Raw genomic sequence first — 111445 nt, 5'->3', positions numbered from 1 at the left:
CATACCGACACCTGGGTGCCGATGGAGCCGGTGTTGGCGGTCATGCCGAACTTCGTGCGGTCAAGCACCAGGTTGGCGGAGAAGCCGGCGATGGTATGCAGGCCATAAATCGTTTTGCCGACGCGATTCACGCGGAACGGAATATCCAGCGGCAACGTGACGCCGCGCAGGGTGAGTTTGCCGTGCAGCACGCCTTCGTCATCGCCGCGCTTCTCCACGGCATCGCTCGTGAAGTGCGCGGACCGTTCGCGGTCAGCATCGAGCAGGCTGCTGCCGCGCACGGCCTTGTCCCAATCGCTGTCGCCCATATCGACCGAGGCCAGGTCGATCGTGGCGTTCACTGACGAAGCAGCCCAGTTATCCGGATCGAAGTTCACGCTGCCGTCGGTAATGCGCAAGCGGCCGAATGAACGCGAAAAGCCATTGTGGTCCACGTTGAACACGACCGAACTATGTACGGGGTCGATGCGGTACACCTGCGGCGCGGCGTTCGCAGTGCCGGCTGCCAGAAGCGCGAGCGTGGCGGGTAGGAGGAGATGTCGCATCAGGGGCCTGCTCCATCGCGGGGCCACTCCAGGCGGCCGATGGGAAAGAGTGTGGCCGACAGCGCCAGCCTTGTCAGCCCGTGCGCCGCGAACGGATTGTTCACTCAGCGATCCCGCAGGGCATCGGTGGTGAGTTCCGCCAGATGGCGAAGGCGGTTGCCCCGCGTGTCATCGAGCAGCGCCCGCATGCGCTCGCCGGCCTCGGCCTGGTCCAGCTGCTGGCGTTCGGCCAGCGTGGTGGCCAGCGCCTTGCCCAGGCTGTCGAACACCAGGGCGTAGGCGAACGCATGCAGCACACCGCCACCCAGCGTGCCCAGGCCCGGGAAGGCCTTCAGGGCATTGCCCGCCACCGCCAGCACGACCGAGGTGCCGGTTCGCAAAGTCATGCGTACCTGGCGCAGCAGGGCTTCGATCTCGACCTCCGTGACCTTGACGCCGTAAAGGTCGGCCAGGGCCCGGGCCAGTCCGGCGGCAAGCGCACCCTGGATCACCAGGTCGGTGCCGGGCGCCACGGCCGCCATGGCGCCGACGATGGCGCGGCGGGCGTAGCGGGAAACAATGCGCTGGGCTTCGGTGGCGCGCTGCGCGGTTTCGAGCACCGACGTGCGCTCGTGCAAGCCGGCGAGCACGGCATTCTCCCGTGCCGGTTCCAGCGCGGTCGCGCCGGCCGCGACAAGGCGTCGCAGCGCTGCGGTCAGCGCATCGATTTCGGGCTTCCGCTGGCGGCGGACGTCTTCTGTCGTCCCATTGGCAAGGCGTCGGGTAAACCGCTCTTCGCCACCGGCGCTGACAAGGACCACCGCATCGGGAATGTGCTCGGCCGTCGCGCGCAGGCGATGCTCAATCTGGATGCGCTCCTGCGCATTCCACTGGTCCGCCTTGTTGGCGGCAAGCACAAGCGGTTTGCCGAAATCACCGAGCCACTGCAGCTCGCTTGCCTGCGCACGCGTGAGGTCCCCGGAACAGACGTAAATGACCGCATGGGCGCGCAGCACCTCTTCCCGGGCCATGCGTTCGCGCGCTTCACCGCCGGCTTCCGCACTGCCAGGCACGTCGGCGACGGTCCATGTCGTCCCATCCGGCGCGACGCCATCGTAATGCGCTACCACCCGCGTGGTGCCACCACGCGGGTCGCTCTGTAGCTGTGCGCCGGGTACCAGTGCGGCGATGAGTGTGGATTTGCCGGTGGAGATTTCACCGAAGACGGCGACATGGAGCTCGCCGAGGTCGCGACGCCGGTCCAGTTCATCGAGCTCACTGCGAAGTTCCTCAACATCGGCACCGGATTCCCGGAGCTTCGTCAGCCGGGTTTCCAGCGTCGGGCGGTCGGGAGCCTGAACGGGTGGCCGAGGTTTCCGTGGGCGCAGCCACCAGATACCAACGCCGAGGCCGGCTAGCAGGATGGCGGTGAGCAGTAGCCCGATGAGCCAGCGCAAGCCCTCGGGCAGCGTCATGAAGCGTTGGGCCAGCGCGAGGCCACGTTCCAGCGTGGCCAGGAGTAGCCAGGCGAGGGCGGCGATACCGATGGCCGCGGTGAGCATGCGAAGTCGGCGAGACATGCTTCGCATTCTAGGGGCAAGCGAGTCAGCGTTGCCCTACATGAATGCGCGGCGGCGGCCGGGTCGGCGTAGGGGAGCGTGCATGGCATCATCCGGCCCGAACTAGGAACCCGGCGTAATGCAGTACACGCACATGGCGAGATGGATTCTCGCGGCAGCGGCGCTTGCCATTGCCACACTTCCACCCGCGGCGCAGGCAGGCATGCCTCCCGTGCCTACCCCGCAATTCCGCAGCTACGGCCTGCACGAGGGCCTTCCCAGCAGCAAGGTGCATGCCGTTGCCCAGGATGCCCAGGGCTTTGTCTGGGTCGGCACGGCATCGGGCCTTTCCCGTTTCGATGGCGTGGCGTTCACCACGCCCCCACTCGGCCCGGACCGTGCCCATCCCTTTCCCGCCATGTCGGTCACGGCCCTGCATGTCGATAGCGGCGGCCGCATCTGGATGGGAGGTGCCGAACTCGGCCTTGCGCGATATGACCCCGTGACGGGTGGCTTCATCCACTGGCGTGATGGCTTGGTGGACGCCGACGTGAAGGTCATCGCCGAGAGCCGCGACGGCTCGATCTGGATGGGCACCGCCGACGGGCTCGATCACATCCAGGCCGATGGCAGTGATCTTGAACACCTGGCCCCTGGTCCGGGCGGTCTTTCATCGACATCGATCCACACATTGCGGCCGGATAGCGATGGCCGGCTGTGGATCGGCGGTGATGGCGGCATCGATGTCCTCGAAGCGGATGGTCGCACGCTCACCCGCGTGCTCATGGAAGACGCGGATGACCTCAGCGTGCTGGGCATTGACGTGCGCGGCAGCGACGTGACCGCAGCAACGTCGCGTGGGCTTTATCGTCGCGCCAGCGACGGCAAGTTCCGACGTGACCGCCGCGTTCCGCCCATGCCGGTGTACGGCACGCTGGCCGATAGCCATGGCACGACCTGGATCGCCAGCCTGGATGGCCTGCTCATGCTGGACCGGTATGGTCGCGTGCATGGCGTGGCCGGGGCATGGACAGCCCAGGGTGGCCTGCCAGGGCGATCGGTCCGGGGCATCATGGAGGATCGCGAGCACGGGTTGTGGTTTGCACTGAACGACGGCGGGCTTGGCTATCTTGGCCCCAGCTGGGAGGACTTCACCCGCTTCGCCCATGTGGCCACCGATCCGCACAGCCTGCCGGGGCGCACCGTCTCGGCCGTGGCCGAGCATGGCGAGGGGCGCCTGTGGGTCGGCGGCTTGCGGGGGTGGGTGCGTTCGTTTGACCCAGCCACGGGGCGAACGGGCCTCGCTTACGACATAGGGACGTCGCGTATCCAGTCGTTACTGGAAACGCGCCGGGGCGACCTGCTCGTGGGCACGGTGGAGGGCCTTACCCGCGTACACGCCGGCCGTGCCTCGCCCTGGCTGCGCGCCGAAATCACACGGCCGGTGACCACGATTACCCAGGCGCCCGACGGCACCGTCTTCGTCGCCGCCGTTGGCGAAGGCGTCTTCGCACTGGATCAGGCATTGCGCCACGCCACGCCGCTGGCGTTCGATGAGATGCGGCGTGGGGCGCATGACACGAGGCAAATCGAGATCGTGGGCGGCGATTTGTGGCAGGCGAGCCTTGCAGGGCTCGCGCGGCGCGATCGCTACGACGGCCGCATGCACTTCATCGACGGGGTGGCACCTGGCCGCGTGAATGCCTTCGAACCCGACGAGGATGGTTTCTGGCTGGTCCGCCCGGGCCTGCTCGAGCATTACACCTGGGACGGTGGGCGGGCCATCCTCGACCGGTCGATGGGGGGCGCCCAGGGGTTCCCGGGGGCCGACATACTCAACATTCGCCGTGATGTCACGGGGCGACTCTGGATGTATGGGCAGACCGGCGTATGGCGTTTCGATCCGCGCGCCGGCACGTTCCGGCCGTTTGGCCTTGCGGATGGCCTGGCCAACGGCGAATTCACCCATGCCACGACCGTGCGCCTGGCCGATGGCACCACGTACGGCGCCACGCTGGGGGGACTGGTGGGATTCCGCCCGGACCGGCAGCGCGATCACTCGCGCAAGCCCGGGGTGGCTGTGCTCGATGCGAGCGTGTTGCGTGGCGGTAAGCGCACGATGCTTTTGCCGGGCAGCAGCGGCCTGGCATTGGCTTGGGACGATCGTGAACTCATCGTGCGTGCCCGCTCCCTTTCGTACGTGAACCCGGACCGGAATAGCGTCGAATTCATGCTCCGCTCGCGCGGTGGGACCACCGTCCTCCACGCTGGCAAGGAAGGCGAGGGCCAGTTCGGCACGCTGGCACCGGGAACTTACGAACTCATCGTGAGGGGGCGCGGCCGCGATGGCGTCGATGGTGAACTCCCCGTGCCCGTGATCCTGCGCGTACAGGCACCCCCATGGCTTCGCTGGTGGGCGTGGCTTGGCTATGCGCTTGCGCTCCTCGGCGCCATCTCGGGCCTGGTGAGTGCGGCGCGCTCTCGTGTTGGCCAGGCCATGCGTGTGCAATTGGCGGAGCAGCAGCGGCGCCTGGCGGAAGAGGCCAATGCTGCGAAAACGGAGTTCATGGCGACACTGGGCCATGAAATCCGTACGCCCATGACCGGCGTGCTAGGCATGGCCGAGCTGATGGCACGCACTCCGCTGGATGAAACGCAGCGTTCCTATGTGGAGGCGGTGCGCCGCTCGGGCACCCTGCTCTTGCGGCTGGTGAATGATGCGCTGGACCTGACGCGCATCGAGGCGCGACGGCTGGTGCTCGAGCCCGAATGCGTTTCGCCACGTGCCATCGTCGAGGCGGCCGTGGACCTTGCGTCCGCCGCCGCGCGTGAGAAGGGGCTGGATCTATCGCTCAGTGTCGACCCCGCCGTGCCGCGCGCGTTGCGCGCCGATCCGGTGCGCCTGCGTCAGATCGTCCAGAACCTGGTGAACAACGCGGTGAAGTTCACCGAGCAGGGCGGCGTATCCGTGCATGTCGATGCCCGCGGCGAAGGCATCGGGGTCATCATCCGGGATACCGGGCCGGGTATGGATAGCGCGTTGATGGCGCGGCTGTTTGAGCGCTTTGAACAAGGCGGTACGAAACAGCGCGGGGAGGGTTCCGGCCTGGGTCTCGCGATTTGCCACGAACTCTGCGCCCTGATGGGCGGATCCATCGGCGTGGAAAGCGTGCCTGGTGTCGGCAGCGCGTTCACCGTGGCCTTGCCATTGCCTGCATGCACTTGTGATGGGCGCGCGTGCGCGGCGGGCATGGCGCAGGTGGTCCCTGATACGGCATGGCGCGTGCTGCTCGTCGAGGATGACAGCGTCGTCGCCGATGTCATAGCGGCCCTGCTGCGAGAGCGCGGCCACGATGTACGCGTGGTTGGCGATGGCCTGCTGGCCCTCGCCGAGCTTGCGCGTGGATCGTTCGACATGGTCCTGCTCGATCTGGATTTGCCCATCATGGACGGATTCCAGGTCGCGCGGATGGTCCGGCGCATGGATGGCAAGGCATCCATTCCCATCATCGCCGTGACCGCGCGGTCGGCCGGTGACGAGGTCGACGCGGTACGTGCCGCGGGCATGGACGGGCTGCTGCGCAAGCCCTTGACGGGAGACAGCCTGGCGGCGGCGCTGGACAGCGTCGCCGCATGAGGCGGCTGGCTAGCCGAAACGCCTGAAATAGGCCAGCGCGCCTGCTACCAGCAGGGTCGTGGGCAGCAGGTTGGCGAGCAGCGGCGGCAGCCCGTACACCGTACCGAAGTTCACCATGGCGCCCTGCAGGAAGTACCAGCCGATCGCCAGGATGATGCCGATGAACAGGCGCTTGCCGAAGCCGCCCGAGCGCAACGAACCGAAGGCGAACGGCATGGCGCAGAGCACCAGCACCAGCACGTTGAACGGGAAGATGACCCGCCCCCAGAACGCTACGGCGTAGGCACCCGGGTTCTGCCCGTTCGATTCGAGGTAGCGCATGTTCCGGCGCAGGTCGGACATGGAAAGGTATTCGGGGTGGATGATCGACTGTTCCAGCACATGCGGGTTCAGCCGGGATTTCCAGGTCTGCGTCGGCGCGGTCAGGCTATGAATGCCAGCGTCGTCACGCGTGGTCGTGCGCACGTTGGTCATCACCCACTGGTTACCGTCGTGGATCGCGCTGTCGCCGTGGGAGAACTCCGCGACCTGGCCATCGGGCGTGAACGTGAAGACGCGCACGTCCACCAGTTTCACCGTGGTGAGGTCGCCTTCCTGCGTGGCGATGGCGGACTTGGCGTTGATGATCTTGCCCGCATCGCGCGCCCACAGGCCACTGCTGGTGGAACCCAGGTTGCTCGAGCGCATGCGTACCTGGATGGCCTGGGCATGCTGGTCACCGTACGGTGCGATGGTCTCGCCCATGATCACCACGAGGATGGTGATAAAGGCCACGACGCCCGCGGCCGAGACAGCGATGCGCAGCTTGGACATGCCCGCGGCGCGCAGCGCGGTGAGCTCGCCGGTGGCAGCCAGGCCGCCCAGGCCCAGCAAACCGCCAATAAGCGCCGCATTGCTGAACATCTGGTACAGGCGCCGGGGCACCGTCAGCATGATGTAAGCGATGGCGTCGTACAGCGAGAAGCCGTTCTTGCCGATGTTGCCCAGCTGGCGCACGAACTGCTGTAGCGAATCGAAACCGGCGAGCACCAGCCATACCAGCAGCAAGGTGCTCAGGACGCTCGCACCGATCAGGCGGTCGGCACGTTTGATGGCGAAGGTAGCCATTACGCGGCCACCTTTACGCGACGGGGTGCGTTCTGCTTCCAGAAGAACCAGGCGGCCACGGCAAACACGATGACGTGCAGCACCCAGATCGGCACCGACGTGTGCAGGTGGCCCTTGATGATCTGTGTGCGGGCGATGAGCTGCCACACCACATACAGGAAGTAGGAGAGCACGGCGACCAGCAGGCGGCCGTAACGCGCATCGCGTGGCGCCTGCCGCGACATGGGCAGCACCATCATCATCAGCACGAGGGTGGACACCGGTGCGGCGAAGCGCGATACCAGCTCACCCAGCGCATCGGCTGTGCCGGCCTTGAACAGATCCACCGTGGTGGATTCGTGGGCCGGGTCGGTGTCCTCGTCGTCATCGCTGATGTTGGAAAGCGACACATCGTTGCGTACGTACTTCATGCGCCGCCAGTTGTCGCCTGCCAGCGGGATCTCGAATTGCCAGCCGTCGTACAGGGCGAGGAAGCGATCCTGCCCGTTGCTCTCCTGGTACATCTGGCCGTGCCTGGCATTCACCACCCGGACCTGGGGGTTGCCGTCCGAATCCACGCGGTCGGTGGCCAGGAAGGTCTTGCCCAGGACCGTGCCGTCACGGCTCAGGGTATCGACGAAGATGATGCCGCCCTTGCCCGGCAGTTCGGTGAAGCGGCCCGCATCGAGGCCGGCGGCGATCACGGACTTGTTGGCGGCGGCGATGACCTGGTCGGCCTTGCGCGCCGACCAGGGGCCGGCCCACAGGGAAAGGATGCCCACCAGGATCGTGGCCAGCACGGCCAGCAGGGTGACGGGGCGCAGCATGCCGCGGGGGCCCATGCCGGAGGACGCCAGCACGTGCATCTCGCTCTCGCGGTACATGCGGCCCAGGGCGATCAGGGTGCCCAGGAAGGCGGCCATGGGCAGCAGGGTGGAGAGCAGGTCCAGCATCTGCAGGCCCAGTACCTCGAACATGATGCTGGGCTGGATACTGCCGTTCGCGACCTTCTGCAGGACGCCCGCGAAGGCACCGCCGGCGAAGATCACCAGCAGCACGATGGCCGTGGCCACGATGCCGGCGGCGAGTTCTCGCAGGAAGTAACGGTCGAGGATGCTGAGCATTTGGTAGAATTCGCGGTTGGTGCCGCGTCAATCCCGGCCGGCAAACCTTAAGTCTAGCTGGTCCGGGCTCCGGGCGGCTTTTGCAGGACGGTAAGTCATGACGGTTCAGTTCAGCCTTGGTTCCAACGCTCCCGAAGCCTTCGCCACCCCCGTGGCCGTGGTCGGTGTCTACGAGAACGGTGTCCTGACCAGCGCCGCGGCGCGGATCGATACCGCCGCCGGTGGTGCCATCAAGCGCCTGGTCGAAGCGGGCGATATTACCGGCAAGGTCGGCAACCTCGTTACCCTGCTGCATCCGGCGGGCGTGGCCGCCGCCCGTGTGCTGGTCGTGGGCCTGGGCGCCCAGAAGACCTTCGACAGCGCCCGCTACCAGCGGGTGAGCCTGGAGGCCGCCCGCGCCATCGGCCGCCTGCCGGTCACCGAGGCTGCCAGCTGGCTTACCGAAGTGGATGTCCCGGGCCGCGACGCCAACTGGAAGCTTCGCGTAGCCGCCCTGGCCACCGATCATGCGGCGTATCGCTATACCGCCACCCTGAAGCCGCGTGACAAGGCCCAGCCTGAGCTGGCCGCGGTCACCTTTGCTGGCCCGGCCGATGCCGAAGGCGGCCTGGAGCAGGCTCGCGCCATCGCCGAGGGCGTCCGCTTCGCCCGCGAGCTGGGCAACCTGCCGCCGAACATCTGCAACCCCAACTACATCGCCGAGCAGGCCCGCGCCTTTGCCGAGGCGCATGACGGCGTCTCGTTCGAGGCCCTGGACCGCGCCGACATGGAGCGCGAGGGCATGGGCTCCCTGCTGGCCGTGGCCCGCGGCTCGGCCAATGAGCCGCGCCTGGTGGTCTTGCAGTGGAACGGTGGCAAGGATGGCGAGCGTCCCTACGCCTTCGTGGGCAAGGGCATCACTTTCGATACCGGCGGCATCAGCATCAAGCCCGGCCCGGGCATGGAAGAAATGAAGTTCGACATGGGCGGCGCCGCCGGCGTGCTCGGTGCCTTCGTATCGGCCGTGAAGATGAAGCTGCCGGTGAACCTGGTCTGCGTCGTCCCCGCCGTGGAAAACATGCCGGATGGCAATGCCTACCGCCCGGGCGACGTGCTCACCAGCATGGCAGGGATCACCATCGAGGTGCTGAACACCGATGCGGAAGGCCGCCTGATCCTGTGCGATGCGCTCACCTACACGGGCAAGCGCTTCGATCCGCACACCATGATCGATGCCGCCACCCTGACCGGTGCCTGCGTCGTGGCCCTGGGCAAGCATGCTACCGGCCTGATGACCAAGGACGAATCGCTCTCGGCCGAACTGCTTTCGGCGGGCGAAGACACCCTCGACCGCGCCTGGCGCCTGCCGCTTTGGGATGACTACCAGTCTCAGCTCGAGTCCGGCTTTGCCGACGTGGCGAACATCGGTGGCAAGTACGCTGGCGCCATCACCGCGGGCTGCTTCCTGGCGCGCTTCACCGAGGGCCGCCGCTGGGCGCACCTGGATATCGCCGGCACGGCGTGGGACGAGGGCCGCAAGGGCCTCGCCACCGGCCGCCCGGTGCCGCTGCTGGCGCAGTGGCTGCTCGATCGCGTCGCCGGCTGATAGCACCCGATGCCGCGCGCCGACTTCTACCTGATCGACAAGCCGCGTTTCCGCGAGGATCCCCTGCTGCTGGTGTGCGAACTCGCCAAGCGCGCGTTCGCGGCCCAACAGCCCACGTTGATCCTCACCCGCGATTTTGAACAGGCGGAGGCGATCGACGAGTACCTGTGGGCGTTCGACGAGGACGCCTTCATCCCCCACCAGCTGGCGGGGGATGACGATGACCAGAACACGGCTGTACTCATCGTGCCGCCCGGCGTGGAAACCGCCGACCGGCCGATGGTGATCAACTTGCGCGATGTATGTGCACCGGGGCAGTTCGACCGCGTGCTGGAGGTGGTCGCAGCCGATCCGGCGGAACGTGAGGGATCACGAGCGCGCTGGACGGAGTACAAGCGTGGCGGGTTCGAAGTGAACAAGCACGATATGTAAGAAAAAGCCCCGCGTAAGCGGGGCTTTTTCGTAGGAGCCCACCCTGTGGGCGACATCTTTCGCGATAGTGCCGCCGGTCGCACGGTGGTCTCGCGGCAGCGTCGCCCACAGGGTGGGCTCCTACAGATGCTGTCAGCCGCCCAGCTTTCGGGCTTGCTCACGCATGGCATCGGCCTGGCGGGTCCAGTCGGTGATGCGCTGGCGCTCCTGCTCCACCACTTCCGCCGGTGCATTGGCGACGAAGTTGGCGTTGCCCAGCTTCGCTTCGCACTTCTTGATCTCGCCTTCCACGCGGGCAATTTCCTTGGCCAGGCGGGTCTTCTCCGCGCCCACGTCGATCAGGCCTTCCAGCGGGATCAGCGCGCGCATGCCGCCGATGACAGCCACCGCGGCAGCGGGCTCTTCACCTTCCACCCACACCGGCGTCTCCACGCGGCCGAGGAAGGCGATCTGTGCGGCAAACTTGGCGGCACGCGCACGATCAGCCGCATCGCCATCGGCGAGCAGCAGCGGAATGACCTTGCCCGGGGCGATGTTCATTTCCGCGCGAATGCGGCGCACGCCGGTGAGTACGTCCTTCACCCATTCGATCTCCGCCGTTGCCGCGGTATCGCCCGTGATTTCCTCGGCTTCCGGATACGGGCGAAGCATGATCGTCTCGCCTTCGATGCCGAGCAGCGGGCGCACGTTCTGCCAGATCTCTTCGGTGACGAACGGAATGAGCGGATGCAGCGCGCGCAGCAGCGTTTCCAGCACATGCACCAGGGTGTAGCGCGTGGAGGCGATGGCCGTTTCGTCGCTGCCATTCAGTGCCGGCTTGGACAGCTCCAGGAACCAGTCGCAGAACTCGTTCCAGGTGAACTCGTACAGTGCCTGCGAGGCAAGGTCGAAACGATAGAGCGCAAGCTGTTCCTTTACCGTGGCCAGCGTGTCACGCAGGCGGGTGAGGATCCAGCGCTCGGCTTCCGTGGACGGGGCGACCTTCGCCACCGGGCCGTCGCCCAGGTTCATCAGCACGAAGCGCGAGGCATTCCACAGCTTGTTGACGAACGCCTTGTAGCCAGCGGCGCGCTCCAGGTCGAACTTGATATCGCGGCCATGCGTGGCGAGCGAGGCAAACGTGAAGCGCAGCGCATCGGCGCCGAACGCGGGGATGCCTTCGGCGAATTCCTTGCGCGTGGCCTTTTCGATCTTCTCGGCCATCTTCGGCTGCATGAGCCCGCGCGTCCGCTTGGCCAGCAGGTCGTCCAGGGTGATGCCGTCGATCAGGTCGAGCGGATCGAGGACGTTACCCTTCGACTTCGACATCTTCTGGCCGTCCTTGTCGCGGATCAGGCCCGTGACGTAGACATCCTTGAACGGCACTTCGCCGGTGAAGTGGTCGGTCATCATGATCATCCGGGCAACCCAGAAGAAGATGATGTCGAAGCCGGTGACCAGCACGTTGGTCGGCAGGTAGCGATCGAAGCCGCGCTCGGCCTGTGCCTGCGGATCGGGCCAGCCCAGCGTGGAGTGGCTCCACAGCGAGGACGAGAACCAGGTCTCGAGCACATCCGGGTCGCGGCGCAGTGCGCCGGTGTAGCCCTGGGCGGCGGCAAGCGTCGTGGCCTCGGCCTCGTCGTGGGCGACGATGACGGTGCCTTCGCTGGTGTACCACGCCGGGATCTGGTGGCCCCAGGTGAGCTGGCGGCTGATGCACCAATCCTGGATGTTGCCCAGCCAGTGGCGGTACGTGTTGATCCAGTTCTCGGGCACGAACTTCACATGGCCCTGCTCAACCAGCTCCATGCCGCGCGCGGCCAGCGTGTCCATCTTCACGAACCACTGCCACGTGAGGTACGGCTCGATGACCTGGCCGGTACGATCGCCGCGCGGCACCTGCAGCTTGTGCTTTTTCGTCTCGACGAGCAGTTCCTGCGCTTCGAGATCGGCAAGCACGGCCTTGCGCGCGACATAGCGATCCATGCCGCGGTATTTCTCCGGCGCCGCGTCGTTGATCGCCGCGTCGTCGGTGAGGATGTTGATCATCGGCAGGTTGTGGCGCTGGCCGATGGCGTAGTCATTGAAATCGTGCGCCGGGGTGATCTTCACGCAGCCGGTGCCGAAATCCTTCTCCACGTAATCATCGGCGATGATCGGGATCTGGCGATCGGACAGGGGCAGGGCGAGCATGTGGCCGATAAGGTGCGCATAGCGCTCGTCTTCCGGGTGCACGGCCACGGCCACGTCGCCGAGCATGGTCTCCGGGCGCGTGGTGGCGACGATCAGCTCGCCCGAACCATCGGCCAGCGGGTAGCGGATCGACCACAGCGAACCGTCTTCCTCTTCGCTCACCACTTCCAGGTCGGAGATGGCCGTTTTCAGCACGGGGTCCCAGTTGACCAGTTTCTGGCCACGGTAGATCAGGCCTTCCTGGTGCAGGCGGGTGAAGGTTTCGACGACGGCCTTCGACGGGCCTTCGTCCATGGTGAAGACTTCGCGGCTCCAGTCGCCCGACACGCCCATGCGGCGCATCTGCCGGCCGATGGTGCCGCCGGATTCCTTCTTCCATTCCCACACCCGGGCGATGAAGGAATCACGGTCGAAATCGGAGCGCTGCTTGCCTTCGGCGTTGAGCTGGCGGGTAACCACCATTTCGGTCGCGATGCCGGCGTGGTCGGTGCCCAGCTGCCACAGGGTGTCGTAGCCGCGCATGCGGTGGTAGCGCACCAGCGTGTCCATGATGGTGTGCTGGAACGCATGGCCCATGTGCAGCGTGCCCGTGACGTTGGGCGGCGGCAGCATGATCGTGTAGGGCGTGCCCTTGCCGGATGGCTTGAAGTAGCCATTGGCTTCCCACTGGGCGTACCACTTCGACTCGATCAGGCTGGGCTCGAAACTCTTGTCCATGCGTAGGTTCCCGGCGCGGGCCGTGTAGGCGCGCGGATTGACAGGCGAAAAGACCACCATTGTAGGCGATACTGGCCCGATGACTGAACACGAAGTGGCCGCGATCCTTGGCGCGGAGGGCCCGTTCGCCCGTGAAGTACCGGGATTCGCGCCACGTGAAGCCCAGCAGCACATGGCCGCCGCCGTGGCGCAGGCCATCGATGAGCGCGACGTGCTGATCGCCGAGGCGGGGACGGGCACCGGCAAAACCTTCGCTTACCTCGTCCCAGCCCTTGAATCCGGGCGCAAGGTCATCGTGTCCACGGGCACCAAGGCCCTGCAGGACCAGCTGTTCTTCCGCGATCTGCCCCGGGTTCATCACGTGCTGGGTAGCCGGGCCAAGGTCAGCCTGCTCAAGGGCCGCGCCAATTACCTGTGCCTGTACCGCCTGGACCAGGCCGTGCGCGAGGGTAACCCTGACCGCCAGCTGGCCACGCAGCTTTCCGCCATCCGCGCCTGGTCCGCCCGTACCCGTCGCGGCGACCGCATGGAAATGGCTGATATTCCAGAAGATTCCTCGGTGTGGCCGCGAGTGACATCCACCCCTGAGAACTGCCTTGGCAGTGAATGCCGGTTCTTCGAGGATTGCCACGTCGTGAAGGCCCGGCGTGAGGCCATGGAGGCCGACCTGGTGGTGGTGAACCACCACCTGCTGATGGCCGACCTGGCGCTCAAGCAGGAGGGCTTCGGCGAGATCCTGCCCGGGGCGGATGCGTTCATCCTGGACGAGGCCCACCAGATTCCTGAACTGGCCGGCCAGTTCTTCTCCCAGAGCGTCGGATCGCGCCAGCTGGTAGACCTTGGCCAGGATGCGCTGGCCGAGGCCCAGGGCGTGACCGGTGCGACCAGCCAGTTGCTGGAGCCTGTCGAGGCCGTGCAGAACCTCGTGAGGCGTCTGCGCCTGGCCATGGAGCCGCTGCCGCCGAAGGGTGCATTCAGCGCGTTGGAACGGGATGCCGCGGCCCACGATCTGATGGGCGAACTACGCGACGTGGTGGCCGCCATGGCCGATCTCCTCGCCGGGCTGGCGGAGCGCTCGCGCGGGCTGGCTAACGTCCATGAGCGTGCGCAAATGCTCAGCCTGCGCCTCGATCGCATCGCCGAGGAACACTCCGCCGCTGACGTGCGCTGGTACGAGACCTGGCCGCGTGGTTTTGCCCTGCACGCCACGCCGCTGGACCTGGCCTCACCGCTGCGCGCCATGCGCATGTCCACCGATGCGGCGTGGATCCACACCTCGGCCACGCTCTCCATTGCCGGCGATTTCCAGCATTTCGCACGCCAGCTCGGGCTGGAGGATCCGCGCACGCTGCATGTGGAAAGCCCCTTCGATTACGGCCGGCAGGCTCTCGCGTACCTGCCAAAGGATCTGCCCGATCCATCCGCGCGAGATTTCACCGACAAGGTGGTCGCGGCGATCAAGCCTGTTCTCGAGGCTTCGGACGGGCGCGCATTCCTGTTGTTCACCTCGCACCGTGCCTTGCGGCGCGCGGCGGAGTTGTTGGAAGGCCGCGTGCCGTGGCCGCTGTTCGTCCAGGGCACGGCGCCACGCCACCGTCTCCTGGAAGAATTCCGCCTCAGTGGGCGTGGTGTACTGCTGGGCGCCGCCAGCTTCTGGGAGGGTGTGGATGTGGCTGGCGACGCGCTGAGCGTGGTGGTGATCGACAAGCTGCCCTTCGCCATGCCCGACGATCCGGTGCTGCAGGCACGCCTGGAGGCGCTGGAGGAATCCGGCATCAACCCGTTCATGGGCTGGCAGGTGCCCACGGCGGTCATTGCGCTGAAGCAGGGCGCAGGCCGGCTCATCCGCGATGTGCACGATCGTGGCGTCCTGGTGCTGTGCGACCCGCGGCTCACCACCAAGGGTTACGGCCGCCTGTTCCTGTCCAGCCTGCCGCCCATGCCGCGTACGCGCGAGCTGGGCGACGTCCAGGCGTTTTTCGACAAGGACCTGTAGGAGCGCGCAAAAGCCTGTCAGGCCTTGCCCTGTTCCACCAGGGTCAGCGCGACCTTGTCACGCAGGTACACCGGCAACGCCAGTTCCGGCGCCACGGCATCGCCATGGCGGAACCGTTTCGCAGCAATTTCGGCGACGTGCCTTGCCTGCGGAAAACGCGCGCCATCCGCCGAGCGTATGGGCGCGTGAATACGCTCGCGAAGTACCGCCTCGTAGGTAGCCCAGCCCGTACCTACGACATGCCACGCGCTGGCCTCGGGCAACACCAGGGCGGCAGCGGTATCGACGCGCTCGTGGTCCAGCAGGCTCACGCTGCCATCGTCCTCCCGGCGCCACGCCGCGACATAGATCTCGCCCATGCGTGCATCGATGATCGACAGGATCGCCGCGTCGTCTTCAGGGGCTTCCAGCGCGAGTGCCTCGAGCGACGAGACCGTGACAACGGGCAGGTCCAGCGCCATGGCCATGCCCTGGGCCAGCGACACGCCCAGGCGCACGCCGGTGAATGCCCCGGGGCCACGGCCGACGGCGATGCCGTTCAACGCCTCGCGGGAAAGGCCGGCTTCGGCCAGCAGGGCGTCGGCCATGGGCAACACCAGCTCGGCATGCCGGCGCGGGGCGATTTCGCTGCGTTCGATCACCTCATCGCCGTGGACCAGCGCGACGGAACAGGCTTCAGTGGAGGTTTCGATGGCGAGGAAGTTCATGGCGTTTCCGTCTGGCTGTTGAACGGCACCCCGTAGGCGTACCAGTCGATGCGGCGCGTGAGGTACATGAGCAGCGCGATGACGGCGACCAGTACGACCGAGCCGATCAGCAGCGCGTACTGCTCCGCGCCGATCAGGCCATACAGTATGGCGTAAACCAGGGCCAATACGCCGCCCAGCACCAGGCCGGCACCCCGGGCGCGCAAGACGGCGGAGGCATAGCCGCCCACGATCAGGACCACGGTCGCGGCCGCGGCGAGGTAGGCAGCGCCGAAGCCAACCTGCTCCGACAGGGCCAGCAACAGCACATAGAAGCTGGCCATGGCCGCACCGACCAACAGGTACTGCACCGGATGCAGGCGCAGGCCCTTGAGCACCTCGAAGAGGAAGAAGGCGACGAAGGTCAGCGCGATGAACAGCAGGCCATACTTTCCGGCGCGATCATTCTGTTGGTAGACGCTGCCAGGCTGGACCAGTCGCACGCCGAACGCGGATGCCTGCAAACGGCCATTGATCTCCTGGTCCGTCCCGTCCCAGTGCTGCCCATACGCCCGGTTGAGGTCCAGTGCCTGCCAGGTGGCATCGAAGCCTTGCGGCGTAACCTGGCTCTTGCCCGGCAGCAGCGCTCCCTGGAACGAGGGGTCCGGCCACGCCGAGCGCAGCCGCACCGTGCTGGAGCGCGCCAGCGGGAGTGCCGAAAAGGCCTCGGTACCGGCGATACGCAAGGTGAGGGCAAAATCGATCGGGGTGTCGCGCGTGGTGTCGATCGGCATCGGCACGGACAGCACGCTGTAGGGGCCCATGCGCGCGGATGACGACGCCAGGCGCACAGGCCGCCCATCCACCGTGACGGCGGTAATCCCCTGCAAGCCGACCGTATCGGCGATGAGCAGGCGCAGTTCCGCCCGCTCCGGGAACAGCGTTGCACCACTTTCCTGTGCAGCGCGGTTCACATCCGCGGGTATGAAGCGGCCGCGGATCGTGACATCGCCGGTGTAAACGGGTACTTCGTACATGCCGCTACGCCGTTTACTGACAGCCAGGTCCGCCGTCGTCGCGATCTCGTCGGCCAGCACGATATGCACGGCATCGCGCGTCGCCGCGGCACCGCTGTGCACGTCGCGCGCTGGCTCAAGCGAAGGCATGGCAATGACAAAGCCACCGATGCCCTGAGCGCCACCCCAGCCATCGGAGACACGGTGAATGGCGGTATCGCGCATGCTTTGCCGTTCGCGAACCAGGCCATCGGCCTGGGTGAGTGGAATCAGCATCAACAGGGCGAGCACGCCAATGCCGAGCACCTTGGCGGTAATCGATTGCGTCCAGCGAAACATGGTGGTCCTCCTTCCTCGAATGGTCGAAGGCATGGTTAGCCCGCCATCGGCGCGGCAGCGGCACCAGGTCGGGCCGATCGCAGGCATTTGCGGGCATTTGTGGGCAGCGGGTGGCGCCCGCTGGCAGGCCGGGCGCGTCGCGGGAGGGGTTCTATGCGAAGGTGGAGGGCAATCCGGTGACGGTACCTGTTGCCGGATAGGCGGGGGCGCCCCGTGAAACGACAGTAGCCTCGATCACCGCGCAGACATGCTCGAACGATGCGTCGTCGAGCCATGGGCTATTGGTTACCGTCAATGTACGAGCCGCGAACTCCCGCGCATTCGGCACGTCGTCACCCCCGGCCATTGGCGCGAGGTAGGGATAATCCGGAAGCGCGTGCACGAACATGCGCGCTACGCCGTGGCGCGAGGCCCACAAGCGCTGCAGCACCGCGTCGCGGGTGCTTTCATCGGGGAGCAGCAGCATCAGGTACGGCCAGGTCCCGCTATCGTCCGAGTAGACGTGGACACCGGGAATAGAGGCGAGGGCAGGCACGCGCGCACGTGCCTGCGTGGTGGTGGTCTCAATGAACAGGGGCAGCCGGTGGAAGGCGCGTGCACCCACCGCACGCCGCCAGCGGCCCACGCGATGCAACGGGAAATCCATGCCGAAATGCTCACCCGCTGCGCCGAGCAGGTCGCCGCGCCGGAGCGCACGGCGCAGCGGGCCGCCGTAGGCCATGCCAAGGCCGCGCGGACGATAGAACGCGGCGTAGCCCGCGAGCTCCAGCGTCCGGCGCAACTCCCAGCCGGGGTGCCAGCCGGCGATACGGCGTGATGTTCGCCGGATGCTGTCGCGCACGGCGTCGTCGCGTGCCACGAGCAAACCGCCTTCGAAGATCGACAAGCCCTTGCCTGCGGCAAGGCTGAAGAAGCCGACGTCGCCGTGTGTCCCTGCCGCCCGCCCGTCCAGGAACGCGCCGAACGCCTGCGCTGCATCCTCGACCACGTAGGCGCCGGTCGCCGCGGCCACCGCCTTCGCGGTAGCGACATCCGCCACACGCCCGCCAAGGTGCGTGGGTACGATCGCCAACGTTCGTTCGTTACAGGCTTCTGCCAGGCGCACGGGATCCATGTCGAAATGCCCGGCGCGCAGGTCGACCAGGCGCGGCTCGAGTCCGGCGCGCCGGATCGCCAGTGGCACGAGCGGGCAGGTGAACGCGGGAATCACGACGTCGCGTCGGCTGCGAGCATGGCCCGAGAGCGCCGTCAGCGCGACGGTCAGTGCCGCGGTGCCGGAACACTCCAGCTGCGCTTCCTCGACGCCCAGCCACTGCGCGGCCAGTGCCGTGAGGGGGGCGCGCACTTCGCCACCCAGATCGGTGATGCCCAGGGGCAAGCCTGCCGTCGGCGGTGCTTCGCGCTCAGGCCGGAACCACATCGCCGGTACCTTCATCGCCTTCAGCGAACGCCAGGCAGACGATGCCTGCCACGATGGCCAGCGCACCAAGCATTTGCATGGGGGATACAGGCTCACTGAATACCCAGTACGACAACACCATCACGCTCACCACCTCGAGGTGCGAGGCGGCAAATGCCGGGCCGACGGGGGCGTGCTTGAGAAGGCTCATCCAGGTGACGAACGCGCCGAGGTAGCCAATCACCGCGCCGTAGATCCACGGGTGCGAGAATACGCGTGCGAGCCACGCCGCGCTCAGCTCCACGGGCAGCGCGTGGTTGCCCGCAAGCTTGAAACAGACAAGGTTCAGGGTGTCGAACGCGAGCAGCAGGGCGAAGCCGATGACGTAGAAGCGCTTCATGTGCCCGCTCCCACGATGGCGACGCCCACGGCCACCAGCAGGATCCCGGTCACGCGCATGGGGCTGAGCCGTTCGCGGAACAGCAACCGGCCCGCGATCATGATGGCCACGATGTTGATCGAGCCCAGCAGCACGCCTTGCGACAACGGCACGAGCGACAGGAACGCGACCCAGACGACGAACTCGACGACGTAGCAGGCCATGCCCGCCCAGATCCAGCGACGGCCCAGCATGTACTTCCAGCGGGCCACGCCATCACCGGCGCGCTCATCGCTCGCTGCCGCCTTGAATGCGAGCTGGCCACCGGTATCCAGCAGCAGGTTGGCGAACCACAGCGCGAAGGCCAGCCCGTTCATGCTTACGCGGCCATGCGCGCGGGACGTGCCTCACGGGCCACGCGCGTGAAGAAATCGGCGCTGCGTTCGATCAGCGTGCGGCGTTCACGATCGATCGTGATCATGTGGTAGCTATCGGCCAGCAGCAGCATTTCAACCGGGCCGCGCACGCGGCGGGCCACCATGTCCGCGTTGGCCGTGCTGGCGACATCGTCATCGGCGGCGTGAGCGATGAAGCAGGGCGCGACGACATCGGGCAGGCGCTTGCGTACGTCACGCGCGAGCCAGACCATTTCCGCGAGGGCATGCCATGGGTTGCCCGGCAGGCCCGCGGCTTCGCTGTCGCCGGAGAACATGGCCGCGCTCACCTGCGCGCGCAGGCGCTCATCGCGGATGCCATAGGGCGGCTGTTCAATGAAGCTGCGCGTGCGGCAAATGCCCAGGCGTTTACAGATCGGCAGGATGAAGGAGAGGTGCCGGCCCGCCCACGGGATGGACCAGCCGTCGTAACGAAACGTCGCGCCAAACACGCCGACGCCGTCGACCCATGTCGGACGTACGGCGGCCAGCCGAAGGGCCAGGATGGCGCCCATGGAAAGGCCCGCCACGAACAGGCGATCCACCTTGCCGCGCAGCTGCTCCGCCGCGGCTTCCACGCTGGCGTACCAGTCCTGCCATGTCGTGGACAGCAGGTCAGCCTCGGTGCCGCAATGGCCAGCCAGGCGGACGCCCACCACGGTGAAGCCGGCGCGGTTCAGGCCCTTGCCGAGGATGCGCATTTCCGTGGGAGTGCCGGTCAGCCCGTGGATGAGCAGGACGCCATCGCGCCCACCTTCGAACTGGAATTCCGTCGCATCGCTCACGCCAGGGCCTCGCGCCTTCGCCTTCTCATGGCAGGCATGCTCGCAAGGCGTGGTTTCAGCGAGCTTTCCGCCGATCAGGCGGCCGCAAGAATTCGCGGCAGGCGCAGCTCTACGCGAAGGCCGCCCAGCGCCGAGCGGGCAAAGTGCACCCGCGCCGCGTGGCGTTCCGCAATGCTTTCAACGATCGCCAGGCCCAGGCCGGTCCCATCTTCGTCGCCGCCGGGCACACGGAAAAAGCGCTCGCCCAACTGGTCGAGAAACGCTTCCTCGACGCCCGGGCCGTCGTCGTCGACGGCGAGCACGGCATCGTCGCCCTCGCAGGTGACCGACACCGTTACGCAACGGCCGCGGCCCGCGTAGTGGAAGGCGTTATCCACGAGGTTGTCGATCACTTCCTGGATCTGCAGGGCATCGCCGCGGACCAGGCAGGCGCTTTCCGCGCCTTCGTAACCAAGGTCCACGCCCAGGTTCAGCGCCTGGTGCACGCGCATGCCCACGGCTTCGGGCACGACCTGCGACAGGTCGATCACGGCCATGCCATCGTGGTCGGGGAGATCGGGCGATTGGGTCCGGGTCAGTGCCAGCAACTGGGCGGACGTGCGCGCGGCGCGGGCGGCCAGGCGGTGGATGTGGGCCAGGGCGTCCTGTTGTTGTGCCGGATCGCTGCCGTTGCCGACACGCTCGACGTGGAGCTGGATGCCTGCCAACGGCGTGCGCAGCTGGTGCGCGGCATCGGCGATAAAGCGCTCCTGCAGCCCCAGCATGTTGCGCATGCGGGCGAACAGGTCATCGATGGTGCGCGTCAGCGGCAGGATCTCGACCGGCACGTCCTCTTCGCCGATCGGCCCCAGGTCGTGGCCGCGCCGGCCAAGGCGGGTCGTAAGCGGCTCAAGTACGCCCAGGCCGTGGCTCACCCCGAACCACACCAGCGACAGCACGGCAATGATCAGCAACGCCTGCATGGGCAACGTGAGCAGCAGGATTTCGCGGGCGCGCTGGTGGCGATCACGAAGATTTTCCGCCACCTTGATAGTGATCGTATCGCCAGGGTCGTGCCGGTTCGCGACGCGCATGACCGCCGCGCGCACCGGCTTGTGGCCAAGGTCCGTGTCATACAGCAGCGGCGCGGCGTCGACCTCCACCGGATCCCGGCTCGGTACGGCCAGCTCGGCGTTGCCGATGATCCGGCCGTGGCGATCGCTGATTACTTCGTAGTAGTTGCGCCCATCCGGATCGTATTCGAGAAGAAAGCGCGCCTGCGCGGTCAGTTCGCCGTTCAGCGCATCACTGCCGATCATCTCCGCCAGTGTCAGCGCCGAATCCGAAAGATCGGCATCGTGTACGCGATTGGAGTAGGCCAGCGCCACGAAGTAGCCGACTACCGCATCGGCCAGCAGCACGCCGAGCACGGGCACGAGCAGGAAGGTGAGCAGACGCCGGCGCAGGCTGGGGCGCGCCGGCCGGCGCGCCGCATGGCGGCGTTCAGGCATCGGCCGTTTCTTCGAGCAGGTAGCCCAGGCCACGGATCGTGCGGACGTTGGTGCCCGAGCCCTGGAGCTTCTTGCGCAGGCGGTGCAGGGCGATATCCAGGCCGTTATCGGTCAGGTCTTCGTCCCAGTTGCACAGGGCCTCCACCAGCTGGGCGCGGCTCGTGACCTTGTCGGCGCGCGTGGCCAGCGCTTCGATCAAGCCGAACTCACGCGCGGTGAGGTCGAGCGGCGAGTCACCGATCCAGGCCCTGTGCCCGGGGATATCCAGGCGCAGGCGTCCAATACGGAATTCGGGCGTACCGTTGCTTGCACGCCGGCGGAGCAGGGCGCGCACCCGTGCCTCGAACTCGGCAAGGGCGAAGGGCTTCACCAGGTAATCGTCGGCGCCCAGGTCGAGCACGCGAACGCGTTCCTTCAGGCCTTCGCGGGCGGTGACCACAAGCACCGGCAGGCTGGCGCCGCGCTTGCGGGCACGGCTGAGTACATCGCTGCCATCCAGCTGCGGCAAGCCCAGGTCGAGTACAAGAAGGTCGTAATCGTGATCGCGCAGGGCGTGGTCGGCGCTGGCGCCATCGGGGACGTGGTCGACGGCGTGGCCGCCCTGCTGCAGGGCGGAACGAACCGCGGCGGCGATAGAAGCGTCGTCTTCGGCTAAGAGTATGCGCATGGTGGGCAAGCATACGCTCCGTGGTGGGGTGTTCGCATGTTGTCGCGGCAGGCTTTCCAGTCCCTTTCCGCTAATTGCGAACGATTCGCATTGAGGTTAACATCGGCAGGCTTTCCGAACTGCCACCAGGGGCACTGACCACGCATGCGCGACACCGTCGACCGGCCACGCCGCGCGTTCTGGCTCAAGCACCTGCACCGCTGGCACTGGATCAGTTCGGCGGTATCCCTCGTGGTGCTGTTCATGTTTTCGGTGACCGGCTTCACGTTGAACCACGCGGCGCAGATCGAAGCGGCGCCGCAGGTGGAACGGCATGCGGCGACGTTACCCGGCGCCATGCTGAAACGCCTGGTGGATCCGGGCCGTAAATCGGCCCCTGTCGACGCCGTTGTCGCCCGCTATGTCCGGGAGCAGACCGGTGCAGACATTGCCGGCCGCGATGGCGACTGGAGCGACGACGAGGTGTACCTCTCGCTGCCCCGGCCGGGCGGCGATGCGTGGGTCAGCATCGATCGCGAGACCGGCGAGGTGCAGTACGAATCGACGGATCGCGGCTGGCTCGCCTGGTTCAACGATCTGCACAAGGGGCGGAATACCGGCCCCGCGTGGCGCTGGTTCATCGATGTGTTCGCCCTGGCCTGCGTGGTGTTCGCGGCCACGGGGTTGCTCCTGCTCAAGATGCACGCCAGCCAGCGTGGCATGACCTGGCCGCTCGTGGCGCTCGGTTTCGTGCTGCCCCTGGTGCTTGCCCTGCTTTTCATCCACTGACCCAAGGATCGCCATGCGCCGGATGCTTCCCCTCGCGCTCTGCTTCCTCGCCGCCCCGGTTGCTGCGGCGGACATGAACCTCACCGTCGAGATCCCCACGCTGAAGGTGGCCGAGTATCACCGCCCCTACGTGGCTGTGTGGGTTGAGCGCGAGGATCACACCGTCGCCGCCAACCTGGCTGTCTGGTACGACGTGAAAAAAGCGAGCGGCGAAGGCACCAAGTGGCTGAAGGACATGCGCCAGTGGTGGCGCCGTTCCGGCCGCGACCAGACCATGCCGATCGATGGCGTCTCGGGTGCCACGCGTCCCGCGGGCCAGCACCAGTTGCGCTTCACCGATGGCAAGCCGCCACTGGGCACCCTTGCCCCGGGGCATTACGAACTGATCGTCGAGGCCGCACGCGAGGTGGGTGGCCACGAGACGCAGCGCATCGCGTTCGACTGGCCAGCAAAGGCCCCCGTGCACCTTTCCGCGAAGGGTACGGACGAACTCGGCCAGATCACCCTCGACCTTAATCCCTGACCGGAGCTTTCCATGAAGCATGTGTTTGTTCGTGCCGCGCTTGCCGCCGCGCTGATCCTTCCTTTCGCGGCCCAGGCGCACAAGATGTGGATCGTGCCCTCCACCACGGTGGTCTCCAGCGACGATGCGTGGGTGACGGTCGATGCCGCCGTTTCCAACGATCTGTACTACCCCGATCACTTCCCGGCGCAGTTGGACCAGTTGGTGATCACCGCCCCCGACGGTACCCAGGTGAAGCCCGAGAACCCGTGGACCGGCAAGTACCGCAGCGCGTTCGACCTGCCCGTGCCTCAGAAAGGCACGTACCGCATCGCACTGGTGAACCAGGGCTTGTTCGCGAACTACGAAGTGGATGGCCAGAAGAAGCGCTGGCGCGGTAGCGCGGCCGATCTGAAAACGGCCATCCCCGCCAATGCGAAGGATGTGAAGGTGAGCGAGATGGCGTCGCGCGTGGAAACGTTCGTGACCCAGGGCAAGCCCGGCGGCGCCGCGCTCAAGCCCACGGGCAAGGGCCTGGAGCTTGTGCCCGTCACCCAGCCGAACGACCTGGTCACGGGCGAGAAGGCCACCTTCCAGCTCCTTCTGGATGGCAAGCCGGCCGGTAACCTCAAGGTCACCGCGATTGATGGCGCCACGCGTTACCGCAACGCGCAGGACGAAATGGATACGCAGACGGACAAGGACGGCAAGTTCAGCTTTACCTTCGCTACGCCGGGCATGTACTGGGTGAATGCGTCGACCGAAGACGACAAGACCTCGACGAAGGAAGCCAAGCAGCGCCGCGTCGCCTACACCGCCACGCTGGAAGTGCTGCCGCAGTGATCGCCGTTCCCTGCAGGAGCCTGCTTGCACGCGGTGCACGTTGCCGCAAGCCCCATCGCGCGCAAGCGCGCTCCTGCAGGGGGCTCGCATTACTGCTGTGGCTGACATGTTTTACGGCCACGGCCACCGATGTACGCCGCTTCGAGGGCGAGACCATGGGCACGACGTGGTCAGTGAACGCCGTGCTGCCGCCCAACGCCAGGGAGACCGCCATCGAACGCGGCATCCAGGCGGAAGTGGATCGTGTCGTCGCGCAGATGAGCACCTATGAAGCCGACTCCGACCTGAGTCGCTTCAACCGCGCACCTGCGGGTACGTGGCAGGCCTTGCCACCGGAGTTCTACGGCGTGCTGCGCTACGCGCTGTCGCTGGCCAGGGATTCCGGGGGGGCTTACGACCCCACCGTGGGCCCGCTGGTCAACCTGTGGGGGTTCGGCCCGGACAAACGCCCACACGATGCCCCCGATACCGCGGCGATCGCCGCGGCACGCGCACGCGTGGGCTGGCAACGCATCAAGCTCGACGACGTCGGCCATCGCGCCTTCCAGCCCGGCGGCGTGTATGTCGATCTTTCCTCGGTCGCCAAGGGCTTCGGCGTGGACCAGGTCGCCCGCTTCCTCGATCGCGAAGGCGTCACGTCATACCTGGTCGAGGTGGGCGGTGAGCTGCGCGCGCATGGTCACAAGCCTGACGGCACCCCATGGCATGTGGGGATAGAACGCCCCGGCGCGGCATCGGCGGCGGTCGATAGCGTTGACGAGGTGGAGCGCATCGTCTCACTGACCGACAAGGCGATCGCGACGTCGGGCGACTACCGCCACTTTTTTGAATCCGGCGGCAGGTTCTATTCGCACCACATCGATCCGCGCACCGGCTATCCCGTGGCACATACCGTGGCCTCGGTGAGCATCGTGGCGGATGACTGCATGCATGCCGATTCGCTGGGCACCACGATGACGGTGCTCGGCCCCGACGAGGGCATGGTCTACGCGAAGCAGCATGGCATTGCCGTGCTGTTTGTCCTTTATCGCGGCGATGGCAAGTTCGAAGAGCGCATGTCGCCGGCATTCGTAAAGGCCGTTCAGTGAAAAGCGCGTGGGGGCAGCTTGGCATTGGCGCATTGCTCTTGCTGGCGGTCGCGTTATTCGCCCACTGGCAGGATTTCTCTGGCCTGCGCGTGGGCCAGCCAGGGCGAGTGGCGTGGGCTGGCATGGCGGCCGTGGGCTGGGCCGCATGGGTCGCCGTCGCCACCCGCCCACGGCGGCGCGATCCGGCGCTGCAGACACCTGGCGGTATCCTGGTGGTGCACGCCTCGCAGACCGGCTTCGCGACGGAACTGGCTGAGCGAACGGCCGCATCGTTGCGCGCGGGTGGCATCGCTGTCGAACTGCGCGACATGGCATCTCTTTCCGCGGCCGACCTTTCGTCGCACACGCGTGCGTTGTTCGTGGCCAGCACCACGGGCGAAGGCGATGCGCCGGATACCGCGACAGCATTCCAGCGCGATGTGATGCGCGTGGCCGTTGACCTGCGCGCGCTGAAGTATGCCGTCCTCGCGCTGGGCGATCGCGACTATGAGGACTTCTGCGCCTTCGGTCGGGACATTGACCGGTGGCTGCGCGAGCGTGGTGCGACGCCCTGGTTCGATCGGGTGGATGTCGATAACGGTGACGAGGGGGCGCTGCGCCACTGGCAGGGCCAGGTCACACAGCTGGCGGGTGCCGCAGAACAGCCGGATTGGTCGCGCCCTGCCTACCAGCCGTGGTTCCTGCAGGAGCGGCGCCTGCTCAACCCAGGCAGCGCGGGCGCACCGTGCTTCCACCTTGCGCTCGTTCCCGATGATCCTGCGAACCTCCGTTGGGAAGCGGGCGACATTGCCGAGATCGGCCCACGCCGGTCGCGGGCCGATGATGAGTCGCTGCCGCACCGCGAGTATTCGATCGCGTCCGTGCCGGCCGATGGCGCCCTGCACCTCGTGGTGCGCCAGCAGCGCGGTGCCGATGGCTTACTGGGCAGTGGCTCCGGCTGGCTCACGGACATAGCCCACGAGGGCGATGGCATCGATTTGCGCGTACGCCGCAATGCGGGCTTCCATGCTCCGGCCGATGACAGGCCGGTCCTGTTCATCGGCAACGGCACGGGTATCGCCGGCCTGCGCGCGCTGCTGAAGACACGCATGGCACGTGGGCACGCGCGCAACTGGCTGGTGTTCGGCGAGCGCCATGAGCATTCCGATCGCCTGCATGTGGACGAGCTGGAGCGTTGGCGCGACGAGGGCGCGATTGAACGACTCGACCTCGTCTGGTCACGCGACGCGCGCAGCGTACGCTACGTGCAGGATCGCTTGCGCGTAGCGGCTGAGGCGTTGCGCGACTTTATCGGCCAGGGTGCAAGCATCTACGTATGCGGCAGCTTGGCCGGGATGGCCCCCGGTGTGGATGGCGCACTGCGCGAGGTTCTTGGTGATCGCCAGGTCGAGGCACTGGCCGCGGCGGGACGCTACCGGCGCGACGTCTACTAGCGCGTACTCCGCGGGCGGCGCAGGCGGCGCAGCATTAGCCAGGTCGCCGTGATCGGGCCCGAAAGGGCATAAATCACCAGGTATGCGTACACCGACCACGGCGAGAACCAGATGGATCCCACCACGAACGCGGCGCCGATCAGCACCGTCGTCGCGTTCAGCTTGAGCTTCAGCGATTTGCTGCTCAGGTAGCGGAACGGGCTGATCATCGATGCGGCCAGCACGAAGAGCATGACGTTGATGACGCCCTGGATGGTGTCAGCGGGCCAGCTGGCGCCGCTGTAGCGGCCAATCGCGATGAGCACCACCACGAGCGAGGCCGCCGATGGCGTGTTCAGGCCGAGGAAAATCGACTTGTCCTTCTGGACGTTGAACATGGCCAGGCGCATGACGGCACACGCGCAGAAGGCGATCTGTGCGGGCAGGAACGCCTCCGCGCCAATCGAACGCAGGTAGGTGCCTGCGACCACCACCGGCACCACGCCGAACGCGATAGCGTCGGAAAGGCTATCCAGCTGCGTTCCCAGGTCGCTGGATGACCCGGTCTTGCGTGCGACGAACCCGTCGGCACCGTCGCAGACCAGGCAGGCGATAAACAACGTGCCCAGGTAGGCCAGCTCACCGGAGAGCGCGCGGTTGATGATCAGGACGGCGCAGGTCAGCGAGCACAACGTGATGAAGTTGGCCAGCGTCACCAGGTTCTCATAGGGGGCACGCAGTTTCAGACGCATAGCAGGCGCACCTGGTTGCCATGGATGCCGTCGTAGCGCAGCGATGTCAGGTCGGTGATCCATTCGACGCCAGGTGGTACCTCGGTGGGATGATCGCCGGCGATCGCCAGCACGCGTGCCCCCGCGCCCAGCCCGGCATCGATGCCGGCCTTGGCATCTTCGAACACCAGGCAATGCGCGGGCGCGGCGCCCATGCGCTCCGCACCCAGCAGGTACGCTTCCGGGTCCGGCTTGCCGTTCGTGACGACTTCACCGGTGACCATGCGCGGCGGTGGCGTGATGCCAGCCGCGGCCAGGCGCGCCTTCGCCAACACGGTGTCCGCCGAGGTCACGATGGTCCACCGGTCGGCGGGGAGGGCGGCGAGCAGGTCGATGGCACCGGGGATAGGCACGATGCCGTCGACGTCCTCGACTTCTTCGCGATACAGGCGCTCGTAGACGGTGTCGATGTCCTGGCCGGCCATTGGCGCGAATTCCTTGATGGAATCGTACATGCGTACGCCATGCAGCCTCGGCAGCACGAAGTGCCAGTCCAGGCCCACTTCATCGCACCAGCGCTTCCAGATTTTCTCGACGACGACGCGCGAATCGATCAGCGTGCCGTCCATGTCGAAGAGCAGGGCCTGGGCGTCGATGGCCAGGCCGGGTTGAAGCCGCATGTTGCCTCCGGAGGGATCGCGAGGGGCACCGCATGGCGCGGTAAGCCCCTCACGATACCGGAGCCGAGCGCCCGCGTCAGTTGATGCGGGTCAGCTTGTGGTTGCGGCGCGCATCGGCAATGACGGCTTGCACCTGTTCATTGGCCTTGCGGCCTGCCTCGGCCTGCGTCCGGCCCCATTCGGCCTGGGTACGGCCCTGCTCGGCACGCATGCGGCCGATCTCCGCCATCTGCCGTGCAATATCCGCCTGCTCGCGGCCGATCGCGGCGTTGCCCGCGGCGTAAGCTTCGCGGTCGGTCGGATGAGTGGGGTCAGCCTGCTGAACGGAGAGCGCGGCCCGGCGTTCGGCCAGTTTCTGCATCTGTTCGTTCAACACGGCCTGGCGCTGGTCGAGTTCGATCTCACGCTTGCGATCGGTGGCCGGCGGCGGCGGGGTCGCTTTGAACGCATCCGCATAAATAGCGCGGATGCGAGCGAGGTAGGCCGGATCCCGCAGTTCCCATTGGCCCTCTTCGTTCGCAATCGTGATGTAGCCATCCTTGCCATCGGTGCCGCGTGAGCTTAGCGGCCCGTGGTCTTCAATGGTCGAGACGGCATGGATGTGGACGCCAGCCATCGGCGCGGGCGGTGCCGCTGGTGCCGCCGGTGCGGGCGGCGGCACCGGTGCGGGCGGTGGCGCGGGAAGGCTGCGCAGCGGGGCCGCAGCGAGCGCTGCCACAGCGGGCGGATCGGCGGGCGTGGCGGGCGTTGCCGGCGCGGCCGGCGTTGCAGGTGTTGCGCGCCCCGCATGCGTCACGAACGCGGTGGCTCGCGGCCCTTTGTCGACGATGACGGCTACCGCGGGTGCGGTCGGCGCCGGGGCTGCGGCGGGCGCTGGTTGTGCGGCCGCTACTGGCGTAGCTGCGGTGCGCGCCGATGCATCGGCTTGAGGCGTGGCCGCAGCGATGCTCATGGGGGCGTCAACCTGCTGCGATGCCGCGACCACGCGCCACGGCAGCGCAGCGGCAAGGGCAAGCGTGGCGACGAAAACCGTGGTGGCGACGCGCGGCCGCGCGTCCTGCGATTGACCAAGCATGTCGAGTCTCCTTTTCAGGATGCGGAAGGTGGGGGATGCACCGGGCAGGGCATGGTGCGGGTGAGGCGACACACCAAGGCGAAGTAGCAGGCGCCCATAGCTACCGGGAGCGAGGCGGCCATGATCGACCGCGAGTGCATCGCAGGCGGCCTCACGGCACAGGGCGTATTCGCGAACCGCGACGTGGGCCATGGGGTGGAAGAAGAACAGCGTGCGGGCGAGGGCAGGGATGCCGCCAAGCACCAGGTCGCCGCGGCGTACGTGGGCCAGTTCGTGCATGAGCGCCATTTCGCGCTCGTCGTCGCCAAGGGTGTCGTCAAGCGGCAGCAGGATCGTTGGGCGCCAGAGGCCCACCACCTGCGGCGAATCGACCTCGGCGGAGACGGCAAGGCGCGGCGAGCGGCGCAGCCCCATGGCCCGTGCACGCTGGGCGCAGAGCGTTTCCAGGCGTACATCGTCGTGCGGCAACGCCCGGGTCACGATGCCGGCCAGGTGGTACCAGCGAGCGATGCCGATGGCGGCCTGCACGGCGACAAGCACCGCCCACGCGGCCAGCAGCGCCGTGCTCCATGACCACCATCCTGCTGAATCGGGCGCCACATCCGGCATGTCCACCGTCACGGTGGTGGCATGTACGCCGACGGTGGCCGCGACCGGATCCGGGGATGCAGGAAGCAAGGGCAAGTCGATGCTGCCTGGCATGCACAGGCCCAGCAGCATTTGCGCGCCGACCAGCCACCACATCCACGAACGGGTGGCGGCGCTGAGCGTGGGCATCAGGCGGCAGAGCGCCCAGATAAACGCGGCGAACAGAAGCGTTTGCAGGGATGCGGCCACGAGCCGGCTGGATAGCGTGTCGAGAAGGGCGTCCATGGTCAGCGCCCTTTTCGCTGCGACTGCAGCTGGCCGACGAGTGCTTCGAGTTCGGCCAGTTCGTTATCGCTGACCTGGCCGCGCTCGGCCATCCATGCGACGAACGGGGATACGGAGCCTTGCAGGGTGCGTTCGACGAAGCGCGCAACGGCGCCGCTCATGACGTCGCCCGATTCGCCGGTAACGCTGTAGCGATACGCGCCTTCGGCCTTACGACGGCTGAGGAAGCCCTTGGCGCGGAGCCGTTCCATCATGGTGAGCACGGTGGAGCGGGCGAGGCCGCGTGCTTCGCCGTACCCTGCGCACACCTCGGCGACCGAGCTTTTCGGTGCATCCTCGATGTATTGCAGCAAGGCGAGTTCCTGGTCGCCAATGGTCTTCTTTGCCATGTCCCGCTCCTGACTACAGATGTAGGCAATATGCGCCTGACTACAACTGTCGTCAAGAGGGGCGTTCGCCGTTGGCCTTACGTCATTGAACCGGCGAACAGGCAGGATGAAACACACACTCACTGAAACAAGCGAAGAACCAAAAAAAAGCCCCCGCCAGAAGGCAGGGGCTTTCGGTACCTCGTCGATCCGCGGCGGCAAGGCCGCCGCACGGGATCAGGCGGCGGCGTCCTTCAGCTTCTTGAGCGGACGGACCTTGACCTTCACCGAGGCGGGCTTGGCAGCGAACCAGCGCTCTTCACCGGTGAACGGATCCTTACCCTTGCGCTTCGGCTTGGCAGCCACGGCAACGGAGGTGATCTTCAGCAGGCCCGGCAGCGTGAACGTGCCAGCGCCCTTCTTGTGGACCGAAGCGCTGATCGCGCCTTCGAGCGAGGCCAGGACGGCCTTCACGCTCTTCGAATCCACACCGCTCTGCTCGACGATGTGCGAGACGAGCGACGACTTCGACAGCGGATCCTTGATCGGCTTGAGCGCGGCAGGCGCCTTAGCAGCCTTGGCGGGAGCCTTGGCAGCGGCCTTCTTTGCCGCCGTTTTTTTGGTCGTGGCCATGATATTCCTTGTCACTTTGATCGAATGAGGCGGCCCTTAAAGGCCGGTGCCCAGCGGGCGACTCACTCTAGCGTTGCTTTCGTCCGCTGAAAATAGGGTTGAAGAAGATTTTTCGCATTCGATGCACCTTTTTTTCAGGGTCCCCGTGACGCGGTGCGGAAAATTCACCGCCAAAGGTCATGGACGTACGTGAACTCCGGCCCGATGTGGCATACCTTAGGCCCATGTCCCCACTGATCGACAGCCACGGCCGTACCAAGCGCAAGTTGCGGATCTCCCTGACAGATCGCTGCAATTTCCGCTGTACGTACTGCATGCCGGAGCAGCCCGACTGGCTCCCGCGCAAGAGCCTCCTTGCGCGGGGCGAGCTCGTGCGCCTGGCCGGGCTGTTCGTCGACCAGGGAATCGACCAGATCCGCCTGACAGGGGGCGAGCCCCTGCTTCGTCGCGACCTGGTGGAGTGCGTTCGCGAGATCGGTGCGCTGCGTGAGCGAGGCCTGCGTCGTCTTTCCATGACCACCAATGCCTCGCGGATTGCGCCAGTGGCTGCCACGCTCGTCGCCGCGGGCATCGATGATTTCAACGTAAGCCTGGATGCCGTGGATGCCACTGTATTCCGCCAACTGACCCGGCGCGAGGTGGCACCGGTGCTGGATGGCATACGCGCCCTCGCCGATGCGGGGGCCTCCATCAAACTCAACGCCGTCGTCATGCGTGGCGAGAACGACGACCAGGTCGTGCCCCTGCTGGAATGGGCGATGGCCCAGGGCCTGCCCCTGCGCTTTATCGAGTACATGCCCCTGGATGCGCCCGGGCACTGGCGCCGCGACGCCGTGGTCAGTGAAGCCGAGATGCTCGCGGCGATCGGCGCACAGCACACGGTGGAGGCGTTGCCGCGCAGCAGCGATCCTGCATCCCCGTACCGGGTGGACGGGCATTATCCCCTGGGCATCATTTCCACCGTGTCGCATCCGTTTTGCGCCAGTTGCGATCGCTTGCGGATCACGGCCACGGGAGAACTGTTCACCTGCCTGTTCTCGCCGATCGGCACACCGCTGGGTGTGCAGATGCGCGAAGGCGCCGATGACGAAACGCTTTCGGCCACGGTGCGGCGGGCGGTGTGGTTGAAGGACGCCGGCTACGCATCACGCCCCGGCCCCGTCGAGCGAACGGTCACCATGCACGCGATGGGCGGCTGAACCCACCCGAGAGACTCCATGATCCCCATTACGTTTGAACTCTACGCCAACCTGGAACGGCTGGCCGGCACGCGCGAATACGGCATGAATGCCCCGACCGGGGTGCATACCGTTGGCGAGGCCCTGGCGCTGCTGGCGGCTGCGCGCCCGGAACTCGCCGGTTCGCTGGAACGGTGCGCGTGTGTTTCCGGCGACACCATCGTGCGCCGGGCCGATCCGTTGCCGGCAGATGGCCGTATCGCGCTGCTCCCACCCGTGGCCGGGGGTTGATCATGGCGCACGCCGTGCTTTCCCACGAACCGCTCACCATCGAGCCGCTGCTCGAACTGGACAGGCACCCGGAATGCGGTGGCCTGGCCATGTTCGTCGGCACCGTACGTGACCATCATGAAGGCCGCCATGTGTTGCACCTGGCTTATACGGCGCATGAACCGCTCGCCGCGCGGGTCATCCGCGATGTGGAAGAAGATACCCGCCGCCGCTTCAACGTGCCCTACGTGCGCATCGTGCACCGGCTGGGCGACCTGGCGATCGGTGATATCGCCATCGCGTGCGTGGTGCGTGCGCCACACCGCGCCGAGGCGTTCGAGGCCTGCCGCCACGCGGTCGATGCCGTCAAGCACACGGCGCCGATCTGGAAAGAAGAGTTCTACGCCGACGGCACCAGCGCGTTCGTCGAAGGGTGCTGCATCCGGGATGACCTGGATGGACCAGAGCCGACGCCGCACCGCCACCACTCCCACGCGAGCCACGGATGAAAGACGTCAGCCAGAAGCCGGATTCCAAGCGCGTTGCCCGCGCGACAGCCACGCTGCATGCGCCCGCCCACTGCATCGCCTTGCTACGGAGCGGCGACACCGAGAAAGGCGATCCGCTGAAAACGGCCCGTGTCGCCGGTATTCTCGCGGCCAAACGGACGGATGAGCTGATTCCGTTATGCCACCCGCTGCCAATCCATCGCGCGGATGTGGCGTATGAACTGGCGGATACCTCCGTGCGGGTCATTGCCGAGGTCGAAACCATCGGCCCCACGGGTGTGGAGATGGAGGCGCTGACTGCCGCGAGCCTTGCCGCGCTGACGCTTTACGACATGCTGAAACCGTATGCCGAGCCCGATGAGCTGCATATCGAGGATTGCCGCCTGGAGCGCAAGCTCGGCGGCAAATCCCATTACCGCCGCACACTGACGCAACCGCGCAGCGCCGCCGTGCTCGTGCTTTCCGATACCGTGGCCAGCGGTGCGAAGGCGGATACGGCAGGTACCTATGTGCGCGATGCGCTGGAGGCGGCCGGGTTCTCGCCCATCGAGTACAGCGTGCTCCCGGATGACGCGCACGTGCTGGGCAGCACCTTGCGTACCCTGCGCGAGCGGAAGATCGAACTGGTGATCACCGTGGGCGGCACCGGACTGGGCCCGCGCGATATCACGGTGGATACCGTAAAGCCGATGCTCGATGTCGAGATTCCAGGAATCATGGAAGCTGCGCGTGCGTTCGGCCAGCAGCGCATGCCCTTCGCGATGCTCTCGCGGGGCGTGGCTGGGTACGCGGGCGACACCCTGATCCTCACCTTCCCGGGCAGTCGCGGCGGTGCCAGTGAATCGCTGGCCGCGACGTTGCCCGGCCTGGTGCACCTGCTAGAGACCGGCCGCGGCGGTGGGCGGCACCCCGGCGGCTACGGCGAGGCGCACTGACATGGCGCTGCTTCCCCTCGGCGAGGCATTTGCCCGATACAAGGAATCGCTGTCACCGCTAGGCACGCAGCGCGTGCCCGTCGAACTTGCCCTTGGCGCTGTGTTGGCCGAATCACCGCGTGCGCGCATTGCGTTGCCACGTTTCACGCAGAGTGCCCTGGATGGCTATGCCGTGCGCAGCCGCGATGGCGAGCGGCCGCGCACGCTGGTCGGCACCGCTGCTGCGGGCGAACTCGCCAGCGCCGCCGTGGGGCCTGGCCAGGCCGTACGCATCCTTACCGGCGGCATGTTGCCGGAGGGCGCCGATAGCGTGGCTCGCCAGGAGATCGTGGATCGCGACGGCGAGGAGATCGCGTTGCGTGAGCCTGTGCGTGCCGGTGAGGGCGTGCGCTATGAAGGCGAAGAACTGGTCGAAGGCACGGTTATCGCGCACACGGGGCAGCGGGTGAACGCTGGCATCCTAGCGGCACTGGCGATGGCCGGCGTCGATAGCGTGGAAGTACACCGGCGGCCACGCGTGGCGGTACTCGTGACTGGCGACGAGGTGGTGCGCGCGGGTGAGGACCTGTTGCCAGCGAAGATCTACGACGCGAACGGGCCGCTGTTACGCGCCTGGTTCGTCGAGCATGGATACGGCGAGCCCGTCGTCGCGTACGTTCGTGACGATGAGGCCGCGCTCGAGGAAGCCATGAGCGCGGCGCTGGATAGCGCGGACCTGGTGGTCACCAGTGGTGGTGTTTCCGTGGGCGATCGCGATTTCGTGCCGCTCGTCGCCGACAGGCTGGGCGTGCGCAAGGTGTTCTGGAAAGTGGCACAGAAACCGGGCAAGCCGCTTTGGTTCGGCGTGCGCGAAGGGCGTGCGTTGCTGGGCATGCCAGGCAACCCCGCAGCCGTACTGGTCTGCCTGGCCGTGCATGCGCGGGCCGTGCTTGGCCATCTGGAGGGCGAGACGACGGCACAGCCCGAGTGGCGGCACGGTGTGCTCGATGGGGCTGTGGAGGCCGATGGCGAGCGCGACCGCCTGGTGCGCATGCGCCTGGATATGAGCGATGCCGTGGCACGGCTGGCGCTATTGCCGCGGCAGGATTCGCACATGCTCAGCAACCTGGCTTCGGCACACGCGCTGGTGTGGTTACCGTCGCGCGAAACATCATTCCAGCCCGGCGATAAGGTTGCCTGGCTAGCGCTGTAGGAGCGGGGCGAACCCCGCCAACACCCGGGCGTGAGCGCATGTCCCATCGCGCGCAAGTGCACTCCTGCAGCTGCCCCGCGCGGAAACCGCGCGGGGCGAGGTATTACCAGGCCTTCACGTCCGACACGACGACCGTGTAGTCCGACATTTCCGGCGAGTAGCGGAACAGGCGGCCCAGGTCGAAATCGACGCTCTTGCCCGGGTCGATGTTGGAGGTGCCGGCCGGCCAGCCCTGCTTGCTGGCGATGACCTTGCCCGAGGCATCCTTCGCATCGATGCGGATCTGGGCGGCGGCGGCTTCGCCGCACTTGTTCACGAGGTTGCCCTTCATGCTGAAACGCGGCTGGCCGGAGCCCTGCTGCAGCTTCACGGCGAACCCGTCGATGGCGAAATCCTTGACGGCACACGCGGCTTGCGCAGACAGCGGGGCAGCGAGCATCAGCACGGCGGCGATGGCGATCTTCTTCATGGTAATCCCTGTTTCGATGGCTAAAGCGGACGCCCGGGGCATGTGGGGGGCGTTAGCAGGGCTATCGGCCGTCTCGGCGGGGACTTTAGGGTTCGGCGCGAACCCGGCAAGCGGCGTTCAGGTTGCTGCCGGGAAAAGGTCGGCGATGGGCTCGCCCAGGCCGTCCGGCATGAACCAGCGCTTGACCGGCGCAAAACTGCGGCGGTGGGCATCGCAGGGGCCCAGGCGTTCCAGGGCGTCCAGGTGTTCGGGCACGCCATAGCCCTTGTGCCTGGCAAACCCATAACCGGGATGCACCTGGTCCAGCGCCTTCATATGGCGGTCGCGGCTGACCTTGGCCAATATCGAGGCGGCACTGATGGCGGGTTCCGTGGCGTCACCACCGATAACGGCCTGGGCGGTGCAGGGGAGGGTGCGCGGGAGGCGGTTGCCGTCCACCAGGGCCATGGTGGGCGCGAGTGACAAGCCCATCAGCGCCCGGGTCATGCCCGCCATCGTGGCCTGGAAGATGTTGATGGCGTCGATCTCCTCGCGCTCGACGAAGATCACGCTGTACGCCAGCGCGCGCTCCACGATGCGCGCGTAAAGCTTCTCGCGCGTGCCTTCATCCAGTTGCTTGGAGTCGTTCAGGCCGCGGATGGCCCGCGCTGGATCGAGGATGACCGCCGCCACGACGACGGGACCCGCCAGCGGGCCGCGCCCTGCCTCGTCCACGCCGGCTACGACGAGGTCGGGACTCAATTGGCGCGTGATGTTCAGCCTGCGTGGCATGCGTGCTTCGCCTACGGCGCTGCGCTTGTGGCAGGCATGGCGGGCGCGTTCACGAAATCGCCCACGGCATCCGCGGCATGGTCGGCCGCGCGCTCCAGCCCGCCGCGCAGCTCCTGGTGAAGGAACTCGAACGCGGCGACGATGGCACCACGGCGATCGCTATCGCCCAGCATGGCCAGCGTGGCGTCAGCCAGGTTGGCCGGCGTGCAGTCATCCTGCATGAATTCAGGGACGAGCAACGTACGGCCGAGGCCGCAGGCGCGGCCCAGTATGTTCGGCAGGCTATAGACATCGGTCTTCAGCATGCGCAATGCCTTGGCGATGCGGTAGCTGGTCGGTGACACCCGATACCCGACCACCATGGGCCGCTTGGCCAGCATGGCCTCGAGCGTGGCCGTGCCTGACGCGAGCAGGACGACATCGGCGGCCAGCATGGCCTGATGGGAGTGGCCGTCGATCAGCAGGGGGGGCGTGCCGGGAAAACCCGATAGCAGCTCGCCCAGGCGTGCATGCACGCGCTCGTTCGCCGCGGGAACCACGATCTGCAGGTTGGGCATGGCCACGCTCACGCGGCGGGCAGCCTCGACGAAGATGGCCCCGATGCGCTCAATCTCGCTGGGCCGGCTGCCGGGGAGCACCGCGAGCACGGGGACCCCATGCGGGATACCCAGCGCATCGCGCGCACCGGCACGATCGGACACCATGGGAAAGGTATCGGCGAGCGGGTGGCCGACGAAGCGGGCATCCACGCCATGTTTCGCATAGATCGGCGGTTCCATCGGGAACAGGCAAAGCACCCGGTCGGCCGACTGGCCAATCTTCTCCGCGCGCTTTTCACGCCATGCCCAGACCGATGGGCTTACGTAGTGAACCGTCCGCAGGCCCGCCGCCTTCAGCTTACGCTCCACGCCCAGGTTGAAGTCCGGGGCATCGATGCCGATCGTGACATCGGGGCGCTCATCGAGAAGGCGGCGAACCAGTGCCTTGCGCAGCCTGAGCAGGCGCGGCAGGTGTTTCACCACCTCGGCGAAGCCCATGACCGAAAGCTCGCGGATATCGAACCAGGATTCGAAACCGCGGGCCATCATGCGGCGGCCGCCAATGCCGACGAAGCGCGCGGCGGGGTAACGGGCACGCAGCGCATCGAGCAGGTCGGCGCCGAGCTGGTCGCCGGAATCCTCGCCGGCGACCAGTGCGATGAGCGGTGCGTTTGCCACGGCCATCACCGGGCGAGCGAGCGCTCGCTGCGATCCAGGAAATCGAGCATCTGGCGCACGTCTTCGCTGGTTTCAGCTTGCGTGACCAGCTGCTCGCGGGCCTCGGCCAGCGGCAACCCTGCCATGTACAGCGTGCGGTAAGCGCGCTTGATGGCGGCGATGCGCGTGGTATCGAAACCGCGGCGCTTGAGGCCTTCGCTATTGATGCCGCGTGGGCGGCCGCGCGTTTCGTTCGCCATCATCACGAAGGGCGGTACATCGGAACCGACCAGGCAACCCATGCCGATGAACGCGTGTGCGCCGACCTTGCAGAACTGGTGCACGCCGGAATACCCCGACATGATGGTCCAGTCGCCGATCTCGGCATGGCCCGCCAGGGCGGAGTAGTTGGAGAACACGACGTTGTTGCCCACCTGGCAATCGTGCGCGATGTGCACGTAAGCCAGCAGCCAGTTGTCGTTACCCACGCGCGTGACGCCACCGCCATCGCCGGTTCCGCGATTGATGGTGACGAATTCGCGAATGAGGTTACGGTCGCCGATGACGACTTCCGTGCGCTCACCCTGCCATTTCTTGTCCTGCGGCGGCCCACCGATGGACGCGAACTGCAGGATGCGGTTATCGCGGCCAATGACCGTGGGGCCTTCGATCACCACATGCGGGCCGATGCTTGTACCTTCGCCGATGACCACGTCGGCGCCGATGATGCTGTACGCACCGATGCTGACGTTATCCGCGATCCGCGCGGAAGGATCGATCTGCGCGGTCGGGTGGATCATTTGTCGCTCCTCGCGGCGCACATCAGTTCGCAGCAGGCGACGACCTTGCCATCGACCCGTGCGGTGGCCTCGAACAGGCCCATGCCGCGGATAAGGCGCTTGAGCGACACCTCCATGACGAGCTGATCGCCCGGCGCGACGACGGCCGAGAAGCGGGCGTTGTCCACTTTCACCAGATAGAACAGCGGGCTGCCGGCCGCGCCATCCACCTGGCTGGTGATCTGGGTCAGCAACCCGGCGGTCTGCGCCATGGCTTCGACGATAAGCACGCCCGGCATCACCGGGTGGCCGGGGAAATGACCCTGGAAGAAGGGCTCGTTGATCGTGACGTTCTTGACCGCCGTGATCGTCTTACCCGGGTCGATCGCGATGACGCGATCCACCAGCAGGAACGGATAGCGGTGCGGGAGCAGCCGCTGGATCTGTTCGACATCCACCGGGAGCGTCACGGCAGCTTTCAATTCGGTCATTGCCCTTTATCCTTTTCCAGCGCCGCCAGGCGGCGCGCAAACTCATCTAGGTGTTTCATTCGCGCCGCGTTCTTCCGCCACTGGCGGTTTTCCTGCAGCGGGGAGCCCGACGAATACTCGCCGGCCTCCCGGATCGATGCCGTGACCAGGCTTTTCGCGGTGATGGTAACCCGGTCGGCCACTTCGAGGTGGCCGAGGATGCCCGCATTGCCGCCGATCAGGCAGTAACGGCCAATTTTCGCACTACCGGCCACCGCAGAGCACCCTGCCATGGCCGTATGGGCGCCGATATGCACGTTATGGGCGATCTGGATCTGGTTATCCAGGCGCACGTCTTCGTCGAGCACCGTGTCTTCCAGCGCGCCACGGTCGATCGTGGTGTTCGCGCCAATTTCACAGTCATCGCCGATACGCACGCCGCCTAACTGGGGCAGTTTCACCCAATGGTCGCGATCGAAGGCGAGCCCAAACCCATCGGACCCGATCACCGCGCCAGGATGGACGAGGACCCTTTTGCCCAGGGTGACGCGGATCACCAGCGTGACGCGCGCCACCAGGCGCGAGCCGGCTCCGACCACGCAGCCCGGGCCAATCGTGCAATGCGGGCCCAGGATGGCGCCTTCCTCGACGACGGCGCCGTCTTCCACGACGCAGCACGGACCGATGCTGGCCGTGGCGTGGATACGCGCTGACGGGGCGACCACCGCGCTTGCGTGGATGCCGCGGGGCGCCTCTGGCATGACCTCGAACAGCGCAGCGATTTTCGCGTAGGCGACGTAAGGATCCTTCGCCACGAGGGCCGCGCCCTGGCGCAGGGGCAGGGCATCCGCGTGTAGCACCACGATGCCGGCCTGCGTCTCGGCGAGCTGGGAGGTGTACTTCGAATTCGACAGGAACGTGAACTGGGAAGATGTCGCCGCCGCCAGCGTACCGACGCCATCGACAGTGGTGGCGGGATCGCCATGCGCTTCCAGGCCAAAGCGCTCGGCAAGTTCGGCCAGGGTGTAGTGGGGGTTGCCGCTCACGGGGGGACTCCCAAAAGAGAAGGGGTGGCAGGGGATTAGCCTGCCACCCCGGGATTGTACAAAACCGCGTTACGGCGTTTTTAGAATTGGTTGCCGAACGTGAACTGGATGCGCTCGACGAAGCGGTTATCACCCGGCTGCTTACGGAACGGCACGGCGAAGTTGATGATCAGCGGGCCGATCGGGGCCTGCCACTGCAGCGAGAGACCGGTGGAGGCACGCAGTTCGCTGGCCTTGAAGGACGAGTAGCTCTCGTACACGTTGCCGACATCGACGAACCACGACACGCGAGCCGTGTTCACGTCCTTCAGGAACGGCAGCGGCAGGAACACCTGCGCCGTACCGAGGGTCTTGAACGCGCCACCGACCGGCTGGCCGTAGCTGTAGTAGCCGCCCGAGCAGTTGTTCTTCTTGTCCGGGGTGGAGCTGGCGCTGCCGCCATCGCACAGGCGGGGGCCCAGGGTGTTGTCCTGGAAGCCGCGGACGTCACGCACGCCACCGGCGTAGTAGTTCTCCCAGAACGGGAACGCGACCTTTTCACCCTTGGAGTACAGCTTGACCGGGTTGCCGTTGGCATCGAGACGGATGCTACCGGTCGTCGGATCGATGTCGTAGCCGTCGTGGTCGTACTTCTGGCCGTACGTGTTGCCGTAACCCACCTGGCCATCGAGGTAGAGCACGAAGCCCTTGCCGATCGGCCAGTAGTGGTTGGCTTCGCCGAAGATCTTGTAGTACTGCACCGTGGAGCCGGGCAGTGCACCCGAGATCGACAGCGACAGCTGGCCACCGCGCGTCGGCGCCCAGTAGCTGTTGCGGGTGTCGTGGGTGTAGCCCAGGCTCGAGGTCCACGAATGGATCGTTTTGTTGCCGAGCGCATCCTGGTAGGCCACCAGCTGGCGCGGCGTGTAGTACGAGCTGTTGATCAGGTTCGAGCTGATGCCCAGGCTGGTCGACAGGTTATCGAAGTCGGTGATCGGGAACGACAGCGTCGATTCGAACGACTTGGTGCTGTACGTGTAATTCGCCAGGTCGGTATCGCCGTAATCGAGCTTGCTGTAACCGAGGTTATAGCCCAGCGAGATGCCCGAGTCGGTGAGGTACGGGTTCACGTAGCTCGCGTTGACGCGCTTGTAGTACGTGCTGGTTTCCGCACCAATCGAGAAGCGGTCACCCGTGCCCATGAAGTTGTTCTGCGATACCGAGGCCGACAGGATGATGCCCGAGTACTGCGAGTAGCCCACGCCGAACATCAGCGAACCGGCGGACTGTTCTTCCACCTTCGCGGTCAGGTCCACCTGGTCGACCGTGCCCGGAACCAGCTGCTTGTCGATATCGACGGTCTTGAAGTAACCCAGGCGCTGCAGGCGGGTCTTCGAACGATCGATGGCGCCCTGCGAGTACCACGCGCCTTCGAGCTGGCGCATTTCGCGGCGGAGCACCTCGTCTTCGGTTCGGGTATTGCCCTGGAACACCACGCGGCGCACGTACACGCGCTTGCCCGGCTCGATGAACAGGGTGAGATCGGCGGTGCGCTTGTCCTTGTCCAGCTTCGGCACCGGGGTGACCTTGGCGAAGGCGTAACCGATGTTGGCGAGGATGGCCTTGATCGCGTCGGAAGACGCTTCGATGGCGGCGCGGTTGAACGTATCGCCCTTGTGGATGTAGACCAGCTTGCGCAGGGTCTCTTCCGGCAGGATGAGCTCACCCAGGAGCTTCACATCGGAAACGGTGTAGACCTCGCCTTCCTTGACGCTGGCATCCACGTACATGGCGCGCTTGTCCGGGCTGATCGCCACCTGCGTGGAATCGATGCCGAAATCGGCGTAGCCGCGGTTCATGTAGTAATTGCTGAGCTTCTCGAGGTCGCCCGAGAGCTTTTCACGCGAGTACTGGTCATCCTTGGAGTACCAGGACAGCCAGTTGGACGTATTCGATTCAAAGCCGTCGCGGATCTGCTTGTCCGTGAACGCCTTGTTGCCGACGACGTTGATTTCCTTGATCTTGGCGGCCTTGCCTTCGCGGATTTCGATATCGATGGCGACGCGGTTGCGATCCAGCTGGGTGACGTGCGGATCGACCGACACGTTGTACTTGCCGCGGTTGTAGTACTGGCGGATCAGTTCCTGCTGGACGCGATCGAGCGACAGGCGATCGAAGGTTTCACCCTCGGCCAGGCCGATTTCCTTCAGGCCCTTGCGCAGGTCGTCTTCCTTGATGTCCTTGTTGCCACGCAGCGTGAGCTTGGCGATAGCCGGGCGCTCGATGACCTTGATGACCAGGATGTCGCCTTCGCGATCGATTTCCACGTCGCTGAAGAACTTGGTCTGGTAAAGGGCGCGAATGGCAGCTTGTGCCTTGTCATCGCTGACGGTGTCGCCCTTCTCGATCGGCAGGTAGCTCAGCACCGTACCCTGCGCAATGCGGGTCAGGCCATCGATACGGATATCGGAAACGACAAACGGCTCGAAGGCAAGCGCATTGGCGGACAGGGAGGCAAGCAGGATCAGGGCGGCGATACGCTTCATCGTCGATTCCAATGGGTTAATTCCAGCCACCGGCGGACGAGGCCGGGGACCGAAGAGGAGCACGTGCCGGACTCATGCCCGGCATCGTCTGGCCGCAGGCGCGCAAGCGCCCGTAGCCGGGGTAAGACCGATGCGCGCCCGTCACGAGACGAGCATTCGCTGGATGTCGTTGAAAAACGCCAACCCCATCAGTGTGAACAGCAAGGCGAGCCCCACATACTGGCCGGCGATCATGGTGCGTTCGCTGACCGGGCTGCCTTTGACCAACTCAATAAGGTAATACAGCAGGTGTCCCCCGTCCAAGACGGGGATGGGCAACAGGTTCAAGATCGCAAGACTCAGCGATACCAGGCCCAGGAAGTTGAGGAACCAGCCAAGGCCCTGGTTGGCCGCGCTGTTGGCGACCTGCGCAATGCCAATGACGCCGGAGATGTTCTTTGCGGAGGCCTGGCCCGAGAGCATCTTGCCGATCATGCCCAGCGTGGATGTCGTGCCGGTCCAGGTGGCGCGCAGGGACTCGGTGAAGGCGCGGACCGGCCCGTAGCGCAGTGTCGCGGCTTCCATCGGCTTGCCCGCGATGCCCACGAGCCAGCGGGTGGGCTGGCCCTGCTCGGACTTCATCCGCGCGGTGACATCGAGGGTGGACGCCTGGCCATCACGCTGGATACCGAGGGCGAGCTTGGGTGACTTGGCAGCCTGGTCCTGGACCAGCTTGGTGAATGCCGCGAAATCATCCACGGCGTTGCCGTTGACGCTGGTGATGCGGTCGCCCGGGCGCAGGCCGGCGACAGCGGCCGGATCGCCCGGTACGACTTCGCTGATGATTGCCGGCGGCGATTCCAGGTCGAGGCCCAGTTCATGGTAGCGCTTGCCCGCGTCGCCGAAGGCGAGGTTCTGCACCGGGAGCACGACGTTGCGCTCGGCGCCATCCGTGCCGCGCACGTGCACCGGCACGGGTTCATTGCCAAGCAGGCCGTTGAACAGGACGTCGGTGGCATCGCTCCAGGTGGACACGTTCGTGCCATCGACCGCCAGCAGGCGATCGCCCGGGTGGATACCGGCGACGGCGGCCGGCGTGCCGGGTGCGGCCGTGATGATGGGGGCCACATCGGGGCGACCCACCATGTACATGGCCCAGAAGGCCACGACGGTAAAGACGAGGTTGAATACCGGACCCGCCGCGACGATGGCGATGCGCTTCCACACGGACTTGCCGGTGAATTCCTGGGCGCGCTCACTCTCGGGCACATCACCCTCGCGCGCGTCCAGCATCTTGACGTACCCGCCAAGCGGGATCGCAGCGATCTGGTATTCGGTGCCGTCCTTTGCGACGCGACGCCACAGCGGGCGGCCAAAGCCCACGGAGAATCGCAGCACGCGAACGCCACAGCGGCGCGCGACCCAGTAGTGGCCGAATTCGTGGAAGGTCACCAGGACGCCAAGCGTCACAAGCAGCCAGAACACGGAACCGAGGAATGGGCTCATCTGAGGGGGCGGGTCTCGAAAAAACGTTGGGTGGAACGAGTTTAGCAGTAAGCGCGGTGGAGCACGCCCCGGGCGGCCCGCCGGGCTTCGGCGTCACGCCCGACAAGGGTCTGGACATCGACCACGGGATTGGCCGGCAGTTCCTCAAGAACCCTCTCAACCACCTCTGCGATGCCAAGAAAGGGGAGGGTACCGGCCAGGAAGGCATCCACGGCCACCTCGTTGGCGGCGTTCAGGATCGCGGTGGCGTCCCCGCCTGCGCGCAGCGCCGCGAATGCCAGGGCCAGGCAGCGGAAGGTATCCAGGTCGGGTTGCTCGAAGTCCAGGCGGGCATGGGCTGCCAGGTCCAGCGGCGCCACCCCTGCGTCGATACGTTCCGGATAGGCGAGCGCACAGGCGATGGCCGTGCGCATGTCCGGGTTGCCCAGCTGGGCCAACACCGAGCCATCGGCATAGTCGACCATCGAGTGGACCAGGCTTTGCGGGTGTACCACGACATCGATGGCATCCACGGGGGCGCCAAAAAGGTGGTGGGCCTCGATCACCTCCAGCCCCTTGTTCATCAGGGTGGCCGAATCGACCGAGATCTTCCGGCCCATCGACCACTTGGGGTGGGCGCAGGCCTGATCCGGGGTAATGCTGCCCAGGTCCGCGCGCGTACGCCCACGGAACGGGCCGCCAGAGGCCGTCAGGATGAGGCGGCGTACACCGGCCCGGCCCAGGTCGGGCCGACCACCGGGCAGGCACTGGAAGATGGCGTTGTGCTCGGAATCCACCGGGATGAGATCGCCACCGCCTTCGCGCAGCGCCTGGAGCAGCAGTTCGCCGCCCATCACGATAGATTCCTTGTTGGCCAGCAGCAGGCGCTTGCCAGCGCGTGCGGCGGCCAGGGTCGAATCGAGGCCCGCCGCACCGACGATGGCGGCCACGACGGTATCGCACAGCGGGCCCGCAGCGGCGGCCGTCACGGCATCGGCTCCCGACGCGATCTCGCAGGTCACGCCCGCGGCCCCCAGGCGGCGCGCAAGGTCCGCTTCCATGGAGGGATCGGCCACGATGGCCAGGTCGGGACGGAAGCGCTCGCACAGCTTTGCCAGCGCCTCGGTCCCACGATTCGCAACCAGCACGCTGGCGCGAAAACGGTCCGGGTGGCGCGCGATCACATCGAGCGTGCTGGTGCCGATCGACCCGGTGGCGCCCAGGACCCCTACCTGGCGAATGGCCATGGCTTACAGCCCCAGCAGGAGCTTGCCTGCCGCGAAGATGGGCAGGGCAGCGAACACACTATCCATGCGATCGAGCAGGCCGCCGTGACCCGGGATCAGGCTACCCGAATCCTTCACGGCGGCATGCCGCTTCATCAGGCTTTCAAACAGGTCGCCGACAACGGCGAAGGCGACGGTGACGAAGCCCAGGATGACCAGGCCAACAAGCTTGCCGGTGTCATCAACGCCAAGGATCCAGCCACCCACCAGGGCGACAAGGCCACCGGCGGCGACCGCGCCGTAAACGCCTGCCCAGGTCTTGCCCGGGGAGATGCGGGGGGCGAGCTTGCGTCGACCGAAATAGCGGCCGCTGAAGTAGGCCCCTGTATCGGCGGCCCATACGATCGCCAGGGCCAGCAAGGTCCAGCCATGGCCACGCTCGCTGGCGTGAATGTCGGCTGCGGCGGCAAGCGCCGGCACGATGACCAGCAGGCCCGCGCCGAGCTTCAGCATGCGGTTTTCGCTGTTGGGTGCCGCTGCAAAGGTGAAATGACGCAGCCAGAAGCAGCAGCCGATCCACCACGCGACGCCGGCAAAGGTCAGTGCCGCCAGCAGGCCGTGGGTGCGCACCAGAAGCATCACGATGATGATGACGGCGGCGGCCGCTGCCACGACACCCCGCCCGATCTGCGTGCGGAAACCGGCCAGCTGGGCCCATTCCCACGCAGCGCCCACGAAGGCGATCGCGGCAACGGCTGCAAAGAACCCGGTGGGCGGCAGCAGGATGAGGGCGAGTACGATCGGGAGGAGGATCGCCGCAGTGATGATGCGTTGTTTCAGCATGGGGGTCCGGCGTTAGCTCGTGGCGACCTGTTCGCCGGTGCGGCCATAACGGCGCTCGCGGCGGGCGTAGTCATCCAGCGCTTCGGAAAGGCAGGCGTGGTCGACATCGGGCCAGAGGGTGTCGGTGAAGTAGAGCTCGGCGTACGCAAGCTGCCAGAGCAGAAAGTTGCTGACCCGGCGCTCACCGCCCGTGCGGATGAACAGGTCGAGCGGCGGCTGGTCAGCCAGGCAGGTGTACGTGTGGAGACGCTGCTCATCGAGATCCGCAGCGCTGAATTCACCGCGGCCGATAGCTTCGGCGGCGAGGCGGGCGGCATGGGCGATATCCCAGCGGCCCCCGTAATTCACGGCGACGTTCATGTTCAACGCGGCATTGCCCGCGGTGCGCTCCATGGCGCCACGCATGCGGGCGCGTAACTCGGGCGCAAAGGCGTCCAGGTCGCCCACGAAGCGGATACGCACGCCGTTGCCATGCAGCTCATCCACCTCGCGGTCGATTGCCTTCAGGAACAGCTCCATGAGCGCGGAGACCTCGCCCTCGGGGCGAGCCCAGTTCTCGCTGGAAAAGGCAAAAAGGGTGAGCGACGCGACGCCACGGCGCAGGCAGAACTCGACGGCCTCACGCACGGCCTTCTGGCCGGCGTGGTGGCCGAACGTGCGCGGGCGCAGGCGCTTCTTCGCCCAGCGGCCGTTGCCATCCATGACGATGGCGATGTGGCGGGGAACCCGGGGTTCGGGTTTCGCGGCCATGGGCGCAGGACCGATGGCGCGTCAGAGCGCCATCAGCTCCTTTTCCTTTTCCTTGACGACGTCATCCACTTCCTTGACGAACTTGTCCGTCAGCTTCTGGATGTCGTCATCGGCGCGCTTCTTGTCGTCTTCCGTCACGGCCTTGTCCTTCAGCAGCTTGTCGATGTGCTGGATGGCATCGCGGCGGACGTTGCGGATGGCGATCTTGGCCTGTTCGCCTTCCTTCGCCACGCTCTTGGCGAGCTCCTTGCGGCGCTCCTCGGTCGGCGGCGGGAAGTTCAGGCGGATATCCATGCCCATCGTGGTGGGGGTGATACCCAGGTCCGACGCCATGATGGCCTTCTCGATCGGGCCGATCATGGCCTTGTCGAACGGCTTGACCGAGAGCGAGCGGGCATCCGGCGTGGTCACGTTGGCGACCTGCGAGAGCGGCGTATCCGTGCCGTAATAGGGCACCTTGATGTTATCGAGGATCGACGGGTTGGCACGACCGGTGCGGATCGACTTCAGGTCATGCTTGAGCGAATCGATGCTCTTGCCCATGCGGGTCTCAGCATCTTTCTTGATGTCATTGATCATGGGCGGTATTTCCGTGGATCAGGTCAGCAGGCGAGTATAGCAAAGCGCGCGGTGGGGCCGTGCCGCACCGCGCCAGGGGCCGGGAAGGGGTTAGCCGGCGTCGACCAGCGTGCCGACGGGCTCGCCGCGCATGATCTTCATGAGGTTGCCCGGCTCGGTCATGTCGTAGATGCGCAGCGGCAGCTTGTTTTCGCGGCACAGAGCGATGGCGGCGGTATCCATGACCTCGAGGCGGCGCTCGATGACCTGGTTGTAGGTGAGGTGCTCGTACCGGGTGGCGTCGGCCACGCGCTTGGGATCGGCGCTGTAGACGCCATCGACCTTGGTGGCCTTGAGCAGGAGGTCGGCACCGACTTCAACGGCGCGCAGGGCGGCGGCGGAATCGGTGGTGAAGAAGGGGTTGCCGATGCCGGCGGCGAACAGGGCGACGCGGCCCTTTTCGAGGTGGCGGATGGCGCGGCGGCGGATGAAGTCTTCGCAGACTTCGTTGATCTTGATGGCACTCATGGTGCGGGCTTCGCCGCCGAGCTTTTCGATGGCGTCCTGCATGGCGAGGGCGTTCATGACGGTGGCGAGCATGCCCATGTGGTCGCCGGTGACGCGGTCCATGCCGGAGGCGGCGAGGCCGGCGCCACGGAAGATGTTGCCGCCGCCGATGACGACGCCGACCTGGACGCCGGCGGCGATCACTTCGAGGATTTCCTTGGCGAGGCGGCCGATGACCTTGGGGTCGATGCCGTAGTCTTCACTGCCCATGAGGGCTTCACCGGAGAGCTTGAGCAGGATTCGGCGGTGATTCAGCGGGGTGCTCATGGGGGGTCTCCAGATTGTGTGGGGCAAAACAGGCGTAGTGTAGCGTGCGTTCTTTGTTACAGGTACGTGAAAAGTGTCGCGGGCTTGGCGATTCGCGCTTGCGCTATGGAATCGGTTCATTCGCGTTCGCGAATGCGTGTGGTCAGCGGCTTGCGCCGCCTCGCGCCGGTGGTTTTGAGGCGAAGAGCCGTCGGTGCCCACCCTCGCGTCGGATGTTGCGGCTGCGCCGCCGTGCCTTTGATTCGCGCACAAGGTGCGCTCCTACAACCGCCGCCCCGTTAGCGAGCCATGGGCCAGCCCTATGGAAGGCTGGCCTACGGCCGCTCTCTTGTGCGGAACTCGCCTCGAGGGTGGGCACCGACGGCTCTTTTGACTCATGAGGTTGAGTGGTGGGAGAGCCGCGGCGTTGTCTGCGGGCAGATTGGTGCGTTCGGACAGGTATGAGCGGACAGCGGCTTCGTCCGCGGACAGGCGTGGTTGTGTGGCGTGGATCGGCGGAAACGGCGTCGTGGCGCCGTTTGTGGGTTGTGGTTTGGGTTGGCACGGCGGATGCAACGTCTTGGGCAACGGGGCCTGGCCCCACCTGATCCACCTCACGGAGCATCGCCATGAAAGCTGAAACCTTCCTGCTCAAGTCCTTCTTCGTTGCCGCCGTGCTGACCTGCGTGTCGGCGATGGGCTCGTTTGTCATGGCCAGCCCGGCGCACCTGCCGGCGACTGTGGTAGCTGTCGCGCAGTGATGGGTTACGGCGTCATCGCTGCGCCGGCTGATCGCGTGCAAGCACGCGCCTGCACGAGCATGGCGCATCCGTTCCGCAAATCGCGGTACCCCGTGTAGGAGCCCACCCTGTGGGCGACATCTTTACGCCGAGCACCCAAGCCCTGCGGCGGTATCGCGAAAAGCTGTCGGCCACAGGGTGACCTCCTACAAGGGCGTGGCGGCATAAGATGCGAGCTCGCCGGCACGCCACCTCATGGGTGAAGAGAGCCGTCGGTGCCCACCCTCGAGGCGAGTTCCGCACAAGAGAGCGGCCGTAGGCCAGCCTTACATCGGGCTGGCCCATGGCTCGCTAACGGGGCGGCGGTTGTAGGAGCGCACCTTGTGCGCGAATCAAAGACATGGCGGCGTAGCCGCAGCATCGACGCGAGGGTGGGCACCGACGGCTCTCGGCCTCAACACCACCAGCGCGAGGCGGCGGATGCCGCTCAACACATGCATTCGCGCCAGCGAAAGAACCGCATAAAAAAAGGCCGCGATTGCTCGCGGCCTTTTTCGTCAGCGGGGTGGGGTGGCTTACGCCAAGCCCGCCTGCTTCATCACTTCGGCGGCGAAATCGTCCACCACCTTCTCGATGCCTTCGCCAACGGCCAGGCGCTCGACAGCCACGATCTCGGCGCCGCCCTTCTTCAGGACTTCGGCGACGGTCAGGTCGGTGTCGATCACGTAAGCCTGGCCCACGAGGGTCACGTCGGCCAGGATCTTGTTGACCTTGCCCGAAACGATCTTCTCGAGGATTTCCGCCGGCTTCTGCTTTTCCTTGTCCGACATCTTCGACAGCTCGATTTCCTTTTCCTTCTCGAGGAAATCAGCCGGGACGTCTTCGACCTTGATGAACTTGGGGTTCATCGCGGCCACGTGCATGGCGATACCCTTGGCCAGCTCTTCCGAGCCGCCCTTGAGCGACACCAGCACGCCAATGCGGCCGCCGTGCGAGTACGCGCCGATCGGGCCGTCGTTTTCGATGCGGGCCATGCGGCGCACGTCGAACTTCTCACCGATGGTGAGCGTGAGGGCCTTGGCGGCATCTTCCACGGTGGAGTCGCCGAGCTTGGCGGCCTTCAGCGTGTCGATATCCTTGGCGCCGGTCTCGAGGGCGACGTTGGCGACATCCTTTGTGAACTGGATGAACTGCTCGTTGCGCGACGAGAAGTCGGTTTCGCTGTTCACTTCGACCAGGACGGCAACGCCAGCCTTCTGGGCGACGGCGATGAGGCCTTCAGCGGCCACGCGGTCGGCCTTCTTGTCAGCCTTGGCGGCGCCGCTCTTGCGCAGCGCTTCCATTGCCGCTTCGATATCGCCGTTGTTCTCGACGAGTGCCTTCTTGCACTCCATCATGCCGACGCCGGAACGCTCACGCAGATCCTTGACGAGGCTTGCGGTGATCTCAGCCATGGTAATTCCTCAAAGTTTTGAAGTGCGCCGCGGCAGGTGCCGCGGCGCGGGTAAAGCGGAAGAGCGAGCTACGGGGTGGGGCGCTTACGCGCGGCCACGACCACCGTCACGGCCGCCTTCGCGACGCGGTGCACCCTTCTTGGCCGGGCCGCGGTCGTTGCGACGCTCGCCACGCGGGGCTTCGTCCTTTGCGACCGGGTTGCCTTCCTCGTCCAGTTCGACGAACTCGTTGGCATCGCCGCGGGCGGCGTGCTGCGGAGCGGCGGCCTTGCCTTCCAGGATGGAATCGGCAGCGGCACGGGCGTAGAGCTGGATGGCGCGGATGGCGTCGTCGTTACCCGGGATGGCGTAGTCGACGAGGGCCGGGTCGTAGTTGGTATCGACAACGGCGACCACCGGGATGCCCAGCTTGCGGGCTTCCTGCACGGCGATGTCTTCGTGGCCGATGTCCACGATGAACAGCGCGTCCGGCAGGCGGTTCATGTCCTTGATGCCGCCGAGCGAGTTCTGCAGCTTCTCGCGCTCACGGCGGCGGGCCAGCACTTCGTGCTTGACCAGGCGATCGAACGAACCGTCGGTTTCGGCGGCTTCGAGTTCCTTCAGGCGGGCAACCGACTGCTTCACGGTGCGGAAGTTGGTCAGCATGCCGCCGAGCCAGCGGGCGGTGACGAACGGCTGGTTGGCGCGGCCGGCTTCTTCAGCCAGGGCTTCGCGGGCCGAACGCTTGGTGCCGACGAACAGGATGGTGCCGCCCTTCTGGGCCAGGCCCGAGAGGAAGTTCATCGCGTCGTTGAAGAGCGGGAGGGTCTTCTCGAGGTTGATGATGTGGATCTTGCCGCGGGCGCCGAAGATGTACGGAGCCATCTTGGGGTTCCAGTAGCGGGTCTGGTGGCCGAAATGGACGCCGGCTTCCAGCATCTCGCGCATGGTGACTTGTGCCATGGAATTACTCCTGGTGAACCGCTCTGGGGCGGTTCTATGGGGGTTGGGACCTCCACGCATCCCCGGCTTCGACCCGGTCCTTGCCACGGAGCCTTTCGCTCGTCGATGGCGGGACAGGGCACCCCGAAGGCGGTGCCGATGCGTGTGTGGCGTTAAAAGCGATTGCCTTGCGCCGGGCCAATGGTGGCGTCGTGCGGTTACAATCGCGCTGTCGTTTCGCTCCCGTGGCCACGCATAGGTGGCTTCGCCGGGCAGCAAAACTCGCTAATTGTAGCCTCTGGCCACCGCGCACCGCAAGCGTGGGGCTGGAAATCCGCCGGGGGCGCCGCCACGTGGGTGGTAGGCCCATCCCCCTGAGGGCAAAGGAAAAAGAGAGAGATACCATGGCAGTCGTACCGAAGACCCCCGAAGAGATCCAGGCCATGCGCGAGGCCGGCCGCCTGGCCGCCGAAGTCCTGGCCATGCTGGTGCCCCATGTCAAGCCGGGCGTCACCACCGAGGAACTGGACCGCCTGGCCCACGATCACATCGTGAACGTGCAGAAGGCCATTCCGGCGAACGTTGGCTACCGGGGCTTCCCGAAAACCGTGTGCACCTCGGTCAACCATGTGATCTGCCACGGTATTCCGACCGATACGAAGGTCCTGAAGGACGGCGACATCATCAATATCGATGTCACGGTCATCAAGGATGGCTGGCACGGCGATACCAGCCGCATGTACTTCGTGGGCACGCCCAGCGTGCTGGCGAAGCGCCTGGTGGATACCACCTACGAGGCCATGATGAAGGGCATCGAGGCCGTGAAGCCCGGTGCGACCCTGGGTGACGTTGGCGCGGCGATCCAGAAGCACGCCGAGGCAGCGGGGTTCTCGGTGGTGCGCGAGTATTGCGGCCACGGCATCGGCAAGGTCTATCACGATGAGCCCCAGGTGCTGCATTACGGCCGCTCCGGCACGGGCCTTGAGCTCAAGCCGGGCATGACCTTCACGGTCGAGCCGATGATCAATGCCGGCAAGCCGCATACCAAGTCATTGCCCGACGGCTGGACGGTGGTCACCAAGGACCACTCGCTCTCGGCCCAGTGGGAGCACACCGTGGCCGTCACGGAAGATGGCTTTGAGATCCTGACACCCTGGCCGGACGCCGCCTGACGATCCCCGCGCCCACAGCGCCCCGGCGGCGCGTGGGCGCCCAAACACGCGCCAAGGGGCCCCGACGTGACGCTTCCCCCGCTTCCACGCCTGCCCGCCGTCGTACCGCGTTCGGGTGTCTCGCCCGAAGCACGCCGCTCGTTGCGCCAGTTGCTCGGCGATGCCGATCGCGCACTGGATACCGCCTTCCGCGAAGGTGAAGATGCCTCCGCCCTGGCCCGGCGCCGGGCCGAAATCGTTGAAAAGGTGGTCGTGCACACCTGGGGCGCGTGCCTGGGCGATATGGCCGCCGCCGCCCTGTTCGCGGTTGGCGGCTTCGGTCGCGGCATGCTCTTCCCGTGTTCCGACGTGGATCTCCTGGCCATGGTGGGCGAGAGCTCGCCAGCCCTGTACCGGGCGCTGGAGCACTTCTTCGCATGCCTATGGGATATCGGCCTGAAACCAGGCCATGCGGTACGCACGGTGGAGCAGTGTCGTGAGCTGGCCGCCCGCGACGCCAGTGTGTTCACCAGCTTGCTGGATGGCCGGCGCCTAGCGGGCTGGCCCATCCTCGCCGAGCAGATGCGCGGCATCCTCGATGATCCTGCCCTGTGGCCGCCACGTGACTACCTGGCCGCGCGCCTGGCCGAGCGCGATGCACGCCACGCCCGCTACGACGACACCGCGCAGAACCTGGAGCCGAACCTGAAAGATGGCCCTGGCGGGCTGCGCACCCTGGATGCCCTGCGCTGGCTGGGCCGCCGCCTCGCCAACGCACCGGACTTCGATGCGATGGTCGCCGAGGGGCTGCTTGAGCCGGTGGAAGCCGCGAAGCTCAGCCGAGCCGAGGCCACGTTGCGCCGTTATCGGTACGCGCTGCACCTGGAGGCAGGTCGGGCGGAAGAGCGGCTGCTGTTCGATTACCAGCGCGCCCTGGCCGAGCGGTTGGGGTTTGAGGACGAGCACGCAAAGAACCTCGGCGTCGAGCAGTTCATGCAGGGCTACTATCGCGCCGCGACGCAGATCGAACGATCCGGCACGCAGCTGGTCGAGCGCTTCGAGGAAATGCTTGACCCAACCACCGAACCGGAACCGGTGGGCAGCGACTACGTACGCTACGGCGCGCGCATCGCGTTGCGTAACCCCCACCTGTTCGTGCGCAGGCCGGCCGCGCTGGTCGAAATCTTTATCGCCCGCCTCGACGAGCCCGGCATCACCGGGTTCACGGCGGAAACCATGCGGCGCATACAACACGCGGTATCGCTGCACGGCGAAGGGTTGGCCGATGACCAGGCCGTGCTGGATGCCTTCCTGGCGCTGCTGCGCCGTGGCGCGCCCGCCGTCGACGCGCTTTGGCGCATGAATCGCCATGGCCTTCTCGCCGCCATCCTGCCTGCGTTCGGCAAGGTGGTGGGGCGCATGCAGTACGACTTGTTCCACGTATACACGGTGGATGAGCACACCTTGCGCGTGCTGCGTAACGTGGCGCGCTTTGCCGATCCCGCCGCCCGGCGCGATTTCCCCGTTGGCTGCGAGATCTGGCCGCATATCGAACGCCCGGAACTCATGCTGCTTGCGGCGCTGTTCCACGATATCGCCAAGGGCCGTGGTGGCGATCATTCCGCGCTTGGCGAAGAAGACGCCCGCGCATTTTGCACGCGCCTCGGGCTTCCCGAGGAACAGGTGGAACTGGTGGCGTGGCTCGTTCGCCAGCACCTGCTCATGAGCACGACAGCGCAGCGACAGGACATCACCGACCCTGACGTCGTCCACCGCTTCGCGAGCGTCGTCGGCGACTGGGAGCACCTGGACCACCTGTACCTGCTGACCATCGCGGACATCATCGGTACCAGCCCCAAGCTGTGGAATGCCTGGAAAGACCGACTGCTGGCCGACTTGTACACCGCCACGCGTTTCGCCCTGCGCAGCGATGTAAGCCACGCCACGATCGCCGGTTCGCGTGTACGCGAATGCCGGGAGCGCGCGCTGGGCATGCTGGTGGCCGAGCATTTCGCCGCGGATGACATCGCCAGGGTATGGGCGGAATTCCCTGACCTGAGTTTCCTGCGCCACCGGCCCGAGCAGGTAGCGTGGCAAACGGCGGCGATCCTTCGTGCTGGCGGGGCCACCCCGTTGGTGGAGGTGCACCCCTTCTCGGTCCGTGGCAGCACGGAACTCTTTGTATACACCCCCGATCGTGACGGCTTGTTCGCCACTGTGACGGCGGTGCTCGACCGGCTGCGCTTCTCCGTTGTCGAAGCGCGCATCCTGGTCTCGAACACGGGCATGGCGCTGGATACATTCCTCCTTCTGGAATCGGATACCCAGGCGCCGGCGACGCTGCAGCGAGCCGAGGAACTGCGCTTGCGCCTCATGCGCGCGCTGGACCACCCCGAAGGGCACAGTGCGCCCAAACGGGGCATTTCCCGCCACCTGCGGCATTTCCAGATGCCGCCGCGCATCGCGTTCCATCCCATCGGCGAACGCACGCAGCTATCGCTCGTGTGTACCGACCGCCCCGGCCTGCTGGCGGCGGTGTCGCAGGCGCTGGCCGAAGCGGAGGTGCGCGTGCATGATGCGCGTATCGCCACGTTCGGCGAGCGCGTCGAAGACTTCTTCCAGCTCACCGACCGAAGCAACGCGCCGTTATCGCCCGAGCGGCAGGAGATCCTGCGCGAGTGCCTGCTGCGCCACATCGGTTTCGAAACCCCCAGGACTACCCTTGATGCAAATGCAAACGCTTGAATCCGTGATCGAAGACGCCTTTGAGCGTCGCGCTGACCTGACCCAGTCCGAAATTGAAAGCGGCTTGCGCGACACCGTCGACCAGGTGCTCAACCTGCTTGAATCCGGTGAGCGCCGCGTGGCCGAGCCGGATGGCAAGGGTGGCTGGGTCACCCATGCGTGGCTGAAGAAGGCCGTGTTGCTGTACTTCCGCATGAACGGCAATCGCGTCATGGATGGCGGCCCGTCCAGCGCCTTCGACAAGGTGCCGCTGCGTTTCACCGATGGCGACGCGACCGAATACGCGAACCTCGGTGCCCGTGTCGTACCGGGTGCGCTGGTGCGCCGCGGCGCACATATCGCGAAAGATGCCGTGCTGATGCCGAGCTACACCAATATCGGCGCCTATGTCGGCGCTGGCACCATGGTCGATACCTGGGCCACCGTCGGTTCGTGCGCGCAGATCGGCGCGGGCGTGCACCTGTCCGGCGGCGTCGGCATCGGTGGCGTGCTCGAGCCGCTGCAGGCCAACCCCACCATCATTGAAGACAATTGCTTCATCGGCGCCCGCTCCGAAGTGGTCGAGGGTGTGATCGTCGAGAAGGGCTCGGTGATCGGCATGGGGGTGTTCCTCGGCCAGTCCACCCGTATCTACAACCGCGCCACCGGCGAAATCAGCTACGGCCGCGTGCCGGCCGGCAGCGTGGTCGTCGCGGGCAGCCTGCCCGCGAAGGATGGCAGCCATAGCCTGTACGCCGCGATCATCGTGAAGCAGGTGGACGAGAAGACCCGTTCCAAGACCGGTATCAACGAACTGCTGCGCAGCGGTGACTGACACCATGGCAGTCACGATCTACGGGTTGCCCACCTGCGATACCTGCAAGAAGGCGCGTAACTGGCTCGATCGCTTCGGTGTCGAGTACACGTTCGTGGATTACCGCGCCAACCCGGTGCCGCCGGGCACGCTGAAGGCGTGGTCGGAAAAGGTGGGCGGCTGGGAGAAGCTGGTCAACAAGGCGTCCACGACCTGGCGCACGCTCCTGCCCCAGCGTAAGGATCCACGCACCGACCCGGAGTGGACCCTGTTGCTGAAGGAATACCCCGCACTCATCAAGCGGCCGGTGCTGGTCCATGGTGACGATGTCGCCGTGGGCTTTACGGACAACGCCTACAAGAAGCGCTTCGGTGCCTGACATGTCCGATGTCCTCGAGCTCACCCGTGACCTGATCGCCCGTCGTTCCGTGACGCCCGAGGATGCCGGCTGCCTGCCGCTGATCGCCGGGCGCCTCGCGGCGCTCGGCTTCCGCATCGAGCACCTGCGCTTCGGCGATGTCGATAACCTGTGGGCCACGCACGGCACGGAAGGGCCCGTGCTCGCCTTCCTGGGCCACACGGATGTCGTACCGAGCGGCCCGGAAGAGCACTGGGCCACGCCGCCGTTCGTCCCCACCGAGCGCGACGGCATGCTCTACGGTCGCGGCGCGGCGGATATGAAAGGCTCCGTGGCAGCGATGGTCGTGGCGCTGGAGCGATTCGTAGGCACGCACCCCGATCACGCGGGCACCGTCGGCCTGTTGTTGACCTCCGACGAGGAGGGCGTGGCGTTGCATGGTGTCCGCGAGGTGGTCGCCCATTTCGAGGCCACCGGCCAGCGCATTGATTATTGCGTGGTCGGCGAGCCCTCGGCGAAGGCGCGGCTGGGCGACCTGATCCGTGTGGGACGCCGTGGGTCGCTATCGGCCACGATCACGGTGCGCGGTATCCAGGGCCACGTGGCTTACCCGGAGAAGGCAAGGAATCCGATCCACACGTTCGCTCCCGCCCTTGCCGCACTCGCGGCCGAGCGCTGGGATGAGGGCAATGGCGATTTTCCGCCCACGTCGTTCCAGGTCTCGAACATCAACGCCGGTACGGGCGCCAACAACGTGATCCCCGGCGATCTGGTCGCGCTGGTGAACTGGCGTTTCTCCACAGCCAGCACGGCCGATGGGCTGCGCACACGCGCCGAGGCCCTGTTGTCGGCACACGGGGTGGACTACACCGCGGATTGGCATTTGTCCGGACATCCCTTCCTGGCCACGCCGGGCGGCCGGTTACGGGACGTCGTCGCGGCCGTGTGCCGCGAGCTTTGCGGGCTGGATCCTGAGCAGAGCACGGGCGGCGGCACGAGCGATGGCCGCTTCATCGCGCCCATGGGGGCCGAAGTGATTGAGCTGGGACCGGTGAATGCGACGATCCACAAAGTGGATGAGTGCGTGTCCATCGCCGACCTGCAGCGGCTGCCAGACCTCTACGCATTGATCTGTCAGCGCATGCTCACGCCGTAGCGAGCGCGAGCCCTTCACAGGGTAGAGCCCCATCCGCATGGCCGCGTGTCTCGCGGCCTGCGACCCTTTCGCGATCTGCCGTCGCGCGAGGATCGCCATGAGATGTCCTTTTGTTCTTTGCCTGAGCCTGGCGTTGCTGGCCCCAGGCGCCGCCCGTAGCGTGACCATCCAGACCGTTGCGGGGAGCGATACACCAATCACGCTGATCAAGGTTGATGAAAGCGACGCAACGTCACCGTTGCGCCTTTACATCGAGCGGGCGATCGACGACGGAAAGCGAATCGCTCTCGCGGGCCAACCGGCGTGGCTCGCGCGCATGCGCCCGACCTCAGCGCATGCGTGGCCTGCGACGAACACAGTGGTGCTGGATGCCACGGATACCCTTGGGATCTTCGGGTTCAATGCGGTAGATGACGACGCGCGCGAACGCATGCTTCGCGCCTGGACATGGCCGGCCGATGCGGCACCAGAGGAACCTGCGCCTTTGCGCCATGGTGCGCCCCTGGCGCCCGGTGTACGGCAGCACATCGAGTTCAACATGCTGGTGGCCTCACCGTCGATCGCCTGCCGCCAGCTGAGTCGGAAGCTGGCGATCGCATTGTTCGGCACGCCCACACCGTTGCCCGATCAGAGACAGGCCCTCCGCAAGGAGGCTCGACCTGGTGGCGGCCCGACATATTCGCATTGCAGCGGTGGATCGAAGCGCGTGACCACACGGGTGCGCTGTCCAAGGCCACCGCGCTGGCATCCACGCTCAACCCAAGGCATGAAATGGTATGGGAGCTCCCCTTGCAGGGCAACGCAGGGCGGGAGCTGTCCTACCACATGGTGTACGAGGCCGGTTGGAACACCTGCATCCACGGGAACCATTGCAAGGACTACCGGCGATATCCTTCGCCTGGGTTGCCCGTCAAGGCGAAGGTTGGCTGGGCAGACGGCATCACCCTCCGGTTGCCTTTGCGCTAGGGGCGCCGGTGTGACGTCGTCCGTTGATGACGCCCGCTTCCGTATGCCCTACACGATCCGGAGGATAGGGCTGATTCTTTGTGGCGCTCATCCTTGCCATGCTGTGCTTCACTAACCAGGGAGAAGCGACATGCAATGGAAGGAATGGTGCTTTGGGATGACGTGCTTGCTGATGAGTGCCGGCGCGGGCGCTGTCACGCGTGACGATGCGTCGGTACCGGGCCTGCCGGTGTTTCGTATCGATGCATCCGATTCGGTCACCGTGTTGCGCCCGCTCCTCTCGGGTATGTTAGATGAGGGTGCACCGTTCGCGATCATCGGGGGCGGTTCCATGATTGGCGGCGCACTGCCTGAGCACGTGCACACCTGGCCTGAAACGGGTGCCTGGGTACTCGATCCGCGGGAAGGCCTGGGGGTTCACGGCATTGCCGCCGCGAATGACGAAGATCGCGTCAACGCGTTCGCAGTGTGGCAGCGTGCCAACGGCGATGAGCCCACGGCACCGGGTCGCGGCGATCGCGTGGCGGTAGCTCGTAACGGATCACGCACCGTGGCGCTTGAATTCGTCGCCAGCACACCTGGGACGATCTGTCGCTCGTTCAGCCGTGAAATGCACCATGCGTTATTCGGGGACGCCACGCCGAGTCACGCCGAGCGGAGGGCATTTCGTTCCGAAATCCGCCGCTGGTGCCAGTACGGAATCTTTTCCCATTACGCGGCTGCGCCTCGCAACGTCGTGATCGAACCGTTCAGTGATACAAAGGACGCGCTGCTCACGCTGACCACGGAGTGGGCATTCATTCGCGGCGAAGACAGGGTCGAACGCTCGCGGGTGGGTTACGCCATGTGGGTGAAGACCGTCGGTGATGGTGCGGGGTTTGGCTTCACACGGCGGTCCGGTTATGAAGGTGTCGTGGACCGCGACGGCACCATTCACAACCTGCTGGACCTGGCTATTCATTCGGGTTGGGGCGGTTTGGCACATCATCAGACCATCTCGGCCTGGCCGCTCAACTCGACCTATCCAGGCGTCGCCAACACCCTGGTGTTCGAGTGTGATGGCCTTGATGCCCACTTGCGCTTCGACTGCCCGGTGCGCCCGCGCCTTCGTCGTCTCTATCCCCAGGATTCACAGGATCAGTCGGTCACGGCCTCGAAATCGGTCAAGTTCGACGTCGTTGGAAACGTCCGCGTGGCCGCCGGCGGGAGCGATGGCGCTGCCCCCAAGATCACCTTCGGCCTGGATGTGATGCACGGCACCACGGACACTGCGCAGACGGCATTATCGCTGGTCCACATCTTCAGCAATGCCGATACCGCCTTCCACCGCAGCACGCACTGGATTCCCGATCTTTCTGCCCTCAGGCAGTGGATCGCGGCACGCAACCACCGTGGAAACCTCATGCGCGCCACGCCGCTGGCGTCAACCCTGAACCCGCGCTACGAAATCCTGTGGGAGCTTCCGTTGCGCGGCAACGCGGGGCGCGTCATTCCCTACTACACCATCTACGAGGCCGGCTGGAATACCTGCGACGCGAGCAACGTCTGTGCGGATTTCCGTACGCGTCCCAACTCGCCGTTGCCGGTGAAATCCCGGGTCGCGTGGTTTGACGCCGTGATGCTGCGGTTTCCTACATATTAGTCGGCGGGAAAGCGCGGTGTGGGGCCTGAGGGCACACGGCGTCATCTCGCCTTGGGGAAGACGGCGACCATGCCCGCGTATGGCTTGGTCATGAACGCGGGGGCCCCAGCGTAGCCATCGGCGGGGGTCCATGCCTGTGAAATGGTGCCATCCAGGAACAGGGCATCACGGCAGCCGAGTTCATCGCGGAACAGCCGGGCAAACGAGTGGAAGTTGACCGGTGCGCGGCTCACGACGAACACCACATCGTGCGCTGAGGTGGCGCATACACCGCTGCGCCACTTCATGCTGTCCGATCCATTATCGAACTGCGTGTTCACCTCGCCGTTGATAACGAGCATCGGTCCGGACTGGGTGGCCCAGCGAGGTTTGCGCCCTGCGCTGCGGAAGGCTTCCGTGGTGCTGACCTGGGCGGTGCCGTCGTCGTAGATGGCAAATACCCCATTGGGCAGCAGTGAGAAATTTCCCGAGCGTGGGTTGCCATGGGCAAGATTCAAGGGGACGACGGCCTTGCCGTTCTCGACGTACAGGCCCAGCGGTCGGAAGTCGCGGTCATAGATGCCGGCATTGGTGGCGAACGAGAGGGGCCGGCCCTTACCCGCTGTCCAGGTCTTCAGCGCTTCAATGCTGGCGAACGGCTGGCCACTATCGGGATTGCGCCAGAACAACTCGATATCTTCCCGCCGGGTGTCGACTTTCGCCACGTAGTACGACTGGCTATCGAAAACGAGGTCACGACCATCCACTGCATCGGCAGGCGCGGCACAGCCGAAGGCGAAGGCCGTGAGGCTGGCGAGGGCGAGACTGCGGAGGAGGAGAGTGGCCATGTTGCGAAAACGGCGGTGGGGCATTCCCTGATGTTCGCCGGGCCGATGGGGCATGTGCAAGGGTCTGTGCGTGGCGATGGGGTGGCGCGGACGCTGTGAGTGTATAGGGCGTAAACTTCAGGGTTTACCGCCTGCACCCTCCGACACCATGCCCTATACGCCCATCGTCGCCACGCTCGGCTACGTGCTGTCGCCAGACGGCCAGCGCGTACTCATGATCCATCGCAATGCCCGCAAGGATGACCAGCACCTGGGCAAGTACAACGGCCTGGGCGGGAAGATGGAGCCGGGCGAGGATATTGCCGCGTGCATGCGCCGCGAGATCCGCGAAGAGGCAGGCATCGAATGCACCGAAATGAGCCTGCGCGGAACCCTGAACTGGCCTGGATTTGGCAAGAACGGCGAGGACTGGCTGGGCTTTATCTTCGTCATCACCGCGTTTGAAGGCGAAGCCATGTCCTCAAATCCAGAGGGCACGCTGGAATGGGTAAAGGCCGACGAACTGGAAGCCCTGCCCATGTGGGAGGGCGATCGCCACTTCCTGCCGCTCGTGTTCGACGCCGATCCGAGACCTTTCCACGGCGTCATGCCGTACAAGGATGGGCGGATGGTGTCGTGGAGCTATAGCCGGCTCTAGCGGACCCTGCAGGAGCGCGCTCACACGCGATGGGGCTTGCTGTATCCCGACATCGCACGCAAGCGCGCTCCTGCAAAAACAGGGCCTTAGCCGCTGGTTTCGATCCGCTCCACGCGGCGCAGGCCGCGCGGCAGCACGCCACCGCGGGTGGCGCGGTTGCCGCCGTACTCAACCAGGTCCGCCCATTTCAGTGTGAGCTTGCGGGCGCCGGCGTACATGGTGACCTCGCCCTTGCCCTCGGTGACCACCGCCACGCCGACGACGCGTTCCTCGCCCGAAGCGAGCTTCGCCTTCGGGATCTCGATCAGCTTGTTGCCCTTGCCCTTGTCGAGCTCCGGCAACTCGGCGACCGAGAACATCAGCAGGTGGCCCTCGCTGGTGACGACCACGATGCGGTCGCGCGACGGATCCGGGGTGATGGCAGGTGCAAGCACGCGGGCGCCATCGCTCAGCGAGATGATCTGCTTGCCGGCCTTCTGGCGGCCCGTGAGGGCCTCGAAGCGTGTCACGAAGCCATAGCCGAAATCGGTCGCAAGTACGATGCGGGTATCGTTGTCGGCCGCGACGACCGCATCAAAGCGCGCGCCCGCCGGTGGGCTGAAGCGACCTGTCAGCGGCTCGCCGTTGCCGCGTGCCGAAGGCAGTGTGTGCGCCGGCGTGGCGTAAGCGCGACCGGTGGAGTCGATAAACGCCACCTGCTGGGTCGTTCGGGCGCGGGCAATCGCCGCCAGGCTGTCGCCTTCGCGGTAGGACAGCGCTTCGCCATCCACATCGTGGCCCTTGCCGGCACGTACCCAGCCCTTCTGCGACAGCACGACCGTGACTGGCTCGGAGGCAACCAGGGCGCTCTCGTCGAGAGCCTGGGCCACGCTTCGCTCGATCAGCGGCGAACGGCGCTCGTCGCCAAACTTTTCCGCATCGCCACGAAGCTCATCCTTGATCAGGCTCTTCAATTTGGCCGGGGACTTCAGCAGGACATTGATCCGGGCGCGCTCTTCCTCGAGCTTGTCGCGCTCCTCGTTGATCTTCATCTCTTCCAGGCGGGCCAGCTGGCGCAGCTTGGTTTCGAGGATGTAATCGGCCTGTTCCTCATCGAGACGGAAGCGGGCGATCAGCACCGGCTTCGGCTCTTCCTCGGTGCGGACGATGCGGATCACTTCGTCCAGGTTGAGGTAGGCGATACGCAGTGCTTCCAGCAGGTGCAGGCGGCGCTCGACGCGACTCAGGCGGTGGTTCAGGCGCCGGGTGACCGTATCGGTGCGGAAGCGCAGCCACTCAGCGAGAATCGTCTTCAGATCCTTCACCTGGGGGCGGCCATCCAGACCGATCATGTTCATGTTGATGCGGAAGCTCTTCTCCAGGTCCGTCGTGGCGAAGAGGTGCTGCATCATCTCGTCCACATCCACGCGGTTCGAGCGCGGCACGATAACCAGGCGGATCGGATTCTCATGATCGGATTCGTCGCGCAGGTCCTCGATCATCGGCAGCTTCTTCGCGCGCATCTGCGCAGCGATCTGCTCCAGGATCTTCGATGGCGATACCTGGTGGGGCAGGGCGGTGATGACAATATTTCCGTCATCACGCTCGTAGATGGCCCGCGCACGCACCGAACCGGTTCCGGACTGGTACATCGCGACCAGCTCGCGCCGTGGCGTAATGATCTCGGCCTTGGTGGGGTAATCCGGGCCCTGGACGTGCTCGCACAAATCGGCGATGGTCGCGTCCGGATCGTCGAGCAGGCGAATGCAGGCGCTGGCGACCTCGCGCAGGTTGTGCGGCGGGATGTCAGTGGCCATGCCCACGGCGATGCCCATGGAGCCATTGAGCAGCACGTGCGGGACGCGCGCCGGCAGCCACGTGGGCTCCTCGAGGGTGCCGTCGAAGTTCGCCGACCAGTCGGTGGTGCCGTGGCCCAGCTCGGAAAGCAGCACCTCCGCGATGGGGGTGAGGCGAGATTCCGTGTAACGCATGGCCGCGAAGCTCTTCGGATCGTCCGAAGAGCCGAAGTTGCCGTGGCCATCCACCAGCGGGTAGCGGTACGAGAACGGCTGGGCCATGAGCACCATGGCCTCGTAGCATGCGGAATCGCCGTGCGGGTGGAACTTGCCGATCACGTCACCGATGGTTCGGGCGGATTTCTTCGGCTTGGCCTGGGCGCCCAGGCTGAGCTCGCTCATGGCGTAGATGATGCGCCGCTGGACCGGCTTCAGGCCATCGCCGATGAAGGGCAGGGCGCGATCCAGCACCACGTACATCGAGTAATCGAGGTATGCGCGCTCAGCGTAGTCCTTGAGCGGGATCTGTTCGTAATTGGCTTGCAAATTCATGTATTTAGCGATCCGGCAGCGCGCCGCGGCGCGTCGTTAACCGGACGATGGTGCCAGAAAGACGTCTCAGGAGCGAAGACTGGGCGGCGAGGAAGGCCGGATCGCGCGCAAGCGCGCTCCTACAAGGGGTCACGGATAGCCGCGACGGGGCGGCTGGTGTAGGAGCGCGCTTGCGCGCGATGGGATGTGCCTCAGGGCTTGGCCGCGTCCGTTTCCTTCAGGAACTTGATCAGCCCCGTGAAATAGGTCTGCTGGTCGTCATACATGGCCAGATGTGCGCCCTTGGGGCACAACAGGAAATGCCCGTTGGGCAGTTTCTTGGACATGGCCTCCATGTACTTCGGGTCCATCGTGTCGTACGTGGCGCCGATGACCAGGGTAGGGACCTTGATCCTTGCCAGGTCCTTGCTACGGTCCCAATGCAGCAGCTTGCCGCTGGCACCCAGTTCGCTCGGCCCCTGCATGGACACGTAAATCTGTTCGTTGATATGGCCAAAGGCGCGCGTGACCGGATCCGGCCACTGGTCCGCCGGCATACGCAACACATGCTGCTCGTAGTGCATGGGTGTCAGGATGGCCATGTACGCCGGATCGCTGGTCTTGTGCTCGCGCTCCATGCGCTGCACCTCGGCCAGCTTCTTCTGATCCATCGCCGGCATCAATACGGTTTTGGCGTACACGTTGTACGCGGGAATGCTATCGACCATGTTCGAGATCACCAGCCCCTTGAGATGCTGCTGGTACTTGAGCGCGTATTCGATAGCGAGAACGCCGCCCCAGGAATGGCCGAGCAGGTAGAAGTTGTCCTTGTCCAGGTGCAAGGCCTGGCGCACCTGTTCCACTTCCTCGACAAAACGCGGGATTTCCCACAGCGATTCGTCCGTTGGTTTGTCGCTGAAAGCCGAGCCGAGCTGGTCGTAGTAGTAATACTCGATGCTGGCGCCGGGGAAATAGCTGTCGAACGCCTCGAAATACTCGTGGGTCGCGCCCGGGCCGCCGTGTAGCAGAAGCACCTTGATCGTAGGATTGTTTCCCACGCGCTTCGTCCATACGCGGAATTTTCCCTTCGGCGTATCGATCGTGATCATTTTGACGCCGCCGGACAACACGTCATCGCGACCGGTATTGTCGAAATAGGACGGCGGTGGGGCGGCGTGGGCCGCAAACACGGTAAAAGCGAGCAACAGAAGCGTCAGCAAGCGGCGCATGGGTCGAACCTCCCGGAAGATATTGCGACTATCGCGTTAGCGCTTACCTACCGCAAGCGTTCTAGCGAATTCGCCCTCCCTGAGGGGATCCAGCCGGCGTTTTCGGGCACCGATACGCGGACAGGAGGTGCCAGGGACACCCCTATCCGCGCATGCTAGCTCAGAAGGCGAAATCAGCCTGGACAGGGAAATGGTCCGATGGGTAACGCCCATCCTTCGAAATCGTAATGGTCCGGACGCTCTTCGGTTCAAGGCCACGATAGAGGATCCAGTCGATTCGCTTGGTCGCGTTACCGGTGAAATTGTGGAAGGTTTCTTCCGGGCCATCCTTTTTGGGTGCGGTCGGCCACGCATCCTTGAATGTTGCGGTAAGCATGCGGTGCGATTCGCTATCCGGGCCTGTATTGAAATCGCCGGTGATTACCACCGGCGTACCAGCCGGAAGCTTCTTTACCCATTCGGCCATTTCATGCGCCGACTTCGAGCGCGCCTCCTCGTCGTTATCGCGGTACGGAAAATGCGTGTCGAGCAGGTAGAACTGCTTGTGGTCCGACAGGCGCTCGAAGAGCGCCCAATTCACCATGCGCGGGAAGACGTTGCCCCAGGTGATGCTTGCGACCTTGTCAGGCGTATCGGATAGCCAGAAATCGCCGGATTTCACCAGTTTCAGGCGATCCTTCCGATAGAAAATGCCCATGTGTTCGTCCTTGTGGCCGCCGAACCGGTCGCGACCGAACCAGACGAACTGGGGCAGGCGGGCCACGGTGTCATCGCCTTGCTGTTGTGCAAGCTCCTGTGTGCCGATCACATCGGGGTCCAGTTGGCGGATCGTGTCCGCGAACAGATCCTTGCGCATGTCCCAGCGGTTCGGACCGTCAGGCCCGGTAATGGTGCGCACGTTGAAGGTCATGACCTTGAGATCACCAGCCGCAACGGCCGGGCCGGCGAATATGGCGGCGAGCGCCGCGAGGAGGGCGAGGTTACGCAGACGGGACATGCGGTCGGCTTCCTGTGGAGAAGCGTTCGACTATAGCGACGTAACGTGGCGGGAGCATGTTACTTACGTCCCGTTCCGTTGATTCCCTTTCCGCAAGGGGCGGTGGGGCATTTCGTCGCGCGGGGTGGGCTATGGACGGCCCGGGCGGCATCCTGGGGCACAATAAGCGCCTGGACCCTGCAAGGATTCCGCCATGACGGAACAAGCCCCCCAGTCGCATAGCCCCAGCAATGGTCGACGCGCCGTCATCGTGGTGGTGGGCGTTGCGTTCCTGGCGTCCCTCGCCACGCTCATCCTCGCGCTTACGGCTTCCCATGGTGCGCGCCAGCGTGATGCCGCAGCGATCACGGCAGACAGCAACGACCTCCATGGCGTGGTGAGTGACTGGCGTGCTCAGGTCGCGGCGACGGAGAGCAGCGCGGGTGACCAGCGGACTGTTCAGATGGCGGTGCTACGCAAGCGCGCGGTAGCGACCGATGCCTGGAAGCCCCGTACCCCTTGCGGCCAGGTGGCTCAGGAGCGCTTGCGTGCGGCGATGGATATACGAATCGCCAGCCTATCGCGAACCACGCCAGGCACCGTAAACGATGAGCAAGCGATCGTGGACGAGGCGCTGCGTGTATGCACCGCGCAGGCTGGGCGTGATGTCGAAGGCTAGTTAAACCACTTCGCGATTGATTTCGCGCCACCTCCGGCAAGCCATGCGACTGCACTGCCAGTTGCCGCGGCTCCGGCGACAGCTCCCGTGGCCAGCCGCTTCCAGCTTCGGAGCTTGCCCACGTCGATCGTAAGGGTGCCTATGCGGCTCTCGAGCGTGTTCACGTCGCTGTCGACCTTGCCCAGGCCAACCTGCAGCGCGCCTATATCATGCCCAAGTCGGGTGACGCTCACCGTGAGTGTGCCCACATCCTGTTCGAGCCGCGTGACGCGAACCTCGAGCCGATCGACCGTGGATTCGATCCGGCCCAGCCGCAGCTCGATGCGATCAAGCCGCACCTCCATCCGGTCGGTACGTGCCTCCACGTTGTCCAGTCGTGTCTCGATTCGGGCGACGCTGGCTTCGACGGCGCTGACCTTGTCGACAACCACGTTCAGTCGACTGTCCATGCTCTGCAATCGACTGTCCATGCCCTCCAGGCGGCTATCCATACCCTGCAGGCGGCTATCCATACTCTGCAGGCGGTCATCCATGCCTTTCAGACGGCCATCCATGCTTCTAAGGAGTGCGATGAGCAACGTCTCGTTGCCGCTCTCAGGCGGACGTTGCAGGTATCCCGGGCTGTGGGCAGGCATATTGGGTTCTCCTCAGCGGATCAGTTGTGAGGCAAGCGAATCGAGGTAGGGCTTGGCGAAGAACTGGAGGGCAAACCACATAGCGCCAATGACCGCGCCAGCGGCGACGGCAACGGTCTTCCACAGGTCGGCCCGGGTCGGTATATGCGAGATGCGCTCCTCGATGGTTGAGACTTTCCTGGAGATATGGCCGACATCGACCTCGAGCCTGCCGACGCGATCGGCGAGGTTGGCAACGAATTCCGCGGTCATTGGGCGCCCATGGCCTTATTCGGCCGTGCTGTGATGGACACGCAGGTTCGCATCGTCTGCGGCGTTCGTATGTAGGCGTCGGCCACTTCGTGTGTGGGCGAACCGACTCGGAATCGCTCATCGGGACCTCGACGCTTCAGCCCGGCGGGAGCGGGGGCAAAATGACGGGTCCGATGCGATTTATTCCCATCAGGGGAGGGGGCTGCACCGAGCGAACAAAAAAGCCCGCTCAGGGAGCGGGCTTTTTTGTTCGAATAGATGGTGGCTCGGGACGGAATCGAACCGCCGACACGGGGATTTTCAATCCCCTGCTCTACCAACTGAGCTACCGAGCCACGAGTGCCAGCAGATTGACTTGCGGCGTGTGGAGCCGCGTATTAAATCGGGTGGCGCGCCCGGCGTCAAGCCTTTTCGTCGGGCGGCACGTAACCGGCGGGCTGTACGACATCGCCCCCGAAGAAATATTTCTCCATCTCCCCGGAAAGGAAGCTTCGCGTCTTCGGATCGAGCGGCGATAGCCGCATCTCATTGATAAGCATCGTCTGGTGCGCCAGCCACTGCGCCCAGGCCTCCTTCGAGACGTTGTCGTAGACGCGCTTGCCAAGCTCGCCGGGCCACGGGGCGAAATCGAGGCCCTCGGCCTCGCGGCCAAGTTTTACGCAATGGACCATGTGCGTCATGGGGTGATCTCCGGAAGATGGTCGAGCAGCGTGCGCACGGGGGCGGGCAGGCCAAGGCTTGCCAGGTCGCCTGGCGTGCACCAGCGCCTGTCGGCGCTGTCGCTTACGCGGCGCAGGGGGGCCGCATGGTCGAAGAGGATGGGGGAAATATCCAGCCGGTAGTGGCTGAAAACGTGGGTAAACGCAGGCAGGGCATCGGCGGTGCCCACGCGGGCGAGGGCGGCGGCGGCACCGGGTGCGCTATCGGCATCCAGCGCCTCGGGCAGGCTCCATAATCCTGACCAGACGCCCGTCGGGCCACGCCGCTCCAGCAGCACGCGACCGCGCGCATCGCGCAACAAGAGCATGGCCACGGAGCGTGTAGGGATCTTTTTTCCTGGCTTCGCCGTGGGCAGAACCGCTGTGAGGCCATCGCGGTGCGCCACGCATGTCGTGGCCTGCGGGCAGAGCAGGCAGGCAGGCTTGTTGCGTACACACACCGTGGCACCCAGGTCCATGATGGCCTGCGTATAGTCGGCGGTGCGATCGTCCGGCGTGTGGGCGTCGGCATGCTGCCACAGGCGTTTCTCGATGGCACTTTCGCCCGGGAAACCGATGATTCCGTGGAAGCGGGTGAGCACGCGCTTCACATTGCCATCCAGGATGGGGAAGCGCAGGCCGTATGCCTGGGCGAGGATGGCGCCCGCCGTGGAACGACCGATGCCCGGAAGCGCCATCAGCGCGTCAAGATCGCGAGGCAGCTCACCACCGTGTTCGGCCATGCAGTGCCTGGCCGCCTGGTGAAGGAACCGCGCGCGCCGGTAATAACCCAGCCCCGACCAGAGGGCCAGCACGGTGTCCTCGTCGGCTTCGGCAAGGTCGCGCAGGGTCGGCAAGCGCTCGACGAAGCGCTGGAAGTAGCCAATGACCGTCACGACCTGGGTCTGCTGTAGCATGATTTCCGACAGCCAGACACGGTACGCATCGCGTGGATGCTGCCAAGGCAGGTCCTTCCGCCCGTGATGGTCAAACCACCGCAGCAGTTCGCTGGCGAAACGGTTCACTTCGAGCCACTCGCAGGTGCGCTGCTGGAGGCGGATACCGGGACGTTTGGCGTGGCGCGAATGCGCAGGCCTTTCACTTGCACGCTGCCGGCGTCGACAGCCTCCACATCCGCGCTACCCAGTGCTGGAGGCAGCGCGGGCGCGCTGCCCGCCTGTACACCGGCCCACCAGTCCGCCAGCGCGAGCGGTGGCACGCGCAGGTCAGCGTGGCCCGTCTCGCCATCGAGCTTGAGCGCGATATACAACGGATCTTCCTGGTTGGCTGGCGTGACGTTCAGCAGCATGGCGTATGAGGCCATCTTCTCAAGGGACAGCCGGCCTGCGAGCGATGCGCCTACATCCGCACCGCCCCGCCAGAGGGCCGAGCCTTTGAGGTTCGTCTCGAAATGTTCGGGCGACGCCATATCGAGCGTGAGGTCATCCAGCGTGAGAACGCCATCGCGCAGCGTGGGTAGGGTGGCGAGCACAAGCTGGTAGGGGTGTCCGTCGTCGGTCGCGGCAGCGAGCGAAAGGCTGAAGCGGCGGCCACTGGCGAGGCGGCCCGCGTCTGCTTCCACGTTGGAAAGGACCAGGCGATTCCCGCGCAGTAACGTGCCCCTGCTGATGTGGAAGCCGGCGTCAATCGTGGGCAGGGCTGCACCCGCCGTGCTGGGACGTTTTGGCAGCGTATCGAGGTACGCCGATACGGCGTCCATGTCGATCCGCGCGCCCTCCACTTCAAGCCGCGAAATACTGGTGTCGCGGCCCATCAGGGTTCGCCAGGGCAACACCAGCTTCCCTCGTGAAGCGACGACCAGCGGTGTTCCGCCATCAGGCAGGCGCAACGTCACGCCATCCAGCTCCAGGGCAGGGCTGGGCCAAAGCGTGGGCGTTGCCGGGCTGGCGAGCGTAAGCGACAACCCGGCGGCTTTCGCTCGCGCCTGCAGCAGCGAGGTGAAGCGCTCGGGCTGGAGCACCACGTACGTCGCGATGATCGCAGCGATCACCAGTGCGGCGACAAAGCCCCCGGTCGCAAGGAGGAAGGTGCGCAGGCGATATTTCATCGTGCCGGCGGGGGGGGGCCGTCAGCCGCCGAGCGACGCTGGCAGCAGGCCGTCCACGAACGCCTCGGCATCGAACACGCGCAGGTCCGTCGCGGTCTCGCCGAGGCCTACGTAGCGAATCGGCAGGCCGAACTCACGTGCCAGGGCGAACATCACGCCGCCCTTGGCCGTCCCATCCAGCTTGGTCACGACCAACCCGGTCACGCCAGCGGTGTCGCGGAACTGGCGCACCTGGCTGATGGCGTTCTGGCCAGTGGTCCCATCGATCACCATGAGCACTTCGTGCGGGGCGCCGGGATCCAGCTTCTTCATGACACGGCCAATCTTGCCCAGCTCATCCATCAGGCCGCCCTGCGTATGCAGGCGGCCCGCCGTATCGGCGATGAGTACCCTGGTGCCCCGCGACCGTGCGGCCTGCAAGGCATCGAAGATCACGCTGGCCGCGTCGGCATCCTGGCCCTGCGACACCACCGGCACCTGGTTCCTGTCGCCCCAGGTCTTCAGCTGCTCCACGGCAGCGGCGCGGAACGTATCGCCCGCCGCGAGCATGACGCTGCGCCCCTCATCACTGAACCGGCGCGCCAGCTTGCCAATGGTGGTGGTCTTGCCGACGCCGTTGATCCCGACGGTAAGCACGACGAAAGGGGTATGCGTGCTGACGTCCAGCGGCTGCTCGACTGGCTTCAGCAGGGTAACGAGTTGTTCGCGCAGGGCCTTGAGCAAGGCACTGGCATCGGCGAACTCGCGCTTGTGCATCCGCTTGCGCAGGTCTTCCACCAGCGTGGTGCTGGCTTCCACGCCGACATCGGCGGTGATCAGCGCCGTTTCAAGTTCATCGAGGAGGTCGTCATCCAGGCGCGGGTTGCGGACGAACAGCGATGACAGGCTCTTCGCGAAGCCGCTGCCGGAAAGGCGCTCGCGCCAGCTGCGCTTCACCGGCTGCGCGGCCTGGGCTTCTGCGGCGACAACGGTCGCCTCCGCTTCGGCTTCCAGCTCGGGCGCCTCGGGCTCGGGCGGAGCGGTTTCGGCAAGCGCCTCCGCCGTGACCGGGCTGCTGTCGAACGTGACAGGGACTGCGGCCTGTTCCACGCGCTCGTCCAGGGGCGGCGCTTCGGGCGTCGCGGCGGGTTCGGCGGGCTTCTTCTTCCAGAACTTGAGCATTGCGCGGGGGATTCAAAGACAATAGGCGAATGCTAGCACTCTCGCCCCCTCTGGCCGCTGAGCGATGACCGCAAACGGCCGTATCCGCATCATTGGCGGCTCCCTGCGCAATTCACGGCTCGAGGTACCCGACCTGCCGGGGCTGCGCCCGACCACGGACCGTGTCCGCGAAACGCTGTTCAACTGGTTGCAGCCGGTCATTGGCGGCGCCCGCTGCCTGGATCTGTTCGCTGGCACAGGCGCACTCGGTATCGAGGCCCTGTCCCGTGGCGCGGCGATGGTCACCTTTGTCGAACGGGACGCCAGACTGGCCGCGGCGTTAAGGGCCAACCTCGCCCGGCTCAAGGTCCAGGCGGCCGTGGTTGGCGACGATGCCGTGCGCTGGCTGAAGGCGGGGGGCAAGCCCGCGGACGTGGTCTTCATGGACCCCCCCTTCGCCGGGGACCTGTGGGGCGATGCGGCTGATGCACTGGAGAGCCACGGCTGGCTGGCGCCCTCGGCGTGGATTTACGTGGAGGCGCCCAGGACCGCCAGTTCGGCGGTTCCGCCCACGTGGCAGGTGCACCGCCAGGGTGTTGCCGGGGAGGTTGCCTACACCCTCTATCGCCGCACCCCGGATGTTCCGCTAAGCTAGCCCGCGTTTTCCCTGACCCGTCCCTTCATGACTCATCCGCCGGTCAATCCGCGCCTCGCCGTTTACCCCGGTACGTTCGATCCCATCACGAACGGCCACGCGGACCTTGTGTCGCGTGCCGCCCCGTTGTTTGACCGTATCGTGGTAGCCGTTGCAGAGAGCCGAAACAAGGGCCCTGGCTTTAGCCTGGGCGAGCGCATCGCGCTGGCCCGGCTCGCCCTGGCCGACCTGCCGAACGTGGAAGTAAGGGGCTTCGATTGCCTGCTCGCCGATTTCGTCACCGAAATCGGCGCGGGCGTTATCCTTCGCGGGCTCCGCGCCGTGTCGGATTTTGAGTACGAGTTCCAGCTGGCCAGCATGAACCGCCATCTCATCCCCGGGGTTGAGACGCTGTTCCTGACCCCGGCGGAGCAGTACAGCTTCATCTCCTCGTCGCTTGTGCGTGAAATCGGTCGCCTGGGTGGCGATATTTCCGGCTTCGTGCATCCGGCGGTGCAGCAGGCCATGCGCCAGCGCTGGCGCAACTCTTGAAAACAAAGGTGATCATCATGCGTAAGTTCGTCCTCGCCGCGTCCGTGGCCCTGACCGCCGCCCTGGCCCTGTCCGCTTGCAACAAGTCGGAGGACACCGACCAGGCAGCCACGCAGCAGGAAGCCGCCGTCGCCAAGCCCACTGACCCGACCGATACCAAGGCCTGGAGCCAGTTCTTCGGCCAGATCGTGCGCAAGAACATGCAGGGTATGACGGCTGACCGCCCGTTCCCGTACTTCGTGCCCGCCGGCGATGACCAGGCTGGCCAGGACGGCCGCGCGCGCCAGCTCGATAACGTGCAGGGCACCGTGGCCCGTGGCGTCACCCCGGGCAACATGCTCGTGTTTGGTGGCCCTGAGTCGGCCAAGACCGCTGACCTGATCGTTGACGCCTTCAAGAGCGCCAACCCGGGCTCGTTCAAGAACGTGATCATCCTGTTCATCGGCGACCAGGCCGACCAGCAGCGCGTTGCCGACGCGCTGGCCCCGACCGGCGCGACCTTCCGCTTCGTCGCGATGTAAGTGGCGTAAGGCGAAAGGGGTGAATAGTCAGGAAGGGCGCCTCAGGGCGCCCTTCTTGTTGTGCGCCCCTACACAGGGCGGGCAGGCGAGAAACAGGCTAAAATGCGGCCATGTCCCTCCTGATCCTCGACACTTGCGTCAACTGCGACGTCTGCGAGCCCGTGTGCCCCAACAAGGCCATTTCGCTCGGCGAGCTGTATTACGTGATCGATCCGGACCTGTGCACCGAGTGCGTGGGCCATTTCGACAACCCGCAATGCGTCGAGGTATGCCCGGTCGAGTGCATTCCGCACGATCCCGATCATGTCGAGACCCATGATCAGCTCATGCTCAAATACGAGCACCTGATGGCGAAGGCGGCTTCGTAAGACCTCGGCGTCCCGATGGGTTAATCTCGCAGATCGAGATATTCCCCATGAAGTGAGGCCCCCATGGTCCATGCCCCATCGTGGCGCGTGCTCGCCGCGAGCCTGTTCCTTGTGGCTGGCTCCGGCGTTGCCGCCGCCGACCAGCATCCGCAGTCCGCCGCCGCACCTGCCACGCGTGGCCCCGGCCACGCCGCCATCGCCAGTGCGAACTACCTGGCCACCAACGCCGGGCTGGAAGTGCTGGCCAAGGGCGGCAATGCCTTTGATGCCGCCATCGCCGTGTCGTCAACGCTCGCGGTTGTCGAGCAGCAGAGCTCCGGTCTTGGCGGCGGCTTCATGGCAATGCTGCACGTGGCCAGGGACAACCGGGACATTTTCATCGACGCGCGCGAAACGGCGCCCAAGGCCGTCGATATGAAGGTATACGTCGGCAAGGATGGCAAGCCCAACCGTGATGTTTCCACGCACGGCCCGCTGTCCGCCGGTATTCCCGGAGAGCCGGCTGGCCTGGCCTGGATCGCGGCGCACTACGGCAAATTGCCGTTGTCGCAGTCGCTGGCTCCTGCCATCCGCGTCGCAACCGAGGGTTACCAGCCCGATGCCCGGTTCATCGGCACGATCGCGGAAAACCAGGATGTCCTCTCGCGGTACCCATCGTCGGCTGCCATTTTCCTGCCGGGTGGCAAGGCACCGGCCCAGGGCTGGACGCTGAAGCAACCGGACCTGGCCGGCACGCTCAAGCGCCTGGCGGCGAAGGGGGCCGATGGCTTCTACAAGGGTGAAACCGCGAAGCTGCTGGTGGATTCGTCGCGCAAAGCCGGCGGTAACTGGACCCAGGCCGACCTGGATGCCTACAAGGTGAAGGAGCGCGAGCCCCTGCGTATCGACTACAAGGGCTACCGCATCGTCACCGCACCTCCGCCGTCATCGGGTGGCGTGGCCATCGCAGAGGTATTGAACATCCTGGCCGGCTTCGACCTGTCGAAGCTCGATCTCGCGCATTCCACCCATCTCACGATCGAGGCCATGCGCCGCGCATTCCGCGACCACAACGAATACCTGGGTGACCCGGATTTCGTGAAGATGCCGCTGGATATGCTGCTTTCGCGCTACTACGCCGATGGGCTGCGGGCGACGATCTCGCCTGACAAGGCCACGCCTTCGGACCTCCTGCCCACGGCCATGGCCACCGAACCGGGTATGCACACCACCCATTTCTCGGTGATCGATGCGGACGGCAACATGGTGGCATCCACCCTCACGGTGAACCTGGAATTTGGCTCCGGTTTCGTCGCGGACGGCACCGGCGTATTCCTCAACGATGAGATGGACGACTTTGCCCTGGTCCCTGGCCAGCCGAACGCGTTTGGCTTGCGTGGTGCGGAGGCGAACAAGCCCGAGCCTGGCAAGCGCATGCTTTCGTCCATGTCGCCCAGTTTCGTTTTCGGGGCGGACCGCACGGCGGTCATTGGCTCGCCGGGCGGTTCCACCATCATTACCCAGGTGCTCGAGGGCATCCTGGCCTTCATCGACGGTAAGGGCGCAAGCGAGATAACCGCGCAAAAGCGCTATCACCACCAATACTTGCCCGATCGCGTGGACGTCGAAGATGGTGTATTCGACGCAGCCACGGCCAAGACGCTAACCGACATGGGCCATGTGCTTCGCCCTCGCTCGCCGTGGGGCTTCATGAATGTCGTGACCTGGGATCATCGCAATAACAAGCTCGAGGCTGCCAGCGATCCGCGCCGCCCCTCGGGCCTTGGCAAGGTGCAGTAAGGTAGCTCCATGGAACTCTTCTCGCTCATCGGGAATTCGCAGAAGCTGGATGGCGGTGCCATGTTCGGCAACGCCCCGCGCGCCATGTGGTCGCGCTGGGTCGCCCCGGATGACCAGAATCGCATTCCGCTCGCCTGCCGCTGCCTGCTCGTCCGCGACCTCGATGGCCGCAATGTGCTGTTCGAAACCGGGATCGGCGCGTTCTTCGATCCCGGGATGCGTGAGCGGTATGGTGTGGTCGAGGACCGGCACGTACTGCTGGATTCACTCGCCGCCGTAGGCCTTGGTCACGAAGATATCCACGCCGTGGTGCTGTCGCACCTGCACTTCGACCATGCGGGCGGCTTGCTGGCGCCATGGCAGCCAGGGCAGCCGGCGCAGCTGCTTTTCCCCAACGCGCGTTTCCTCGTAGGGCGGCAGCACTATGAGCGCGCCATGCATCCGCATCCGCGCGACCGCGCATCGTTCATACCGGAACTCATTCCCTTGCTCGAACAGAGTGGCCGGCTGGAGCTGGTCGATGCCGGCACGCTGTCATCACTGGGCGATGCCGTGCGGTTTGAGTTCTCCGATGGCCACACGCCAGGGCTGATGCTCGCTGAAGCAGGGGGCGTGGTCTTCTGCGCGGACCTCATTCCAGGCCGTGCCTGGGTGCATCTACCGGTCACCATGGGGTACGACCGGTGGCCGGAGAAACTGATCGATGAAAAGAAGGCGTTTCTAGACGATAAACTCGCGCGCGGCGTGCGGTTGTTCTTTACCCACGACCACGACTGCGCGATGGCATCGGTTGCCATCGATGAAAAAGGCCGGTATCACGCAGCCGATATCCATGCGGCGCTGGTCGGCTGGCAGGGCTAACGCGCGAGCAGGCGCGTATTCACAGGGGGCTTGATGAGGGCGAAGAAAAACGTGAACGGGCTGGGCCTGGCGTGGGGCGCGCGTGTCGCGGGCGCCCTGCTATTGCTTTGTGCCCTGGGGCTGATCGCGTGGAATGAGCGCCGGGTCATGGATTACTCGGCCGCGCTAAGCCGTCATGGGTCCCCGGTCCTCGATCTGGGCGCCGCCGGTCGCCCGGCTGCTGGCCAGTACGGCTCAACGACCCGAGTGAGCGGCATGCCGCAGGTGGTGGATGCGCCGCGCGACAATGAGTTCAACGTGCGCAGCGATTCCCCCGTGCTGGTCCGCCATGTGGAGATGTTCCAGTGGCGCGAAATCACGGTAGGCGGGGCCACGCATTACGAAATGGATTGGGTGGACCATCCGATCGACGCCACCGGCTTTGCCAAGCCGGCCGGGCACGTCAATCCGGGCGCGTTCCCGATCCAGGGCCGCCAGTTCGAAGCGGGTGAGGTACGGCTGGGCAATTTCCGCTTGGCCACCGAGATTGTTCGCGATTTCCCGGGACGGGTTCAGGTACCGGTGGATGGCAAATCGCTTCCGGCGAATCTTGCGGCCACGTTCACCGCTCACGACGGCGACCTGGTGACAAGCAGCAAGCCGGATCATCCGCACCTGGGCGATCTGCGCGTCAGCTGGGAGGCTGTTCCCCTGCAGGATATGACCGTCGTCGCCCGGATCGATGGCGATACCCTCGTCCCGGGAAAGCAGGCTCAGCCGGGCGACGCCGGGTTTGACGTGCAGGTCGGCGAACGCAGCCTGCTCGATGTCATTCCGGCGCTTCCCGAACCGCCTGGTGCTGTAGCCATCGTGCGGGGTAGCGCTTACCTGCTCGCCATGGCTGGTGCGCTTCTCCTGGCATGCGGTGGCCGCTTTCGCCGCGACATCCTGTTTGCCGTGGGCGTGGGCATGGTGGCTGTCTCGGCGGTAGCTGGTGCCATGTGGCTTGCTGGCGATGCGATGACGGCCAGCGTATGGTTGCTTTTTGCCGTGCTGGGGGCGGGGCTCGCCATCTGGCGCGTTCAACAACGCACCGCCCGCGGCGTCCACTGACAGGAGCACGCATGCGCATTACTGGTCTCTACGCCGCGCTGCTCGCCCTGTTGATGCTGGGGCTGGCCATCCGCGTCATGCTTTTGCGGCGGAATACGAGCATCGGGTTGGGCGATGGTGGTAATCGCACGCTCGCCTGTGCGGTGCGCGCGCACGGCAACGCCATCGAATACGTGCCTATCGGGCTTATCCTGCTGCTGGTGCTCGAACTCAACCAGACCTTGCCCGTCCTGCTGCACGCCTTCGGTATCGTGCTGCTGTTGGGGCGCGTGGTCCACGCGTTGGGCCTCTCGGCCACACCGGGCATGTCCGCGGGGCGCGCGGTGGGCGCGGCGCTAACCCTGCTGGTGCTGCTTGCGATGGCGCTGATGCTCATCTGGCAATACGTCGTAATCCACGTGATCGCCCCCTCACTGGTTTGACATCAATCCCTGAACCGTAGGGCCGACGCGCCCGCGCAGGAGCGCGTTATTCAGCAGCGCTGCCGTCGGCGAACGCGTAGACATGATCGGCCCAGCTCGTTGCTTCCACGTACAGGGCGGCCATCTGGTGAACGTGCTGGTCGCGCAACGCGGCGTCGCTTTCCAGCTCGCCTTCTTCCCAGTGGCGGACCTGGTCGAGGATCGATGCAAAGGGGCCCGTGCCGTCGAGCAGGGCCTCGCGGATCTCGATCGCCAGCGGCAGGTGCTCAAGCACGTAGGCCATGGAGACGTTCATCAGCGCGTCGAGCAGGGAGAACAGGCCGGCCGTGAAGGCCATTTCCTGCAGTTCCGGCTTGATGACACGTGCCAGCTTTTCGGACATATGCGCACGGATCAACGCCTGGCGGAGCAGCTCCGGCGGACGCTCCTCCATGCCGGAGACGGCCATGGTGAAGATCCAGTTGCGCATGCGATTCACACCGAAGAACACCGCTGCCTGTTCCACCGACTTCAGCTGGCGGGGCAGGGCGAAGTAGGCGGAGTTTACGCAGCCCAGCAACTTGTAGCTCAGGATGGCGTCGTCGCGAACGATCTTGCCCAGCTCGACGGGGCCGTTTTCCGGATCCTGCAAAGCGCCCATGAGGCGCAGCACGCCAAGCTTGCTCGGCGTGAGGCGGGGCATATCCACGCGCTCGGGGCGCAGCAGGTATTTGCCCTGGAAGCCATCCACGTCCTGATCGGCGTAGTCGGCAAAACTTTCATGCGTATCGATGCCGGTCACGATGACCTTGACGCCGAAGGCATGTACGTAATCCATGTGGGCGCGTGCCGCCACCGGGTGGCGATGATTCACGGCCACCTTGGCGAATTGCACGATGCGCAGCAGCGCATCCACGCCGGCGCGGTGCGCGGGATCGGCCGGCAGGTTGAAATCTTCCAGCATGAGCAGGCAGCCGTGGCTCTTGAGCTCACGGAGCTTTTCCAGCAGCTGGTCGTCGCTACCCAGGTCAGCGCTGATACTCGCGCCAAGCCGCGCGTTGTGGCGCAGGATATCGGCGTGTTCGAGCAACAGGTTGCGCGACATGTGCAGGAAGGCCCTGTTGTCGCGAACGAGCCGCTTCAGGCTGCCATCGGCGATAGCGCTCAGCGTCGCTTGCGTGTGCGCCGTGGCGGCGGTATCCACATCGACCCCCGCAGGGCGGGGAAACAGCAACTCGTAGGCAAACAGTGCCTGCTTGCGGTCAAGCACCGGCACGCGAACGATCGGGAGGATACCGTCGTCGTTCACCGCTGCCGCCTGGGGGTTCACTGCCATTGCTGTTCTTCTTAAGCCAAAACGGTGGGCGGGAGGGGTGTTGGTGGTGGGGTCAGACCTGCGCAAGTATCCCGGAGCGCAGGCTGACGTGGGTCGTGCCCCGTGGCCCGTAGGTGGAGGCTGCCCCGCCCGTCGAATCGCCTGTGATAAGCGCAAGCGCCTGGCGGACATGCCCGATACGCTGGCTGACGATGCGGCCGTTGGTCTCGTTGATGGAACGGCATTCGCCAATTCGTGCGAACGTGGCGGCCCAGCGCGCATCATTCGCGCTATCAATGCCGCCGGCATGGCTGAGCTGGCGGCGCTCGGTATCAAGGCGATCAATACGGTCGAGCAGGTGGCCCTTGCTCCGCGTCGCGTTCTGCAACGCGTCGCTGTTAGCCTGGTCGAGCGCCATGCGCTCGTCGATCAGGCAGGCATGCAGCGCGTCGACCTCACGGGCGAGGTCGCCCATCACGGCGCTCAGCGCGGTGTCGAAGTCACGGCTGCCGGCATTCATGCCTTGCCACCCATCTGCGATTCCATGGCCAGGAACTTGCTGGCAATGGCCTGGGCATCCGGCTTGTAGGTGCCGTCGGCGATTTTCGAGCGGATTTCATCGAGTCGCTTCGTGTCGATGCCATCCGAACGGCTGGCGGCATCGAGCGCCTTGGCCGAGTCGGTGATGTTCACGCTGTCATCCGTGGGCCGTACGCTGGCGGCGCCCTCGGCCTTGGCGGTACCGCCGGCCGGGCTCTGCGAGCGCAGCTGCACCGGCGGCTGCTGGGCCTGGATGCCCGGTTTGATTGTGGTCGTCATGGGTGTATCCCTCGGAACATGTGCCCTTCGAACCCTTTATCGGCCCTCGGGGCACAAACTTTAACTGGCGCTATCCGGCAAAATGTGACCGGATTCCTAGTTCGTTCATGGCAGTACGGCGACAGATCCCGGCCCGCTGACGACCGCGTCCAGGATCTTCCCTGAAGACGCATTGCGGACCTTGACCCTGGCACCGGCATCGCCGGCGCCCATCGCCACGCCATCGGCGTGAATCACCACGCCATCCACACTGGCTTCCATGCTGACGGCATCGCCCACGCGTACGGCCTGGCGGCCTGCGAGCATACCCGGTGTCAGCACGGTACCGGCGTTCAGCGGGCGCGCCAGGGCGCGCCCGCTGACCTGGTCCAGACTGGCCACGTAACCGTAGGCCAGGCTGGCGACATCCCGTTCCTCGGCGCGGACATCGCCCGCACCCAGGCCGTCACCCCGCGCCAGGGGGCGCGTGGTGACCAGGACATCGGTAAACATGCGTACCCGGACAGGCACGCGCGCCGTCCAGCCGCCCTGTACCGGGCAGTGGACGACCACACTCACGCGCGAGCTGATCGGCCGGTTCCCCGGTACGGAGACGTCCAGTGGCGCTGAACAGTCGGCCAGGCGCAGGCGGCTATCCAGCGGATCCGCCTCGGCCACCATGCGGGCCCCGGGCAGCGTGCGGTTCTGCTTCAGCCACGCCACGGCGGAATCCCTCAGCGTGTCCAGCGACTGGCTTGCCGCCGCGGCGAGCGGGCAGGCGGCCAGGGCGGTCACGAGGGCAGTCGTGGCGAGGCGGTGCATCATGCAGCGTGCACCGCGAAGGCCGCGGAGAGCCCCTGGGTCACGTTATCCAGTTCCTTGAGCAGGCCCGCCACCATGTGGCTCGCATCAGCGTGACGGCCTTCACCCAGGGTAATGGCGTACGACGAGGCCAGGGCGCTGAAGCGCTCGGCGGCGGCTTGCGTGGCATCGGTGCTCCCATCGGCCCGGCGAATACGCAACTGGTCGATGCAGCGCATAAGCGGCGTCGTATCGAGCCAGCGGCGATCCAGGCCAGCCGGGTCGCGCGCGGCAAGCTCCACGGCAAAACGAAGCCCCTGGCAGGCCTCGCGGATCATCTGGCTCAACGTAGCGGCGTCGAGTGCGCCCTCGGTTTCCAGCTTGGCAAGGCCAAGACGGTGAGCGAGCACCGTGGCGCGTGCGGCCGAGTCTGCCTGGCGGCGTACTTCGTTCGCGACGCGGCCCAGGGCGGATTGATTCGTTTGCACGGTGGCGACGCGCCCCTGTAGCGCGCCAAGGCCCTGGCGGGCGGCGTCGAGATTGCCGCGTGCGCCGCGGACGGCCTCGTCGATGCGGCCCATGGCCGCCTGCATGCCTTCCACGCCGGCCTGGGTGGTATCCAGGCGGCGCAAGCTGCTCTGCACGGCATCGTCGAGGTGGTGGGAGAACTCACCCACGGCATGGGTCACCTGATCGATCTCTGCGGTCGCCTGGGTGGTTTTCTCGGCCAGTTGCTTCACCTCGTCGGCCACGACCGCAAAGCCGCGGCCGGCCTCACCGGCGCGCGCGGCTTCAATCGCCGCGTTCAGCGCCACGAGGTTGGTCTGGTGGGCAATATCCTGCACGGCGGCTGTGAGCTTGCGGATCGCCGTGAAGTATTCGGAGAACTGTGCGTGGTTGCGGCTCATGCCGGCCAGCGCACTGCGCAGGAGGCGAAGCTGGCCATCCAGATCGCCGGCCGTCGCGACGCCTTGGGTGCCCACGTCGCTCACGGAGGCGACGCCCGCATGCGCGTGATCCACGGCTGTCGAAATTCCGCCGCTGGCTTCCGTCAAACGGCTGGCGCCATCGCGTGCAGCATCCACCGTCGTCCCCAATTCCTGAAGGGTGGCGCCGAGCGCGTGGGCGCTCGTCAAGGCCATGCCCTGCTGCTCGATCGCCTGGATGGTCGTGGCGGCGGCGGTGCGCGGCTCGGCCTTCGGCGGGTTCAGCAAGGTCCCCAGCGCGCTTGCGGCGGCCGGGTACTGCGCCGAAAGGGCCCGGACACGCGCGGCGTCGCCGCTGGCGGCGGCGTGGGCGAGGAGGCGAACGTGCTGGCTCCAGAGCAGGGTCATGTCGTACTTGCGCTCATCAATAAGGGTCGCCCACTACATCGGTAGCGAACGGTGGTACTTGAGCCAAGCAATCCCCGTGCCACAAAAAGGCATAAAGAACGCGGGTGGCGCGCCGATACCCCAGCGACGCCTTTCCCTATGCAGTAGCCCCCATGGCCCGACCGCTCCTCGATACCGTGGAAACCTTCACCCGCCTGGCGGGCCACAATCGCGTGGCCATGCTCCTGTTCCGGCTGGGTGACAGGCAGGCCTTCGGCATTAACGTGTTCAAGGTACGCGAGGTACTGCGCCGGCCGCGGCTGGAGCGCATGCCCAGCATGCATGAGCTGGTTTCCGGCAGCTTTGATTACCGCGGGCAGACCATTCCGGTCATCGACCTGGCAGCCGCCATGGGTTATCCGCCGCTGGCCAGCGTGGATAGCGCGCACCTTATCGTCACCGAATTCAGCCGGTCGGTGCAGGGATTCCTGGTATCGGACGTGGACCGGATCGTCCACGTGGATGGGGCCAACATGGCCGCTCCGCCGCCTGCGCTTGGCTATGGCGCCCGTGTGAACGCCGTGACCCGGCTCGATGGCGACCTGCTTGCCGTGGTCGATGTAGAGCAGGTGCTGGCGGCCGTTAACCCGCAGCAGGTCGAGATCTCCGACAAGGTGCAGCAGGCCGCCCACGTGCAGCAGGGCGGCAACCGCCGGGTGCTGGTCGTGGATGATTCCCTGGTGGCCCGCACCCAGCTCGCCGACCTGTTCCGCAAGCTGGACCTGGAGTGCCTGCTCGCAAAGGATGGCGCCGAAGGCCTGGACATGTTGCGTAGCCTGGCCATGGGCCCGGACGCCGAGCGGGTGAACCTGGTCGTCTCCGATATCGAAATGCCCTCGATGGATGGTTATGCGCTGACCCGCGCGATTCGTGAGGACGCTCAGTTGCGGGGCCTGCGGGTCCTGCTGCATAGCTCATTGAGCGGTGTGTTCAACGAGGCCATGGTCGCCCGGGTGGGTGCCGATCGCTTTATCGCCAAGTTCCAGCCCGAGGTACTGGCGACCGCGGTGCTGGAGCTGTTGCCGGCCTGACCGGCGCGACGGCGCAACGTCGGCAGACCCCGGATGCGCGGCGTCGGAAAACTGGCGCCGGACCGACGACGGGCTGGCGGTTGAACCCACGAACGGCGCTACGGCGCCGTTTCGCGTTATGGGGCAGGGCGTGGCACGCGTCTTGCTGATCCCCATGGGCCAAGACCCAAGAGGGGGCCCACGCCCATGATCGACAAACCAGATCCGCTGCTCGGCATGCACCCACAGGCACTCGGCCTGTGGCAGCGCCGTGCGGAAATCATCTCGTCGAACCTCGCCAATGCGGATACCCCGGGCTTCCTCGCCCGCGATGTTGACTTCCGCAAAGCCCTTACGGCGGCAAGCGGGGCCGAGGACGGTAACCAACTGCAGATGGCGGCGACGGAATCCGGCCATATCGGCGGTAACCCCACCTACGCCCTGGCCGATGCCGACCAGCTCAAGTACCGCACCGCCACGCAGCCGTCCATGGATGGCAACACCGTGGATACGCAGGTCGAGCAGGCCCAGTTTGCTGGCAACGCCATCCACTACCAGGCGTCGCTGAGCTTCATCACCGCGCAGATTCACATGATGCGCACCGCCATCACCGGAGGCAGCTCATGAGCCTGCTCAAGATCTTTGACGTGGCTGGCTCCGGCATGGCCGCGCAGTCGGCCCGCCTCAATACCACCGCCAGCAACATGGCCAACGCCGATAGCGTGGCCAGCAGCGAGGCGGGTGCCTACCGTGCCAAGCAGCCGATGTTTTCCTCGGTGCAGGCCATGGTCAACGGCCAGATGGAGAACGAGGGTGTCCGCGCCATGGGCATCACCGAAAGCCAGGCGCCTGTGCAGGCCCGCTACGAGCCTTCCAATCCCATGGCGGATGCCGACGGCAACGTCTGGCAGAGCAACGTCAACCCGGTCGACGAGCTGGTCAACATGATCTCCGCGTCGCGCTCCTACCAGAACAACGTCGAAGTCATGAACAGCGCAAGGCAGCTCATGCAGAAGACGCTCGACCTCGGCAAATAAGGCCTTCCATCATGACCACCGTCAACGGCACCAGCAGTACCAGCGGCACCAGCAGCACCAGCGGCAGCTCGTCCCAGCTGCAGCAGCAAACGCTCGATCAGTCCGATTTCCTGAAGCTGATGGTCACCCAGATGACCAACCAGGACCCGACCAAGCCAATGGACGCCAATGACATGGTGGCCCAGATGGCGCAGTTCTCCCAGGTGGCCGCTACCCAGGAACTGCAGTCCTCGTTTGACACCTTGTCGTCCAACCTCACTGGCGATCAGTTCGTGCGCGCGGCGTCGCTGGTCGGCAACGATGTCCTCGTGCCGTCGAGCGCAGGCAAGCTCACCGATTCGACGCTTTCCGGTGCGGTCAACGTACCGACGTCGGGTACCTATGTCAGCGTCCAGATCAAGGACAGCGCCGGCAACGTGGTCCGCACCATTCCCATGGGCCAGCCGGATGCGGGCCTTCAGCAGTTCACCTGGGATGGCAAATCCGACGACGGTACTCAGCTCGCGGATGGCGTCTACCAGATCTCCGCCACGTCCGGCACCACGGCTGCCGACACGTTCATCAAGGGCAAGGTGGAAGGCGTTGGCGCCTCCGGCACCGACGGCACGTACGTGCAGGTGGCCGGTTACGGCGGCGCCCTGCTCAGCCAGATCGCCCAAATCCTGTAATCCCACCGAGGACCTACCTCCATGCCTTTCGATATCGCGCTCAGCGGCATCAACGCTGCTTCAACGGACCTGGAAGTCACCGCCAACAACATCGCCAACACCAGCACCGTGGGCTTCAAGGGCTCGCGTGCGGAGTTCTCGCAGGTGTATTCGGTGGCCGGCCAGAACCTTTCCGCCACGGCCAGTGGCAACGGCGTACGCGTCACCAACATTGCCCAGCAGTTCAGCAACGGCAACATGACGCAGACCGGCAATTCGTACGATATGGCCATTAGCGGTACGGGCTTTTTCACCCTGCGCGATGGTTCGGGCTATTCGTACACCCGTGCCGGCAATTTCCATCCGGACGACAACAACTACATCGTGAACGCCACCGGCCAGCACCTGCAGGTGTACCCGCCGACGGCGTCGGGCGGCTTCGACCAGAGCGCCCTGCAGGACCTGCAGCTCACCTCGGGCACCTCCGCCGCCAAGGCCAGCGCCAATATCGGTATTTCGGCCAACCTTTCGGCCAGCGCCTCGGCCCCGGCCAACGCAACCTTCGATCCCAAGGACGACACCTCTTACAACTCGATGTCGACCTTCCAGGCTTACGATTCGCTGGGCGCGGCGCATACGGTGAACGTGTACTACGCGAAGGACGCCACCGGCTCCAACCAGTGGAACGCCTACATGACCGTGGACGGCACCCAGGTAGGTGGCGCCCAGGCCATGACGTTCAACAGCGGCGGCTCCATGCTGACGCCCACGAACGGCAAGCTGAACTTCGGTGCGGTCTCGCCCAACCCGGGCGCGAACCCGATGAACCTGACGCTCGACATGAGCAAGGTCACCCAGTTCGGCGATGCCTCCTCGACCACCGCCACCACCAACGACGGCTACGCCGCCGGCAAGTTCTCGGCGATCGACGTGGCCTCCGATGGCACGGTGTCGGCGAAGTACACCAATGGTGTGTCGGTGCCGCTGGGCCAGGTCGCCCTGGCCACCTTCGCCAACCCGCAGGGCCTGCGCCAGCTGAACGACACGAACTGGGCCGCCTCGGCCGATTCGGGCCAGCCGGTTCGCGGTTCGGCCGGCTCCGGTGACATGGGTGATATCGAATCCGGCCAGCTCGAAGCCTCCAACACGGCCGACCTGACCGCCCAGCTGGTCAACATGATCAAGGCGCAGCGCAACTACCAGGCCAACGCCCAGGTCATCTCGACCGACAACACGCTGACCCAGACGATCATTAACATCCGCAACTAAGCCCCGGTGGCGGGCGCGGCGTGATCGCCGCACCCGCCCAGGGCCGTCGCAGGGAAAACCGCCATGGACCGTTCCGTATATGTAGCGATGACCGGCGCCACGCAGACCATGCGGGCACAGGCCGAAGTCGCGCACAACCTGGCCAACGCCAACACCACCGGCTTCAAGGCCGAGCTGTCGGCGTTCCAGAGCCTGCCGGTCCAGGGCGATGGCTTGCAGACGCGTATCAATGGCGTGGCCCAGGGCATCGGTTTCGATACCACCCAGGGCAACCAGATGGCCACGGGCAACGACCTGGATATCGCCATCCAGGGGAACGGCTGGATCGCCGTGCAGACCCCGAATGGCGACGAGGCTTACACGCGCGCCGGCAACCTGCGCATCGACGCCGACGGTCTTTTGACGGATATGCGTGGCAATACCGTCATGGGCGGCGGCGGCCCCATCACGATCCCGCAGGCTTCCAGCGTGAAGATCGGTAGTGACGGCACGATTTCCGTGGTCCCGCTGGGTCAGTCGCCGAATACGCTTACAACCACCGACCGCATCAAGCTGGTGAATCCGGGTGACGACCAGCTGCAGGCCGGCGCCGATGGCCTCATGCACACGCGTGACGGCAATCCGGCCGAGGCCGACGCCAACGTCCGCGTGGTCTCTGGCGAGCTGGAATCCAGCAACGTCAACCCTTCCGAAGTGCTCGTGAAGATGATTTCCCTCTCCCGGGAATACGAAATGCAGGTCCGTTCGATAAAAGCTGCGGACGAAAACGAGCAGTCGGCATCGAAATTGCTACAGGTGGGGTAACCACCGCCGCGCGACGCAAAACCGTCGCGGCATAGCAGGCGCCAAGCGCGCAGGAGTCAAAGATGTTCACGTCCCTCTGGATCGCCAAGACCGGCCTCGATGCGCAGCAGACGCGCATGGATGTCGTCTCGAACAACCTGGCCAACACGAACACCACGGGCTTCAAGCGCGCCCGCGCCGAGTTCGAGGATCTGGCCTACCAGAACCGTGGCCAGGCCGGCGGCCAGACGACCGAGCAGACCACCTCGCCGACCGGCTTCATGATCGGTACCGGTGTACGCGTGGTCGGCACCCAGAAGATGTTCGAGCAGGGCGGTTCGCAGCAGACCGATAACCCGCTCGATGTGCGCATCGATGGCCGCGGCTTCCTGCAGGTCACCATGCCCGATGGCACCGTCGGCTACACGCGTGATGGTTCGCTCAAGCGCGACCAGGATGGCCAGATCGTCACGAACGATGGCTACCCGCTCGAGCCGGCCATCAACATCCCTGCCAACGCGACGGCGGTGACGATCGGCAACGACGGCACGGTGAGCGTGACCACGCAAGGCAACTCCGCCTCGCAGACGGTGGGCCAGATCCAGCTCGCCGACTTTGTTAACCCCGCGGGCCTGGAGCCTCGCGGCGACAACCTGTACCTGGAGACCACCGCCAGCGGCACGCCGCAGACGGGTACGGCCGGCCTGAACGGCCTCGGCAACATCCAGCAGAACGCCCTCGAATCGTCGAACGTCAACGTCGTCGAGGAAATGGTGAACATGATCGAAACCCAGCGCGCCTACGAGATGAACTCGAAGGCCGTATCGGCGGCCGATCAGATGCTCCAGTTCATCACCCAGAAGACCTGATGAGCTACGCCATGAATCGCCTCTCCGCCCGTCTTTTCGTCGCCGCGCTGCCGATCGCCACCCTCGCGGGTTGCGCCATCGTGCCGCCGACGCCCAAGCCGATGTATACCGCCACGCTGCCGGAAGAGCCGGCCCGCACCGCCATGCCCAGCGGCTCCATCTATGCCGACCAGCAGTCGATGGAGCTATTCGCCGACCCGCGCGCCCACCGCATGGGCGATATCCTGACCATCACCCTGGTGGAAAGCACGCAGGCCAGCAAGAAAGCCGCGACCAGCACCAGCAAGAAAAACGGCAACAACATCACGGCGCCGTCGCTGCTTGGCCACGGTTTGAAAGTAGGCGGCAAGGTGGCCGACAGCAGCCTGGCATCCAGCAACTCGTTCGATGGCGATGGTGCCTCCAGCCAGAGCAATACGCTCAATGGCGAAATCACCGTCACGGTCAGCAAGCGCCTGAGCAACGGCGCGCTGGTGGTACAGGGTGAAAAGTGGCTCACCATCAACCAGGGTGAGGAACTGGTCCGCATTTCCGGCATCGTGCGTCCGCAGGATATCGGCAACGACAACGTTGTTCTTTCCAGCCGCGTCGCCGATGCCAAGATCGAATACGTCGGCAAGGGTACGCTGGCCGATTCGAACACGCGCGGCTGGCTGTCGCGCTTCTTCGATTCGAAGTGGATGCCGTTCTGATGAAGACCGCATTCGCCCGTCTCCGCGTTATCAGCCGCACCGCTGCCGCCGTGCTGGCGCTGTTCGCCATCGTGCCGGCGCATGCCGACAAGATCCGCGACCTGGCGCAGGTGGGCGGCGTGCGCAGCAACCAGCTGGTGGGCTACGGCCTGGTCGTGGGCCTGGATGGCAGTGGTGATCAGACCAGCCAGGCCCCGTTCACCACGCAGAGCCTGGAGAACATGCTCCAGCAGTTTGGCGTGAACGTGCCCAGCAACGTGCGGCCGCAGCTGAAGAACGCAGCGGCCGTCACTATCACCGCCGAGATCCCGCCGTTCGCGAAGCCGGGCCAGAAGATCGACGTGACCGTGGCTTCGATCGGTAACGCCAAGAGCATTCGTGGCGGTGAGCTGCTGATGTCGCCGCTGAAGGGTGCCGATGGCCAGGTGTATGCCATCGCCCAGGGCAGCGTCATCGTCGGCGGCGTCAGCGCCCAGGGTAAGAGCGGTTCCAGCGTGCAGGTGAATATCTCCGCCAGCGGCCGTATCCCGGGCGGCGGCAGCATCGAACGCAGCGTGCCTACGGCGTTCGACAAGGGCGGCGATATCATGCTTAACCTGAACACCGCCGACTTCATGACGGCCAATCGCGTAGCCCAGGCTGTGAACAGCAGCTTTGGCGCCGGTACCGCCAACGCCATCGATTCGGCCACCATCGCCGTGCGTGCACCGCTCGATCCGTCGCAGCGCGTGTCCTGGCTGGCCACCATCCAGGCACTGGATGTCACGCCGGGTGATGCGCCGGCCCGCGTGATCGTCAATTCGCGCACGGGCACCGTGGTCATCGGCTCGGATGTGAAGGTCGGCACCGCCGCCGTGGCCCATGGCTCCATCCAGGTCACGATCAGCGAGCAGCCGCAGGTTAGCCAGCCCGGCGCCTTCAGCCGCGGCCAGACCGCCGTCGTGCCCAGCAGCCAGGTGGCGGTCAGCGAGAACGGCGGCCACATGTTCAAGTTTGGCCCGGGCACCAGCCTGGATTCGATCGTGCGCGCGGTGAACCAGGTCGGTGCGTCGCCCAGCGATCTCATTTCCATCCTGCAGGCACTGAAAGAGTCCGGTGCGTTGCGCGCGGAACTGGTGGTGATCTGACATGGCTACCGCGGTCGACAACCAGCGTCTTGGCACTTACTCGGACATGTCCGCGTTTGCCGGCCTGCGTTCGGCCGCGCAGCAGGATTCCAAGGCCGCACTGCCCACGGTCGCCAAGCAGTTCGAATCGATCTTCACCCAGATGATGCTGAAGTCCATGCGCGACGCCAGCGCCGCCATGGGTGGTGACGACATCATGGGTTCCAGCGAGGCCAACTCGTACCGCGACATGCTGGACCACCAGTTGTCCGTGACGCTGTCGCAGGGTAAGGGCATCGGTATTGCCGATATGCTCGTGCGCCAGCTGGGCGGGGCATCTGCCTCGGGAAGTGATCGCGACAACGGCCTGTTTGATGGCGTGACCGGTTCGGCCTCCACGGCCGATGCCGTGTCGTCGCCCTCGGACCAGAACAGCGGCTTGATGAACTCGCTCGAGCGCATGCTCTCCAGTGCGGGCCGCACGGTGGGGCAGGGTGCTTCCGCCGTCGCCAACGCCGTGGGTTCGATCGACAGCCCGCAGGAGTTCGTCGAGAAATTCGCCCCGCACGCCATTGAGGCTGCAAAGAAGCTTGGCGTGTCCGTGCGCGCGCTGCTCGCGCAGGCCGCGCTCGAGACCGGTTGGGGCAAGCACATGCCTGCCCAGGGCAGCACGGCCAGCAACAACATGTTTGGCATCAAGGCTGGCAGCAGCTGGGATGGCAAGCGGGTCAACGTACCAACACTGGAATACGAAAACGGCGTGGCCGTGCGCAAGAAGGATAGCTTCCGCGCGTACGACTCCCCGTCGGATTCCTTCAAGGATTACGCCGATATGGTCGCCAGCAGCCCGCGTTACGCGAAGGCCGTTGGCCGCGGCGACGATATCGCGGGCTTCGCCCATGCGCTTACCCAGGGCGGTTACGCCACGGACCCGAGCTACGCGCAGAAGCTTACCGATATCGCCAATGGCCCGGTGATGAAGCAGGCGCTCGCAGCGCTCAAGCACATCGCTGCGGATCTTTAACCACGGGCCTGGTGAAGAGAACAAAAGGAACTAACGATGGCTGACTTACTTTCCACCGGTGTCTCCGGCCTGCTTGCCTCGCAAGTGGGTCTGTCGACCGTTGGCAATAACATCAGTAACGTGAACACGGTCGGCTATAGCCGGCAGACGACCACGTTCAATGCGCGTGCGCCGCAGTACCAGGGTGGCTACTACGTCGGCCAGGGTGCCGATGCGGTCAGTGTGCAGCGTGCGTACAGCCAGTTCCTCACCCAGCAGGTGTGGTCGGCGAGCTCGAGTCAGAGCCGGGCGTCCCAGTTTGCGAGCCTTACCGCATCAGTGAATAACGTCGTCAGCGGCTCGACCAACCTGCAAACCTCGCTCGACAGTTTCTTCGGTGCCATCAGTGATGTGGCTAATGCGCCCGTGGATACGGCCAGTCGGCAGGCTCTGATTGGCCAGATGAACTCGCTCGTGTCGACGTTCAAGTCGCTGTCCACTCAGTTCCAGTCGCTGGATTCGCAGACGAACCAGCAGATCAGCAGCGCTGTCGATAACATAAACACGCTGGCGCAGAACATCGCCAACCTCAACGGGCAGATCCAGAAGGCCTATGCAAGCGGTGCTGAGCCGAGCGAGCTGCTCGACCAGCGCGACCAGGCGGTGGCCAACCTGTCGTCCATTGTCGGCGTGAATGTCACGCAGACCAGTGACCACATGTACACCGTGAGCGTGGGGAACGGCCTGCCCCTCGTCAACGGCACCAGCTCCACCAAGCTGGCAACCGCGACCAACCAGTACGATTCGTCCCGCCTCGAGGTCGTCGACCCCCAGGGTACGGTGATCTCCAACCAGTTGGGTTCCGGCTCGCTGGGCGCCACGTTTGATTTCCGCACCACGGTACTCGATCCCGCCCGGAACCAGCTCGGCCGGGCCGCCGTCGCTTTGACCTCGGCGGTGAACAAGCAGAGCGCCCAGGGCATCGACCTGAACGGCGATGCGGGCGGGAACATGTTCAACATCGGCGATCCGGCGGTGTTCAACAGCACGAAGAACACTGGTACCGCGACGGTTTCCGCCACGATCTCCGATGTCTCCAAGCTGGATAGCTCCGACTACATCATGCGCTTCGATGGCGTGAAGTGGACGGCGTCGACGACGTCCGGCGTTACGGTACCCATGTCCGGAACCGGCAGCGCTACCGATCCGTTCGTCGTCGGTGGCATGCAGGTCACCGTGACGGCTGGCGCCGCCGCGGGCGATTCGTTCCAGATCCAGCCCACGCGCAATGCCGCGTCGTCGCTCAGCGTGGCGATCAGCGATACCAACAAGATCGCCGCCTCCGGTCCGCTCGCCGCGAGCAAGGCATCAACAAATACCGGTAGTGGCGTTCTCGGCGCGTTGACCGTCACCGATACCACGAACGCCAATTTCAAGACGCCGGCCAATATCGTCTTTACCTCGGCAAACACGTACAGCATCGACGGCGGCCCGGATCAGAATTACACCCCAGGCGACAAGATTGTCGGTAATGGCTGGTCGCTGACCCTCACCGGCAAGCCCGCCACCAACGATACCTTTAGCGTCAAGCCTGCCAGCAGCGCCAGTGGCGATAACGGCAATGCCCTCGCGTTGGCCAACGTCGCGAATGTAGGTGTGCTCGATGGCGGCGTGACCACGGTTGGCAAGGCATACAGCCAGCTCATCGCCCAGGTGGGCACCGCGGGTGCGTCGGCCAACACAGCGCTGAGCGCGCAGCAAAGCATCCTCGACCAGGCCACGGCGTCGCAGCAGAGCGTCGCAGGCGTGAACCTAGATGAGGAGGCCGCCAACCTCCTGAAGTTCCAGCAGGCCTATGCGGCGTCCGCCCAGGTGATTACCACGGCGAACACCATTTTCCAGTCACTACTTTCCGCCGTGCAGGGCTGATCATGCGTATTTCCACGACCTGGCAGCAGCAGCAGTCCGTCAACCAGATGCTGAACCGGCAGTACGAGCTGTCGCAGACACAGCTCGCCCTGGGCAACGGCAAGGCGATCCAGTCGCCATCGGACAACCCTGCTGCCGCCGCACGCGCAGTCGACGTAAGCTCGGCCAGCGCGCAGAACGACCAGTACACGCGAAACATCAACATGGCCAATACGCGCCTGTCGGTGGAAGAGCAGTCTTTGTCGAATGCCTCGGATATCCTGGATCGTATCCGGACGCTCGCGTTGCAAGGTACCAACGGCACGCAGACCGACGAATCGCGTAAATCCATCGCGACGGAAATGCGACAGAACCTTCAGCAGCTGGTGGCGTTGGCGAACACGAAGGATGGGCAGGGCGAATACATTTTTGCTGGCAACCTCACATCCTCGCAGCCGTTCACGCAGTCGGGACTGGGCGTGTCGTATTCGGGCGACCAGGGGCAGCGCATGGTTGCTGCTGGCGCCGGCCTGCAGGTGGCCACTGGCGACAGTGGCGATGACGTGTTCATGTCGATCAAGGGCGGTAACGGCACATTCCAGACGGCGGCGGGCACCGCCAACACCGGTACCGGTGTCGTGGGTGCTACGTCCGTCACCGATACATCCGCGTGGACCGGTGGCAGTTACACCATCACATTCACCGACGCGAATAATTACGAGATCCATGACGCCGCTGACCCGACGGGCCCGGCCGTCAGCACCGGGACCTACACGGGTACGTCTGGCGTCATCAATTTCAATGGCGCGCAGATCAACCTGACGGGCTCACCTGCCGCGGGCGATACGTTCTCCGTCACGCCATCGTCGTCGCAGGATGTGTTCTCGACCGTCGCTGGCCTTATCACCGCTTTTGAAACGCCAGGCGGTGGTGCAGCGATGAATAACGCCGTGAATGCGCAGCTGCAGAACCTTGATCAGGCGGCAGGAAGTTTCCTCGATACGCGCACGCAAATTGGCGCGCGCATGAATACGCTCGATCAGCAAACCAGCCTGGGCTCGGACATGAAGCTGCAGTACGACAGCACGCTGTCCGATCTGCAAGATCTCGATTACGCCAGCGCCGCGAGCAAGTTCTCACAGCAGCAGACGGCACTCGATGCCGCGCAGCAGGCATACGTAAAGATGCAGAACCTTTCGCTCTTCAATTACCTCAAGTAATTCGACGGCGCTGTAGGGGCGCGCTTGCGCGCGATCACGCGCAAGCGCGCTCCTACAGGGCTCCGAAAGTCAGAACGCGTTAGACGTTCACTAAGGATGGTTTTGCCGGGCGGTCGCCACCACGCCACGGTTTCTTGCGACACCTTGGGTTGACCTTTTCCACCAACGGCACGGTTGCCGGCCAGGAGCCTCTGGCCGGATTTCCACACAAGGAAGCGAAAAATGGGCCTAAACCCCGGCGCGAAAGTGCCGATACCTCCCTCGACAGTGGCTGGGCAGAGCTCCTTTCACTGCCCCGTCAAAAAATAACTGTTGACAGGTAGAAAAAGTTCTCAAGTTTCCTCCCGGCGTGCCGTAAACCTCTCTGAGGCGGAAGGCTTCCCTATCGGAACCCCGCCGGAATACGCCGCACCTACTCCGGCAATTCGGTTCCGCTACCAAAGGATCAAAACGATGTCTCTGACCATCAACACCAACATCATGTCGCTGAATGCTCAGCGCAACCTGAACACCTCGCAGACCAAGCTGGCTTCGGCCATCGAGCGCCTGTCGTCGGGTAACCGCATCAACAGCGCGAAGGACGACGCCGCCGGCCTCGCCATTTCGACCCGCATGACCACCCAGATCAACGGCCTGAACCGCGCGGTGCAGAACGCCAACGACGGTATCTCGCTGTCGCAGACCACCGAGTCGGCCCTGGACGAAGTCACGAACAACCTGCAGCGCATCCGCGAGCTGGCCGTGCAGTCCACCAACGCTTCCAACTCGGACAGCGACCGCGCCGCCCTCGATTCCGAAGTGCAGCAGCGCCTGTCGGAAGTGACCCGTATCGCCACGCAGACCAACTTCAACGGCATGAAGGTGCTGGACGGCTCGGCCCAGAACCTGAGCTTCCAGGTCGGTGCGAACGTCGGTGAAGTCATCAATGTCGGCCTGGACAAGGGCATGAAGGCGTCGCAGGTTGGCCAGCTGGCCACCGGTTCGCTCGCCAAGGCGACCTTCCCGACCGGCCTGGACCTGAAAGCGGGTGACCTGACGGTCAAGGTCGGCACCGCCGGCACTGCGGTCAATGTCGCCGCCGGCCAGTACAACAGCGTTTCGGATCTTGCCGCGGCGATCAACACGGCGGCCGGCTCCAGCGTGGCTACGGTCGACAGCACCACGGGCGAGCTCTCGGTGTTGGGCGGCACGACCGACGACATCACGTTCGCTGGCACAGCCAAGACGGCTCTTGGCATCACCGACTACACGGCGAGTGCTACCCCCGCCGCGGCCGTCTCGACCAAGGCAGTCGCCGGCACGGCGACGTCGATCACCCTGGCGAAGGGTGACCTGTCGCTCAGCGTCGGTGGCACCTCGCTCGACATCGAAGGTTCGTTCAAGTCCATGCAGGACGTGGCCGATGCGATCAACTCGCAGTCGGGCAAGGGCATCAACGCCTACGTTGCACAGGACGGCTCGCTGAAGTTCTCGTCCGCCCAGGCCATCACGGTCAAGGCTACGACGGGCACCGGCGCCGCCACCCTTGGCTTCCCGACCACCTCGACGACCTACGCCGTGGACGACAATACGACCCTGGCCGACTCGAACATCAAGACGGTTGACGGCGCCAACGCCACCATCAACCGCATCGATGCGGCCCTGCAGTCGGTATCGGACCTGCGTTCGCAGCTCGGCGCCGTGCAGAACCGCTTCGAGTCGACCATCTCGAACCTGCAGAACATCTCGCAGAACCTGACCTCGTCGAAGTCGGCCATCACCGACGCCGACTTCGCCCAGGAAACCGCGAACATGTCCTCGGCGCAGATCCTGCAGCAGGCTGGCGTCTCGGTGCTCGCCACCGCGAACTCCTCGCAGCAGATCGTGACCAAGCTCCTCGGCTAATCGCCCGGAGCTCCGCCTCCCCGGGAGTGATCCCGGGGTTGGCAGGGTAATTGCTTAAGTTGCCCCGGGTGGCCCTGCGCGCAGGGTCACCCGTCGGCAAATTGGCGCCCAGGGCAGTGAGGCGTCTTCTAAGGAGAGTCTCGTGTCCACCAATCCGATCACCCTGGGTTCCAGCTCGATCGACGTAGCGTCGATCGTTTCCAACCTCGTGGCGAACAAGCGCGCAGCGAAAGACAAGCAGCTTTCCGACGCCAGCACCACCAACACCACCCAGATTTCGGCCATCGGCAACTTCACGTCGTCGCTGACCAGCCTGCAGAGCGCCATCAAGGCGCTGACCGATGGTTCCGCGTTCACCACGCAGAAAACCTCGGTGGGCGACTCCACCATTCTCTCTGCCTCTGCCGACGACACGGCGGTGCCCGGCAACTACAACATCGTGGTGAGCAAGCTCGCCACGGCCCAGAAAACGACGTCAAGCGCCATTTCCAGCTCCACAGCCGCCGTGGGCAGCGGCACGCTGACCATTTCGGTCGGCGGCAAGTCCATGAGCCTGGACATCGGCACCACGGGCAACTCGCTCCAGGATATCCGCGACAAGATCAACAAAGCATCGGATAACCCGGGCGTCTCGGCCAGTATCGTGACGGGTAAGGACGGTGCGCACCTCGTGCTGAACTCCACGTCGACCGGTGCGGCCAATGCCTTCACGGTCACCGCGAGCGGCGGCGATGGTGGCCTTTCGCAGCTGGCCTTCGACCCTGCGACGGGAACCCCGACGACCAAGGCTCAGGACGCCGAGTTCACGATCGACGGCACGGATGTGACCAGTGCCACGAACACGGTCGCGTCCGCCCTCGATGGCGTGACCCTCACGCTGACCAAGGAAGGCAGCAGCAGCGTCAGCATCACCAACGACACCTCGGCGGTGACCACGGCCATGCAGAGCCTGGTCACGGCGTATAACTCGTTTGTCTCCACCTACCAGACCCTGACCAAGTACGACTCGACCAATAACCAGGTCGGCGCCCTCATCGGCGACGCCACGGTCATGTCGCTGAAGAGCCAGGTCACCAACCTGCTGGGCGGGCAGGGCGTTTCGTCCAACGGCGGCCCCAGTTCGCTGAGCGACCTGGGCGTGTCGTTCCAGGTCGATGGCACCCTGGCCTTCGATTCCAGCAAGCTGACCAAGTTCATGGCCTCCAATCCCAAGGAGACCCAGAACCTGCTTAGTGGCGATAACGGCATTGCGCCGAAGCTCGACAAACTCATTACGAGCTGGACCTCCAGCTCGGGCATCCTCACCCAGCGCACCGCCAACCTGAATCAGAAGGCGAAGGACATTGCGCAGCAGCAGTCGGACTACGACGTGACGATGCAGGACTACACCACGCGGCTCACGACGCAGTACACGGCGCTGGACACCATGATGACCAAGCTCAGCAGCACCAGCAGCTATCTCCAGCAGCAGTTCGATTCGCTGAACAACTCGAACAAGTAAGCCAGGCAGGAACGATAAGACATGGCACTGGGATACTCCCGCGGCGCAGGCGCCTACCAGCAGATCCGCACCGGCGGCGGCATCGAATCCGCTGACGCGCACGGCCTGATCACCCTCCTGATGGATGGCGCCCTCGAGCGCATCCGCCTGGCAGTCGCGTGCATCGCCACCGGCAACGTTGCTTCGCGCGGCGAAGCCATCTCCAAGGCCATCGAAATCATCGGTGGCCTGCAGGCCGCCCTGAACCACGATATCGAGACCACGCTGGTCGAGCGCCTCGATGCGCTGTATGACTACATGAGCCGCCGCCTGCTGTTCGCCAACCTCCATGCCGATACGCTGGCCCTGGAGGAAGTGGCGACGTTGCTTGGCCAGGTTCGTGATAGCTGGGTAGCCATTCCGGCGGAAGATCGCCAGGCGGTAGGGGCAGGGGCATGAACACCGTCGCTTTCTGTGACCTCGATCGGGTCCTTTCGCTCACGGAGGCCATGCATCACGCCGCTTCCGAAGGGCGCTGGGACGACCTCACCGAACTGGATGCTGAGCGGGACCCCGTGCTTCGCGCCGGCACCATGCGCCCAGCCCCGGAAACCCTGGAGTCACTCAAGTCCATCATGCTGATGGATAACCTCATCAAGGATCTGGTCTCCGCCGCACGCGACGAGACGGCGCTGGCCCTCGATGCCGGGCGCCGGGTCCGTAAGGCAGTCGCTGCGTATACTTCGTTCTGATCTTCCCAAACGGGGGCGGGCCCATGAGCGATGTAGCGTGGAAGACATTTTCCGAACGTGTGACCTGGGATGGCCGGTTTCACGCTACGTGTGAGCCCGCCGCACCCCCGGCTGCGGCCGCGCTGGCCTCCATCAACGACCGTAACGCCAACGTCCTGGTGGCCGTCGCCGCCCTGATGGACCGCCGCGTGGATATCGGCGAGGACGACAATGCCCTCAGCCAGGAAGTGGCCAGGCTGGACGCCAAGCTCAACGTCCTGATGGAAATCGTGAATCGCCTTTTATTGCCCCAGTCGGCCCTGCCGCCGCGCATTTCCTTGCGCTTCAACGGCCTCGGGGCGGTCCTGCCCTGGGAGGGGCTGCCGCCGGTCGGCCAGCCGGTTCTGCTGAAACTCCACTTTGACGTGGTCCGGGCGCTCCCTCTTGAGCTACCGGGCATCCGCCAGGCCGGGCCCTTGGACGGCAAGGGCTTCGTGGCCTTCGAGGGCCTCTCCGAGCCGGTCCGTGACGAGATAGAAAGGCTGGTTTTTCGGCAGCATCGCCGCCAGGTGGCCGAGGCCCGGGCCCACGCTGCCCAAGGGTGACCTTTTACGTCACGTGACGTAAGAACGTCGCGTGTCTTCCTGCGTCACATTCGTGACGCGTGTCGTCAGCATTGACACTGACGCTCACTTTCGCGCTTTCACACGTTGCCGAAAAGGTTTTCCCTACACGGCCAGAGTGCGTTCCCTGACACGGTTTTCAGCCAACTTCCGTCGGAATTCCGACGTTGGCACGCTCCTTGATTGATACCTTGCAACGAAGGCGACGGGTTTCCAACACGGACCCGCCCCAGGGGCCTTCGACCCTTCTCTACGCGAGGTATATCCGGTGAAGTCGTCCAACTTTCTCGTCGTCGAATCCGACCCGTCCCGCGCCGATGCCATCGGCTCCGCGCTGGCCTTCCTCGGTTACCGCCCGGTGCTCGCCAACCGCATGCACGCGGCCGATGCGGGCGAGGCGTGGCGTGGTGCCTACGTCGGCACCGTCGATGACGAAGCGGAGCTGGAAGGCTTCCTGGCCCCGCTGGGCCGCCAGGCTCGCGAACTGCCCATGCTGGTGGCCGCCGATTCGCCGATCGCCACCTCGCTGATCGCCGACGACACCAACCAGAATGTCGAACTGATCGATATGCCGCTGCGCTACGAGCGCCTGTCCGAAGCGCTGCGCACCCTGCAGTCGAAGGTGCAGACGCCGGTCTCCAACCTGCGCTTCGTCGGCCAGTCGGGCCCGATGCAGCGGGTGAACTCGCTCATCCGCCAGGTGGCCCCGTTCGATTCCAGCGTACTGGTGCTGGGTGAATCCGGCAGCGGCAAGGAGCTGGTCGCCCGTACCATCCACGATTGCTCGCCGCGCCGCGATAAGCCGTTCGTCGCCATCAACTGCGGCGCCATTCCGGCCGAGTTGCTCGAAAGTGAACTGTTTGGCCACGAGAAGGGCGCGTTCACCGGCGCGATCAGCTCGCGCAAGGGCCGCTTCGAGCTGGCCGAAGGCGGCACGCTGTTCCTGGACGAAATCGGCGACATGAGCCTGCCCATGCAGGTGAAGCTGCTGCGCGTCCTGCAGGAGCGTGTGTTCGAGCGTGTGGGCGGCAACCGTGCGCAGCGTTGCGACGTTCGCATCATCGCCGCCACCCACCGCGATCTCGAGGGTTCGATCGAGCGTGGCACGTTCCGCGAAGATCTTTTCTACCGCTTGTCGGTGTTCCCGCTGGAAATGCCGCCGCTGCGCCAGCGCCTGGAAGACCTGCCGGCGCTTATTGCCGAATTCAACCAGCGCCTGGTCCAGCGTGGCCTGTCGTCGGTGCGCTTTACCCCCAGCGCCATGAACGCGCTGTGCCAGCACCCGTGGCCGGGCAACGTGCGGGAACTGTCCAACCTGGTCGAGCGCATGGCCATCCTCATGCCCCAGGGTGACGTTCGCGCCGCCGACCTGCCGGAAAAGTACCGCGGTGCCACGCCGGTTGAGGAAGTATCGGGGGCGGCCCTCATCGCCATGATGGAAGCCGAGCCGGAAATCACCGAGACGTTCCGCTATGGCGGTGAAGGCGACCCGTCGGTGCTGCCGCAGGGCGGCCTCGACCTGAAGGATCACCTTGCCGGTATCGAGATCGGCCTCATCCGCCAGGCGCTCGATTCGGCCAATGGTGTGGTGGCCCATGCCGCCAAGCTGCTGCGCGTCCAGCGCACCACGCTGGTCGAGAAGCTGCGCAAATACGGCCTTTCCGAGGCCGCGCAGGCCGGTTGATACCCTCCGGCTGGTTGGCATGGGTCGTGCTTGAAGTGTCGGTAAGACGATTACGCGTTGGAAAACCGTCATGACCACGATCGACGTCAACAGCCTGCTGCTTCAGATGCGCCGCATCAGTGCGCAAACCGAAATGCCCGCTATTCGCGGCGTGGGCGAAGCCGCCCCGGCGCAGAAGGGCGCTTTTGGCGATCTGCTCAAGCAGTCGATCAACAGCGTCAACGAAACACAGCAGAAGGCGGGTCAACTTTCCGCCGCGTTTGAGCGCGGTGACCCGGGCATCGATCTCGCCCAGGTCATGATCCAGGGCCAGAAAGCCGATCTCTCGTTCCGCGCCATGACCGAAGTGCGCAACAAGATGGTCGATGCGTACAAAGAAATCATGAACATGTCGATCTGATCGACGTGACCCGACTCACAGGACTGAACCCACACCATGGCTGATAACGGCGTCGCCACCACGGACACCAGCTCGGCATCGCGCATGCACTCGCTGAAGTCGCTTGCGCAGACGCCGGCCGCGCGCCAGCTGTTCATGCTGGCTGGCATCGCGGGTGCGGTGGCTATCGGTATTGCCGCGGTCATGTGGTCGCGTGCCCCCAACTACGGGCTGCTGTACGGCGGCCTGGAACAGAAGGATGCGGCGGCGGTCACCCAGGCCCTGCAGACCCAGAACGAGCCGTATACCCTCAGCACGGATGGCAGCTCCATCTTTGTTCCTGCGGCCGATGTGGCTGCCGTGCGGCTGAAGCTGGCTGGCCAGGGCTTGCCGCAGGGCACCGCCAGTGCGCAGCCGCAGGCCGATTCGCCGTTCGGCATGAGCGACATGGCCGAGCGCTCGCGTTACCAGTCGGCGCTCGAAGCCGATCTTGGCAACACCATCGCGGGGTTGCAGTCGGTGCGTGCGGCGCGCGTGCATCTGGCGCTGCCGAAGCCGTCGGCCTTTATTCGCGACAACAAGCCGGCCAGCGCATCGGTCGTCGTCACGCTTTACCCGGGGCGCACGCTCGACCAGGGTCAGGTGGCCGCAATCGTGCACCTTGTCGCGGCCAGCGTACCCGAGCTTGATACCCGCAACGTCTCGGTCATCGACCAGGGCGGCAGCCTGCTCACGCAGAACGATCCGGATAGCCCGGCCGCCATCGGCGATAACCGCCTGCGGCTGTCGAACCGCATTGAAGCCACGTACACGCAGCGCGTCGAAGATCTGCTCGCGCCGTTGGTCGGTGCGGGAAAGGTCCGCGCGCAGGTGTTCGCCGATCTCGACTTCTCCTCGACGGAGAAGGCCAGTGAGACCTTCAACCACGATAACCCGGCGCTGCGCAGCGAGCAGACCAGCAGCGATACGCGCACCGATCCGGCAGCGAATGGTGGCGTGCCTGGCGCGCTGAGTAACCAGCCGCCGAACGCGGGTGGTAACCCGACCGCGGCGAACCCCAATGCCGGCAAGCCAGCGGCGCCGGGGCAGGCAGCCACCACGCAGACAGTACAGACGCCCAGCCAGAAAACCGAAAGCGCGACGCGCAATTTCGAACTGGACCGCACCGTCAGCCACGTGACCGATCCAGCCGGCAAGGTCGCCCGCCTCACGGTCGCCGTGGTGGTCGATAACAAAACCGTTCCGGACAAGGACGGCAAGACGAAAAGCGTTCCGTTCACTCCGGAAGAACTGCAGCGCCTCACCGAACTCACCAAGAATGCCGTGGGCTTCAGCGCGGAGCGTGGCGATAGCGTCAGCGTGATCAACGAGCCGTTCCATGGCGTTGCCGCCGAAGAGGCGCCGCAGGGCCCCGCCTTCTGGGAACGCCCCGGCATGCTCGATCTGATCAAGCAGGGCCTCGGTGTCATGGTCGCCCTCATCGTCGGCTTCTTCGTGCTGCGCCCCATGCTGAAGGGCCTGCTCAAGCCCGCGCCGTCGACGGAGCAGGGCATGGCACTCGCCGGCCCCATGCCGACGGTTTCGGTCATGGTCGATGACGATGACATGACGCCGGATCGCTCGCATATCGCTTCCCAGGTCCAGCTCGGCGCACCGGCGCTGCTGGCGTACGAACAGAAAGTCGGCCTTGCCAAGCGGATGGCGGCCGAGAATCCGAAGCAGGTAGCACAGGTCGTGAAGAGCTGGGTGTCCGACGATGGCGGCTGAGTCCAAAGAGGCCCTGACGGGCGCACAGAAGGCCGCGATCCTTCTACTCACCCTGGGTGAGGAAGACGCCGCCAACATCCTCAAGCACCTCGGTGCGCGTGATGTGCAGGCGGTGGGTACCGCCATGGCGCAGCTGAAGAACGTCTCGAAGGAGCAAGTGGAGGTCGTCCTCACCAAGCTCCAGGAAGACGTGGGCCAGCACACCGCCATTGGCGTGGGTACCGAAGATTACATTCGCCGGATCCTGGTGAACGCCCTGGGCGAGAACAAAGCGGGCGGCCTTATCGACCGCATTCTCCTGGGTCGCAGCAGCAAGGGTCTGGAGTCGTTGAAGTGGATGGAAAGCCGCGCCATTGGCGAAATGATCAGCCAGGAACACCCGCAGATCATCGCCCTGGTGCTGGCGCACCTCGAGCCTGACCAGGCCGCGGAAGTGATCGGGTACCTGCCGGCACGTACGCGCAGCGACGTGGTGATGCGTATCGCCACGCTCGATGGCGTGCAGCCGCATGCGCTGAATGAACTCGATGAGATCATGGAACGCCAGTTCTCCGGCAACTCGAACAAGCTGAAGTCGGCGACGGTCGGTGGCCTCAAGGCAGCGGCCGATATCCTCAACGCGATGGAAACCTCGCGCGAGGCCGAGCTGATGAGCTCGATCCGTGGCATTGATACCGGCCTGGGCGATCGCATCGAAGAACTCATGTTCGTCTTCGATGACCTGGCTGAACTGGATGACCGCAGCATGCAGGTGCTCCTGCGTGAAGTGCCGTCGGCGCGCCTCATTACCGCGCTGAAGGGCGCCGATGCGGCAATCCGTGAAAAGATCTTCGCCAACATGTCCAAGCGCGCCGCGGATATGTTGCGCGACGACCTGGAAGTGAAGGGCCCCGTACGCCTGTCCGAAGTGGATGCGGCGCAGAAAGAAGTGCTGGCTACCGCGCGCCGCCTGGCTGATGCGGGCCAGATCAATCTCGCTGGCGGCGGGGAAGAATTCGTCTGATGAGCCTTACCTCTATCCTCTCGCGTGAACGCGTCGACCAGTTCGAGCGCTGGGAGCTGCCCGTTGTCGGGGGCGTACCGGTGCAGCATGCGGATGAGGCCGAGGAAGACGATGTCCCCCATCGCCCGACGGTTGCCGAAATCGAAGCCATCGAGCGCCAGGCGCGCGAAGAGGGTTTCAACGCGGGCCTGAATGAAGGCCGGGCGATGGCCAAGCGCGAGCTTGCCGCGCACGTCGCGCGCCTGGATGCGCTGTTTGCCGCCGTAGAGCGCCCGTTCGCGGAACTTGATAACGATGTGGCAGGCGATCTGGCCGCGCTAGCGACGCTTATTGCCGAGCGCGTGCTGGGCTACGACATTGCAACCCGCCCCGAAAAAATCCTTGATGTGGTGCACCAGGCCGTTGACGTGCTGCCGGCGGGTTCGCGCCACCTGAAAATCCACCTGAACCCGGCCGATGCCGCGCTGGTTCGCGAGCACCGCTCCGCGGTGGATCACGAAGGCAGCATCGTTGACGACGCTGCGCTCGAGCGCGGCGATGTACGTCTGGAAAGCGAGCACTCGCGGCTCGATGCACGCGTGCGCACCCGCCTGGTGGCCGTGATCGATAGCGTTCTCACCGGGCAGATCGCCGATGATGCCGAAGGCGATGAGGCGGGCGAGGTTGTTTCACCGTGAACGCCGAGAATCACAAGGCCACCCGTACCGCGCACTGGCGCGATGCACTGGCCGTGCAGCGCGCAAACGTCGAGCGGGTTCGCCCGTTGCAGGCGGAGGGTAAGCTGCGCCGCGTGGTGGGCCTTACGCTCGAGGCCGTGGGCTGCGAGGCCCCTGTAGGCTCGCGTTGCATGGTGGCCGGTGCCGATGGCAAGCAGCTGGAAACCGAGGTGGTGGGGTTTTCCGATGGCCGCCTGTTGCTGATGCCCACGGGCGAGATGCACGGCGTGCTCCCGAACGCCCGGGTGACGCCAGTCGCCTCTGTCTCCGGTATCCCCGTGGGGGACTCGCTGCTGGGCCGGGTCATCGGCCCGGATGGTGTGCCGCTGGATGGCATGGGCCCGCTGCTTGCGCGTGACCGTGCGCCGCTGCGCCGGGATCCGATCAACCCCATGCTGCGCCAGCCCATCGATACGCCGCTCGATACCGGCGTTCGCGCCATCAATTCGCTGCTCACCGTAGGGCGAGGCCAGCGTATTGGCTTGTTCGCAGGCTCGGGCGTGGGCAAATCCACGCTCATGGGCATGATGACGCGCTTCACCAACGCTGACGTGGTCGTGGTGGGCCTGATCGGCGAGCGTGGCCGCGAAGTCAAGGAATTCGTCGACCACACGCTGGGTGAAGAGGGCCGTCGCCGCGCCGTGGTCATTGCCGCGCCCGCCGATGCGCCGCCACTTTCGCGTTTGCGGGGCGCCCAGGTGGCCACCGCGGTAGCGGAGCATTTCCGCGACCAGGGCCTGAAAGTGCTGCTCCTGATGGATTCGCTGACCCGCTACGCCCAGGCCCAGCGTGAGATCGCACTCGCCATCGGCGAGCCGCCGGCCACCAAGGGTTATCCGCCGTCCGTGTTCGCCATGCTGCCCGCGCTGGTCGAGCGTGCGGGAAACGATGCGCAAGGCCGCGGTTCGATCACCGCGTTCTACACCGTGCTTACCGAGGGCGACGATTACCGGCACGATCCGATCGCCGACTCTGCGCGCGCGATTCTCGACGGCCACATCGTGCTCTCGCGCGATCTGGCCGAGGCGGGGCATTACCCGGCCATCGATATCGAAGCGTCGATCAGCCGCGTGATGCACTCGGTGGTGAGCAAGGATCACATGCGTGCGGCGCAACGTTTCCGCCAGGTGTATTCGGCGTATCGCCAGCAACGCGACCTCATCGCCGTGGGCGCCTACAAGCAGGGCAGCGATCCGCGGACCGACGAGGCCATCGCGCTTTACCCCAGGTTGTCAGCCTTCCTGCAGCAGGAAACCGATGTCCCTGTTTACCTCGATGAGGCCGAAGCCGGCCTTGTCGACGCCGCGAAGGCCAGCTGATGCCGTCCCGTGCCGACCGCCTGCAGCCCGTCGTGGACCTTGCCGCGGAGAAGGCGGAGGAGGCGACGCGTGCATTGGCCGTGCAGCAGCGCGCCGTGGCCGATGCCGAGCAGCAGCTCGCGGAATTACGCCGCTACCGTAATGAATACGCCGAGATGCCTTCGGGCATAGGCGTCGCCGAGCTGCTCAACCGGCAGCAGTTCCTGCAGAAGATCGACATGGCCATCGTGCAGCAGTTGGGTGAGGTGCAGCGCCGCGAGCGCGCCCTCGAGCGTGCGCGTGGCGACTGGGCCGAGGCGCGCGGCCGCGCGAAGGCACTGGATTCGGTTACCGCAAAGTATCGCGAACAGGAACGCAAGACCCAGGATCGCCGGGAGCAGGAACAAGCCGACGAACGCTCCCAGTACCGCCGTACCCCAAGGCGGGAGGCATGACGTGCGCCACGCTACGCCTCCCGTCGATCGACCCTATCGAGCCAAACGCATGAACAACGCTTCGCTTCTCCTCAACGCGGCCCGGCCCACGGCTGCCACGCATACCTCGTCGACCGGAAACGCGTCGACCCAGGGCGCGTCGGCGAACGACGCGACCACGGCGCGCAATGGCTTCGACCATGCACTGGACGCGGCGCGCGCGGAAACGCATCAGCAGACCGCGACGCACACCGCGGCGGCCACCCACAACGCATCCGATACCCATAAGCCGGCGGCTAACCATCGGGATTCGGACACGAAAAACGAAGCGAAAGCCCCTGCGGATAAGCCGGCCAGCAAGGCGTCGGGCACGAAGGGCGATGACGCCTCGACGGATAAGGATGACGATGCCGACGCCAAGGACGATACCAACGGCTCGGGCGACACATCGTTGGCGTCCTCCATGCTCGCGCTTATCGGTGTGCCGGTGCAGGTCACCCAGGTGGCTGCAGCGGCGCTTGGGGCTGCCAAGGGCGTTGCCACCGGCAACCCTGCGGAAGCCCTGGCGGCCCTCACGGGCGGCAAGGGTGAACCGGCCGATGCGGCGGCCGCCGCAAAGGACGGCGGTTTGAATGCACTACCTGCGGCTACCGCGGGCGCGGGCGATACCGCGGCAGTCGCCGCCTCGCCGTTCGCAACGTTGTTGGCTACCGAGGGCGCCACGACGCATGCGGGCAAGGATGACGCAAAGACCGCGGACCTGACGGCTGCCAGCCCCATGCCGCTCGCGCATGCAGGCCAGGCGAGCCAGGCCAACGGCCCGGTGCAGTTGCAGGCCACGCAGGCAGCCACATCGCCGCAGTTCTCCCAGGAACTGGGTGAGCAGATTTCGTGGATGAGTTCGGCCGCCGGTGACGTGAAGGAAGCGCGCATCAAGTTGCACCCGGAAGAGCTGGGCAGCATGGATGTGCGCGTGAACGTCGATGGGGGCAAGGTGAACGTGGCGATCATGGCGCAGCACCCGGCGGCCGTGCATGCCGTGCAGCAGACGCTCTCCAACCTGGACAGCATGCTGGCGCACCACGGCCTTTCGCTCGGTAACGCCGAGGTCAACCAGGGCGGCGCGCAGCAACAGAATGGCGGCAACCCGGGGCAGGGGCAGGGCGGCACGGCCGGCCAAGCCGAAACCGGCGCCGATACGCTGGTGACCGCCGCTACCTCGCGCGTGTCTCGCGGCCTGGTGGATGAGGTGGCGTGACTCACGGGCGTGACGTAATGACGTCACGCGTCAATTTTCCGCCAACCACGTCAATACGTGCCGTTGGCCGAAAAACGCTTTGAAATGCGGGTTGGGCTGGCCTCTCACCTACTGTGCTTCATGGCACGCCGCTTGCAACAATACCTGCGGGGCCCAGGGGGCCAGCCACACAACGCATCCGCATCAATGAGGTTTCACCCGCATGGCCACGGCAAAGAAAGAAGGCGAAGTCGTTAAGAAGAAGGGCAAGGGCAAGTTGCTGATCATCGTCGCGCTCCTCGTGCTGGCGGCTGGCGGCGGCGGTGCTTTCTTCATGCTGAAGGGCGGCCACCCGAAGAGCGCCGAACAGGCCGCCGCGGATGCCGCCAAGGCCAAGCCTGCCGTTTACCTGCAGCTCGATCCGGCCTTCGTCGTTAACTTCCAGGACGAGGCCGCGCTGCGCTTCCTCCAGGTCGGCGTCAACGTCATGTCGCACGATCCGGAAGCGATCGCCGCCGCGAAAGAGGCCGATCCGGAGATCCGCAACGCCCTGCTCATGCTGTTTTCGGCCCAGGATGTGAAATCGCTTTCCGACGTGAAGGGCAAGCAGAAGCTCCAGGCGGCTGCCCTGGCGGAAGTCCAGCGCGTGCTGAAGGAAAAGATTGGCCGCCCGGGCGTCGATGCCCTGTATTTCACCAGCTTCATCATGCAGTGACGGGAGCCGTCCGGCCATGAGCGATATCCTCACCCAGGAAGAAATCGACGCCCTGCTGGCGGGCGTGGAGGGCGGTTCCGTCGAAACGGAACTCGAGCCGCCGCCGCCCCCGGGCTCGATACTCGATTACGATTTCACCCAGCAGGACCGTATTGTTCGCGGGCGCCTGCCGACCCTTGAAATGGTCAATGACCGTTTCGCCCGTTATTTCCGCGCCAACCTGTTCAACGTGCTGCGCAAGTCGTGCGAAGTCTCGGTGCTGGGCGTGAAGATGACCAAGTTCAACGAGTACGTCCATTCGCTGGCCGTGCCGAGCAACCTGAACCTGGTGCGCATCAAGCCCCTGCGCGGTACCGCGCTCATGGTGTTCGAGCCGCGCCTGGTATTTACGGTCATCGATAACTTTTTCGGCGGTGATGGCCGTTTCCATGCGCGCATCGAAGGCCGGGATTTCACCCCGACAGAAAATCGCGTGATCCAGATCGTGCTGGCCGAGGCGTTCGGCGCCATGGCCGAGGCCTGGGCGCCGGTGCTGAAGATGCAGTTCGAGTTCCTGAATTCCGAGATCAATCCGCAGTTCGCCAATATCGTCAGCCCGACCGAGACGGTGGTCGTCTCGCGTTTCCACGTGGAGCTTGACGGCGGCGGTGGTGAAATCCACCTGACCCTTCCGTATTCCATGGTGGAGCCGATCCGTGAGTTGCTGGATGCCGGCGTGCAGAGCGACCGGGCAGAGCGCGATGAGCGCTGGATCCAGAACCTGCACGAGGAAATCCTGGACGCCGAGGTCGAAGTCACCTCCATGCTGGCCGAGGCCCGCCTGACCATCGGCGACTTCCTTCACCTGCGCAAGGGCGACATCATCCCCATCAGCATGCCGGACCTGGCGACGGTCTTTGCCGAAGACGTGCCTATTTTCCGCGGACGCATGGCGAACGCGGCTGGCAACAAGGCCGTGCAGTTCGAAAGCCACATGCGCCGATCGGGCGTCAAGCCGGCCCCGCTGCCGACCGCGACCCCCGAACCCGCCTGATTGGTGTTGCCCGGCCCCCGCGCCGGCCCCTCCTGTAGGAGCGCGCTTGCGCGCGATTGGGTGCTCGCCGCGAGCACCCAATCGCGCAAGCGCGCTCCTACATTTGTTTCGGCACCACGCACGGATCACCGGTGGGTTTTTACGACGTCAACTGACCGTCACGGTGACTAACTGCCGTCGAGCGTCAGGTTTCCGCCGTGACCGACATCCGGCCGAATATGTACCTTCGTTAAGCTGCTGAACCAGCAAGATAAAACGTCATTCCGCCACGTGCCAAAAGCATGGCACGCCGTTTGCTTCCATGGGTACGTCATCCCAGCAACGCACCGGATACTCGGACATGAACGAACCCACCATCCTCGAACCCGTCGACGGCGCCGCCGATCTCACCAAGAACATGGGCCTGGGCAGCGACGTCAATCTCGATGTCATCCTCGATGTCCCGGTCACCATGGCCATGGAAGTGGGCCGTACCAAGATCAGCATCCGTAACCTCCTCCAGCTCAACCAGGGCTCGGTGGTGGAACTCGACCGGGCTGCCGGCGAGCCGCTCGACGTCTTCGTGAACGGCACCCTCGTCGCCCATGGCGAGGTGGTGGTGATCAACGAGAAGTTCGGCATCCGCCTGACCGACGTGATCAGCCCGGCCGAACGCGTCCGCAAGCTCCGCTGAGGGCCGACCATGCGCCGCATCACCGCTGCCCTGATGGGTGGCTTCCTCCCTTGCGCCCTGCTGGCAGCCCCCGTGGCCGCGCCGGTGGCCGCGCCGGTGGCCGCGCCAGCCGTCGATTCAGGGGCGGAACTGGTCCGCGTCCTCATCAGCCTGCTGGGCGTCGTGGCGCTGATCTTCTTCGTCGGCTGGCTCAGCCGCCGCGCCCAGGCCCGTATCCGCCCGGGCGGCCGGAAGATCCGCGTCATCGAATCGCTGCCGGTGGGCATCAAGGAAAAGGTGATGCTGATCGAGGTGGGCGGAACGCAGCTGCTGGTGGGTGCTTCGCCGACCGGTGGCCTGCGCACGCTGCACGTCCTCGATACCCCGGTCCAGGAAGACGCCGCGCCACTCGACGGCCAGGCGCCCCGCGGTTTCCGCGACATCCTTTCCCAGTGGAAGCGTCCATGAAGTACCTGAAGTGGGGGCTGTTCCTGCTCCTCCTCCTTGCCCCGTACGCCGCCTTCGCCGCCGAGCCGCCGGGCATCCCCCTGGTGAACGTGCAGCCGGGCGCCAATGGCGGCCAGCAGTGGTCGCTATCCATCCAGATGCTGGCGCTGATGACGGCGCTGACGGTCCTCCCGGCGATCCTGCTGATGATGACCTCGTTCACCCGCATCATTATCGTGCTGGGTTTCCTGCGCCAGGCGCTGGGCACCAACAGCACGCCGCCGAACCAGGTGATCCTGGGCCTGTCCCTGTTCCTCACCCTGTTCGTCATGTCGCCGGTGCTGAACAAGGCGTACGACGCCGGCCTGAAGCCGTACATGGATGGGCAGATGAGCGTGCAGGATGCGCTGCCGGCCGCCGCCGCGCCGTTCAAGCACTTCATGCTCGAGCAGACCCGGGAACCCGATCTCCAGCTGTTCACCAAGCTGGCCGGTGAGCAGCCGTACGCCGACAAGGAAGCCGTGCCCTACCGCGTGGCGCTGCCGGCCTTCGTTACCAGCGAGCTGAAGACCGCGTTCCAGATGGGCTTCCTGCTGTTCATCCCGTTCCTGATCATCGATCTGGTCGTCGCCTCCATGCTCATGTCCATGGGCATGATGATGGTCTCGCCCATGATCATCTCGCTGCCGTTCAAGATCATGCTGTTCGTGCTGGTCGACGGCTGGACCTTGCTGCTTGGCACCCTGGCGGGGAGCTTCTTCCAGTGACGCCCGAATCCGTTATCGCTTTCGGCCAGCAGGCGCTGCATATCGCCATGCTGATTGGCGCGCCGCTCCTGCTCACCGCGCTGGCGGTGGGCCTCATCATCGGCATGGTGCAGGCCGCCACGCAGATCAACGAGCAGACGCTCAGCTTCATCCCGAAGCTGATCTGCATGGCGCTCGTGGCCATCATCACCGGCCCGTGGATGCTGCGCACCATGGTCGATTTCACCCGCACGCTCATCGAAAACCTGCCCCAGGCGGTGCGTTGATGCCGATCGAGCTCAGCCAGCTCGAAGGTTGGGTCGGTGGCGCGTGCTGGGCGATGGCGCGCATCTCCGGCCTGATGCTCGTGGCGCCCGTGCTGGGCTCCACGATGATCCCCACGCGGATCCGGCTGGGGCTCACCATCATGCTGACCATCGTGCTGGCGCCGCTGGCACCGCTGGATATCCGCCCGCTCTCCGCGGCGGGGGTCGCCACGCTTGCCCAGCAGATCCTCATCGGCGGCGCGCTGGGCTTCATCCTGAAGCTCGTGTTCGAAGCCGTGTCGTTTGGCGGCCAGTTCGTATCGCAGGCCATGAGCCTGGGCTTCGCCGAGGTGGTCAACCCCGGCGTAGGCGGTACCACGCCGGTGCTCAGTCAGTTCTACACCATGCTGGTCACGCTGCTGTTCCTGGTGATGAACGGGCATCTGCAACTGATCGACCTGCTCGCGGAGAGCTTCCGCAGCATGCCCGTAGGCGGGGATGGCATGGGCACCAACGGCTTGTGGGGCGTGCTCACGTTCGCCACCCACCTGTTCTCCGGCGCGGTACGCGTCGCGTTGCCCGCGCTCACGGCGCTGCTTATCGTGAATCTCGGGTTTGGCGCCATCAGCCGTTCGGCGCCGTCCATGAACCTGTTTGCGGTCGGCTTTCCGATCACCATTTGCCTTGGCATGGTCGCGGTCTGGCTTGCGCTGCGCGGCCTGCCCAGCGCTTTCGATTCGCTCACCACGGATGCATGGGAGACCATGCGCCAGCTCATCGGGAGGTAGGCCGTGAGCGAGGGTGCGGATAAGGAAGACAAAACCGAAGCCCCTAGTGATAAACGGCTTCGTGAATCCCGCGAAAAGGGCGAACTGCCGCGCTCGCGCGAACTTTCCACGGCCATCGTCGTGTTTGCCGGCGTGGCCATGCTCATCGCCTCGCAC

General features: G+C 65.3%; 111 protein-coding genes, 1 tRNA gene and 1 pseudogene (2 of these 113 cut by a window edge). 64 read left to right on the top strand and 49 right to left on the bottom strand.

The window, feature by feature from the left end:
• Positions 1-545 carry the 5' portion of a YceI family protein gene (locus L2Y97_RS17295; protein ID WP_247429056.1) on the bottom strand. The gene continues 79 nt to the left of window position 1, outside the view, so 545 of the gene's 624 nt are visible here — the first part of the coding sequence; its start codon is at positions 543-545; the stop codon falls past the left edge of the window.
• Between the two features lie 104 nt (positions 546-649).
• Positions 650-2104 (bottom strand): GTPase, encoded by a 1455-nt coding sequence (locus L2Y97_RS17290; RefSeq protein WP_247429053.1) that lies wholly within the window; start codon positions 2102-2104, stop codon positions 650-652.
• A gap of 118 nt (positions 2105-2222) precedes the next feature.
• Here L2Y97_RS17290 and L2Y97_RS17285 point away from each other — a divergent pair, with 118 nt between their 5' ends.
• Positions 2223-5720, top strand: coding sequence for a hybrid sensor histidine kinase/response regulator (locus tag L2Y97_RS17285; RefSeq protein WP_247429050.1), 3498 nt, complete (start codon positions 2223-2225; stop codon positions 5718-5720).
• Between the two features lie 9 nt (positions 5721-5729).
• Here L2Y97_RS17285 and lptG read toward each other — a convergent pair whose 3' ends face one another.
• Together lptG and lptF are read right to left on the bottom strand one after the other, a co-directional pair.
• Positions 5730-6827 carry an LPS export ABC transporter permease LptG gene (lptG, locus tag L2Y97_RS17280; protein ID WP_247429048.1) on the bottom strand — a complete coding sequence of 366 codons (1098 nt, stop codon included), beginning with the start codon at positions 6825-6827 and terminating at the stop codon, positions 5730-5732.
• Entirely contained in the window at positions 6827-7930 is a 1104-nt protein-coding gene (gene lptF / locus L2Y97_RS17275; RefSeq protein ID WP_247429046.1) for an LPS export ABC transporter permease LptF, read from the bottom strand. Before lptF ends, lptG begins: the two co-directional genes overlap by 1 nt.
• 97 nt (positions 7931-8027) lie before the next feature.
• Between lptF and L2Y97_RS17270 the strand changes: the two genes are divergently transcribed.
• Both L2Y97_RS17270 and L2Y97_RS17265 read left to right on the top strand, forming a co-directional pair.
• Positions 8028-9515 (top strand): leucyl aminopeptidase, encoded by a 1488-nt coding sequence (locus tag L2Y97_RS17270; protein WP_247429044.1) that lies wholly within the window; start codon positions 8028-8030, stop codon positions 9513-9515.
• A gap of 9 nt (positions 9516-9524) precedes the next feature.
• Positions 9525-9947: a DNA polymerase III subunit chi gene (locus L2Y97_RS17265; RefSeq protein ID WP_247429042.1), complete on the top strand. Its 423-nt coding sequence runs from the start codon at positions 9525-9527 to the stop codon at positions 9945-9947.
• A 132-nt stretch (positions 9948-10079) separates the two neighbouring features.
• Here L2Y97_RS17265 and L2Y97_RS17260 read toward each other — a convergent pair whose 3' ends face one another.
• Positions 10080-12836: a valine--tRNA ligase gene (locus L2Y97_RS17260; RefSeq protein WP_247429040.1), complete on the bottom strand. Its 2757-nt coding sequence runs from the start codon at positions 12834-12836 to the stop codon at positions 10080-10082.
• A 79-nt stretch (positions 12837-12915) separates the two neighbouring features.
• On the opposite strand from L2Y97_RS17260, the gene yoaA reads away from it, so the two are divergent.
• Positions 12916-14832, top strand: a complete 1917-nt coding sequence (gene yoaA, locus L2Y97_RS17255) for a DNA repair helicase YoaA (RefSeq protein WP_247429038.1) — start codon at positions 12916-12918, stop codon at positions 14830-14832.
• Positions 14833-14849: 17 nt separating this feature from the next.
• On the opposite strand, the gene tsaB is transcribed toward yoaA, so the two are convergent.
• The 8 genes from tsaB to L2Y97_RS17215 all read right to left on the bottom strand — a co-directional run bounded on the left by tsaB (position 14850) and on the right by L2Y97_RS17215 (position 22027).
• Complete coding sequence (tsaB, locus tag L2Y97_RS17250; RefSeq protein ID WP_247429036.1) at positions 14850-15539, bottom strand: tRNA (adenosine(37)-N6)-threonylcarbamoyltransferase complex dimerization subunit type 1 TsaB; 690 nt, start codon at positions 15537-15539, stop codon at positions 14850-14852.
• Positions 15536-16873: a cell envelope integrity protein CreD gene (creD, locus tag L2Y97_RS17245; protein ID WP_247429034.1), complete on the bottom strand. Its 1338-nt coding sequence runs from the start codon at positions 16871-16873 to the stop codon at positions 15536-15538. The genes tsaB and creD overlap by 4 nt, the downstream gene beginning before the upstream one ends.
• Positions 16874-17024: 151 nt before the next feature.
• On the bottom strand, positions 17025-18293 hold the full coding sequence (locus L2Y97_RS17240; RefSeq protein ID WP_247429032.1) for a DegT/DnrJ/EryC1/StrS family aminotransferase: 1269 nt from the start codon (positions 18291-18293) through the stop codon (positions 17025-17027).
• Positions 18277-18672, bottom strand: a complete 396-nt coding sequence (locus L2Y97_RS17235; protein ID WP_247429029.1) for a DMT family transporter — start codon at positions 18670-18672, stop codon at positions 18277-18279. Before L2Y97_RS17235 ends, L2Y97_RS17240 begins: the two co-directional genes overlap by 17 nt.
• The gene (locus tag L2Y97_RS17230) at positions 18669-19028 is read right to left on the bottom strand and encodes a DMT family transporter (RefSeq protein ID WP_247429026.1); all 360 of its coding nucleotides are present in this window, start codon (positions 19026-19028) and stop codon (positions 18669-18671) included. The genes L2Y97_RS17235 and L2Y97_RS17230 overlap by 4 nt, the downstream gene beginning before the upstream one ends.
• A gap of 2 nt (positions 19029-19030) precedes the next feature.
• A complete protein-coding gene (locus L2Y97_RS17225; RefSeq protein WP_247429023.1) occupies positions 19031-19870 on the bottom strand; it encodes an alpha/beta hydrolase in 840 nt (279 codons plus the stop codon).
• Positions 19871-19944: 74 nt separating this feature from the next.
• A complete protein-coding gene (locus L2Y97_RS17220) occupies positions 19945-21360 on the bottom strand; it encodes a sensor histidine kinase (protein ID WP_247429021.1) in 1416 nt (471 codons plus the stop codon).
• Positions 21353-22027, bottom strand: coding sequence for a response regulator (locus L2Y97_RS17215; protein ID WP_247429019.1), 675 nt, complete (start codon positions 22025-22027; stop codon positions 21353-21355). The genes L2Y97_RS17220 and L2Y97_RS17215 overlap by 8 nt, the downstream gene beginning before the upstream one ends.
• 144 nt (positions 22028-22171) lie before the next feature.
• Here L2Y97_RS17215 and L2Y97_RS17210 point away from each other — a divergent pair, with 144 nt between their 5' ends.
• The 5 genes from L2Y97_RS17210 to L2Y97_RS17190 all read left to right on the top strand — a co-directional run bounded on the left by L2Y97_RS17210 (position 22172) and on the right by L2Y97_RS17190 (position 26661).
• A complete protein-coding gene (locus L2Y97_RS17210; protein ID WP_247429017.1) occupies positions 22172-22795 on the top strand; it encodes a PepSY-associated TM helix domain-containing protein in 624 nt (207 codons plus the stop codon).
• A 13-nt stretch (positions 22796-22808) separates the two neighbouring features.
• On the top strand, positions 22809-23318 hold the full coding sequence (locus tag L2Y97_RS17205; RefSeq protein ID WP_247429015.1) for a DUF2271 domain-containing protein: 510 nt from the start codon (positions 22809-22811) through the stop codon (positions 23316-23318).
• A 12-nt stretch (positions 23319-23330) separates the two neighbouring features.
• The gene (locus tag L2Y97_RS17200) at positions 23331-24140 is read left to right on the top strand and encodes a DUF4198 domain-containing protein (RefSeq protein WP_247429014.1); all 810 of its coding nucleotides are present in this window, start codon (positions 23331-23333) and stop codon (positions 24138-24140) included.
• 155 nt (positions 24141-24295) lie between these two features.
• Positions 24296-25228 carry an FAD:protein FMN transferase gene (locus tag L2Y97_RS17195; protein ID WP_247429012.1) on the top strand — a complete coding sequence of 311 codons (933 nt, stop codon included), beginning with the start codon at positions 24296-24298 and terminating at the stop codon, positions 25226-25228.
• Positions 25225-26661: a sulfite reductase subunit alpha gene (locus tag L2Y97_RS17190; protein ID WP_247429011.1), complete on the top strand. Its 1437-nt coding sequence runs from the start codon at positions 25225-25227 to the stop codon at positions 26659-26661. Before L2Y97_RS17195 ends, L2Y97_RS17190 begins: the two co-directional genes overlap by 4 nt.
• Here the strand turns inward: L2Y97_RS17190 and L2Y97_RS17185 are convergent.
• From L2Y97_RS17185 to L2Y97_RS17165, 5 genes are all read right to left on the bottom strand, one after another.
• Positions 26658-27392, bottom strand: a complete 735-nt coding sequence (locus L2Y97_RS17185; protein WP_247429009.1) for a CDP-alcohol phosphatidyltransferase family protein — start codon at positions 27390-27392, stop codon at positions 26658-26660. The genes L2Y97_RS17190 and L2Y97_RS17185 overlap by 4 nt on opposite strands.
• A complete protein-coding gene (locus L2Y97_RS17180) occupies positions 27383-28051 on the bottom strand; it encodes an HAD-IA family hydrolase (RefSeq protein WP_247429007.1) in 669 nt (222 codons plus the stop codon). The genes L2Y97_RS17185 and L2Y97_RS17180 overlap by 10 nt, the downstream gene beginning before the upstream one ends.
• Before the next feature lie 76 nt (positions 28052-28127).
• Entirely contained in the window at positions 28128-29999 is a 1872-nt protein-coding gene (locus L2Y97_RS17175) for a M56 family metallopeptidase (protein ID WP_247429005.1), read from the bottom strand.
• Positions 30000-30001: 2 nt separating this feature from the next.
• Positions 30002-30388 (bottom strand): BlaI/MecI/CopY family transcriptional regulator, encoded by a 387-nt coding sequence (locus L2Y97_RS17170; protein ID WP_247429002.1) that lies wholly within the window; start codon positions 30386-30388, stop codon positions 30002-30004.
• Between the two features lie 216 nt (positions 30389-30604).
• Entirely contained in the window at positions 30605-31003 is a 399-nt protein-coding gene (locus L2Y97_RS17165; protein ID WP_247436862.1) for an HU family DNA-binding protein, read from the bottom strand.
• A 221-nt stretch (positions 31004-31224) separates the two neighbouring features.
• Between L2Y97_RS17165 and moaA the strand changes: the two genes are divergently transcribed.
• Genes moaA through L2Y97_RS17140 form a run of 5 tightly spaced genes read left to right on the top strand, consistent with a single transcriptional unit; the run spans position 31225 to position 35084 of the window.
• Entirely contained in the window at positions 31225-32199 is a 975-nt protein-coding gene (moaA, locus tag L2Y97_RS17160; RefSeq protein ID WP_247428999.1) for a GTP 3',8-cyclase MoaA, read from the top strand.
• 18 nt (positions 32200-32217) lie between these two features.
• Positions 32218-32469 carry a MoaD/ThiS family protein gene (locus L2Y97_RS17155; RefSeq protein WP_247428997.1) on the top strand — a complete coding sequence of 84 codons (252 nt, stop codon included), beginning with the start codon at positions 32218-32220 and terminating at the stop codon, positions 32467-32469.
• Between the two features lie 2 nt (positions 32470-32471).
• Positions 32472-32957, top strand: a complete 486-nt coding sequence (locus L2Y97_RS17150) for a molybdenum cofactor biosynthesis protein MoaE (protein ID WP_247428995.1) — start codon at positions 32472-32474, stop codon at positions 32955-32957.
• Complete coding sequence (gene moaCB, locus L2Y97_RS17145; protein WP_247428992.1) at positions 32954-33892, top strand: bifunctional molybdenum cofactor biosynthesis protein MoaC/MoaB; 939 nt, start codon at positions 32954-32956, stop codon at positions 33890-33892. The genes L2Y97_RS17150 and moaCB overlap by 4 nt, the downstream gene beginning before the upstream one ends.
• A 1-nt stretch (position 33893) precedes the next feature.
• Entirely contained in the window at positions 33894-35084 is a 1191-nt protein-coding gene (locus tag L2Y97_RS17140; RefSeq protein WP_247428989.1) for a molybdopterin molybdotransferase MoeA, read from the top strand.
• A gap of 103 nt (positions 35085-35187) precedes the next feature.
• Here the strand turns inward: L2Y97_RS17140 and L2Y97_RS17135 are convergent, their stop codons facing one another.
• The 13 genes from L2Y97_RS17135 to pyrH all read right to left on the bottom strand — a co-directional run bounded on the left by L2Y97_RS17135 (position 35188) and on the right by pyrH (position 48015).
• Entirely contained in the window at positions 35188-35553 is a 366-nt protein-coding gene (locus L2Y97_RS17135; protein ID WP_247428986.1) for a hypothetical protein, read from the bottom strand.
• A 117-nt stretch (positions 35554-35670) separates the two neighbouring features.
• Complete coding sequence (gene rnhB, locus L2Y97_RS17130) at positions 35671-36324, bottom strand: ribonuclease HII (RefSeq protein ID WP_247428984.1); 654 nt, start codon at positions 36322-36324, stop codon at positions 35671-35673.
• A gap of 11 nt (positions 36325-36335) precedes the next feature.
• A complete protein-coding gene (gene lpxB / locus L2Y97_RS17125; protein ID WP_247428981.1) occupies positions 36336-37547 on the bottom strand; it encodes a lipid-A-disaccharide synthase in 1212 nt (403 codons plus the stop codon).
• Entirely contained in the window at positions 37547-38320 is a 774-nt protein-coding gene (gene lpxA, locus L2Y97_RS17120) for an acyl-ACP--UDP-N-acetylglucosamine O-acyltransferase (protein WP_247428978.1), read from the bottom strand. Before lpxA ends, lpxB begins: the two co-directional genes overlap by 1 nt.
• Entirely contained in the window at positions 38317-38790 is a 474-nt protein-coding gene (fabZ, locus tag L2Y97_RS17115; protein WP_247428977.1) for a 3-hydroxyacyl-ACP dehydratase FabZ, read from the bottom strand. Before fabZ ends, lpxA begins: the two co-directional genes overlap by 4 nt.
• Entirely contained in the window at positions 38787-39815 is a 1029-nt protein-coding gene (gene lpxD, locus L2Y97_RS17110; RefSeq protein WP_247428974.1) for a UDP-3-O-(3-hydroxymyristoyl)glucosamine N-acyltransferase, read from the bottom strand. The genes fabZ and lpxD overlap by 4 nt, the downstream gene beginning before the upstream one ends.
• 80 nt (positions 39816-39895) lie before the next feature.
• The gene (bamA, locus tag L2Y97_RS17105) at positions 39896-42340 is read right to left on the bottom strand and encodes an outer membrane protein assembly factor BamA (RefSeq protein WP_247428971.1); all 2445 of its coding nucleotides are present in this window, start codon (positions 42338-42340) and stop codon (positions 39896-39898) included.
• A 141-nt stretch (positions 42341-42481) separates the two neighbouring features.
• Positions 42482-43825 (bottom strand): RIP metalloprotease RseP, encoded by a 1344-nt coding sequence (gene rseP / locus L2Y97_RS17100; protein WP_247428968.1) that lies wholly within the window; start codon positions 43823-43825, stop codon positions 42482-42484.
• 41 nt (positions 43826-43866) lie between these two features.
• Positions 43867-45045 carry a 1-deoxy-D-xylulose-5-phosphate reductoisomerase gene (locus tag L2Y97_RS17095; RefSeq protein ID WP_247436860.1) on the bottom strand — a complete coding sequence of 393 codons (1179 nt, stop codon included), beginning with the start codon at positions 45043-45045 and terminating at the stop codon, positions 43867-43869.
• 9 nt (positions 45046-45054) lie between these two features.
• Positions 45055-45873, bottom strand: coding sequence for a phosphatidate cytidylyltransferase (locus tag L2Y97_RS17090; protein ID WP_247428965.1), 819 nt, complete (start codon positions 45871-45873; stop codon positions 45055-45057).
• Positions 45874-45885: 12 nt separating this feature from the next.
• Positions 45886-46623, bottom strand: a complete 738-nt coding sequence (gene uppS / locus L2Y97_RS17085; RefSeq protein WP_247428962.1) for a polyprenyl diphosphate synthase — start codon at positions 46621-46623, stop codon at positions 45886-45888.
• A gap of 21 nt (positions 46624-46644) precedes the next feature.
• The gene (frr, locus tag L2Y97_RS17080) at positions 46645-47202 is read right to left on the bottom strand and encodes a ribosome recycling factor (RefSeq protein ID WP_247428959.1); all 558 of its coding nucleotides are present in this window, start codon (positions 47200-47202) and stop codon (positions 46645-46647) included.
• 90 nt (positions 47203-47292) lie between these two features.
• Entirely contained in the window at positions 47293-48015 is a 723-nt protein-coding gene (pyrH, locus tag L2Y97_RS17075; RefSeq protein ID WP_247428956.1) for a UMP kinase, read from the bottom strand.
• Between the two features lie 608 nt (positions 48016-48623).
• On the opposite strand from pyrH, the gene L2Y97_RS22400 reads away from it, so the two are divergent.
• Positions 48624-48755 (top strand): hypothetical protein, encoded by a 132-nt coding sequence (locus tag L2Y97_RS22400; RefSeq protein WP_256452053.1) that lies wholly within the window; start codon positions 48624-48626, stop codon positions 48753-48755.
• 554 nt (positions 48756-49309) lie between these two features.
• Here the strand turns inward: L2Y97_RS22400 and tsf are convergent.
• Together tsf and rpsB are read right to left on the bottom strand one after the other, a co-directional pair.
• Positions 49310-50188 (bottom strand): translation elongation factor Ts, encoded by an 879-nt coding sequence (gene tsf / locus L2Y97_RS17070; RefSeq protein WP_247428953.1) that lies wholly within the window; start codon positions 50186-50188, stop codon positions 49310-49312.
• A gap of 84 nt (positions 50189-50272) precedes the next feature.
• A complete protein-coding gene (gene rpsB / locus L2Y97_RS17065) occupies positions 50273-51130 on the bottom strand; it encodes a 30S ribosomal protein S2 (protein ID WP_247428951.1) in 858 nt (285 codons plus the stop codon).
• A gap of 383 nt (positions 51131-51513) precedes the next feature.
• On the opposite strand from rpsB, the gene map reads away from it, so the two are divergent.
• From map to L2Y97_RS17035, 6 genes and pseudogenes are all read left to right on the top strand, one after another.
• On the top strand, positions 51514-52281 hold the full coding sequence (gene map, locus L2Y97_RS17060; protein ID WP_247428948.1) for a type I methionyl aminopeptidase: 768 nt from the start codon (positions 51514-51516) through the stop codon (positions 52279-52281).
• Between the two features lie 66 nt (positions 52282-52347).
• Positions 52348-54894, top strand: a pseudogene (gene glnD / locus L2Y97_RS17055) ([protein-PII] uridylyltransferase); the annotation flags it as partial.
• Positions 54833-55819, top strand: a complete 987-nt coding sequence (gene dapD / locus L2Y97_RS17050; protein ID WP_247428946.1) for a 2,3,4,5-tetrahydropyridine-2,6-dicarboxylate N-succinyltransferase — start codon at positions 54833-54835, stop codon at positions 55817-55819. The pseudogene glnD and the gene dapD, both read left to right, overlap by 62 nt.
• A 4-nt stretch (positions 55820-55823) precedes the next feature.
• Complete coding sequence (locus L2Y97_RS17045) at positions 55824-56177, top strand: arsenate reductase (RefSeq protein ID WP_247428944.1); 354 nt, start codon at positions 55824-55826, stop codon at positions 56175-56177.
• A gap of 1 nt (position 56178) precedes the next feature.
• Entirely contained in the window at positions 56179-57312 is a 1134-nt protein-coding gene (gene dapE, locus L2Y97_RS17040; RefSeq protein ID WP_247428942.1) for a succinyl-diaminopimelate desuccinylase, read from the top strand.
• A gap of 1123 nt (positions 57313-58435) precedes the next feature.
• Positions 58436-59920 (top strand): hypothetical protein, encoded by a 1485-nt coding sequence (locus L2Y97_RS17035; protein WP_247428940.1) that lies wholly within the window; start codon positions 58436-58438, stop codon positions 59918-59920.
• A 41-nt stretch (positions 59921-59961) separates the two neighbouring features.
• Here L2Y97_RS17035 and L2Y97_RS17030 read toward each other — a convergent pair whose 3' ends face one another.
• The gene (locus L2Y97_RS17030) at positions 59962-60747 is read right to left on the bottom strand and encodes a phosphodiester glycosidase family protein (RefSeq protein WP_247428938.1); all 786 of its coding nucleotides are present in this window, start codon (positions 60745-60747) and stop codon (positions 59962-59964) included.
• A 148-nt stretch (positions 60748-60895) separates the two neighbouring features.
• On the opposite strand from L2Y97_RS17030, the gene L2Y97_RS17025 reads away from it, so the two are divergent.
• Positions 60896-61384, top strand: coding sequence for an NUDIX hydrolase (locus tag L2Y97_RS17025; RefSeq protein ID WP_247428936.1), 489 nt, complete (start codon positions 60896-60898; stop codon positions 61382-61384).
• Positions 61385-61470: 86 nt separating this feature from the next.
• Here L2Y97_RS17025 and parC read toward each other — a convergent pair whose 3' ends face one another.
• The 3 genes from parC to L2Y97_RS17010 all read right to left on the bottom strand — a co-directional run bounded on the left by parC (position 61471) and on the right by L2Y97_RS17010 (position 65916).
• Positions 61471-63711, bottom strand: a complete 2241-nt coding sequence (parC, locus tag L2Y97_RS17020) for a DNA topoisomerase IV subunit A (RefSeq protein WP_247428934.1) — start codon at positions 63709-63711, stop codon at positions 61471-61473.
• A 191-nt stretch (positions 63712-63902) separates the two neighbouring features.
• Positions 63903-64919, bottom strand: a complete 1017-nt coding sequence (locus tag L2Y97_RS17015) for a proline iminopeptidase-family hydrolase (protein WP_247428932.1) — start codon at positions 64917-64919, stop codon at positions 63903-63905.
• A gap of 160 nt (positions 64920-65079) precedes the next feature.
• Positions 65080-65916 carry an endonuclease/exonuclease/phosphatase family protein gene (locus L2Y97_RS17010; RefSeq protein WP_247428929.1) on the bottom strand — a complete coding sequence of 279 codons (837 nt, stop codon included), beginning with the start codon at positions 65914-65916 and terminating at the stop codon, positions 65080-65082.
• Between the two features lie 193 nt (positions 65917-66109).
• Between L2Y97_RS17010 and L2Y97_RS17005 the strand changes: the two genes are divergently transcribed.
• Positions 66110-66574 (top strand): hypothetical protein, encoded by a 465-nt coding sequence (locus L2Y97_RS17005; RefSeq protein ID WP_247428926.1) that lies wholly within the window; start codon positions 66110-66112, stop codon positions 66572-66574.
• Here the strand turns inward: L2Y97_RS17005 and L2Y97_RS17000 are convergent.
• The 7 genes from L2Y97_RS17000 to ftsY all read right to left on the bottom strand — a co-directional run bounded on the left by L2Y97_RS17000 (position 66571) and on the right by ftsY (position 71388).
• Positions 66571-67209, bottom strand: a complete 639-nt coding sequence (locus L2Y97_RS17000; RefSeq protein WP_247428924.1) for a hypothetical protein — start codon at positions 67207-67209, stop codon at positions 66571-66573. The two genes, L2Y97_RS17005 and L2Y97_RS17000, sit on opposite strands and share 4 nt — an antisense overlap.
• A 12-nt stretch (positions 67210-67221) precedes the next feature.
• The gene (locus L2Y97_RS16995) at positions 67222-67461 is read right to left on the bottom strand and encodes a hypothetical protein (RefSeq protein ID WP_247428923.1); all 240 of its coding nucleotides are present in this window, start codon (positions 67459-67461) and stop codon (positions 67222-67224) included.
• A 259-nt stretch (positions 67462-67720) separates the two neighbouring features.
• Positions 67721-67796: transfer RNA gene (locus tag L2Y97_RS16990), tRNA-Phe, on the bottom strand.
• A 66-nt stretch (positions 67797-67862) separates the two neighbouring features.
• Positions 67863-68141 carry an oxidative damage protection protein gene (locus L2Y97_RS16985; RefSeq protein ID WP_247428921.1) on the bottom strand — a complete coding sequence of 93 codons (279 nt, stop codon included), beginning with the start codon at positions 68139-68141 and terminating at the stop codon, positions 67863-67865.
• The gene (mutY, locus tag L2Y97_RS16980; protein WP_247428919.1) at positions 68138-69184 is read right to left on the bottom strand and encodes an A/G-specific adenine glycosylase; all 1047 of its coding nucleotides are present in this window, start codon (positions 69182-69184) and stop codon (positions 68138-68140) included. The genes L2Y97_RS16985 and mutY overlap by 4 nt, the downstream gene beginning before the upstream one ends.
• Positions 69181-70227, bottom strand: coding sequence for an AsmA family protein (locus L2Y97_RS16975; RefSeq protein WP_247428917.1), 1047 nt, complete (start codon positions 70225-70227; stop codon positions 69181-69183). The genes mutY and L2Y97_RS16975 overlap by 4 nt, the downstream gene beginning before the upstream one ends.
• Positions 70228-70248: 21 nt before the next feature.
• The gene (gene ftsY, locus L2Y97_RS16970; protein ID WP_247428915.1) at positions 70249-71388 is read right to left on the bottom strand and encodes a signal recognition particle-docking protein FtsY; all 1140 of its coding nucleotides are present in this window, start codon (positions 71386-71388) and stop codon (positions 70249-70251) included.
• Positions 71389-71452: 64 nt separating this feature from the next.
• Between ftsY and rsmD the strand changes: the two genes are divergently transcribed.
• From rsmD to L2Y97_RS16930, 8 genes are all read left to right on the top strand, one after another.
• Positions 71453-72022, top strand: a complete 570-nt coding sequence (rsmD, locus tag L2Y97_RS16965) for a 16S rRNA (guanine(966)-N(2))-methyltransferase RsmD (protein WP_247428913.1) — start codon at positions 71453-71455, stop codon at positions 72020-72022.
• Between the two features lie 27 nt (positions 72023-72049).
• Positions 72050-72553 (top strand): pantetheine-phosphate adenylyltransferase, encoded by a 504-nt coding sequence (gene coaD / locus L2Y97_RS16960; RefSeq protein WP_247428911.1) that lies wholly within the window; start codon positions 72050-72052, stop codon positions 72551-72553.
• A 17-nt stretch (positions 72554-72570) separates the two neighbouring features.
• Positions 72571-73074 (top strand): hypothetical protein, encoded by a 504-nt coding sequence (locus L2Y97_RS16955; RefSeq protein WP_247428909.1) that lies wholly within the window; start codon positions 72571-72573, stop codon positions 73072-73074.
• Between the two features lie 110 nt (positions 73075-73184).
• Positions 73185-73442 carry a YfhL family 4Fe-4S dicluster ferredoxin gene (locus tag L2Y97_RS16950; RefSeq protein WP_247428908.1) on the top strand — a complete coding sequence of 86 codons (258 nt, stop codon included), beginning with the start codon at positions 73185-73187 and terminating at the stop codon, positions 73440-73442.
• A 63-nt stretch (positions 73443-73505) separates the two neighbouring features.
• Positions 73506-75221: a gamma-glutamyltransferase gene (ggt, locus tag L2Y97_RS16945; protein ID WP_247428906.1), complete on the top strand. Its 1716-nt coding sequence runs from the start codon at positions 73506-73508 to the stop codon at positions 75219-75221.
• Between the two features lie 9 nt (positions 75222-75230).
• A complete protein-coding gene (locus tag L2Y97_RS16940; RefSeq protein WP_247428904.1) occupies positions 75231-76082 on the top strand; it encodes an MBL fold metallo-hydrolase in 852 nt (283 codons plus the stop codon).
• A gap of 33 nt (positions 76083-76115) precedes the next feature.
• A complete protein-coding gene (locus L2Y97_RS16935) occupies positions 76116-77174 on the top strand; it encodes a TMEM43 family protein (protein ID WP_247428902.1) in 1059 nt (352 codons plus the stop codon).
• 11 nt (positions 77175-77185) lie between these two features.
• Positions 77186-77596 (top strand): MAPEG family protein, encoded by a 411-nt coding sequence (locus L2Y97_RS16930; RefSeq protein ID WP_247428900.1) that lies wholly within the window; start codon positions 77186-77188, stop codon positions 77594-77596.
• 46 nt (positions 77597-77642) lie between these two features.
• On the opposite strand, the gene L2Y97_RS16925 is transcribed toward L2Y97_RS16930, so the two are convergent.
• From L2Y97_RS16925 to L2Y97_RS22435, 5 genes are all read right to left on the bottom strand, one after another.
• A complete protein-coding gene (locus tag L2Y97_RS16925) occupies positions 77643-78911 on the bottom strand; it encodes an EAL and HDOD domain-containing protein (protein ID WP_247428898.1) in 1269 nt (422 codons plus the stop codon).
• 52 nt (positions 78912-78963) lie between these two features.
• Positions 78964-79410, bottom strand: coding sequence for a flagella synthesis protein FlgN (locus L2Y97_RS16920; protein ID WP_247428896.1), 447 nt, complete (start codon positions 79408-79410; stop codon positions 78964-78966).
• Complete coding sequence (gene flgM, locus L2Y97_RS16915) at positions 79407-79709, bottom strand: flagellar biosynthesis anti-sigma factor FlgM (protein WP_247428895.1); 303 nt, start codon at positions 79707-79709, stop codon at positions 79407-79409. Before flgM ends, L2Y97_RS16920 begins: the two co-directional genes overlap by 4 nt.
• A gap of 105 nt (positions 79710-79814) precedes the next feature.
• Positions 79815-80513 (bottom strand): flagellar basal body P-ring formation chaperone FlgA, encoded by a 699-nt coding sequence (flgA, locus tag L2Y97_RS16910; RefSeq protein WP_247428893.1) that lies wholly within the window; start codon positions 80511-80513, stop codon positions 79815-79817.
• A complete protein-coding gene (locus tag L2Y97_RS22435) occupies positions 80510-81823 on the bottom strand; it encodes a methyl-accepting chemotaxis protein (protein ID WP_283248289.1) in 1314 nt (437 codons plus the stop codon). Before L2Y97_RS22435 ends, flgA begins: the two co-directional genes overlap by 4 nt.
• A gap of 152 nt (positions 81824-81975) precedes the next feature.
• Here L2Y97_RS22435 and L2Y97_RS16900 point away from each other — a divergent pair, with 152 nt between their 5' ends.
• From L2Y97_RS16900 to flhB, 33 genes are all read left to right on the top strand, one after another.
• The gene (locus L2Y97_RS16900) at positions 81976-82893 is read left to right on the top strand and encodes a chemotaxis protein (protein ID WP_247428892.1); all 918 of its coding nucleotides are present in this window, start codon (positions 81976-81978) and stop codon (positions 82891-82893) included.
• Positions 82894-83079: 186 nt separating this feature from the next.
• Positions 83080-83499, top strand: coding sequence for a flagellar basal body rod protein FlgB (gene flgB, locus L2Y97_RS16895; RefSeq protein WP_247428889.1), 420 nt, complete (start codon positions 83080-83082; stop codon positions 83497-83499).
• Positions 83496-83909, top strand: a complete 414-nt coding sequence (flgC, locus tag L2Y97_RS16890) for a flagellar basal body rod protein FlgC (protein ID WP_247328420.1) — start codon at positions 83496-83498, stop codon at positions 83907-83909. Before flgB ends, flgC begins: the two co-directional genes overlap by 4 nt.
• Positions 83910-83920: 11 nt before the next feature.
• Positions 83921-84577, top strand: coding sequence for a flagellar hook assembly protein FlgD (locus tag L2Y97_RS16885; protein ID WP_247428886.1), 657 nt, complete (start codon positions 83921-83923; stop codon positions 84575-84577).
• A 21-nt stretch (positions 84578-84598) separates the two neighbouring features.
• Complete coding sequence (gene flgE / locus L2Y97_RS16880; protein ID WP_247428883.1) at positions 84599-85825, top strand: flagellar hook protein FlgE; 1227 nt, start codon at positions 84599-84601, stop codon at positions 85823-85825.
• A gap of 63 nt (positions 85826-85888) precedes the next feature.
• Positions 85889-86629 (top strand): flagellar basal-body rod protein FlgF, encoded by a 741-nt coding sequence (gene flgF / locus L2Y97_RS16875; RefSeq protein WP_247428880.1) that lies wholly within the window; start codon positions 85889-85891, stop codon positions 86627-86629.
• A 62-nt stretch (positions 86630-86691) separates the two neighbouring features.
• On the top strand, positions 86692-87477 hold the full coding sequence (gene flgG, locus L2Y97_RS16870; protein WP_247428877.1) for a flagellar basal-body rod protein FlgG: 786 nt from the start codon (positions 86692-86694) through the stop codon (positions 87475-87477).
• Entirely contained in the window at positions 87477-88169 is a 693-nt protein-coding gene (gene flgH, locus L2Y97_RS16865) for a flagellar basal body L-ring protein FlgH (RefSeq protein WP_247428874.1), read from the top strand. The genes flgG and flgH overlap by 1 nt, the downstream gene beginning before the upstream one ends.
• On the top strand, positions 88169-89296 hold the full coding sequence (locus L2Y97_RS16860) for a flagellar basal body P-ring protein FlgI (protein WP_247428871.1): 1128 nt from the start codon (positions 88169-88171) through the stop codon (positions 89294-89296). The genes flgH and L2Y97_RS16860 overlap by 1 nt, the downstream gene beginning before the upstream one ends.
• A gap of 1 nt (position 89297) precedes the next feature.
• Positions 89298-90299 carry a flagellar assembly peptidoglycan hydrolase FlgJ gene (gene flgJ / locus L2Y97_RS16855; protein WP_247428869.1) on the top strand — a complete coding sequence of 334 codons (1002 nt, stop codon included), beginning with the start codon at positions 89298-89300 and terminating at the stop codon, positions 90297-90299.
• A gap of 36 nt (positions 90300-90335) precedes the next feature.
• The gene (gene flgK / locus L2Y97_RS16850) at positions 90336-92207 is read left to right on the top strand and encodes a flagellar hook-associated protein FlgK (RefSeq protein ID WP_247428867.1); all 1872 of its coding nucleotides are present in this window, start codon (positions 90336-90338) and stop codon (positions 92205-92207) included.
• Between the two features lie 2 nt (positions 92208-92209).
• Entirely contained in the window at positions 92210-93406 is a 1197-nt protein-coding gene (gene flgL, locus L2Y97_RS16845; protein ID WP_247428866.1) for a flagellar hook-associated protein FlgL, read from the top strand.
• Positions 93407-93859: 453 nt separating this feature from the next.
• The gene (locus L2Y97_RS16840; protein WP_247428864.1) at positions 93860-95290 is read left to right on the top strand and encodes a flagellin N-terminal helical domain-containing protein; all 1431 of its coding nucleotides are present in this window, start codon (positions 93860-93862) and stop codon (positions 95288-95290) included.
• A 142-nt stretch (positions 95291-95432) separates the two neighbouring features.
• The gene (gene fliD / locus L2Y97_RS16835; protein ID WP_247428862.1) at positions 95433-96791 is read left to right on the top strand and encodes a flagellar filament capping protein FliD; all 1359 of its coding nucleotides are present in this window, start codon (positions 95433-95435) and stop codon (positions 96789-96791) included.
• A gap of 21 nt (positions 96792-96812) precedes the next feature.
• Positions 96813-97229 (top strand): flagellar export chaperone FliS, encoded by a 417-nt coding sequence (fliS, locus tag L2Y97_RS16830; RefSeq protein WP_247428860.1) that lies wholly within the window; start codon positions 96813-96815, stop codon positions 97227-97229.
• Positions 97226-97522, top strand: coding sequence for a flagellar protein FliT (locus tag L2Y97_RS16825; protein ID WP_247428858.1), 297 nt, complete (start codon positions 97226-97228; stop codon positions 97520-97522). Before fliS ends, L2Y97_RS16825 begins: the two co-directional genes overlap by 4 nt.
• 23 nt (positions 97523-97545) lie before the next feature.
• The gene (locus tag L2Y97_RS16820) at positions 97546-98106 is read left to right on the top strand and encodes a PilZ domain-containing protein (protein WP_247428856.1); all 561 of its coding nucleotides are present in this window, start codon (positions 97546-97548) and stop codon (positions 98104-98106) included.
• Between the two features lie 286 nt (positions 98107-98392).
• Positions 98393-99808, top strand: a complete 1416-nt coding sequence (locus L2Y97_RS16815; RefSeq protein ID WP_247428854.1) for a sigma-54 dependent transcriptional regulator — start codon at positions 98393-98395, stop codon at positions 99806-99808.
• Positions 99809-99878: 70 nt separating this feature from the next.
• A complete protein-coding gene (fliE, locus tag L2Y97_RS16810) occupies positions 99879-100208 on the top strand; it encodes a flagellar hook-basal body complex protein FliE (protein ID WP_247428853.1) in 330 nt (109 codons plus the stop codon).
• Between the two features lie 36 nt (positions 100209-100244).
• Positions 100245-101954, top strand: coding sequence for a flagellar basal-body MS-ring/collar protein FliF (fliF, locus tag L2Y97_RS16805; protein WP_247428851.1), 1710 nt, complete (start codon positions 100245-100247; stop codon positions 101952-101954).
• 13 nt (positions 101955-101967) lie between these two features.
• Positions 101968-102957 (top strand): flagellar motor switch protein FliG, encoded by a 990-nt coding sequence (gene fliG, locus L2Y97_RS16800; RefSeq protein WP_247436858.1) that lies wholly within the window; start codon positions 101968-101970, stop codon positions 102955-102957.
• Positions 102957-103634: a FliH/SctL family protein gene (locus tag L2Y97_RS16795; RefSeq protein ID WP_247428849.1), complete on the top strand. Its 678-nt coding sequence runs from the start codon at positions 102957-102959 to the stop codon at positions 103632-103634. The genes fliG and L2Y97_RS16795 overlap by 1 nt, the downstream gene beginning before the upstream one ends.
• Positions 103631-104992, top strand: a complete 1362-nt coding sequence (gene fliI / locus L2Y97_RS16790; protein WP_425492777.1) for a flagellar protein export ATPase FliI — start codon at positions 103631-103633, stop codon at positions 104990-104992. The genes L2Y97_RS16795 and fliI overlap by 4 nt, the downstream gene beginning before the upstream one ends.
• A complete protein-coding gene (fliJ, locus tag L2Y97_RS16785; protein WP_247428847.1) occupies positions 104992-105426 on the top strand; it encodes a flagellar export protein FliJ in 435 nt (144 codons plus the stop codon). Before fliI ends, fliJ begins: the two co-directional genes overlap by 1 nt.
• Positions 105427-105475: 49 nt before the next feature.
• Positions 105476-106663, top strand: a complete 1188-nt coding sequence (locus L2Y97_RS16780) for a flagellar hook-length control protein FliK (RefSeq protein WP_247428845.1) — start codon at positions 105476-105478, stop codon at positions 106661-106663.
• Positions 106664-106865: 202 nt separating this feature from the next.
• Positions 106866-107357 (top strand): flagellar basal body-associated FliL family protein, encoded by a 492-nt coding sequence (locus tag L2Y97_RS16775; protein ID WP_247428844.1) that lies wholly within the window; start codon positions 106866-106868, stop codon positions 107355-107357.
• Between the two features lie 16 nt (positions 107358-107373).
• Complete coding sequence (fliM, locus tag L2Y97_RS16770; RefSeq protein WP_247428842.1) at positions 107374-108390, top strand: flagellar motor switch protein FliM; 1017 nt, start codon at positions 107374-107376, stop codon at positions 108388-108390.
• A gap of 397 nt (positions 108391-108787) precedes the next feature.
• On the top strand, positions 108788-109063 hold the full coding sequence (gene fliN / locus L2Y97_RS16765; RefSeq protein ID WP_211352790.1) for a flagellar motor switch protein FliN: 276 nt from the start codon (positions 108788-108790) through the stop codon (positions 109061-109063).
• 9 nt (positions 109064-109072) lie between these two features.
• A complete protein-coding gene (gene fliO / locus L2Y97_RS16760) occupies positions 109073-109510 on the top strand; it encodes a flagellar biosynthetic protein FliO (protein ID WP_247428840.1) in 438 nt (145 codons plus the stop codon).
• Positions 109507-110256 (top strand): flagellar type III secretion system pore protein FliP, encoded by a 750-nt coding sequence (gene fliP / locus L2Y97_RS16755; RefSeq protein WP_247428838.1) that lies wholly within the window; start codon positions 109507-109509, stop codon positions 110254-110256. Before fliO ends, fliP begins: the two co-directional genes overlap by 4 nt.
• Positions 110253-110522, top strand: a complete 270-nt coding sequence (gene fliQ / locus L2Y97_RS16750; RefSeq protein WP_247428836.1) for a flagellar biosynthesis protein FliQ — start codon at positions 110253-110255, stop codon at positions 110520-110522. The genes fliP and fliQ overlap by 4 nt, the downstream gene beginning before the upstream one ends.
• The gene (fliR, locus tag L2Y97_RS16745) at positions 110522-111289 is read left to right on the top strand and encodes a flagellar biosynthetic protein FliR (protein WP_247428834.1); all 768 of its coding nucleotides are present in this window, start codon (positions 110522-110524) and stop codon (positions 111287-111289) included. The genes fliQ and fliR overlap by 1 nt, the downstream gene beginning before the upstream one ends.
• Positions 111290-111292: 3 nt before the next feature.
• Positions 111293-111445: the 5' portion of a flagellar biosynthesis protein FlhB gene (flhB, locus tag L2Y97_RS16740; protein ID WP_247428832.1), read on the top strand. The gene runs 993 nt beyond the window's last position; 153 of the gene's 1146 nt are visible here — the first part of the coding sequence; its start codon is at positions 111293-111295; the stop codon falls past the right edge of the window.

Source organism: Luteibacter aegosomatissinici (assembly GCF_023078495.1).
GTDB classification, from domain to species: Bacteria; Pseudomonadota; Gammaproteobacteria; order Xanthomonadales; family Rhodanobacteraceae; genus Luteibacter; species Luteibacter aegosomatissinici.
This window is presented reverse-complemented; position numbering and strand designations above follow the sequence as displayed.

What these genes read in the sequence shown, in the direction of transcription:
- L2Y97_RS17290 (WP_247429053.1), bottom strand. Translation starts at nt 2,104, where the DNA reads ATGTCTCGCCGACTTCGCATGCTCACCGCGGCCATCGGTATCGCCGCC.
- L2Y97_RS17285 (WP_247429050.1), top strand. Translation starts at nt 2,223, where the DNA reads ATGCAGTACACGCACATGGCGAGATGGATTCTCGCGGCAGCGGCGCTT.
- lptG (WP_247429048.1), bottom strand. Translation starts at nt 6,827, where the DNA reads ATGGCTACCTTCGCCATCAAACGTGCCGACCGCCTGATCGGTGCGAGC.
- lptF (WP_247429046.1), bottom strand. Translation starts at nt 7,930, where the DNA reads ATGCTCAGCATCCTCGACCGTTACTTCCTGCGAGAACTCGCCGCCGGC.
- L2Y97_RS17270 (WP_247429044.1), top strand. Translation starts at nt 8,028, where the DNA reads ATGACGGTTCAGTTCAGCCTTGGTTCCAACGCTCCCGAAGCCTTCGCC.
- L2Y97_RS17265 (WP_247429042.1), top strand. Translation starts at nt 9,525, where the DNA reads ATGCCGCGCGCCGACTTCTACCTGATCGACAAGCCGCGTTTCCGCGAG.
- L2Y97_RS17260 (WP_247429040.1), bottom strand. Translation starts at nt 12,836, where the DNA reads ATGGACAAGAGTTTCGAGCCCAGCCTGATCGAGTCGAAGTGGTACGCC.
- yoaA (WP_247429038.1), top strand. Translation starts at nt 12,916, where the DNA reads ATGACTGAACACGAAGTGGCCGCGATCCTTGGCGCGGAGGGCCCGTTC.
- tsaB (WP_247429036.1), bottom strand. Translation starts at nt 15,539, where the DNA reads ATGAACTTCCTCGCCATCGAAACCTCCACTGAAGCCTGTTCCGTCGCG.
- creD (WP_247429034.1), bottom strand. Translation starts at nt 16,873, where the DNA reads ATGTTTCGCTGGACGCAATCGATTACCGCCAAGGTGCTCGGCATTGGC.
- L2Y97_RS17240 (WP_247429032.1), bottom strand. Translation starts at nt 18,293, where the DNA reads ATGTGGTTCCGGCCTGAGCGCGAAGCACCGCCGACGGCAGGCTTGCCC.
- L2Y97_RS17235 (WP_247429029.1), bottom strand. Translation starts at nt 18,672, where the DNA reads ATGAAGCGCTTCTACGTCATCGGCTTCGCCCTGCTGCTCGCGTTCGAC.
- L2Y97_RS17230 (WP_247429026.1), bottom strand. Translation starts at nt 19,028, where the DNA reads ATGAACGGGCTGGCCTTCGCGCTGTGGTTCGCCAACCTGCTGCTGGAT.
- L2Y97_RS17220 (WP_247429021.1), bottom strand. Translation starts at nt 21,360, where the DNA reads ATGCCTGAACGCCGCCATGCGGCGCGCCGGCCGGCGCGCCCCAGCCTG.
- L2Y97_RS17215 (WP_247429019.1), bottom strand. Translation starts at nt 22,027, where the DNA reads ATGCGCATACTCTTAGCCGAAGACGACGCTTCTATCGCCGCCGCGGTT.
- L2Y97_RS17210 (WP_247429017.1), top strand. Translation starts at nt 22,172, where the DNA reads ATGCGCGACACCGTCGACCGGCCACGCCGCGCGTTCTGGCTCAAGCAC.
- L2Y97_RS17205 (WP_247429015.1), top strand. Translation starts at nt 22,809, where the DNA reads ATGCGCCGGATGCTTCCCCTCGCGCTCTGCTTCCTCGCCGCCCCGGTT.
- L2Y97_RS17200 (WP_247429014.1), top strand. Translation starts at nt 23,331, where the DNA reads ATGAAGCATGTGTTTGTTCGTGCCGCGCTTGCCGCCGCGCTGATCCTT.
- L2Y97_RS17195 (WP_247429012.1), top strand. Translation starts at nt 24,296, where the DNA reads ATGGGCACGACGTGGTCAGTGAACGCCGTGCTGCCGCCCAACGCCAGG.
- L2Y97_RS17185 (WP_247429009.1), bottom strand. Translation starts at nt 27,392, where the DNA reads ATGCGTCTGAAACTGCGTGCCCCCTATGAGAACCTGGTGACGCTGGCC.
- L2Y97_RS17180 (WP_247429007.1), bottom strand. Translation starts at nt 28,051, where the DNA reads ATGCGGCTTCAACCCGGCCTGGCCATCGACGCCCAGGCCCTGCTCTTC.
- L2Y97_RS17175 (WP_247429005.1), bottom strand. Translation starts at nt 29,999, where the DNA reads ATGGACGCCCTTCTCGACACGCTATCCAGCCGGCTCGTGGCCGCATCC.
- L2Y97_RS17170 (WP_247429002.1), bottom strand. Translation starts at nt 30,388, where the DNA reads ATGGCAAAGAAGACCATTGGCGACCAGGAACTCGCCTTGCTGCAATAC.
- moaA (WP_247428999.1), top strand. Translation starts at nt 31,225, where the DNA reads ATGTCCCCACTGATCGACAGCCACGGCCGTACCAAGCGCAAGTTGCGG.
- L2Y97_RS17155 (WP_247428997.1), top strand. Translation starts at nt 32,218, where the DNA reads ATGATCCCCATTACGTTTGAACTCTACGCCAACCTGGAACGGCTGGCC.
- L2Y97_RS17150 (WP_247428995.1), top strand. Translation starts at nt 32,472, where the DNA reads ATGGCGCACGCCGTGCTTTCCCACGAACCGCTCACCATCGAGCCGCTG.
- moaCB (WP_247428992.1), top strand. Translation starts at nt 32,954, where the DNA reads ATGAAAGACGTCAGCCAGAAGCCGGATTCCAAGCGCGTTGCCCGCGCG.
- L2Y97_RS17140 (WP_247428989.1), top strand. Translation starts at nt 33,894, where the DNA reads ATGGCGCTGCTTCCCCTCGGCGAGGCATTTGCCCGATACAAGGAATCG.
- L2Y97_RS17135 (WP_247428986.1), bottom strand. Translation starts at nt 35,553, where the DNA reads ATGAAGAAGATCGCCATCGCCGCCGTGCTGATGCTCGCTGCCCCGCTG.
- rnhB (WP_247428984.1), bottom strand. Translation starts at nt 36,324, where the DNA reads ATGCCACGCAGGCTGAACATCACGCGCCAATTGAGTCCCGACCTCGTC.
- lpxB (WP_247428981.1), bottom strand. Translation starts at nt 37,547, where the DNA reads ATGGCCGTGGCAAACGCACCGCTCATCGCACTGGTCGCCGGCGAGGAT.
- lpxA (WP_247428978.1), bottom strand. Translation starts at nt 38,320, where the DNA reads ATGATCCACCCGACCGCGCAGATCGATCCTTCCGCGCGGATCGCGGAT.
- fabZ (WP_247428977.1), bottom strand. Translation starts at nt 38,790, where the DNA reads ATGACCGAATTGAAAGCTGCCGTGACGCTCCCGGTGGATGTCGAACAG.
- bamA (WP_247428971.1), bottom strand. Translation starts at nt 42,340, where the DNA reads ATGAAGCGTATCGCCGCCCTGATCCTGCTTGCCTCCCTGTCCGCCAAT.
- rseP (WP_247428968.1), bottom strand. Translation starts at nt 43,825, where the DNA reads ATGAGCCCATTCCTCGGTTCCGTGTTCTGGCTGCTTGTGACGCTTGGC.
- L2Y97_RS17090 (WP_247428965.1), bottom strand. Translation starts at nt 45,873, where the DNA reads ATGCTGAAACAACGCATCATCACTGCGGCGATCCTCCTCCCGATCGTA.
- uppS (WP_247428962.1), bottom strand. Translation starts at nt 46,623, where the DNA reads ATGGCCGCGAAACCCGAACCCCGGGTTCCCCGCCACATCGCCATCGTC.
- frr (WP_247428959.1), bottom strand. Translation starts at nt 47,202, where the DNA reads ATGATCAATGACATCAAGAAAGATGCTGAGACCCGCATGGGCAAGAGC.
- pyrH (WP_247428956.1), bottom strand. Translation starts at nt 48,015, where the DNA reads ATGAGCACCCCGCTGAATCACCGCCGAATCCTGCTCAAGCTCTCCGGT.
- L2Y97_RS22400 (WP_256452053.1), top strand. Translation starts at nt 48,624, where the DNA reads ATGAAAGCTGAAACCTTCCTGCTCAAGTCCTTCTTCGTTGCCGCCGTG.
- tsf (WP_247428953.1), bottom strand. Translation starts at nt 50,188, where the DNA reads ATGGCTGAGATCACCGCAAGCCTCGTCAAGGATCTGCGTGAGCGTTCC.
- rpsB (WP_247428951.1), bottom strand. Translation starts at nt 51,130, where the DNA reads ATGGCACAAGTCACCATGCGCGAGATGCTGGAAGCCGGCGTCCATTTC.
- map (WP_247428948.1), top strand. Translation starts at nt 51,514, where the DNA reads ATGGCAGTCGTACCGAAGACCCCCGAAGAGATCCAGGCCATGCGCGAG.
- dapD (WP_247428946.1), top strand. Translation starts at nt 54,833, where the DNA reads ATGATGCGCGTATCGCCACGTTCGGCGAGCGCGTCGAAGACTTCTTCC.
- L2Y97_RS17045 (WP_247428944.1), top strand. Translation starts at nt 55,824, where the DNA reads ATGGCAGTCACGATCTACGGGTTGCCCACCTGCGATACCTGCAAGAAG.
- dapE (WP_247428942.1), top strand. Translation starts at nt 56,179, where the DNA reads ATGTCCGATGTCCTCGAGCTCACCCGTGACCTGATCGCCCGTCGTTCC.
- L2Y97_RS17035 (WP_247428940.1), top strand. Translation starts at nt 58,436, where the DNA reads ATGACGTGCTTGCTGATGAGTGCCGGCGCGGGCGCTGTCACGCGTGAC.
- L2Y97_RS17030 (WP_247428938.1), bottom strand. Translation starts at nt 60,747, where the DNA reads ATGGCCACTCTCCTCCTCCGCAGTCTCGCCCTCGCCAGCCTCACGGCC.
- L2Y97_RS17025 (WP_247428936.1), top strand. Translation starts at nt 60,896, where the DNA reads ATGCCCTATACGCCCATCGTCGCCACGCTCGGCTACGTGCTGTCGCCA.
- parC (WP_247428934.1), bottom strand. Translation starts at nt 63,711, where the DNA reads ATGAATTTGCAAGCCAATTACGAACAGATCCCGCTCAAGGACTACGCT.
- L2Y97_RS17015 (WP_247428932.1), bottom strand. Translation starts at nt 64,919, where the DNA reads ATGCGCCGCTTGCTGACGCTTCTGTTGCTCGCTTTTACCGTGTTTGCG.
- L2Y97_RS17010 (WP_247428929.1), bottom strand. Translation starts at nt 65,916, where the DNA reads ATGTCCCGTCTGCGTAACCTCGCCCTCCTCGCGGCGCTCGCCGCCATA.
- L2Y97_RS17005 (WP_247428926.1), top strand. Translation starts at nt 66,110, where the DNA reads ATGACGGAACAAGCCCCCCAGTCGCATAGCCCCAGCAATGGTCGACGC.
- L2Y97_RS17000 (WP_247428924.1), bottom strand. Translation starts at nt 67,209, where the DNA reads ATGCCTGCCCACAGCCCGGGATACCTGCAACGTCCGCCTGAGAGCGGC.
- L2Y97_RS16995 (WP_247428923.1), bottom strand. Translation starts at nt 67,461, where the DNA reads ATGACCGCGGAATTCGTTGCCAACCTCGCCGATCGCGTCGGCAGGCTC.
- L2Y97_RS16985 (WP_247428921.1), bottom strand. Translation starts at nt 68,141, where the DNA reads ATGACGCACATGGTCCATTGCGTAAAACTTGGCCGCGAGGCCGAGGGC.
- L2Y97_RS16975 (WP_247428917.1), bottom strand. Translation starts at nt 70,227, where the DNA reads ATGAAATATCGCCTGCGCACCTTCCTCCTTGCGACCGGGGGCTTTGTC.
- ftsY (WP_247428915.1), bottom strand. Translation starts at nt 71,388, where the DNA reads ATGCTCAAGTTCTGGAAGAAGAAGCCCGCCGAACCCGCCGCGACGCCC.
- rsmD (WP_247428913.1), top strand. Translation starts at nt 71,453, where the DNA reads ATGACCGCAAACGGCCGTATCCGCATCATTGGCGGCTCCCTGCGCAAT.
- coaD (WP_247428911.1), top strand. Translation starts at nt 72,050, where the DNA reads ATGACTCATCCGCCGGTCAATCCGCGCCTCGCCGTTTACCCCGGTACG.
- L2Y97_RS16955 (WP_247428909.1), top strand. Translation starts at nt 72,571, where the DNA reads ATGCGTAAGTTCGTCCTCGCCGCGTCCGTGGCCCTGACCGCCGCCCTG.
- L2Y97_RS16950 (WP_247428908.1), top strand. Translation starts at nt 73,185, where the DNA reads ATGTCCCTCCTGATCCTCGACACTTGCGTCAACTGCGACGTCTGCGAG.
- ggt (WP_247428906.1), top strand. Translation starts at nt 73,506, where the DNA reads ATGGTCCATGCCCCATCGTGGCGCGTGCTCGCCGCGAGCCTGTTCCTT.
- L2Y97_RS16940 (WP_247428904.1), top strand. Translation starts at nt 75,231, where the DNA reads ATGGAACTCTTCTCGCTCATCGGGAATTCGCAGAAGCTGGATGGCGGT.
- L2Y97_RS16935 (WP_247428902.1), top strand. Translation starts at nt 76,116, where the DNA reads ATGAGGGCGAAGAAAAACGTGAACGGGCTGGGCCTGGCGTGGGGCGCG.
- L2Y97_RS16930 (WP_247428900.1), top strand. Translation starts at nt 77,186, where the DNA reads ATGCGCATTACTGGTCTCTACGCCGCGCTGCTCGCCCTGTTGATGCTG.
- L2Y97_RS16925 (WP_247428898.1), bottom strand. Translation starts at nt 78,911, where the DNA reads ATGGCAGTGAACCCCCAGGCGGCAGCGGTGAACGACGACGGTATCCTC.
- L2Y97_RS16920 (WP_247428896.1), bottom strand. Translation starts at nt 79,410, where the DNA reads ATGAATGCCGGCAGCCGTGACTTCGACACCGCGCTGAGCGCCGTGATG.
- flgM (WP_247428895.1), bottom strand. Translation starts at nt 79,709, where the DNA reads ATGACGACCACAATCAAACCGGGCATCCAGGCCCAGCAGCCGCCGGTG.
- flgA (WP_247428893.1), bottom strand. Translation starts at nt 80,513, where the DNA reads ATGATGCACCGCCTCGCCACGACTGCCCTCGTGACCGCCCTGGCCGCC.
- L2Y97_RS22435 (WP_283248289.1), bottom strand. Translation starts at nt 81,823, where the DNA reads ATGACCCTGCTCTGGAGCCAGCACGTTCGCCTCCTCGCCCACGCCGCC.
- L2Y97_RS16900 (WP_247428892.1), top strand. Translation starts at nt 81,976, where the DNA reads ATGGCCCGACCGCTCCTCGATACCGTGGAAACCTTCACCCGCCTGGCG.
- flgB (WP_247428889.1), top strand. Translation starts at nt 83,080, where the DNA reads ATGATCGACAAACCAGATCCGCTGCTCGGCATGCACCCACAGGCACTC.
- flgC (WP_247328420.1), top strand. Translation starts at nt 83,496, where the DNA reads ATGAGCCTGCTCAAGATCTTTGACGTGGCTGGCTCCGGCATGGCCGCG.
- L2Y97_RS16885 (WP_247428886.1), top strand. Translation starts at nt 83,921, where the DNA reads ATGACCACCGTCAACGGCACCAGCAGTACCAGCGGCACCAGCAGCACC.
- flgE (WP_247428883.1), top strand. Translation starts at nt 84,599, where the DNA reads ATGCCTTTCGATATCGCGCTCAGCGGCATCAACGCTGCTTCAACGGAC.
- flgF (WP_247428880.1), top strand. Translation starts at nt 85,889, where the DNA reads ATGGACCGTTCCGTATATGTAGCGATGACCGGCGCCACGCAGACCATG.
- flgG (WP_247428877.1), top strand. Translation starts at nt 86,692, where the DNA reads ATGTTCACGTCCCTCTGGATCGCCAAGACCGGCCTCGATGCGCAGCAG.
- flgH (WP_247428874.1), top strand. Translation starts at nt 87,477, where the DNA reads ATGAGCTACGCCATGAATCGCCTCTCCGCCCGTCTTTTCGTCGCCGCG.
- L2Y97_RS16860 (WP_247428871.1), top strand. Translation starts at nt 88,169, where the DNA reads ATGAAGACCGCATTCGCCCGTCTCCGCGTTATCAGCCGCACCGCTGCC.
- flgJ (WP_247428869.1), top strand. Translation starts at nt 89,298, where the DNA reads ATGGCTACCGCGGTCGACAACCAGCGTCTTGGCACTTACTCGGACATG.
- flgK (WP_247428867.1), top strand. Translation starts at nt 90,336, where the DNA reads ATGGCTGACTTACTTTCCACCGGTGTCTCCGGCCTGCTTGCCTCGCAA.
- flgL (WP_247428866.1), top strand. Translation starts at nt 92,210, where the DNA reads ATGCGTATTTCCACGACCTGGCAGCAGCAGCAGTCCGTCAACCAGATG.
- L2Y97_RS16840 (WP_247428864.1), top strand. Translation starts at nt 93,860, where the DNA reads ATGTCTCTGACCATCAACACCAACATCATGTCGCTGAATGCTCAGCGC.
- fliS (WP_247428860.1), top strand. Translation starts at nt 96,813, where the DNA reads ATGGCACTGGGATACTCCCGCGGCGCAGGCGCCTACCAGCAGATCCGC.
- L2Y97_RS16825 (WP_247428858.1), top strand. Translation starts at nt 97,226, where the DNA reads ATGAACACCGTCGCTTTCTGTGACCTCGATCGGGTCCTTTCGCTCACG.
- L2Y97_RS16820 (WP_247428856.1), top strand. Translation starts at nt 97,546, where the DNA reads ATGAGCGATGTAGCGTGGAAGACATTTTCCGAACGTGTGACCTGGGAT.
- fliE (WP_247428853.1), top strand. Translation starts at nt 99,879, where the DNA reads ATGACCACGATCGACGTCAACAGCCTGCTGCTTCAGATGCGCCGCATC.
- fliF (WP_247428851.1), top strand. Translation starts at nt 100,245, where the DNA reads ATGGCTGATAACGGCGTCGCCACCACGGACACCAGCTCGGCATCGCGC.
- L2Y97_RS16795 (WP_247428849.1), top strand. Translation starts at nt 102,957, where the DNA reads ATGAGCCTTACCTCTATCCTCTCGCGTGAACGCGTCGACCAGTTCGAG.
- fliJ (WP_247428847.1), top strand. Translation starts at nt 104,992, where the DNA reads ATGCCGTCCCGTGCCGACCGCCTGCAGCCCGTCGTGGACCTTGCCGCG.
- L2Y97_RS16780 (WP_247428845.1), top strand. Translation starts at nt 105,476, where the DNA reads ATGAACAACGCTTCGCTTCTCCTCAACGCGGCCCGGCCCACGGCTGCC.
- L2Y97_RS16775 (WP_247428844.1), top strand. Translation starts at nt 106,866, where the DNA reads ATGGCCACGGCAAAGAAAGAAGGCGAAGTCGTTAAGAAGAAGGGCAAG.
- fliM (WP_247428842.1), top strand. Translation starts at nt 107,374, where the DNA reads ATGAGCGATATCCTCACCCAGGAAGAAATCGACGCCCTGCTGGCGGGC.
- fliN (WP_211352790.1), top strand. Translation starts at nt 108,788, where the DNA reads ATGGGCCTGGGCAGCGACGTCAATCTCGATGTCATCCTCGATGTCCCG.
- fliO (WP_247428840.1), top strand. Translation starts at nt 109,073, where the DNA reads ATGCGCCGCATCACCGCTGCCCTGATGGGTGGCTTCCTCCCTTGCGCC.
- fliP (WP_247428838.1), top strand. Translation starts at nt 109,507, where the DNA reads ATGAAGTACCTGAAGTGGGGGCTGTTCCTGCTCCTCCTCCTTGCCCCG.
- fliR (WP_247428834.1), top strand. Translation starts at nt 110,522, where the DNA reads ATGCCGATCGAGCTCAGCCAGCTCGAAGGTTGGGTCGGTGGCGCGTGC.